The sequence below is a fragment of the Actinomadura fibrosa genome (assembly GCF_900659615.1).
GTDB classification, from domain to species: Bacteria; Actinomycetota; Actinomycetes; order Streptosporangiales; family Streptosporangiaceae; genus Spirillospora; species Spirillospora fibrosa.
Map to the genome: position 1 here is coordinate 1 of NZ_CAACUY010000004.1, position 113,060 is coordinate 113,060.

107 protein-coding genes, 1 pseudogene and 1 riboswitch (1 of these 109 running past the window's edge) are annotated in these 113,060 nt (G+C 72.1%); of the genes and pseudogenes, 42 read left to right on the forward strand and 66 right to left on the reverse strand.

The annotated features are described in order from the left end of the window. On the reverse strand, window positions 1–896 hold an 896-nt coding region (locus tag E1300_RS02495), incomplete at its 3' end, for a hypothetical protein (RefSeq protein ID WP_131755212.1). A gap of 185 nt (window positions 897–1,081) precedes the next feature. Between E1300_RS02495 and E1300_RS02500 the strand changes: the two genes are divergently transcribed. The 4 genes from E1300_RS02500 (at window position 1,082) to E1300_RS02515 (ending at window position 6,466) form a co-directional block, all read left to right on the forward strand. After that, window positions 1,082–1,711, forward strand: a complete 630-nt coding sequence (locus E1300_RS02500) for a sigma-70 family RNA polymerase sigma factor (protein WP_131755213.1) — start codon at window positions 1,082–1,084, stop codon at window positions 1,709–1,711. A 107-nt stretch (window positions 1,712–1,818) separates the two neighbouring features. Beyond that, a complete protein-coding gene (locus tag E1300_RS02505) occupies window positions 1,819–2,037 on the forward strand; it encodes a hypothetical protein (RefSeq protein ID WP_131755214.1) in 219 nt (72 codons plus the stop codon). Between the two features lie 9 nt (window positions 2,038–2,046). Then, window positions 2,047–2,922, forward strand: coding sequence for an HAD family hydrolase (locus tag E1300_RS02510; protein ID WP_131755215.1), 876 nt, complete (start codon window positions 2,047–2,049; stop codon window positions 2,920–2,922). 322 nt (window positions 2,923–3,244) lie between these two features. Next, on the forward strand, window positions 3,245–6,466 hold the full coding sequence (locus E1300_RS02515; RefSeq protein WP_131755216.1) for an AfsR/SARP family transcriptional regulator: 3,222 nt from the start codon (window positions 3,245–3,247) through the stop codon (window positions 6,464–6,466). Here E1300_RS02515 and E1300_RS02520 read toward each other — a convergent pair. The 4 genes from E1300_RS02520 to E1300_RS02535 form a co-directional block, all read right to left on the reverse strand. After that, entirely contained in the window at window positions 6,405–7,193 is a 789-nt protein-coding gene (locus tag E1300_RS02520; RefSeq protein ID WP_131755217.1) for an ABC transporter permease, read from the reverse strand. The two genes, E1300_RS02515 and E1300_RS02520, sit on opposite strands and share 62 nt — an antisense overlap. Further along, window positions 7,190–8,149: an ATP-binding cassette domain-containing protein gene (locus E1300_RS02525; RefSeq protein WP_131755218.1), complete on the reverse strand. Its 960-nt coding sequence runs from the start codon at window positions 8,147–8,149 to the stop codon at window positions 7,190–7,192. The genes E1300_RS02520 and E1300_RS02525 overlap by 4 nt, the downstream gene beginning before the upstream one ends. Window positions 8,150–8,216: 67 nt before the next feature. Next, on the reverse strand, window positions 8,217–8,711 hold the full coding sequence (locus E1300_RS02530) for a CAP family protein (RefSeq protein WP_165502646.1): 495 nt from the start codon (window positions 8,709–8,711) through the stop codon (window positions 8,217–8,219). 336 nt (window positions 8,712–9,047) lie between these two features. After that, on the reverse strand, window positions 9,048–9,878 hold the full coding sequence (locus E1300_RS02535) for an AraC family transcriptional regulator (RefSeq protein ID WP_131755220.1): 831 nt from the start codon (window positions 9,876–9,878) through the stop codon (window positions 9,048–9,050). A gap of 93 nt (window positions 9,879–9,971) precedes the next feature. Between E1300_RS02535 and E1300_RS02540 the strand changes: the two genes are divergently transcribed. Beyond that, window positions 9,972–11,399, forward strand: coding sequence for a pyridoxal phosphate-dependent decarboxylase family protein (locus E1300_RS02540; RefSeq protein WP_131755221.1), 1,428 nt, complete (start codon window positions 9,972–9,974; stop codon window positions 11,397–11,399). On the opposite strand, the gene E1300_RS02545 is transcribed toward E1300_RS02540, so the two are convergent. The 6 genes from E1300_RS02545 to E1300_RS02570 all read right to left on the reverse strand — a co-directional run bounded on the left by E1300_RS02545 (window position 11,360) and on the right by E1300_RS02570 (window position 16,609). Next, a complete protein-coding gene (locus tag E1300_RS02545; RefSeq protein WP_131755222.1) occupies window positions 11,360–12,280 on the reverse strand; it encodes a lysophospholipid acyltransferase family protein in 921 nt (306 codons plus the stop codon). The two genes, E1300_RS02540 and E1300_RS02545, sit on opposite strands and share 40 nt — an antisense overlap. A gap of 10 nt (window positions 12,281–12,290) precedes the next feature. After that, entirely contained in the window at window positions 12,291–13,307 is a 1,017-nt protein-coding gene (locus E1300_RS02550) for an NAD-dependent epimerase/dehydratase family protein (protein WP_131755223.1), read from the reverse strand. A gap of 47 nt (window positions 13,308–13,354) precedes the next feature. Further along, window positions 13,355–13,453: a 30S ribosomal protein bS22 gene (locus tag E1300_RS02555; RefSeq protein ID WP_018654693.1), complete on the reverse strand. Its 99-nt coding sequence runs from the start codon at window positions 13,451–13,453 to the stop codon at window positions 13,355–13,357. Between the two features lie 525 nt (window positions 13,454–13,978). Then, on the reverse strand, window positions 13,979–14,182 hold the full coding sequence (locus E1300_RS02560; RefSeq protein WP_026414196.1) for a helix-turn-helix domain-containing protein: 204 nt from the start codon (window positions 14,180–14,182) through the stop codon (window positions 13,979–13,981). A 340-nt stretch (window positions 14,183–14,522) separates the two neighbouring features. Beyond that, complete coding sequence (locus E1300_RS02565) at window positions 14,523–15,386, reverse strand: phosphatase (protein ID WP_131755224.1); 864 nt, start codon at window positions 15,384–15,386, stop codon at window positions 14,523–14,525. Continuing rightward, window positions 15,386–16,609 (reverse strand): acetoin utilization protein AcuC, encoded by a 1,224-nt coding sequence (locus E1300_RS02570; RefSeq protein WP_242618903.1) that lies wholly within the window; start codon window positions 16,607–16,609, stop codon window positions 15,386–15,388. The genes E1300_RS02565 and E1300_RS02570 overlap by 1 nt, the downstream gene beginning before the upstream one ends. A 143-nt stretch (window positions 16,610–16,752) precedes the next feature. Between E1300_RS02570 and E1300_RS02575 the strand changes: the two genes are divergently transcribed. Continuing rightward, window positions 16,753–17,865 carry an alpha/beta hydrolase gene (locus E1300_RS02575; protein WP_131755225.1) on the forward strand — a complete coding sequence of 371 codons (1,113 nt, stop codon included), beginning with the start codon at window positions 16,753–16,755 and terminating at the stop codon, window positions 17,863–17,865. 217 nt (window positions 17,866–18,082) lie between these two features. Here the strand turns inward: E1300_RS02575 and E1300_RS02580 are convergent, their stop codons facing one another. The 7 genes from E1300_RS02580 to E1300_RS02610 all read right to left on the reverse strand — a co-directional run bounded on the left by E1300_RS02580 (window position 18,083) and on the right by E1300_RS02610 (window position 24,419). Continuing rightward, on the reverse strand, window positions 18,083–19,270 hold the full coding sequence (locus E1300_RS02580) for an ABC transporter permease (RefSeq protein WP_131755226.1): 1,188 nt from the start codon (window positions 19,268–19,270) through the stop codon (window positions 18,083–18,085). Beyond that, window positions 19,267–19,917 (reverse strand): ABC transporter ATP-binding protein, encoded by a 651-nt coding sequence (locus E1300_RS02585; protein ID WP_131755342.1) that lies wholly within the window; start codon window positions 19,915–19,917, stop codon window positions 19,267–19,269. The genes E1300_RS02580 and E1300_RS02585 overlap by 4 nt, the downstream gene beginning before the upstream one ends. A gap of 70 nt (window positions 19,918–19,987) precedes the next feature. Beyond that, window positions 19,988–21,337: an efflux RND transporter periplasmic adaptor subunit gene (locus tag E1300_RS02590; RefSeq protein WP_165502647.1), complete on the reverse strand. Its 1,350-nt coding sequence runs from the start codon at window positions 21,335–21,337 to the stop codon at window positions 19,988–19,990. A gap of 98 nt (window positions 21,338–21,435) precedes the next feature. Further along, window positions 21,436–21,867, reverse strand: coding sequence for a hypothetical protein (locus E1300_RS02595; protein ID WP_131755228.1), 432 nt, complete (start codon window positions 21,865–21,867; stop codon window positions 21,436–21,438). A gap of 62 nt (window positions 21,868–21,929) precedes the next feature. Further along, the gene (gene proC, locus E1300_RS02600) at window positions 21,930–22,724 is read right to left on the reverse strand and encodes a pyrroline-5-carboxylate reductase (RefSeq protein ID WP_131755229.1); all 795 of its coding nucleotides are present in this window, start codon (window positions 22,722–22,724) and stop codon (window positions 21,930–21,932) included. Between the two features lie 9 nt (window positions 22,725–22,733). After that, window positions 22,734–23,654, reverse strand: a complete 921-nt coding sequence (locus E1300_RS02605; RefSeq protein WP_131755230.1) for a proline dehydrogenase family protein — start codon at window positions 23,652–23,654, stop codon at window positions 22,734–22,736. A 102-nt stretch (window positions 23,655–23,756) separates the two neighbouring features. Further along, window positions 23,757–24,419, reverse strand: a complete 663-nt coding sequence (locus tag E1300_RS02610) for an O-methyltransferase (protein WP_131755231.1) — start codon at window positions 24,417–24,419, stop codon at window positions 23,757–23,759. Between the two features lie 67 nt (window positions 24,420–24,486). Here E1300_RS02610 and E1300_RS02615 point away from each other — a divergent pair, with 67 nt between their 5' ends. Next, window positions 24,487–25,137 carry a TetR/AcrR family transcriptional regulator gene (locus E1300_RS02615; RefSeq protein ID WP_131755232.1) on the forward strand — a complete coding sequence of 217 codons (651 nt, stop codon included), beginning with the start codon at window positions 24,487–24,489 and terminating at the stop codon, window positions 25,135–25,137. 216 nt (window positions 25,138–25,353) lie between these two features. Here E1300_RS02615 and E1300_RS02620 read toward each other — a convergent pair whose 3' ends face one another. The 5 genes from E1300_RS02620 to E1300_RS02640 all read right to left on the reverse strand — a co-directional run bounded on the left by E1300_RS02620 (window position 25,354) and on the right by E1300_RS02640 (window position 29,777). Next, window positions 25,354–26,688: an LCP family protein gene (locus E1300_RS02620; RefSeq protein WP_242618904.1), complete on the reverse strand. Its 1,335-nt coding sequence runs from the start codon at window positions 26,686–26,688 to the stop codon at window positions 25,354–25,356. A gap of 73 nt (window positions 26,689–26,761) precedes the next feature. Beyond that, window positions 26,762–27,496 (reverse strand): ABC transporter permease, encoded by a 735-nt coding sequence (locus tag E1300_RS02625; RefSeq protein WP_131755233.1) that lies wholly within the window; start codon window positions 27,494–27,496, stop codon window positions 26,762–26,764. Further along, on the reverse strand, window positions 27,493–28,224 hold the full coding sequence (locus E1300_RS02630) for an ABC transporter ATP-binding protein (protein ID WP_131755234.1): 732 nt from the start codon (window positions 28,222–28,224) through the stop codon (window positions 27,493–27,495). The genes E1300_RS02625 and E1300_RS02630 overlap by 4 nt, the downstream gene beginning before the upstream one ends. 81 nt (window positions 28,225–28,305) lie before the next feature. Continuing rightward, window positions 28,306–28,896 carry a TetR/AcrR family transcriptional regulator gene (locus E1300_RS02635; RefSeq protein ID WP_131755235.1) on the reverse strand — a complete coding sequence of 197 codons (591 nt, stop codon included), beginning with the start codon at window positions 28,894–28,896 and terminating at the stop codon, window positions 28,306–28,308. Next, the gene (locus tag E1300_RS02640) at window positions 28,893–29,777 is read right to left on the reverse strand and encodes a sugar phosphate isomerase/epimerase family protein (protein WP_131755236.1); all 885 of its coding nucleotides are present in this window, start codon (window positions 29,775–29,777) and stop codon (window positions 28,893–28,895) included. The genes E1300_RS02635 and E1300_RS02640 overlap by 4 nt, the downstream gene beginning before the upstream one ends. 150 nt (window positions 29,778–29,927) lie before the next feature. On the opposite strand from E1300_RS02640, the gene E1300_RS02645 reads away from it, so the two are divergent. The 5 genes from E1300_RS02645 to E1300_RS02665 all read left to right on the forward strand — a co-directional run bounded on the left by E1300_RS02645 (window position 29,928) and on the right by E1300_RS02665 (window position 35,875). Further along, window positions 29,928–30,626, forward strand: a complete 699-nt coding sequence (locus E1300_RS02645) for a class I SAM-dependent methyltransferase (RefSeq protein ID WP_131755237.1) — start codon at window positions 29,928–29,930, stop codon at window positions 30,624–30,626. A gap of 98 nt (window positions 30,627–30,724) precedes the next feature. After that, window positions 30,725–31,822 carry an alpha/beta fold hydrolase gene (locus E1300_RS02650; protein ID WP_131755238.1) on the forward strand — a complete coding sequence of 366 codons (1,098 nt, stop codon included), beginning with the start codon at window positions 30,725–30,727 and terminating at the stop codon, window positions 31,820–31,822. Between the two features lie 433 nt (window positions 31,823–32,255). Then, a complete protein-coding gene (gene radA / locus E1300_RS02655; protein ID WP_131755239.1) occupies window positions 32,256–33,743 on the forward strand; it encodes a DNA repair protein RadA in 1,488 nt (495 codons plus the stop codon). A 113-nt stretch (window positions 33,744–33,856) separates the two neighbouring features. After that, window positions 33,857–34,939, forward strand: coding sequence for a DNA integrity scanning diadenylate cyclase DisA (gene disA / locus E1300_RS02660; RefSeq protein WP_131755240.1), 1,083 nt, complete (start codon window positions 33,857–33,859; stop codon window positions 34,937–34,939). 63 nt (window positions 34,940–35,002) lie between these two features. After that, on the forward strand, window positions 35,003–35,875 hold the full coding sequence (locus tag E1300_RS02665; RefSeq protein ID WP_131755241.1) for an iron-sulfur binding domain-containing protein: 873 nt from the start codon (window positions 35,003–35,005) through the stop codon (window positions 35,873–35,875). 9 nt (window positions 35,876–35,884) lie between these two features. On the opposite strand, the gene E1300_RS02670 is transcribed toward E1300_RS02665, so the two are convergent. Beyond that, a complete protein-coding gene (locus tag E1300_RS02670) occupies window positions 35,885–37,009 on the reverse strand; it encodes an NADAR family protein (protein ID WP_131755344.1) in 1,125 nt (374 codons plus the stop codon). 78 nt (window positions 37,010–37,087) lie between these two features. Here E1300_RS02670 and add point away from each other — a divergent pair, with 78 nt between their 5' ends. Further along, a complete protein-coding gene (gene add / locus E1300_RS02675) occupies window positions 37,088–38,065 on the forward strand; it encodes an adenosine deaminase (RefSeq protein ID WP_131755242.1) in 978 nt (325 codons plus the stop codon). An 823-nt stretch (window positions 38,066–38,888) separates the two neighbouring features. Here the strand turns inward: add and E1300_RS02680 are convergent. From E1300_RS02680 to E1300_RS02705, 6 genes are all read right to left on the reverse strand, one after another. Further along, window positions 38,889–39,386 (reverse strand): ArsR family transcriptional regulator, encoded by a 498-nt coding sequence (locus E1300_RS02680; protein ID WP_131755243.1) that lies wholly within the window; start codon window positions 39,384–39,386, stop codon window positions 38,889–38,891. Between the two features lie 660 nt (window positions 39,387–40,046). Beyond that, a complete protein-coding gene (locus E1300_RS02685; protein WP_131755244.1) occupies window positions 40,047–42,560 on the reverse strand; it encodes an ATP-dependent Clp protease ATP-binding subunit in 2,514 nt (837 codons plus the stop codon). 382 nt (window positions 42,561–42,942) lie between these two features. Further along, a complete protein-coding gene (locus E1300_RS02690; RefSeq protein ID WP_131755245.1) occupies window positions 42,943–43,266 on the reverse strand; it encodes a histone-like nucleoid-structuring protein Lsr2 in 324 nt (107 codons plus the stop codon). A 1,238-nt stretch (window positions 43,267–44,504) separates the two neighbouring features. Next, on the reverse strand, window positions 44,505–45,233 hold the full coding sequence (locus tag E1300_RS02695; protein ID WP_131755246.1) for an RDD family protein: 729 nt from the start codon (window positions 45,231–45,233) through the stop codon (window positions 44,505–44,507). Between the two features lie 7 nt (window positions 45,234–45,240). After that, on the reverse strand, window positions 45,241–46,074 hold the full coding sequence (locus E1300_RS02700; protein ID WP_131755247.1) for an RDD family protein: 834 nt from the start codon (window positions 46,072–46,074) through the stop codon (window positions 45,241–45,243). 4 nt (window positions 46,075–46,078) lie between these two features. Further along, a complete protein-coding gene (locus E1300_RS02705) occupies window positions 46,079–46,600 on the reverse strand; it encodes an amino-acid N-acetyltransferase (protein ID WP_370784340.1) in 522 nt (173 codons plus the stop codon). Between the two features lie 293 nt (window positions 46,601–46,893). Continuing rightward, window positions 46,894–47,083, forward strand: a riboswitch (cyclic di-AMP (ydaO/yuaA leader). 90 nt (window positions 47,084–47,173) lie between these two features. Between E1300_RS02705 and E1300_RS02710 the strand changes: the two genes are divergently transcribed. Then, window positions 47,174–48,106, forward strand: coding sequence for an NlpC/P60 family protein (locus E1300_RS02710; protein ID WP_165502648.1), 933 nt, complete (start codon window positions 47,174–47,176; stop codon window positions 48,104–48,106). Between the two features lie 323 nt (window positions 48,107–48,429). Here the strand turns inward: E1300_RS02710 and E1300_RS02715 are convergent, their stop codons facing one another. After that, a complete protein-coding gene (locus tag E1300_RS02715; RefSeq protein ID WP_131755249.1) occupies window positions 48,430–48,660 on the reverse strand; it encodes a LuxR C-terminal-related transcriptional regulator in 231 nt (76 codons plus the stop codon). Window positions 48,661–48,826: 166 nt separating this feature from the next. Here E1300_RS02715 and E1300_RS02720 point away from each other — a divergent pair, with 166 nt between their 5' ends. Beyond that, entirely contained in the window at window positions 48,827–50,242 is a 1,416-nt protein-coding gene (locus tag E1300_RS02720) for a LacI family DNA-binding transcriptional regulator (RefSeq protein WP_131755250.1), read from the forward strand. 60 nt (window positions 50,243–50,302) lie between these two features. After that, window positions 50,303–51,601: a cytochrome P450 gene (locus E1300_RS02725; protein ID WP_131755251.1), complete on the forward strand. Its 1,299-nt coding sequence runs from the start codon at window positions 50,303–50,305 to the stop codon at window positions 51,599–51,601. On the opposite strand, the gene lysX is transcribed toward E1300_RS02725, so the two are convergent. Next, on the reverse strand, window positions 51,585–53,042 hold the full coding sequence (gene lysX, locus E1300_RS02730; RefSeq protein WP_242618917.1) for a bifunctional lysylphosphatidylglycerol synthetase/lysine--tRNA ligase LysX: 1,458 nt from the start codon (window positions 53,040–53,042) through the stop codon (window positions 51,585–51,587). The two genes, E1300_RS02725 and lysX, sit on opposite strands and share 17 nt — an antisense overlap. 136 nt (window positions 53,043–53,178) lie before the next feature. Here lysX and E1300_RS02735 point away from each other — a divergent pair, with 136 nt between their 5' ends. After that, entirely contained in the window at window positions 53,179–54,924 is a 1,746-nt protein-coding gene (locus tag E1300_RS02735) for an NAD-binding protein (protein WP_131755253.1), read from the forward strand. Window positions 54,925–54,941: 17 nt separating this feature from the next. Here E1300_RS02735 and E1300_RS02740 read toward each other — a convergent pair whose 3' ends face one another. From E1300_RS02740 to E1300_RS02790, 11 genes are all read right to left on the reverse strand, one after another. Continuing rightward, window positions 54,942–55,724, reverse strand: coding sequence for a type III pantothenate kinase (locus E1300_RS02740; protein ID WP_131755254.1), 783 nt, complete (start codon window positions 55,722–55,724; stop codon window positions 54,942–54,944). Window positions 55,725–55,738: 14 nt separating this feature from the next. After that, window positions 55,739–56,596, reverse strand: a complete 858-nt coding sequence (nadC, locus tag E1300_RS53680; RefSeq protein ID WP_131755255.1) for a carboxylating nicotinate-nucleotide diphosphorylase — start codon at window positions 56,594–56,596, stop codon at window positions 55,739–55,741. After that, window positions 56,593–58,227 carry an L-aspartate oxidase gene (locus E1300_RS02750; protein ID WP_131755256.1) on the reverse strand — a complete coding sequence of 545 codons (1,635 nt, stop codon included), beginning with the start codon at window positions 58,225–58,227 and terminating at the stop codon, window positions 56,593–56,595. The genes nadC and E1300_RS02750 overlap by 4 nt, the downstream gene beginning before the upstream one ends. A 173-nt stretch (window positions 58,228–58,400) precedes the next feature. Then, window positions 58,401–58,817, reverse strand: a complete 417-nt coding sequence (gene panD, locus E1300_RS02755; protein WP_131755257.1) for an aspartate 1-decarboxylase — start codon at window positions 58,815–58,817, stop codon at window positions 58,401–58,403. After that, the gene (panC, locus tag E1300_RS02760) at window positions 58,817–59,683 is read right to left on the reverse strand and encodes a pantoate--beta-alanine ligase (protein ID WP_131755258.1); all 867 of its coding nucleotides are present in this window, start codon (window positions 59,681–59,683) and stop codon (window positions 58,817–58,819) included. Before panC ends, panD begins: the two co-directional genes overlap by 1 nt. A 51-nt stretch (window positions 59,684–59,734) precedes the next feature. Beyond that, window positions 59,735–60,727 carry a Rossmann-like and DUF2520 domain-containing protein gene (locus E1300_RS02765; RefSeq protein WP_242618906.1) on the reverse strand — a complete coding sequence of 331 codons (993 nt, stop codon included), beginning with the start codon at window positions 60,725–60,727 and terminating at the stop codon, window positions 59,735–59,737. Window positions 60,728–61,227: 500 nt separating this feature from the next. Then, the gene (locus E1300_RS02770) at window positions 61,228–63,726 is read right to left on the reverse strand and encodes an ABC transporter permease (RefSeq protein ID WP_131755259.1); all 2,499 of its coding nucleotides are present in this window, start codon (window positions 63,724–63,726) and stop codon (window positions 61,228–61,230) included. 4 nt (window positions 63,727–63,730) lie between these two features. Continuing rightward, window positions 63,731–64,501 (reverse strand): ABC transporter ATP-binding protein, encoded by a 771-nt coding sequence (locus tag E1300_RS02775; RefSeq protein WP_242618907.1) that lies wholly within the window; start codon window positions 64,499–64,501, stop codon window positions 63,731–63,733. A gap of 362 nt (window positions 64,502–64,863) precedes the next feature. Further along, window positions 64,864–65,106, reverse strand: a complete 243-nt coding sequence (locus tag E1300_RS02780; protein WP_165502649.1) for a chaplin family protein — start codon at window positions 65,104–65,106, stop codon at window positions 64,864–64,866. A gap of 159 nt (window positions 65,107–65,265) precedes the next feature. Further along, window positions 65,266–65,958: a response regulator gene (locus E1300_RS02785; protein ID WP_131755261.1), complete on the reverse strand. Its 693-nt coding sequence runs from the start codon at window positions 65,956–65,958 to the stop codon at window positions 65,266–65,268. Then, window positions 65,955–67,121, reverse strand: a complete 1,167-nt coding sequence (locus E1300_RS02790) for a sensor histidine kinase (RefSeq protein ID WP_131755262.1) — start codon at window positions 67,119–67,121, stop codon at window positions 65,955–65,957. The genes E1300_RS02785 and E1300_RS02790 overlap by 4 nt, the downstream gene beginning before the upstream one ends. Window positions 67,122–67,256: 135 nt before the next feature. Between E1300_RS02790 and E1300_RS02795 the strand changes: the two genes are divergently transcribed. After that, window positions 67,257–68,309: an SAM-dependent methyltransferase gene (locus tag E1300_RS02795; RefSeq protein WP_306440638.1), complete on the forward strand. Its 1,053-nt coding sequence runs from the start codon at window positions 67,257–67,259 to the stop codon at window positions 68,307–68,309. On the opposite strand, the gene E1300_RS02800 is transcribed toward E1300_RS02795, so the two are convergent. Both E1300_RS02800 and E1300_RS02805 read right to left on the reverse strand, forming a co-directional pair. Then, on the reverse strand, window positions 68,310–69,518 hold the full coding sequence (locus E1300_RS02800) for a cytochrome P450 (RefSeq protein ID WP_131755264.1): 1,209 nt from the start codon (window positions 69,516–69,518) through the stop codon (window positions 68,310–68,312). Further along, the gene (locus tag E1300_RS02805) at window positions 69,515–70,024 is read right to left on the reverse strand and encodes a MarR family transcriptional regulator (protein WP_131755265.1); all 510 of its coding nucleotides are present in this window, start codon (window positions 70,022–70,024) and stop codon (window positions 69,515–69,517) included. Before E1300_RS02805 ends, E1300_RS02800 begins: the two co-directional genes overlap by 4 nt. A 245-nt stretch (window positions 70,025–70,269) precedes the next feature. Here E1300_RS02805 and E1300_RS53810 point away from each other — a divergent pair. Together E1300_RS53810 and E1300_RS02815 are read left to right on the forward strand one after the other, a co-directional pair. Beyond that, window positions 70,270–70,434 (forward strand): annotated as a pseudogene (locus E1300_RS53810) (alpha/beta fold hydrolase); the annotation flags it as partial. A gap of 160 nt (window positions 70,435–70,594) precedes the next feature. After that, entirely contained in the window at window positions 70,595–70,960 is a 366-nt protein-coding gene (locus E1300_RS02815) for a hypothetical protein (protein ID WP_131755266.1), read from the forward strand. A gap of 39 nt (window positions 70,961–70,999) precedes the next feature. Here E1300_RS02815 and E1300_RS02820 read toward each other — a convergent pair whose 3' ends face one another. Both E1300_RS02820 and E1300_RS02825 read right to left on the reverse strand, forming a co-directional pair. Continuing rightward, entirely contained in the window at window positions 71,000–72,316 is a 1,317-nt protein-coding gene (locus tag E1300_RS02820; RefSeq protein WP_242618908.1) for a PH domain-containing protein, read from the reverse strand. A 272-nt stretch (window positions 72,317–72,588) separates the two neighbouring features. Then, window positions 72,589–73,107: a PH domain-containing protein gene (locus tag E1300_RS02825; RefSeq protein ID WP_242618909.1), complete on the reverse strand. Its 519-nt coding sequence runs from the start codon at window positions 73,105–73,107 to the stop codon at window positions 72,589–72,591. A 222-nt stretch (window positions 73,108–73,329) separates the two neighbouring features. Here E1300_RS02825 and E1300_RS02830 point away from each other — a divergent pair, with 222 nt between their 5' ends. The 3 genes from E1300_RS02830 to E1300_RS02840 all read left to right on the forward strand — a co-directional run bounded on the left by E1300_RS02830 (window position 73,330) and on the right by E1300_RS02840 (window position 75,870). Next, a complete protein-coding gene (locus tag E1300_RS02830; RefSeq protein WP_131755269.1) occupies window positions 73,330–74,478 on the forward strand; it encodes an NADH-quinone oxidoreductase subunit D in 1,149 nt (382 codons plus the stop codon). Window positions 74,479–74,578: 100 nt separating this feature from the next. Beyond that, window positions 74,579–74,788 carry a hypothetical protein gene (locus E1300_RS02835; RefSeq protein ID WP_131755270.1) on the forward strand — a complete coding sequence of 70 codons (210 nt, stop codon included), beginning with the start codon at window positions 74,579–74,581 and terminating at the stop codon, window positions 74,786–74,788. Window positions 74,789–74,892: 104 nt separating this feature from the next. Beyond that, the gene (locus E1300_RS02840) at window positions 74,893–75,870 is read left to right on the forward strand and encodes a hypothetical protein (protein WP_131755271.1); all 978 of its coding nucleotides are present in this window, start codon (window positions 74,893–74,895) and stop codon (window positions 75,868–75,870) included. Between the two features lie 40 nt (window positions 75,871–75,910). On the opposite strand, the gene E1300_RS02845 is transcribed toward E1300_RS02840, so the two are convergent. The 11 genes from E1300_RS02845 to dacB form a co-directional block, all read right to left on the reverse strand. After that, window positions 75,911–76,384, reverse strand: coding sequence for a DUF3180 domain-containing protein (locus E1300_RS02845; protein WP_131755272.1), 474 nt, complete (start codon window positions 76,382–76,384; stop codon window positions 75,911–75,913). Then, window positions 76,381–76,968 carry a 2-amino-4-hydroxy-6-hydroxymethyldihydropteridine diphosphokinase gene (folK, locus tag E1300_RS02850; RefSeq protein WP_131755273.1) on the reverse strand — a complete coding sequence of 196 codons (588 nt, stop codon included), beginning with the start codon at window positions 76,966–76,968 and terminating at the stop codon, window positions 76,381–76,383. The genes E1300_RS02845 and folK overlap by 4 nt, the downstream gene beginning before the upstream one ends. Beyond that, complete coding sequence (gene folB / locus E1300_RS02855; protein WP_131755274.1) at window positions 76,965–77,330, reverse strand: dihydroneopterin aldolase; 366 nt, start codon at window positions 77,328–77,330, stop codon at window positions 76,965–76,967. The genes folK and folB overlap by 4 nt, the downstream gene beginning before the upstream one ends. Beyond that, entirely contained in the window at window positions 77,327–77,764 is a 438-nt protein-coding gene (locus tag E1300_RS02860; protein WP_131755275.1) for a nuclear transport factor 2 family protein, read from the reverse strand. Before E1300_RS02860 ends, folB begins: the two co-directional genes overlap by 4 nt. After that, the gene (gene folP / locus E1300_RS02865) at window positions 77,761–78,684 is read right to left on the reverse strand and encodes a dihydropteroate synthase (RefSeq protein ID WP_165502650.1); all 924 of its coding nucleotides are present in this window, start codon (window positions 78,682–78,684) and stop codon (window positions 77,761–77,763) included. Before folP ends, E1300_RS02860 begins: the two co-directional genes overlap by 4 nt. 165 nt (window positions 78,685–78,849) lie before the next feature. Next, entirely contained in the window at window positions 78,850–79,461 is a 612-nt protein-coding gene (gene folE / locus E1300_RS02870) for a GTP cyclohydrolase I FolE (protein WP_131755276.1), read from the reverse strand. A gap of 11 nt (window positions 79,462–79,472) precedes the next feature. Then, window positions 79,473–81,479, reverse strand: coding sequence for an ATP-dependent zinc metalloprotease FtsH (gene ftsH, locus E1300_RS02875; RefSeq protein WP_131755277.1), 2,007 nt, complete (start codon window positions 81,477–81,479; stop codon window positions 79,473–79,475). Window positions 81,480–81,835: 356 nt separating this feature from the next. Beyond that, window positions 81,836–82,399 (reverse strand): hypoxanthine phosphoribosyltransferase, encoded by a 564-nt coding sequence (hpt, locus tag E1300_RS02880; RefSeq protein ID WP_131755278.1) that lies wholly within the window; start codon window positions 82,397–82,399, stop codon window positions 81,836–81,838. Window positions 82,400–82,461: 62 nt separating this feature from the next. Continuing rightward, window positions 82,462–83,565, reverse strand: a complete 1,104-nt coding sequence (gene tilS / locus E1300_RS02885; RefSeq protein WP_131755279.1) for a tRNA lysidine(34) synthetase TilS — start codon at window positions 83,563–83,565, stop codon at window positions 82,462–82,464. Window positions 83,566–83,609: 44 nt separating this feature from the next. Then, a complete protein-coding gene (locus tag E1300_RS02890; protein WP_131755349.1) occupies window positions 83,610–84,722 on the reverse strand; it encodes an Rv3626c family coenzyme F420 biosynthesis-associated protein in 1,113 nt (370 codons plus the stop codon). A 127-nt stretch (window positions 84,723–84,849) separates the two neighbouring features. Further along, window positions 84,850–86,241, reverse strand: coding sequence for a D-alanyl-D-alanine carboxypeptidase/D-alanyl-D-alanine endopeptidase (gene dacB / locus E1300_RS02895; protein ID WP_242618910.1), 1,392 nt, complete (start codon window positions 86,239–86,241; stop codon window positions 84,850–84,852). A 143-nt stretch (window positions 86,242–86,384) separates the two neighbouring features. Between dacB and E1300_RS02900 the strand changes: the two genes are divergently transcribed. Continuing rightward, complete coding sequence (locus tag E1300_RS02900) at window positions 86,385–86,876, forward strand: inorganic diphosphatase (RefSeq protein WP_131755280.1); 492 nt, start codon at window positions 86,385–86,387, stop codon at window positions 86,874–86,876. A 151-nt stretch (window positions 86,877–87,027) separates the two neighbouring features. Here the strand turns inward: E1300_RS02900 and E1300_RS02905 are convergent, their stop codons facing one another. From E1300_RS02905 to E1300_RS02915, 3 genes are all read right to left on the reverse strand, one after another. Continuing rightward, window positions 87,028–88,347 (reverse strand): C40 family peptidase, encoded by a 1,320-nt coding sequence (locus tag E1300_RS02905; protein ID WP_131755281.1) that lies wholly within the window; start codon window positions 88,345–88,347, stop codon window positions 87,028–87,030. Between the two features lie 129 nt (window positions 88,348–88,476). After that, on the reverse strand, window positions 88,477–90,249 hold the full coding sequence (locus E1300_RS02910; protein ID WP_131755282.1) for an RNA polymerase sigma factor: 1,773 nt from the start codon (window positions 90,247–90,249) through the stop codon (window positions 88,477–88,479). Between the two features lie 165 nt (window positions 90,250–90,414). Beyond that, entirely contained in the window at window positions 90,415–91,143 is a 729-nt protein-coding gene (locus E1300_RS02915; protein ID WP_131755283.1) for a nuclease-related domain-containing protein, read from the reverse strand. Between the two features lie 171 nt (window positions 91,144–91,314). Here E1300_RS02915 and E1300_RS52125 point away from each other — a divergent pair, with 171 nt between their 5' ends. Both E1300_RS52125 and E1300_RS02925 read left to right on the forward strand, forming a co-directional pair. Further along, the gene (locus E1300_RS52125; RefSeq protein WP_242618911.1) at window positions 91,315–92,547 is read left to right on the forward strand and encodes a MerR family transcriptional regulator; all 1,233 of its coding nucleotides are present in this window, start codon (window positions 91,315–91,317) and stop codon (window positions 92,545–92,547) included. After that, complete coding sequence (locus tag E1300_RS02925) at window positions 92,544–95,012, forward strand: VIT domain-containing protein (protein ID WP_131755284.1); 2,469 nt, start codon at window positions 92,544–92,546, stop codon at window positions 95,010–95,012. Before E1300_RS52125 ends, E1300_RS02925 begins: the two co-directional genes overlap by 4 nt. 84 nt (window positions 95,013–95,096) lie before the next feature. Here the strand turns inward: E1300_RS02925 and E1300_RS02930 are convergent, their stop codons facing one another. Further along, on the reverse strand, window positions 95,097–96,590 hold the full coding sequence (locus E1300_RS02930) for an MFS transporter (protein WP_165502651.1): 1,494 nt from the start codon (window positions 96,588–96,590) through the stop codon (window positions 95,097–95,099). A gap of 102 nt (window positions 96,591–96,692) precedes the next feature. Between E1300_RS02930 and E1300_RS02935 the strand changes: the two genes are divergently transcribed. Next, window positions 96,693–97,091 carry a MarR family winged helix-turn-helix transcriptional regulator gene (locus E1300_RS02935; RefSeq protein WP_131755286.1) on the forward strand — a complete coding sequence of 133 codons (399 nt, stop codon included), beginning with the start codon at window positions 96,693–96,695 and terminating at the stop codon, window positions 97,089–97,091. Between the two features lie 824 nt (window positions 97,092–97,915). Here the strand turns inward: E1300_RS02935 and E1300_RS02940 are convergent. Beyond that, entirely contained in the window at window positions 97,916–98,446 is a 531-nt protein-coding gene (locus E1300_RS02940; RefSeq protein ID WP_131755287.1) for a TIGR03086 family metal-binding protein, read from the reverse strand. 745 nt (window positions 98,447–99,191) lie between these two features. Between E1300_RS02940 and E1300_RS02945 the strand changes: the two genes are divergently transcribed. Genes E1300_RS02945 through sbnA form a run of 6 tightly spaced genes read left to right on the forward strand, consistent with a single transcriptional unit; the run spans window position 99,192 to window position 105,049 of the window. After that, complete coding sequence (locus tag E1300_RS02945) at window positions 99,192–100,238, forward strand: TauD/TfdA family dioxygenase (protein ID WP_131755288.1); 1,047 nt, start codon at window positions 99,192–99,194, stop codon at window positions 100,236–100,238. Beyond that, window positions 100,228–102,015: a non-ribosomal peptide synthetase gene (locus tag E1300_RS02950; protein WP_131755289.1), complete on the forward strand. Its 1,788-nt coding sequence runs from the start codon at window positions 100,228–100,230 to the stop codon at window positions 102,013–102,015. Before E1300_RS02945 ends, E1300_RS02950 begins: the two co-directional genes overlap by 11 nt. A 5-nt stretch (window positions 102,016–102,020) precedes the next feature. Then, a complete protein-coding gene (locus E1300_RS02955) occupies window positions 102,021–102,575 on the forward strand; it encodes a GNAT family N-acetyltransferase (RefSeq protein ID WP_131755290.1) in 555 nt (184 codons plus the stop codon). Further along, window positions 102,568–103,386: an alpha/beta fold hydrolase gene (locus E1300_RS02960; protein ID WP_131755291.1), complete on the forward strand. Its 819-nt coding sequence runs from the start codon at window positions 102,568–102,570 to the stop codon at window positions 103,384–103,386. The genes E1300_RS02955 and E1300_RS02960 overlap by 8 nt, the downstream gene beginning before the upstream one ends. Window positions 103,387–103,406: 20 nt before the next feature. Then, complete coding sequence (locus E1300_RS02965; RefSeq protein ID WP_131755292.1) at window positions 103,407–104,099, forward strand: LysE family translocator; 693 nt, start codon at window positions 103,407–103,409, stop codon at window positions 104,097–104,099. Then, window positions 104,096–105,049, forward strand: a complete 954-nt coding sequence (sbnA, locus tag E1300_RS02970) for a 2,3-diaminopropionate biosynthesis protein SbnA (RefSeq protein ID WP_207399441.1) — start codon at window positions 104,096–104,098, stop codon at window positions 105,047–105,049. Before E1300_RS02965 ends, sbnA begins: the two co-directional genes overlap by 4 nt. A gap of 775 nt (window positions 105,050–105,824) precedes the next feature. Here the strand turns inward: sbnA and E1300_RS02980 are convergent. Beyond that, on the reverse strand, window positions 105,825–106,346 hold the full coding sequence (locus tag E1300_RS02980; RefSeq protein WP_131755294.1) for a gamma-glutamylcyclotransferase family protein: 522 nt from the start codon (window positions 106,344–106,346) through the stop codon (window positions 105,825–105,827). 131 nt (window positions 106,347–106,477) lie between these two features. Between E1300_RS02980 and E1300_RS02985 the strand changes: the two genes are divergently transcribed. From E1300_RS02985 to E1300_RS03020, 8 genes are all read left to right on the forward strand, one after another. Then, window positions 106,478–106,891, forward strand: a complete 414-nt coding sequence (locus E1300_RS02985) for a nuclear transport factor 2 family protein (RefSeq protein ID WP_131755295.1) — start codon at window positions 106,478–106,480, stop codon at window positions 106,889–106,891. Window positions 106,892–107,322: 431 nt separating this feature from the next. After that, complete coding sequence (locus tag E1300_RS02990; RefSeq protein WP_131755296.1) at window positions 107,323–107,589, forward strand: hypothetical protein; 267 nt, start codon at window positions 107,323–107,325, stop codon at window positions 107,587–107,589. After that, window positions 107,586–108,353 carry a DUF2637 domain-containing protein gene (locus E1300_RS02995; protein ID WP_131755297.1) on the forward strand — a complete coding sequence of 256 codons (768 nt, stop codon included), beginning with the start codon at window positions 107,586–107,588 and terminating at the stop codon, window positions 108,351–108,353. The genes E1300_RS02990 and E1300_RS02995 overlap by 4 nt, the downstream gene beginning before the upstream one ends. A gap of 72 nt (window positions 108,354–108,425) precedes the next feature. Then, window positions 108,426–108,641: a hypothetical protein gene (locus E1300_RS03000; RefSeq protein ID WP_131755298.1), complete on the forward strand. Its 216-nt coding sequence runs from the start codon at window positions 108,426–108,428 to the stop codon at window positions 108,639–108,641. Further along, window positions 108,638–108,916, forward strand: coding sequence for a hypothetical protein (locus E1300_RS03005; protein ID WP_131755299.1), 279 nt, complete (start codon window positions 108,638–108,640; stop codon window positions 108,914–108,916). Before E1300_RS03000 ends, E1300_RS03005 begins: the two co-directional genes overlap by 4 nt. After that, window positions 108,913–109,275 carry a TraA-like protein gene (locus E1300_RS03010; protein ID WP_131755300.1) on the forward strand — a complete coding sequence of 121 codons (363 nt, stop codon included), beginning with the start codon at window positions 108,913–108,915 and terminating at the stop codon, window positions 109,273–109,275. Before E1300_RS03005 ends, E1300_RS03010 begins: the two co-directional genes overlap by 4 nt. Before the next feature lie 3 nt (window positions 109,276–109,278). Next, on the forward strand, window positions 109,279–111,273 hold the full coding sequence (locus tag E1300_RS03015; protein ID WP_131755301.1) for a hypothetical protein: 1,995 nt from the start codon (window positions 109,279–109,281) through the stop codon (window positions 111,271–111,273). A gap of 18 nt (window positions 111,274–111,291) precedes the next feature. Further along, on the forward strand, window positions 111,292–111,495 hold the full coding sequence (locus E1300_RS03020; protein WP_131755302.1) for a hypothetical protein: 204 nt from the start codon (window positions 111,292–111,294) through the stop codon (window positions 111,493–111,495). Between the two features lie 155 nt (window positions 111,496–111,650). Here E1300_RS03020 and E1300_RS03025 read toward each other — a convergent pair whose 3' ends face one another. Next, window positions 111,651–111,887 carry a hypothetical protein gene (locus tag E1300_RS03025; RefSeq protein ID WP_131755303.1) on the reverse strand — a complete coding sequence of 79 codons (237 nt, stop codon included), beginning with the start codon at window positions 111,885–111,887 and terminating at the stop codon, window positions 111,651–111,653. Window positions 111,888–112,083: 196 nt separating this feature from the next. Between E1300_RS03025 and E1300_RS03030 the strand changes: the two genes are divergently transcribed. Then, window positions 112,084–112,668, forward strand: a complete 585-nt coding sequence (locus E1300_RS03030) for a hypothetical protein (RefSeq protein WP_131755304.1) — start codon at window positions 112,084–112,086, stop codon at window positions 112,666–112,668. A gap of 270 nt (window positions 112,669–112,938) precedes the next feature. Here E1300_RS03030 and E1300_RS03035 read toward each other — a convergent pair whose 3' ends face one another. Continuing rightward, a protein-coding gene (locus tag E1300_RS03035; RefSeq protein WP_131755305.1) for a GntR family transcriptional regulator crosses the window boundary here: on the reverse strand, window positions 112,939–113,060 show its 3' portion. 118 nt of this gene lie beyond the right edge of the window; the window shows 122 of its 240 coding nt (coding positions 119–240); its start codon lies off the right edge, out of view; its stop codon occupies window positions 112,939–112,941.

Sequence of the window (113,060 nt, forward strand, 5' to 3'; positions counted from 1 at the left end):
GCCGATTCGGGGAAGCGCAGCTCCTCGGCCGGTGCCTGGTCCGGGAACCGGAGCTCGCCGCGCTTGGTCGCGGGCGGCGGCCCGGCCGGGGACGGCACCGGCGGCGACGCGAGCGGCGGGGACGCGACGGCGGGCGCCGGCGCGGCGGAGACCTCGGGCGGCGGGGCGGCGTAGGCCTGCTCCTCGTAGCCGGTGGCGGGCTCCTCGTCGTACTCGTCGTCGTAGCCCTCGTCGTCCTCGTAGACGGGGATGGTCCGCATCGCGCCGTACCAGACCAGGCCCGCGGCGGCGCCGAGCGCGATCACCGCGATCGGCGCGGGCAGGAAGCCGCGGCTGCCGCTGACCACCAGCACCCCCGCGAGCGCCACCAGCGCGACCGGGATCAGCAGCTCGCCCGCCTCGCGGTCCTGCTTGCCGGCGAGCCACGCCGTGACGCCGGTGCACCCGACCAGCGCGATCACCGCGACCACGTGCGCGCCGTCGATCAGCAGCAGGGGCAGCGCGTCGTAGGTGTCGTCCGGCTTCGGCAGGCTCTTGCCCAGCGAGCCCTTCAGCGGGTCCAGCAGCAGGATGACGATCGCGACGACCGTGTAGGACACCGCGAACAGCCACGCGGCGAACCGCACCTGGACGTACCGGGCGATCAGCTCGATCATGCCGAGCGCCAGCCACACCGGCCCGAGCAGCGCGGCGCCGAGCTCCACGACGCGGAACAGCGGGCCGTTGAACCCGGCCAGGAAGCCGATGCCCATGGAGAGCAGCGCGAGCGTCAGCCCGACCTGGGTGACGGACCAGGCGATGAGGTACAGCAGCCGGTCCTTGTAGGCGCGCTGGACCAGCAACCCGGTGGCCAGCAAGGCACCCAGGGTCGCGAGCAGCGCGAGGAGAGCGTCCATCGCGCCCCATGGTGCCCGATGCGAGGCCGTGACGGGTAACCGCGCCCCCGGCGGCGCCCGGATTCGCGGCCCGCCGCTTCCCGCCGCCCCGGCGCGGGGCCGGACACGGCCATTGCCTGGTGTACCTATCGGTATCTAGAGTGGCAGATCACGCCGGAGGTCGCGTACGCCCCGAGGAGAACTGCATGAGCAGCCTGACCCTCGATGCCCGGGTCGTCCCCCTTCCTCGGCCGTCCCAGCGCGGCGCGGAACCCGGCGCCGACCGCGCCGAGACGCTCAAGGTCCTCGTCCTGCGGGCCCGGGACGGCGACGCCGAGGCGTTCGGCTCCCTCTACGACCACTACGTCGAACTGGTCTACCGGTACGTCTACTACCGCGTCGGCACCCACTCCCTCACCGAGGACCTGACCAGCGAGACGTTCCTGCGCGCCCTGCGCCGGATCTGCGACTTCCACTGGCAGGGCAAGGACTTCGGCGCCTGGCTCGTCACGATCGCCCGCAACCTCGTCGCCGACCACTTCAAGTCGAGCCGCTACCGGCTGGAGGTCTGCACCGCCGAGCTCGTCGAGCCGGAACGCCCCCAGGAGGGCCCGGAGCGGGCCGTCCTCGACTCGATGACCAACCGGACGCTCCTCGCCGCCGTCCGCCGCCTCGGCTCCGAGCAGCAGGAGTGCGTCGTGCTCCGCTTCCTGCACGGCCTGTCCGTCGCCGAGACCGCGCTGATCATGGGCAAGAAGTCGGGCGCGATCAAGGCCCTCCAGTACCGCGCCGTCCGCTCCCTGGCCCGCATGCTCCCGGACGACCTGCGCGGCTGAGCCCACCGGCGGCCGGTTGGGCCCGAGGAGGCCGTAACCCGCCGCCGCACCCGATCGTTCTTGCGGGCAGGAGCGCGTTCGCGCCTGGATCCGCAAGGGAGCGGCCGTTGAGCAGCGGGCGAAAGAAGATCGCCGAGAAGGGGAACGCGCTGGCGGGACTGCGGGCGCCGGGCATCGGACCCGACCCGCGATTCCGCGCCGTCCTGCGGACCCGGCTCGTCACCGCGGCCGCCGCCCGCGGCGAGAACCGCCGCGGCGAGGGCCGTCACGGTGAGGAATGCCGCAATCACGGCCGGGACCCCGGCCGCGGCGGGTCCGCCGACTAGGCTCGGGGCATGCGGCGATTCTGGCAGCGCGCGAAGGACGAGGACCACAAGAGCGCGGGCGAGGCGGCGGCCGCCGCCGCGACGCGGCCCGCCCCGCTTCCCGACCCCGACCCCGCGGCGGCGGCGTTCTTCGACGTCGACAACACGATGATGCGCGGCGCGTCCATCTACTACTTCGCGCGCGGGCTCGCCGCCCGCAAGCTGTTCACCATGCGCGACCTCGCCATGTTCGCCTGGGGCCAGGCCGCCTTCCGGCTCCGCGGCACCGAGAACTCCGACCACATCGGCAGCGCCAAGGAGGCCGCGCTCGCCTTCGTCGCCGGCCAGCAGGTCGCCGGGATCGTCCGCCTCAGCGAGGAGATCTACGACGAGGTCATGGCCGACCGCATCTGGCACGGCACCCGCACCCTCGCCCTCCAGCACCTGGACGCCGGCCAGCAGGTCTGGCTCGTCACCGCCACCCCCGTCGAGGTCGCCCGCACGATCGCGCACCGGCTCGGCCTCACCGGCGCCCTCGGCACCGTCGCCGAGACCAGCGACGGCGTCTACACCGGCCGGCTCGTCGGCAACCTGCTGCACGGCCCCGCCAAGGCCGAGGCCGTCCGCGCCCTCGCCCAGCGCGAAGGCCTCGACCTCGCGCGCTGCTCCGCCTACAGCGACTCGATCAACGACCTCCCCATGCTCACCGCGGTCGGCCACCCCCACGCCGTCAACCCCGACTCCGAACTGCGCGAGCACGCCAAGGAGAACGGCTGGCCGATCCACGACTTCCGCACCGGCCGCAAGGTCACCATGGTCGCGCTCCCCGCCGCCGCCGGAGCCGGCGCCCTGGCCGGCGGAGTAGCCGCAGGCATAGCCCTCCGCAGGCACTACCGGAGTACTTAATTCACTCACGGCCCACGGTGCTCGCCTGGCGGCTCGCACCGTGACCGCTCCTGGGCGAACGCTGCATCGCTTCGCGATCTCCGCATGGAGGCTCGCCTTCGGCCTCGCCTCCACGCGTCGTTAACGCGTTCGCGTGCGTGGCTGAGGTTCTCCGAGACGGGGGTTTTCCAGCGCAGGTCATGTGGCTCGACCTGGCTGAGTCTCGGACGGACGTGTCTCGGGGCGTCGACGTGTTCGCGGCCGGGTGTTCGTGGTCTGTGCGGTACTTCGCGGTGGGGGCCTTTTCACGGTCCTGCGTTGTGGGGGGAAATAGGCTGGGTCGGTGGGCGTCGAGCTGGTGCTGCTGGGCCGGGTGGCGTATCGCGGGGTTGAGATCAGCAGTCCTCGGGTGCGCGGTCTGCTGGCGCTGCTCGCCGGGGAGCGGGCGGGGCTCGGCGTCGGGCGGCTCGTCGAGGGGCTTTGGCCGGACGGGCGGCCCGAGCATCCGGCCAAGGCGTTGCAGGTGCTCGTCTCGCGGGCCCGGGCGCGGCTTGGCGCCGGGGTGATCGCTAGTACGCCGTCCGGTTACCGGCTGGCTCTGGCCGAGGACGCGGTGGACGTGTGGGCCGTCCTGGTGAGCGCGTCCGAATGTGCGCGCAGCGTTCGTGCTGGCGATCACGCGGCTGCTCTTGCCCATGCCGAGGCCGGGCTCGCGTTGTGGGACGGGCCGCCCGAGGTGTCGTGTGGAGAGGATCCGCTTTCTCGGCTTCGTGCGGAACGGGCTGTCACGTATCGCGAGCTGTTGCGGGCGCGGGGGTTGGCGTTGTCGCGGCTCGGGCGCCGGGCGGAGGCGGTGGACGTGCTGACTGGTCTGGCTCGCGAGCGTCCTCGCGATGAGGAGGTGCTGCTGGAGCTGCTGCGCTGCGAGGCGGCGACGACCGGTGCCTCCTCGGCGCTGGCCCGGTATGAGGCGTACCGGCGGGCGTTGCGGGACGAGCTCGGCACCGATCCGGGGGCCGCGCTCCAGGCCGTCCAGCGGGAGTTGCTCCAGGAGGGGGCGCCCACCGTGCGGCGCGGGATCCGGCATGAGCCGAACCCGCTTCTCGGTCGCGATCGCGACCTGGCCGCCGTGCGGGAGCTGCTGGGCACGTCCCGTGTCACCTCGATCGTCGGTCCCGGCGGGCTGGGCAAGACACGGCTGGCGAACGCCGTCGCGCGGGAGGCCGAGCAGCGGACGGTCCACGTCGTCGCGCTCGCAGGCGTCGCTCGTGACGAGGACGTGGTGGCCGAGGTCGCCTCCGTCGTCGGGGTGGGCGAGCCGCAGCCTCCGTCGGGGCGCCTCGGCCAGGTCGCCGATCCCGTCGCGGGCATCGCGGAGGCGCTCGGCACCGGCGGCGCGCTGCTGGTGCTGGACAACTGCGAGCACGTGGTCCGCGGCGCCGCCGGCCTGGTCGGGGCCCTGGTCGCGATGACGCGGGACCTGCGGGTGCTCACCACCGGCCGGGCGCCGCTCGGCCTGTCGTCGGAGTCGGTCTACCCGCTGCCGGAGCTGGACCTGCCGACCGCCGTGGAGCTGTTCCGGCAGCGGGCGCGTGCGGCCCGTCCGGGCGCCGGCCTGCCCGCGGACGCCGTCGAGGAGGTGTGCCGCCACCTGGACGGGCTGCCCCTCGCGGTGGAGCTGGCCGCCGCGCGCGTGCGGGTGATGTCGGTGCCCGAGATCGCCCGGAGGCTCGACGACCGGTTCGCCCTCCTGCGCGGCGGCGCCCGCGACGCTCCGGAGCGGCATCGGACGATGCGCGCCGTCGTCGACTGGAGCTGGAACATCCTCGGCCCGTCCGGGCGGGCCGCGATGCGCGCGCTGTCGGTGTTCCCCGGCGGGTTCACCGCCGACGCGGCCGAGTACCTGCTCGCCGGGGACGACGACGTCCTCACCGTCCTCCAGGACCTCGTCGACCAGTCGCTCATCGAGGCGGTCGGCACCGGGCTCGGCACCCGGTTCCGCATGCTGGAGACGGTCCGCGAGTTCAGCGCGGCCCATCGGGAGGCGGCGGGCGAGTCCGGCCGGGTGGTGGACGGTCTCCTCGCCTGGGCGCGGGACTTCGGCGCCGCGCACCACGAGGCGATCTTCGGCGGCGATCCGTTCCCGGCCATGGAGCTGTTCCGCGCCGAGCAGGACAACCTGCTGCTGGCGCTGCGGCACGGCCTCGCCCGCCGGGACGGCCCGTCCGTCGCCGCCGTCACCGCCGTCCTCGCGGGCCTGATGACCGTCGAGACCGCGTTCGGGCGGCTCGCGACGCTCAGCGGGGACGTCGCGGGCCTCCTGTCCCGCTACCGGCCCGCGCCGGACGGCGTCGACGTCACCAGGACGGCCCTCGCGCTGTGCACCATGGCCATGTACCTCCTAAAGGGCGCGCACGCGATGCGCACGCTGGTCGCGCTGCGCCGCCTGCCGACCGCCCCGCCGACCACCCCGGCCCGCGCGATCGCCGCCATGGTGCGGGACTCCCCCGAACTCCTGCGGCCCGGGTCCACGGCCCTCGACGATCTGTGCCGCGGGGACGACCCCCTGCTGGCGGGCATCGCCGCCGGTGTCGTCGGCTACATCCTCGAACGGGAAGGCGACCTGGAGGGCGCGCTGAAGGTGGCCGGGATGATGCTCCAGGCGCTCGACGACCGGGAGAGCCGGTGGCTGCGCACGCTCGCCCACGCCCGGTTGGGCGAGCTCCACCTCCAGCTCGACGACGGCGCGCGCTCCAAGCACCACCTGCGGGCCGCGCTGCGCGAGCTGGAGCGGTTCGATCCCGGCGACACGATGGGCGTCCGCTGGGGCATGACGGTGGCCCACCTCCAGCTCGGGGAGATCGACGAGGCGGAGCACTGGCTCCGGCAGTCGGCGACGTCCGGTCCGTACGGGCCGGACGTGGCCTTCGGCGCCGCGACGTTCGACCTCGGCGCCCACGCGGAGATCGCCCTGGCGCGCGGCGAGACGGAGGCGGGGCTGCGCCTCTGGCGGCAGGCCGCCGCCCGGCTGGAGGACGCCGACAGCCCCGTCCCGTCGCTCGGCCGCGGCATGGACCCCTGGACGCTGGAGACCCACTGCGCCGCCGTGATCGCCCATGCCCGGCACGGCCGCCCGGAGGCCGTCGAGCGGATCGCCGCGGGGCTGCCCGCCGGTCTGGCGGGGATGCTCGCGGAGCCCTGCCCTCCCGCACCGCCCTTCTTCATGGACCTGCCGGTCTGCGGCTCCCTCCTGCTCGCGCTCGCCTCCATGGACCTGGCCCGCGCCCCCTCGCCTCCCGTCCGGGCGCGGGCGGCCCGCATGATCGCGCTGGCGGAGCGGTTCCGCTTCTTCAAGACCTTCCAGCCGACCATGTCCACGGCGCACGCCCGCCGCGCCGCCGAGGACGCCGACGGGCCGGCGTACTCCGCTGCGGTGTCGGAGTACGCCGGCCTGGACCGCGAGGCCCTGCGCGCCGCCGCCCGCGCGATCCTGCGCGACCGCGCTACCGGGACGGATCGCGGTCGAACAGCCACCTCGACCAGAGGTAGCCCGCCAGCGCGATGACCGTGCACCACGCGGCGGACGTCCAGCCGTCGTGCCCGATCGGCGTGCCCGTCAGCAGCCCTCGGACCGTCTCGGTGATCGGTGTGAACGGCTGGTACTCGGCGAACCAGCGCACCCCGTCCGGCATCGTGCCGGTGGGGACGATCGCGCTGCCGAGGAACGGCAGGAACTGGATGAGCAGCGGCGAGTTGCTGGCGCCCTCCGGGTTCTTCGCCACCAGCCCGAGCCCGACGGCGAGCCAGGTCAGCGCGAAGACGAGCGCCAGCAGGAGGGCGCTCACGAGCAGCCAGTCCAGCGGCCCGGCGTGCGGCCGGAAGCCCATCGCGACCGCGACCAGCACGACCAGGAGCGTGCTGGCCACGGTCTGGATCATGGTGCCGGCGACGTGCCCGGTGAGGATCGCCGACCGCGCGATCGGCATCGTCCGGAACCGCGCCGTGATCCCGGCGGTCATGTCGACGCTGACCGCGACCGACACCGACAGGCACCCGGACGTCACCGCCATCAGGATGATCCCCGGCGCGATGTAGTCGATGTAGCCGCCCTCCCGGGCCGTCGCGCCGACCCCTTCGCCCAGCGCGCCGCCGAAGACCCCGACGAACAGCAGCAGCAACAGGACCGGCATCCCGATCGACACGACCGTCATGGACGGGTAGCGCAGCGCGTGCCGCAGGTTGCGGCGCAGCATCGTCGCGGAGTCGGTCAGGACATGAGGTGTCGCGGTCATCGGACGGCCGCCTTCGCGTCGTCGGGACGGCCGGTCAGCGCCAGGAACACGTCGTCGAGGTCGGGCAGGTGCACCGACAGCCCCTCCGGCTCGACCGCCACCTCCTCAAGGCGGGCGAGCAGGGCGCGCAGCGAGCGGACCCCGCCGTCGCTCGGGACCTGCAAGGTCAGCTCGGCGTCGTCGCGGACGGCGTCGCCGAGCGCGCGGGCCGCCGCGTCCAGCGCGTCCGGGCCCGCGAACCGGAGCAGGACGTGCCCGCCGGGCACCAGCCGCTTCAGCTCGTCCGCCGTGCCCTCGGCGACCAGCCGGCCCCGGTCGAGGACCGCGATCCGGTCGGCGAGCCGGTCCGCCTCCTCCAGGTACTGCGTGGTCAGGAAGATCGTCACGCCGTCCGCCGCGAGCCCGCGGATGATGTCCCACATCGTCCGCCGGCTCCGCGGGTCGAGGCCCGTCGTCGGCTCGTCCAGGAAGATGATCCGCGGGCCGCCGACCAGCGTCATCGCCAGGTCCAGCCGCCGCCGCATCCCGCCCGAGTAGGTCGCGGCCGTCCGCCGCGCCGCCTCGGCCAGGCCGAACCGCTCCAGCAGCGCGTCCGCGACCCGCCGCCCCTCGGCCCGGCCGAGCCGGTACAGGTCGGCCATCAGGATCAGGTTCTCGCGGCCGGTGAGCAGGTCGTCCACCGCCGAGTACTGCCCGGTGACGCCGATGGCGCGGCGGACCCCGTCCGGATCGGCGGCCGGGTCCCGCCCCGCCACCCGCACGTCGCCGCCGTCCGCGCCGATGAGCGTGGAGAGGATCTGCACGGTCGTGGTCTTCCCGGCCCCGTTCGGGCCGAGCAGCGCGAAGATCGTCCCCCGCGCCACCTCCAGGTCGATGCCGTCCAGCACGACCGTGTCACCGTACGACTTGCGCAGGCCGACCGCCTGGATCGCCGTCTGGGCTGGTGTGTTCTCCATGCCCCGGGAGCCTGCCGCCCGCGGCCTTCACCCCGGTTTCAGACCGGTTTCACACCGGGCCGGGTCGCTAGGCGCGCAGGACGTTCGCCGCGAACTCGCCCTCCATATTGCCGGGCGGCTCGAAGACGAAGACGATGTACGTCTCGTAGTATTCCGAGCCCTGCCCCGAAACGCGCCCGATGCCGACCTTGGTGCTGCCCTTCCAGACGAGCTGCGTGAAGTGCCCGGCCGCCGAGCTGAACTGCGCCTTGTCGAAGTCGTAATTGGTGACCTCGTCATACCAGGATTTGACCGCGTCCGATCCCGGACGGGGGGTCGCCGACGAGCCGGCGCCCCAGAAGATGTTCTCGCCCGTCCCCTGGCGCAGGCCGGTGTGCCCGGCGCTGAGCCTCTCCGACGTGGACCGGGACGCCGCCCTCTCCATGGCGTACTTGGAGAGGTCGGAGTCCAGCACCAGCGGCGGCGCGTGGTGCCTCTCCCGGTCGGCGTTCGCCGCGGCGAGCGCCTCGGCTTGGAACTGCTCGGTCGTGCTGTCGGGGAAGGCCGCACGAGTCGCGGGCATGACGCACCCCTTCGCTGGCACAGCGGTGTGCCGGTTCGAGTCGCGGTCCTCCGCCGGCCCGCGACGCCTGAACCGAATCTCTACGCCGATCCGTCCGGCTACAAGCGCGGAACAGCGCGCGACGAATACCAGCGGGCGCCGAATCGATTCGGGCATCGCCGGGGCGGGCCATCGGCATTCCGGTAGCGGCACGCCTGGAGCGGGTGGGGCGGAACCACATCACCCTGCCGGCGAAGGGAGATCGGGAGTGCGCCCGGACCGAAGTCGGCCAGGCGTGAGCCGGCGAGCCCGAAAGCCCGCTCCTCGCTTCCAGCGAGCCTGATCGACGACCGGCTTTCACCGGCCGCTTCTCGCGTACCGGCCGGGCGGCAGGCCGACGATGCGTTTGAAATGCCTGGCGAGATGGGCCTGGTCGTAGAAGCCGCTCGCGACGGCGACCTCGGTTATCGGCATGCCGGACCGCAGGAGTTCCCGGGCCCGGCGAATCCGCAGATGCGTCTGGTAGGCGTGCGGGCTCATCCCCACCGAGGCGCGGAAGACGCGGCAGAGATGGAATGGGCTCAAGCCCGCGTGCTGGGCCAGGGCCCGCAGCGCGATGTTCTCGGCCGCGTGCTCCTCCAGGAAGATCCGGCTGAGGCGTACCGGACCGGGTTCCCGGCCGGTCGCTCGCGGCTCACGGGGAGGCGCCGCGTGGCGTCCGATCAGGAGAACGAGGGCCTCGGTCAGCGCCGATTCGCGTTCGAGCGTGCTGGACGCCGCCTCCGTGAGCCGATGGAAACGGCGGAGCCGGGCCGCGGCATCGGGATCCCGGACGATGCCGCCCCTGAACTCCGGGCTCGCCGTCCGGGGGAACTCGGCCGCGATCGCGTCCATGAGGGACGGCCCGGGATACAGCGCCCGGTACGCCCAGAACTCCGCGGCCGGAGGTCCGCCGCCGTGGACCTCGTCGGGGTTGAGGACGATCAGGTCGCCGGGGCCGACCGTGTGGGTGTCACCGCGGTAGGTGGGCGACGCGAGGCCGTCCTCCGTGAGGGCGATGAAGAACTCTTCGTGCGCGTGGGGGCTGAAGTCGAACGCGGTGAGCGTCGCCTTGAACAGTTCGAGGCCGCCGAGGTCTTCCGCGCGCCACATCCGGGCGCCGGTCGCCGGGGAGCCGCCGGTTTCCACATCTCCACCCTAGGCGGGAGCAACTTCGTCCAAGACGCGCCTTTCCGGGCCGCCTAGCGTCCTCGCTGCGAACGGCCTCGGAAGGGAGACCCCATGGGAACGCGAGAACTGCTGGAGCGCACCGCGGAGACCGCGATCGGCTGGCTCGAATCGCTGGACGGGCGGCCCGTCGGCGCGTCGGCCGGCGTCGAGGATCTGCGGGCCAGGCTCGGCGGGCCGGTCCCGGCAGGCCCTCTCGATCCCCTCGCGGTGGTGGACGAGCTGGCCCGCGCCGTCGAACCGGGCCTGGTCGCCATTCCGTCAGGGCGCTATTTCGGGTTCGTCATCGGAGGCGGCCTTCCCGCGGCCGTCGCGGCGGACTGGCTCACGTCCGCCTGGGACCAGTGTCCGGGCCTCTACGCCTGCGGGCCCGCGGCGGCGGTCGTGGAGGAGGTGGCGGGCGCGTGGCTGCGGGACCTGCTCGGGCTGCCGGAGCGTGCGTCGTTCGCGTTCGTGCCGGGCTGCCAGACGGCGCATCTGACCTGCCTGGCGGCGGCGCGTCACCACGTCCTGCGCGCGCGGGGATGGGACGTCGAGGAACGCGGCCTCGCCGGGGCGCCGCTCATCCGCGTCGTCCTCGGAGCGAAACGGCACGTCAGCGTGGACCGCGCGCTGCGCTTCCTCGGCATCGGACGGGCGTCGCTCGTCGTCGTCCCGGACGACGGAGCCGGAGCCGTGCGGGTGGACCGGTTACGTGAGGCCGTGGAGAAGGACTCCGCTCCGACGATCGTCTGCGCGCAGGCCGGTGAGATCAACACCGGCGGCTTCGACGACCTGGACGACATCGCCGACGTCGCGGAGCGGACCGGCGCGTGGCTGCACGTGGACGGCGCGTTCGGCCTGTGGGCGGCGGCGAGCCCGGCGCTGCGCCATCTGGTCCGCGGCGCCGGACGCGCCGACTCGTGGGCGCTCGACACGCACAAGTGGCTCAACGTCCCGTACGACTCGGGACTGGCCCTTTGCGCCCACCCGGACGCGCACCGGGCCGCGATGAGCGTCACCGCGGACTACCTGGTGCAGGGCGGTCCCGGCGATCCGCGCGAGCCGATGGACTGGACCCCGGCCTTCTCGCGCCGAGCGCGAGGATTCGCCGTGTACGCCGCGCTCAGATCCCTGGGCCGGGACGGCGTCGCCGAGCTGGTGGAACGCTCCTGCGCCCACGCGCGCCGTTTCGCCGACGGTGTGACGGAGATCCCCGGCTGCCGCGTCCTGAACGACGTCGTCCTCAACCAGGTCCTGTTCCGGTTCGGGGACGATCGGACCACCGATCTCGTCCTGCGCACGGTCGTGGAGAGCGGTGAAGCGTGGATAAGCGGGACGACGTTCGACGGACGCAGGGCCATCCGGCTCTCGGTGTGCAACTGGCAGACGAGCGAGAACGACATCGCCCGCACCTTGAGGGCGTTCCGAGAGGCCGTGGGCGGCGTGCGGCGCCGGGACGGTCAGAAGAACGCGGGGCCCCGGCGGAGGAGGGTGTCGTAGAGCATCTGCTGGACGTTCTCGCGGATGTGGTCGGTGAGCTCGAACACCGTCATGGGGTCGTCGGCGTCCTCGGGCTCGTACTCGTCCAGGGTCATCGGCTCGCCGAACTGGATCATCCACTTGGACGGGAGCGGGACGAGGCCGGCGGGGCCGAGGAGCGGGAACGTCGGCGTGACCGGGAAGTACGGGAGGCCGAGCAGGCGGGCCAGCGGCCGCAGGTCGGCGATCTTCGGGTAGATCTCCTCGGCGCCGACGATCGCGCACGGGACGATGGGGACGCGGGCGCGCAGCGCGGTCTCGACGAAGCCGCCGCGGCCGAAGCGCTGGAGCTTGTAGCGGTCGGCGAACGGCTTGCCGACGCCCTTGAAGCCCTCGGGGAACACGCCGACGAGCTCGCCCTTGCCGAGCAGCCGGGACGCGTCGGCCTGGCAGGCGAGCGTGTGCCCGGCCTTGCGGGCCAGGTGGCCGAGCAGCGGCACCTGGTAGACGAGGTCGGCGCCGAGGAGCCTGACGTGCCGGCCGGCGTGGTCGTGCAGCGCGACCGACAGCATGATCCCGTCGATCGGGAGGGTGCCGGAGTGGTTGGCGACGATCAGCGCGCCGCCGCCGGCGGGGACGTTGCCGAGGCCGGACAGCTCCACCCGGAACCAGTGCTCGTAGAGCGCGCGGGCGAGCGGCAGCAGGACGGTCGCGTTGAACTCGGGGTCGAAGCCGAACTCGTCGACCTTGTACTCGCCGGCGAGGCGGCGCCGCAGGAAGGCGAGACCGGAGGCGATGCCGCGTTCGAGCGGGCCGGGGCCGGCGCCGTCGCGGCGGGCGGCGTCCAGCGGGATCACCTGGGCGCCCTCGCCGTCGTACGGCTGCTCCTGGTGGGCGTTCATCGTCCTCCTCTCAGCCGCGGCGCAGCACCGCGGCGAGCCGGTCGGCCAGCGGGAGCGGGACGCCGCGTCCCCATCCCCGGGCGGTGACGTAGTCGGCGAACGCGGCCTCGGAACTGTACTTGGGCCACCAGGCGAGCTCGCGGACGAGGCCGGTGGTGTCGACGGCGCGGCCGTAGGTGAGCCAGCGCTGCAACTCGGGTGAGAACCCTGACATCCCCGCGAAGCGCCGTCCCATGTCGCCGAACACGGAGAACGACGGGGCCGGGACGGGCACGTACGGGCGGCCGGCGCGGCGGAGCGCCTGGGACAGCAGCATGACGCCGTCGCCGGCGACGTTGTAGCAGCCGGGGTGGTTCTCCACCGTCATGCGCCGCAGCACCTCGACGCCGTCGTCCTCGTGGACGAACTGGAGCCGCGGGTCGAAGCCCAGCACCGTGGGCACGACCGGCATGCTCAGGTAGCGGGTGAACGGCGAGTCCACGCCGGGGCCGAGGAAGTTCGCGAAGCGCAGCACCGACACGGTCAGGTCGGAGCGGCGCCGCTGGAGCCCGCGGACGTAGCCCTCCACCTCCACCGCGTCCTTGGCGTAGCCGGACGTCGGCGCCTCGACGGGCTCGTCCCGCTCGCTGAAGACGGCCGGGTCCATCGGGGACGAGCCGTACACGGCGGCCGAGGACCGCACGACGAGCTTGCGCATGTCGGGCGAGCGCTGGCACGCGGCGAGGAGCTGCATCGTGCCGATGACGTTGAGCTCCTTCACCTTGGCCCGCGGCACCGTCGCCGACGTCACCAGATGCAGGTGCACCACCGTGTCCACCTCGGCCGACGCGATGATCTTCGCGATGCCGGGCGTGCGGATGTCGACGCGGACGAACTCGGTGCGGCCGAGCGACGTCGCGGGCGGCACCGTGTCCACCCCGATGACCCGCTCGATGCCCGGGTCGGCTTGGAGGGTGTTCGCGACCCGCGCCCCCAGGAAACGGGAGACGCCCGTGACGAGGACGACACGGGCCGCGGCGGCGGGCATGGAGGACACTGTGCGCCCCACCCCTTACGGCTGAGTGGCCGGCGTGACTACTTCTTGTTGCGACGCTGGATGCGCGTCTTCTTCAGCAGCTTGCGGTGCTTCTTCTTGGCCATCCGCTTGCGGCGCTTCTTGATGACAGAGCCCACGAGACCTCGCTCGGCGTATCGGGTGATGTGCAGGAGACGGCCGTGCCGCTGCGAGCATCACTCGGCACGCGCGCACGGTCCGCTGCCCAAGGGTACCGCTGTACCGGTGGAGGTCATGCCGCGCCCTGCTGAGCGCCGTGCTGAGCGCCGTCCGCACCGCGCGGACGTCGCGGGCGGAGACCGGCGCGACGGCGCCGTGTTCGATCGCGCTCTGCCGTACCGCGCCGTGTTCGGTGAGCCCCTGCTCGGTGGCACCGTGTGCTGTCCCGCGGATTCCTCTCGCGCCGTCTCGGGTGCGGTGTCCCGCACCGGGCCCGATGCCCGGGACACCGCGGGCATCGACGATGCCCCCGATCCCCCGGACACCGGCTCCGGCGGCCGTCGAGCCGCCGGCCGGACCCTGTCGTTGTCTCGATCCTTGTTCCCCAGCTCCGGGGCGGCCCTCGCGGTCCGTCCCGATGCCCCCTGCACGGCCGGGTGCGGAGTTCGCGGCGGGGTCATGAGGCATGACCCGCCCCTACCCCTTTATCCGGCTTCGATGAACGCGTCGCGCAGGTAGTCGTGAACGGCCTGCTCGGGGACCCGGAACGAGCGGCCCACGCGGATCGCGGGCAGCTCGCCCGAGTGGACGAGGCGGTAGACGGTCATCTTGGACACCCGCATCACCGCCGCCACTTCGGCCACAGTCAGGAACCTGACCTCGCTCAGAGGTCGCTCGCCTGAGCTCATCGGACGCCCTCTTCCACACGTGCCGCGCACCGGCCCTTTGGGTGACTTTGATCACGCACGTGTACTTCCTCCAGCGTAAATCGCGTATCGACAGTCGCAAGAGGGGAGTTCCACCCATTTCCGTATCCGGATCTGACTCCGCCGCCACAGGGATCTGTCCGCACGCAGCGTGGACATGACGGCACGTGGAGTGGCACGGCGAATGGTTGTCAACCGAAAACACGCGATGACCTGCGACTCAGGCGTCATCGGCGGGTGCGCGCACGCCCATGCGTCCCGCTACGGCCGTTCCGTCACACGGAGTGACAGGCGCGCTGGCGTTTCCGTGCGGTGAGCAGACTCAGCCGGTCGCGGTCAGGCCCGCCCGGCCGAGAAGGTAAGCCGTCATCGGCGCGTAATGGTGCGGCGATATGCCGTCGTCGAGCGGGACGACGACGTCGATCTTGCCTTCGGCGGCGCCGGCGAACAGAGCCGGGTCGTTACAGTCCGCGAAACCGACCGTGTCGATGCCCGCCTGACCGGCGGCTCCGGCCCAGCCGTGATCGGCGATGGCCAGATCCGGCCAAACCGGCGATTCGCCGCCCGTCCGGCCTCCGGGAGCGGTAGTGGCGCCGCCCGCCAGTTCGCGGAGCATCGCCTCCATCGGACGGGAGTCGTGCGTGTGGTGGGTGCGGCCGTCGTCGCCCTCCAGCATCGCCACGCCGCCCTCGGCGTAGACGATGCGGCGCGACTCCAGGCTGCCGTAGCCGGCCTCGATCTCGTACGTCCACCCGGCCGCGGGCGTCAGCACCCGGCAGCCGGCGTCCGCGAGCGCCCGCGCGACCGCCTGGTAGACCGGCGTCAGCGTGGCGGGGTGGCCGGTGGCCAGCAGGACGTTCTCGCGGCGGCGCGCGGCGAGCCCGATGCGGTCGCCCATCGCCTCCAGCGTGTCGAGGGTGATGTCGGGGTCGATCGTGTCGTCGCCGTACACGTGGCGCGGGTTCGGGTCGACCCCGCAGCGCTCGACCATCATCTCCAGGACGGACCGCTCCGTCCACGTCGGCTTGAGCTCCAGGCCGAACTGGTACTTGGGGCTGCCGGCGGCCATCCGCCGGTAGTGCAGCAGGTTGTTCTGGCGCGGCGTGGCGACGTCGCCCGCGATCATCGTCCGGACGAGGTGCGCGCGCAGCTCGTCCCGGGAGGGCACCGGGGTGGGGACGGCCATCACTCGTCCGTCATCGGGTCGAGGCCGTGCTCGGGGAACACCGCGCGCCGCGTCGCCATCACCGCCTGGTCGACCGGGTTCGCCGGGTCGTAGCCGCTCCCCCACCTGTGCACCTCCACCACGTCCGTTCCGTCCGTCATGCGCCGGGGGGCGATCTCGTCGGTCCGCGTCCGGACGAACTCGCGCCACGCCTCGGGCGTCTTGGTCTCCGGCGGGATGGGCGCGCCCGACGCCTCCGCGAGCAGGTGCGTCCATGCCCGGGGGACGACCTGGACCAGCTCGTAGCCTCCGCCGCCGGTGAGGATCCAGCGGCCGCCGGCGGTCTCGTGCGCGAGGCGGTGCAGCGCCGCGTAGGCGGTGCGCTGCCCGTCCACGGTCAGGATCAGGTGCGCGAGCGGGTCGAGCGCGTGGGCGTCGGCGCCGTGCTGGGTGACGAGGACCTGCGGGCGGAACCGGCGCAGCAGCGGCGGGACGACCGCGTCGAACGCGCGCATCCAGGGCGCGTCGGCGGTGCCCGGCGGCAGCGCGACGTTGACGGCCGTGCCCTCGGCGCCCCTGCCGCCGGTCTCGTTCGGGAAGCCGGTGCCGGGGAAGAGCGTCCGCGGCGTCTCGTGCAGGCTGATCGTCAGGACGCGCGGGTCGTCGTAGAAGGCGGCCTGGACGCCGTCGCCGTGGTGGACGTCGATGTCGACGTACGCGACGCGCTCGGCGCCCTGCTCCAGCAGCCAGGCGATCGCGACCGCCGGGTCGTTGTACACGCAGAAACCGCTCGCGGCGCCGCCGAGCGCGTGGTGCAGCCCCCCGGAGATGTTCGCCGCGTGCGCGGCGCCGCCGGTCCACACCGCCTCGGCGGCGGCCACCGAGGCGCCGGTGACCAGCGCGGACGCGTCGTGCATGCCGAGGAAGACGGGGTTGTCGGGCGTCCCGATGCCGAGCCCGATCTCGGGCAGGCCGGTCGCGCCCGCGTGCTTGACCGCGGCGATGTAGGACTCCTCGTGGACGAGCCCGAGCAGCGCGTCGCCGGCGGGCTCGAAGCCCGCGACCCGGACGTTCGGCCGGTCCGGGACGCCGAGCTCGCGGGCCAGCGCCATCGTCAGCTCGACGCGCACGGGGTTCATGGGATGCCCGGGACCGAAGTCGTAGGAGACGAGCTTCTCGTCCCAGAAGATCGTGAGTCCGCAGTCGGCCGGATCGGGGGACGGGGACGGCGCGGAACTGCTCATGACCTCACGGTATCGCGCGGGCGGCGTGGCGCGGATCACACCGGGGCGGTCCGGACCGCTTCGCGATCTCGAACCTGTGATGTGCATTACCCGTCATAAATGGGCATATAGGTAACACATCAGAAACAGACAATGGGGTGCAGATGGATTCGCCTCTCCCCTCCAGGCCACCGGCGGAGGTCACCTCTCTGCCGCTGGCCGACATGGAGGCCGACACCGCGGCCGACACCGACGCGACCTCCCCTGATCCGGCACCCCGCACGCCGCGTCACGACCGCAGTCCCAGCGTCCGGAGCCGTGCCCTCAGCGGCGCGATCCGGCTGGGCGTCCGACCGTTCGTCCACCGCGTCCCGGGGCACGCCGGGAGCATCCGCACCGCACGCTCGACCGTGGACGCCGCGTCCCTGCTGATGCGGCACACCCAGCGCGTGCGGATCCTGCCGCTGCACGACCCGCAGGTCGAGACCGGCCGCCGCGAGCGCCCGGTCACCGGCGAGTGGGTCGTCACGCGCGAGGCCGAGGAGGTCCCGACCGACGGCGCGGTGCTGTACCTGCACGGCGGCGGCTACGTCGTCTGCTCGCCGCGCACGCACCGGCCGATCACCTCGCGGCTCGCGCTCGACACCGGGCTGCCGGTGCTCGTCCCGCGCTACCGGCTGGCACCCGAGCACCCGTTCCCCGCCCCGCTGGAGGACGCCGTCGCGGCCTACCGCTGGCTGCTCGCGCGCGGCGTCCCGGCGTCCGGCATCGTCGTCGCCGGCGACTCGGCCGGCGGGCACCTCGCCGCCGCGCTGGCGGGCGAGATCTGCCGGATCGGGCTGCCGAGCCCGGCGGGCGTCGTGCTCTACTCCCCGTGGGTGGATCTGACCTGCGAACTCTCCACCCAGGCGCAGAGCCGGGCACGCGACCCCTACATCAGCGCCCACTCGGCGCGCCGGGTCGCCCGCCTCGCGGTGGGGCCGGCCGGGTTCGAGGACCCGCGGCTGGCCCTGCTCACCTGCCCCTGGACCGACACGCCGCCCGTCCTGATCCAGGTCGGGGGCGCGGAGGTGCTGCGTCCGGAGGCGGAGGCGCTCGCGGAGGCGCTGACCGCCGCCGGGGCCGACTGCGAGCTCCAGGTGTGGAGGGGGCAGATGCACGTCTTCCAGATGCTGAACCGCGTGCTGCCGGAGGCGAGCGCGGCGATGCGGGAGACGGCCCGGTTCATTCGCGCCGTGACGACCGCCGCCCCTTCCGCGGCCGAGGCCGTCGCCTGAGGTTGGCGTCCAGCAGGGCCGCGGCGTGGTCGGCCATCAGCCGCGGAACGCGCAGTCCCAGCAGGACCTTACGGACGGCGGACGCCGGTAAGCCCAGCCCGGCGCCGTCGTCCGGCTTCTTCTCCATGACGGACCCCCGATTCAAGATCATCCGATCGTAACCGTCCGGAAGGTCCGTTCGCGGCCTATTTGAGATCTTGTTGTGGTGACCCCCGAGTCACTCGGCGCGGAGCGCGACGACCGGGTCGAGGCGGCCGGCGCGGCGGGCCGGGACGACGCCGAAGAACACCCCGACCGCGGCCGAGACGGCGAACGCGACCGCCGGCGACCACCAGGAGACCGCGGCGGGCACCGGCGACACGGCCGCGATCGTCAGCGCCGCGCCGACGCCGAGCAGGATGCCCGCCGTCCCGCCGAGCGTCGTCAGCAGCACGGCCTCGACGAGGAACTGGGCGAGGATGTCGCGCTGCCGCGCGCCGAGCGCCTTGCGCAGGCCGATCTCCCGGGTCCGCTCGCGGACCCCGACCAGCATGATGTTCGAGACGCCCACCCCGCCGACCAGCAGCGAGATCGCCGCGATCGCGGCCAGCACCCCGGTCAGCGCGCCGAGCACGGTGCCGATCGTCCCGAGCAGCTGCGTCTGCGTGATCGCGGAGAACTTCTCGCCCCGGTACTTGCGCTCCAGCGCGTCCACGACCTCGCTCTGGAGCCGCGGCACGTCGTCCTTCGTCCGCGCGCGGACGGCGATGTAGTCGACGCGGTCCACCCCGAACATGCGCTGCGCCGTCGTGATCGGGACGTGCGCCTCCGCGTCGCGCGCCTGGCCGAACGTCTGCCCGACCTCCGCCAGCACGCCGACCACCCGGAACCGGGTGCCGCCCGCGATCGCGACCTGCCGCCCGACCGGATCGACGTCGCCGAACAGCCGCCGGGCGAGATCGGAGCCGAGCACGACCACCCGGCGGCGCGTCTCCACGTCGGTGCGGCTGAGGTAGCGCCCGCGGCGCAGCGGCCGGTCGAACACGTTGCGGAGGTTCTCGTTCGCGCCGAGGACGCTCGCGAACGCCTGCTCGTGCCCGGCCCGGACCGTCTCGCCCGAGTTGAGCGCGACCGCGATGCCGCTCTCGTCGCCGGTGACGCGGCCGAGGTAGCCGACGTCCTCCAGCCGCATCCGGCTGATCGTCGGCGCCGAGCCGATGCCGAGCTCGCCCGGCGCGACGAAGACGATGTTGGAGCCGAGCCCCTCGATCTCCGTCCGGACGAGGTCGCGGGCGCCGGTGCCGATCGCGACGAGCACCACGACCGCGGCGACGCCGACCACCACCCCGAACATCGTCAGGACGCTCCGCAGCCGGTTGACGCGCAGCGCGTCGAACGCGACCCGGAACGACTCGGCGAACCTCACGCGGCCCCGCCTCCGGTGTCGCGCTCCACCCGGCCGTCCCGGAGATGGATCCGCCGCCGCGCCCGCTCGGCGATGTCCGGCTCGTGCGTGACGAGGACGACGGCGACGCCGCGCTCCCGGTTCAGGCGTTCGAGCAGGTCCATGACGTCGTGGCCGGTGCGGGTGTCGAGGTTGCCCGTCGGCTCGTCGGCGAGGACGACGCCGGGGTCGCCGACGAGGGCCCGCGCGATCGCGACGCGCTGCTGCTCGCCGCCGGACAGCTGCCCGGGACGGTGGCCGAGGCGGTGCCCGAGCCCGACCGCGGCGAGGGCCTCGCCCGCCCGGCGCCGCCGCTCCGCCCGCGGCACGCCCCGGTAGACGAGCGGCAGCGCGACGTTGTCCCGGGCGCTCGTCCGGGCGAGCAGGTGGAAGGACTGGAACACGAACCCGACCCGGGCGTTGCGCAGCTCGGCCAGCTCCCCGTCCGACAGGGCGGCGACGTCGCGGCCGCCGATCCGCAGCGTCCCGCCGGTCGGCCGGTCGAGGCAGCCGAGCAGGTGCATGAGCGTCGACTTGCCCGACCCGGACGGCCCGAGGATCGCGACGAACTCCCCCGCGCCGACCCGCAGGCTCACCCCGCGCAGGGCCGTGACGTCGACGCCCTCCATCCGGTAGGTGCGGGTGACGTCCACCGCCTCCAGGGCCGGCGGGCCGGGGCCGCTCACCGCGCGCCCGGGCTCACGGGTTCAGCTCCTGCCCCTGCTCGACGGAGTCCGCGCCGCGCACCACGATGCGCTCGCCCTCCCGCAACCCCCGCGTGACCTGCACGGACGCGTCGCCCTGCGCGCCGAGTCCGACCACGCGGCGCTGCGCGCGTCCGCCGGAGACCACCCACACGACCGAGTCCCGCCCGCTGCTGACGATGGCGGCGGACGGCACCGACAGCACGCCCCGCACCTCTCGGACCCGCAGGTCCACCACCGCGCTCATGCCCGGCTTCGGCCGCGGGGCCGTCCCGCCGCCGGGCAGGGTCCCGCGCCCGAGCGCGAGCGTGACCCGGTAGGTCACGCCGCCGCCGCTCGCCTCCTTCGGCGTGGCACCGACCCCCGTCACCTCCGCCGCGTACGCGCCGCCCGGCACGGCGTCGAACTCCACGCCGGCCTGCACGCCCTCCGTGACCTGGAGGACGTCCGTCTCGTCCACGTCGGCGACCAGGGACAGCTTCGAGACGTCCGTGACCGTGACGACCGCGTCCCCGCTGGAGACCGGCGCGCCGGTCGCGATGGACGAGGCGTCGGTGCCCGCGCCGCCGAGGCCCCCGAGCCCGGCCGTCCCCTGGGAACCGGCCTGCCCGGGAAGCCCGCCGATGAGGTCGCCGAGGTCCCGGGTCCCGCCTGCCGGGCCGCCGAGCCCCGCGACGCCGTCGAACGGCGCCTTGATCGTCAGCGCGGCCACCGTCCGCTCGGCGGCGCGCACGGCCGCCCGGGTCTGCACCCGCTGCGCGGCGGTGATCGACGAGAGCGTCGCGCCGACGCTGCCGAGCCCGGCGTCCAGCCTGGCCACAGCCGCCCGCGCCGCGTCGGCCGCCGTCCGGTACCGCGCCTCCGCCTGGGCGATCCCGGCGAGGACGAGCGCGCGCTGCTTAAGGTCCGCGATCCGCAGCGCGGTCTTGCGCGCGCTCGCGAAGCCGTCGCGGGCCGTCGCGTCCGTCCGGCGCTGGAACGCCGACAGATCGAGACCCGCGGGGACGCTCGTCCCGCCGCCGGACGCCGAGCGGTCGGCCTCGCGGGCCTCGGCGAGCTGCTCCTCGGCGCCCGGCGAGGCGATCTTCGCGAGGACCTCGCCCTCCCGGACGCGGTCGCCGTCGCCCACGTAGACGCGCCGGATCGTCCCCTGCGCGGGGGCGCGCAGCACCGCGGTCGCCCGGGCGGACACCGTGGCGGGCGCCTCGACCACCTCGGAGACGTCGGCCCGCTCCACCCGGCCGAGCCGCACCGTCCCGTGCCCCCCGCCGCCGGTGCACGCGCTGAGCTGCGCCGCGAGCAGGAGGCCGACCAGGACGGGCGGGAGGTAACGGCGGGGAGCCACGGGGGCATCGTAGGAGCGTTCCCGGCCATACCGGGGCGAACGGCCCAATGAGGCCATCCACCCCTTCTGGGGCGCCGGTGCACCAGCGGGGCGTCCGATCAGACGCTGTGAGCGGCCTCGTGGTCGGCCGAGCGCTCCCGCCGGGCCGCGGGCCTGACCGTGAAGAACCCGACCAGCGCCGCGAGCGTCGCGATGCCCTCCCCGACCAGGCTGATCGTCTTCTCCGTGTACCAGACCGGCTCGTACATCGCCGGCAGCGGCCCGAGCGCGCCCACGTCCACGTAGTAGTAGAGCAGCAGCGCCCCCGTCGCGCTCCCCGCCACGAGGAACGACAGCGCGTACGACCAGCGCCGGGCATAGGTCAGAATGATCACCGCGGTGACGCCCGCCACCGCGGCCTGGATCCGGAACAGCAGGTCACCGTCGATCGAACCGCCCTGCACGAAGGCCATGTCGGGAGCGAACTTCCAGTGGACGATGGCGTCGGCGGCCAGTCCGGCGGCGATGAGCAAGCGCAGGATGAGTCCCATGTTCCTTACACGGGCGGGACCCCCCGGCCGGCTCAACGGTTGAGCATTAAAATTTCATGAGATCAGCCGCCGGCCAGCTCCCGGCCCCGGTTGCGGGCGGACTCGATGGCCTCCAGCACCGCGGCCCGCACCCCGTGCCGCTCCAGCTCCCGGATCGCCGCGATCGTCGTCCCGCCCGGCGACGTCACCGCCTCGCGCAGCAGCACCGGGTGCTCGCCGGAGTCCCGCAGCATCACCGCCGCGCCCACCGCCGACTGGATCACCATCTCCAGCGCGGCGGCCCGCGGCATGCCGAGCAGGATGCCCGCGTCCACCATCGCCTCGACGAGGTAGTAGAAGTACGCCGGACCGCTGCCCGACAGCGCGGTCGCGCCGTCCTGGAGCGACTCGGGGATGCGCAGCACCTTCCCGACCGGCGACAGCAGCTCCTCCGCCAGCCTCAGGTGCTCCTCCCCCGCGTGCGCCCCCGCGGAGATGACGCTCATGGCCTCGTCCACGTGCACGGGCGTGTTCGACATGACCCGCACCACCGGCACGCCGTCCGGCAACCGCTGCTCGATGAACGGCGTCGTGATCCCCGCCGCCATCGACACCACCAGCCGCCCCGCCGGAACGTGCGGCCCCACCTCGTCCAGCAGGGCGCCCATGTCCTGCGGCTTCACCGCGAGGACGAGCGTGCTCGCCTTCGCGGCCGCCTCCACGTTCGACACCACCTCGATGCCGTACCGCTCCCGAAGCAGCGCCCCGCGCTCCTCCCGGCGCGCGGTCGCCATCAGCTCCGACGGCCGCCGCCCCGCCCGGAGCACCCCGGACAGCAGCGCCTCGCCCATCTTCCCCGCACCAAGAATCGCAATCATGAGGGGATTTTATTTGCGGGACGTCAGTGAGCGGACGAAGAAGCGGAGGTTGGCGGGCCTCTCGGCGAGCCGCCGCATGAAATACGCGTACCACTCGCGGCCATAGGCGACGTACACGCGCACCTGGGCGCCCTCCCTCGCCAGACGGCGCTGCTCCTGCGGGCGGACCCCGTACAGCATCTGGTACTCGAACGACCCCGCGTCCCGGTCGTGCAGGACGGCGAGCGCCGCCGCCATGTCGATCAGCCGGGGATCGTGCGTCGCGATCATCGGGTGCCCCCGGCCCGCCATCAGGATCTTCATGCACCGCACATAGGACTTGTCGATCTCGTCCTTGGCCGTGAACGCCACCGGCTCCGGCGCGGCGTAGGCGCCCTTGCACAGCCGGACACGCGACCCCTCGTAGGCCAGCTCGGCGCAGTACTCCTCCGCCCGCCGCAGGTACGCTTGGATCACGGCGCCGGTGTCGGGGAAGTCGCGCCGCAGCTCATGGACGATCCGGAGCGTGGCGTCGACCGAGGCGTGCTCCTCCATGTCGACGGTCACGGTCGTCCCGACGGTGCGGGCGGCCGCGCAGATGCGCCGCGCCCCGTCCAGCGCGAGGTCCTCGTCCAGCGTCAGCCCGACCGCCGACAGCTTCACCGACACCTCGGCGCGCGGACCGAGGCCCATCGCACCGAGCCGGTCGAGCAGCTCCGCGTAGTGCCGGACGTTCGCCTCGACCTGCTCCTTGTCCCGGGTGTCCTCACCGAGGACGTCCAGGGACACGAGCAGCCCCTCGCCGGTCAGCTCCCCGGTGACGCGCAGGGCGTCGCCGATCGTCTCACCCGCCACGAACCGGCGGACGACGTCCCGGGTGACCGGCGCGCGCTCCACGAGCCTGCGCACCCCCTCACTGCGCGAAGCCGCCAGCAACGCCTGACGAAGCACTGGTGAACCCCTTGTCCGGAGGGCCCGAGCCACCCTCCCTCACCAGCCTATGCCCCGAGAAACGCCCTCCAGATGTGCGCGGGCACGGTAGTCCGTCGCCGCTCAGAGGCGGCAGCTGATCTCCATGCCGTCCTCGACGGGAAACGTCACGCTCTGGTATCCGTTCGCCGGGTCGCGTACGTAGTCGAGGTACGGCCGCAGGCCGCTCAGGCCGACGTCGTCGGCCACGACGAGCGTGCCGGGCCGCAGACGCGGTTCGAGAAGCCGCAGGACGGGCAGGCACAGCTCCTTCCAGCCGTCCAGCAGGACGAAGTCCGCGGGGTCGTCGAGGCCGCGGAGGGTGTCGCGGGCGTCTCCCTCCAGCACGGTGATCAGGTCGTCCAGGCCGGTCTCGGCGAAGGTCCGGCGGGCTGCGGCGATCTTGTCCGTGCTGAGTTCGGTGGTGATGACGCGTCCGGTGCCGTTGTCCCGTACGGCCGCCGCCAGGTACAGCGTGGAGATCCCGAAGGACGTGCCGAACTCGACGACCGTGGCCGGGCGGACGGCCCGGACCAGGTTGTAGAGCAGTTCCCCGCCGCTGGCAGAGATCGGCATGTAGACCTCCGCCACGGCGTCGGCCCGCTCCTGGGGTGTCAGCGGCTCGAACCCGCCGGGCAGTTCCGCGCCGACGCGCCCGACAGTGACCTCGTCCTGCTCGGCTCGCTCGAACATCCGGCCGAGGGCCGCCTGGACGCGGGGGTCGGCAAGCGTGTGGGTAGGTGTCATGCAAGCTAGAGTAGACGCAACGTTGCGTTGCGTCTAGAGGGCGATACCCTGACCGGCGGGAGGCGGAATGGCACCTGCGACAGGCGCCGCCGAGGCGAGCGGCACCGGCGGATCGGGGCGGCGTCACCACGGCAACCGGCACGGACGCAGCGAACAGGCCCGGCTGGCGGTGCTGGAGGTGGCCGACGGCCTGCTCATCGAGAAGGGCTTCGCGGGCGTCACGATGGAAGGCATCGCCGCCCGGGCCGGTGTGGCCAAGCAGACCATCTACCGCTGGTGGAAGAGCAAGACCGATGTCCTGATGGACGCCTTCCTCCAGGACGCGACCGAGGACCTCACGGCTCCCGATACCGGCGACATCGCCCTCGACCTCCGCGACTACCTACGCCGACTGGCGTGGTTCCTCAGCGAGTCCGACCCCGGCGCCGTCTTCAAGGCGCTGATCGCCCAAGCGCAGCACGACCCGGTGTTCGCCCAGGACTTCCGGTCCCGCTACCTCGACGGGCAACGCCGCCGCGACCGCCTGCCGTTGGAGCGGGCCGTGGACAGGGGCCAACTGCCTGCGAACCTCGACATGACGGCCGAGACGGACCAGCTCGTAGGCCCTCTCTACTACCGCGTGCTGGTCACCGACGAACCAATCAGCCACGATTTCATCGACGACCTCATCGACGCGTTCCTCCGAAGGCACAACCTGACGGCACAGACGAAGCCCTGACCGCCCCAGAACCTGCTGAATGACGCGCGCGGGCACAAAACCCCACGTCCGAACCTAAAGCGTCAGCGACCCGAGCGTTGCGATCGCGTGCGAAGCCAGTGCCGAGCCTGCGAGGCACTGATCGCGCAGTGAGCCGCCAGGCGAGCCGGAGCGATGCAGCGATCGCCGCAAGGCCCGTTGAAGGAGGGCCTTCAGGGCCCGACGCCAAGGGCGTTGCTATGACACACTCCCCAGGCCGTGGCCGCCGGGGTGTTGTTTGACGTAGTCGGGCATCTCGGCGGTCTTGACGGCGTTGAAGAGCTGCCGGGCCTTGGTGCCGTCGAGGAGGACGACGCTCTGCTTGCCGCGCATGCCGGTTCCCTTGTAGGGCGCCGTCAGGAACGTCACGTCGGAGGCGCGGAGGTGGCGCATGCTCAGCGCGAGCGAGCGGAGCTTGCCCGCGGAGACGCTCTCGTCCACGCTGATGGACTTGGTGAACGCCGACAGGAACCGGTCGAGCTTGAGCGGGTTGCTGAGCGTGCCGCCGGCGGCGGCCTGCTGGGCGAGCGCGCCGAGGAAGGCCTGCTGGCGCCTGATCCGGTCGAAGTCGCCGTTCGGCAGGTTGTAGCGCTGCCGGACGAACAGCAGGGCCTTCTCGCCGTCGAGCTTCTGCCGTCCGGCCTCCCAGCGGACCTTGCGGGCCGGGTCGTACACGCTCTGCTTGATCGTGACGGTGACGCCGCCGAGCGCGTCCGTCATGGACTTGAAGCCGGCGAAGTCGATGGCGCCGTAGTGGTCGACGCGGATGCCGGTGAGGCCCTCGACGGTCTCGATCAGCAGTTTCGGGCCGCCGTAGGAGAACGCGGCGTTGATCTTCTGGTTGCCGTAGCCGGGGACCTCGACCCAGGAGTCGCGCGGGAACGAGATCACGTACGCCTTGCTCCGGTCGGCCGGCAGGTGCAGCAGCATGATCGTGTCGGTGCGCTGCTGGCCGGGCTTCCAGACGGCCTCGCCGTCCCCGGTGGTGCCGGTCTCGGCGCGCGAGTCGGATCCGACGAGCAGCCAGTTCTCGGTGCCGGTCACGTTCGGGCCGGGACGCTTGGCGTCGTCGCCGGGCAGCGCCCCCTTGATCCGGTCGATGTTGCCGTTGTAGGCGGACTGGCGCTGCCAGATCAGCCCGCCGAGCCCCGCCACGATCAGGGCCAGGAACACGCCGACGGCGATGAGGATCCGCGGCCAGCGGCGCTTGCGCGGCTTGCGGTGCCCCGGTCCCTCGCCGTCGCCGCCGTCACCGTCCCCCGGGACGGGCAGCGTTCCGAGACCGCCCAGCCCAGGCGGGGCCGCCTCGGCCGCCGGGCCACCCGGTCCGCCCGGTCCGCCTGTGCCCGCCGAACCACCTCGACCGGCCGGAGCGCCGTGACCCATCGGAGCGCCCTGACCCGTGGGGCCGCCCGTGGCTCCGGAGGCGCCCGGGGCCCGCGGGACGCCGGACGCGGCGAGCCCGTCGTGCGGTCGGGGGGACGCGTCGGGCCGCCGCGGCGCGGACGGGCCGTTGGGGTCTCGGGGGGTCATGGCGCCGAAGCTACCAGCAGAGTCCGGCCGGGAAGGCCCACTTGACACGAGGTGTCCGTTTCGGACGGTCGGGTCAGGCGGTCCGGCGGCGCAGCGTCGCGGCGCCGAGCAGCAGCGCGACCAGCGTGAATCCGGCGATCACGACGACGTCGACCGTCAGCGTACCGGTGAAGTCGGGCCGGCGGCTGATCTCGTGCATGCCCTCGACCGCGTACGTCAGCGGCAGCACCTTGGAGGTCGCCTCAAGCCAGGACGCCATGTCCTCGCGCGGGACGATCAGCCCGCACAGCAGCGTCTGCGGCAGCACGAACGCCGGCATGAACTGGACGGCCTGGAACTCGGTCCGGGCGAACGCGCTGGCGAACAGGCCGAGCGCCATGCCGAGCAGCGCGTCCAGCACCGCGACGAGCACGAGCGACCCGAGCGAGCCGTTGAGGTCCAGGCCGAGCCAGGTGAGCGCGATCGCGAGGACGACCGCGACCTGGACCAGCGCGACGAGCCCGAACGCGAGCGCGTAGCCGAGCAGCAGGTCCAGCTTGCCGGCCGGCATGGTCATGAGCCGCTCCAGCGTGCCGCCCGTCCGCTCGCGCAGCGTGGCGACGCTGGTCACGATGAACATGATCACGAAGGGGAACAGGCCGAGCAGCAGCGGGCCGACCCGGTCGAAGAGCTGCGGCTGGTCGAACACGTACCGCAGCAGGATCATGAGCAGGCTGGGCACGCCGATCAGCATGCCGAGCGTGCGGTGGTCGTTCTTGAGCTGGGCGAGGATGCGCCGCGTCGTCGCCAGGGTGATCGCGGGGTTCATGCCGGGCTCCCCGCGTGCTCCTTGATCAGCTGGAGGAAGGCGCCCTCCAGGTCGTCCGCGCCGGTGCGGGAGCGCAGCGCCTCGGGGGCGCCGTCGGCGAGGACGCGGCCCTCGCGCATCAGCAGCAGCCGGTCGGTGCGTCCCGCCTCGTCCATGACGTGGCTGGACACGATCAGCGTGGTGCCGCGGTCGGCGAGCGCGCGGAACAGCTCCCACAGCTCCTCGCGCAGGACCGGGTCGAGGCCCACCGTCGGCTCGTCGAGGACGAGGAGCTCGGGCGTGCCGAGCAGCGCGACGGCGAGGTTGACGCGGTTGAGCTGCCCGCCGGACAGGGTGGAGACGACCTGGTCGCGCTGCTTGCCGAGGCCCACCTCATCGACGACGCGGTCCACGTCCGAGCGCGGGGCGCGCAGCACGGACGCGAAGTAGCGCAGGTTCTCGGCGACGCTCAGGTCGGCGTAGACGGCGGGCGTCTGCGTCGCGTACCCGACGCGGTGCCGCAGGCCGCGCGAGCCGGCGGCGTCGCCGAGCACGGTCACCGTGCCGCTGTCGACGATCTGGACGCCGACGAGCGCCCGCATCAGCGTCGTCTTGCCGCAGCCGCTCGGTCCGAGCAGCCCGACGACGGCGCCCCGCGGCACGTCGAACGTGATCCGGTGCAGTACCTCCCGGCCGCCGCGGACCACGCACAGGTCGCGGACGTCGACCGCCGGACTAGAACTCATCATGTGTTGAATTTATGTCGGCACGGAGGCCCGGTCAAGGGCACGCCGGAGGAGACCTCCGTCACGGAGGAGCGAAAGCCGGGATCAGCCGAAGTAGCGCTGGAGGGCGGGGGCGACGAGCTCCACGAGCTCGTCCTCGGACGCGGACGCCATCGGCTCGACGCGCAGGACGTACCGCAGGATCATCAGCCCGATCATCTGCCCGGCGGCCGCCTGGATCCGGATCTGCGGGACGCCGGCGACCTCCCCCGCGCGGGCGAACAGGGCCGAGGTGACGAACTCGCGCATCAGCGCGGCCGCCTTCTCGTTCGTCATCGCCGACCGGAGCATCGCGAGCAGCGGCGCGCGCCGCGCGGCGTCGCCCCACACGCCGAGGAAGGTGCGGACCATGACCTCGCCGAGCCTCTCGCGCGGCCCGGACATGATCTGCGGCAGCAGGACGGACGGGTCCACCGGGAAGCGCATCGCCTCGATGAACACGCCCTCCTTGTTGCCGAAGAAGTGGTGCACGAGGGCCGGGTCCACCCCGGCGGCGCGGGCGATGGCGCGCAGCGAGGCGCCGTCGTAGCCCTTCTCGGCGAACAGCTCGCGGGCCTCCGCCAGGATCGCCTCGCGCGTCTCGGTCGGGCCCGGGCGGCGCCCAGGGCCCCGCGCGGGGCGCGCCGCCTGCGTCACCGCGCCCCTCGGCGGGTGACCTCCCCGCCGGAGGTGACCTGCCAGGTCCGGTCGGCGGCGGCCAGGTGCAGCCGGGCGAACGCCAGGGCCTCGGCGAGGTCCTCCATGCGCTCGGCGCGGCTGGACGCGCGCCGCGTGTTGACCTCCAGCACGACGTGCCCGTGGAAGCCCCCCTCGGCGAGGGACTCCAGCATCGGCCCGCAGGGCTGGTTGCCGCGCCCCGGGACGAGGTGCTCGTCCTTGTTCGTGATGCCGACCCCGTCCGCCAGGTGGACGTGGCGGAGCCGGTCCCCGAGGCTGTCCGCCATCTCCAGGGCGTCGGACCCCGACACCGCCGTATGCGACAGGTCGAGCGTGACGTACGGGTAGTCCTGGTCGACGGGATTCCAGTCGGGCAGGTACATGCCCGCCTCCGCCCCGCGCGCCTTCAGCGGGAACATGTTCTCGACCGCGAACAGGACGTCCGTCTCGTCCTGCATGCGCGCGAGCCCCTCGACGAACTCCCGCGCGTAGTCGCGCTGCCAGCGGAACGGCGGATGGACGACGACGACGTCCGCGCCCAGCTCCTCCGCGACCTCCTTGGAGCGGATGAGCTTGCCCCACGGCTCGCGTCCCCACACCCGCTGGGTGAGCAGCAGGCAGGGCGCGTGGATCGACTTGATCGGCACCTGGTGGTAGTCGGAGAGGCGGCGCAGGACGTTGAGGTCCTGCGAGGAGGCGTCGGTGGAGACCATCACCTCGATGCCGTCGTACCCCAGCAGAGCGGCGATCTCGAAGGCGCTCGGCACCTTCTCCGGATAGACCGACGCGGTGGAAAGCGTGATCGGCGCGTCCGGAACGCGAATGGCCGGTGGAAAGGCGCCGTTGTGCTGCGGGGTCAAGGCTCCCTCGCCAGGAATGATCGCTCGCCAGTGTTCGTAACGAAAGCCTATGCGCCTACGGCGGTGTTGAAACCCTCGCCCCGGGTGATCCGCGCTGCCCCGCGGGCGCTCCGCGCGGCCCGTGCCGGCGGGCGGCTACGCTCTGCGTCCGTGGCCGAGATCGCACCGGGTGCCGTGCCGAGCCCCAACATCTGGAACTCGCCGCAGGTCTACGAGGTGGAGAACCGCGCGGTCGATCCCGACGGGCTGATCGAAACGGCGATGCGCGCCGTCCGCCCGTGGCAGGGTGCGACCGTTCTGGACCTCGGCTGCGGCACCGGATTCCATTTGCCGCGTTTCGCCGCGGACGCGGAACGGGTGATCGGCGTCGAGCCGCACTCCGGCCTCGCCGCCGCCGCGCGCCGCCGCGTGAAGGACCTCTCGAACGTGACCGTCCGCGTCGGCGCGGCCCAGGCGCTCCCCCTCCCGGACGCGTCGGTGGACGTCGTCCACGTCCGCTGGGCGTACTTCTTCGGACCGGGCTGCGAGCCCGGCCTCGCCGAGCTCGACCGCGTCGTCCGGCGCGGCGGCGCGATCTTCATCATCGACAACGACGCCACGCGGTCCACGTTCGGCCGCTGGTTCCAGCGGAGCCTCCCGACGTACGACCCCGAGGCGGTGGAGCGCTTCTGGACGCGCCAGGGCTTCTCCCGCGAGCCTTTGACGATCCGCTGGTCGTTCCAGAGCCGCGCGGACCTGGCCGCCGTCCTGCGGATCGAATTCCCCCCGGACCTCGCGAAAGCCTGCCTTCGCGAGCACAAGGGACTTGAGGTGGACTACGCGGTGAATCTGTGGTGGCGTTGCCCCTAGGTTACTGACTAGTCGGTCACACTCGCCCCCGCGGTCTGGCCGTTACTGGACCCGCTGTACAACACTTGCCTCCATCCGAGGAACGGGAGGAACGACCCATGAGCCGTGCCGCCAGGACGAGCCGCATCGCCCCGGCAGGGGCGCCCCTCCGCCGGCCGGGCCGCGGCGTCCTCGCCGCCACCGCCCTCGGCGCGGCGGGCGCCGGAGCCGGGATCGCCGCCCAGCGCCGCGCCATGCGCCGCCTCCAGCTCCGTCCCGACCCGTACGCGGGCGAGCCCTTCGGCGCGCTGCGCGGCCGCCCCGTCCCCGTCCGCGCCGGCGACGGGACCCGCCTGTACGCCGAGATCGACGGCGACGACCGCACCGACCTCGCCGTCGTGTTCTCGCACGGCTGGACCCTCACCCAGGACTCCTGGCACTTCCAGCGCAAGGCCCTGCGCGGCCTCGGCCGCCTCGTCTTCTGGGACCAGCGCGGCCACGGCCGCTCCGACGGCGGCGCCCGCGACGGCTACGCGATCCCCCGCCTCGCCGCCGACCTCGCCGCCGTCATCGACGCCACCGTCCCCGCCGGCACCCCCGTCGTCCTCGTCGGCCACTCCATGGGCGGCATGACGATCATGCGCTACGCCGACGACCACCCGGACGAGATCGGCCGCCGCGTCGTCGCCACCGGCCTGCTCTGCACGTCCTCCGGCGGCCTCGGCGAGGTCACCCTCGGCATGCCCGCCCTCCTGGCGCGCGCCACCCACCGCCTCCTCCCCCGCGCCCTCCGCGCCATCGGCGCGAGCTCGGCCGCCATCGAGAAGGTCCGCCACCTCGGCCGCGACGGCTCCATGCTCATCGAGGACCTCATCGCCTTCGGCCCCGACGCCAGCCCCGCCGCCGTCGCGTTCGCCGAGCAGATGATGGCCGACACCCGCATGGACGCCCTCATCGACTTCTTCCACTCGATGATCACGCACGACGTCATCAGCGAGTGCGCGTCCCTCGCCGGCGCCGACACCCTGGTCATCGGCGCGGAGCACGACATGCTCACCCCCGTCGAGCACAGCCTCAAGATCGCCGGCTGCGCCGACTCCGCCCGCCTGGAGGTCGTCCCCGGCGCCGGACACATGGCCATGCTGGAGCGCCCCAGCATCGTCTCCGACCACCTGGGCGACCTCATCGAACGCGCCCGCAAGTCCATCTCCGCCTGAGCCGGGCCGCGGGCCGACCGGGGCACCTCCGCACCTCGACCGGCCCGCGGGCAGGCGACCGTCCATGTGTGGACTAAGAACCACCGCCGCCCGGACAGAAGGACGACGCCCCGGGGTCCTTGCATGCCTGGGCGCCGCCGAACCGCCGAGCGGACGCTAGGCAGGAAGCTGAACCCGCGCGTAGGAAGGTGAGCGGTCACGTGAGGCGGCGCGCAGAGCGTCCCGAACGGCTGACCTGGAGGCGAGGCAGGAGGTCCACCCGCGCGTGGGAAGGTGCGCGGTCACGTGAGGGGGCGCGCGTCGTCTGGACTGAGGAGGAAGCGAGCGCAAGCGAGCGCCCGACGAGGGAAGACGGCGCGTAAAGCGCCCCCGAACCGCCGAGCGGACGCGAGGCAATCCAGCACTGTCGGTCGGGGGGCTTACGCTTCGGCGCATGGCGAAGGTGAAGGCGGCGAAGGCGTCGTATCGCTGCTCGGAGTGCGGGTGGCAGACGTCGAAGTGGGTGGGGCGCTGCGGCGAGTGCCAGACGTGGGGGACGGTGACGGAGGCGGCGTCGGCGACTCCGGCGCGGGTGGTGAGTGCGGGGCCGGTGAGTGCGCCGGCGCGTCCGATCGGGCAGGTGGACGTGCGGTCGGCGCAGACGCGGCCGACGGGGTTGGACGAGTTGGACCGGGTGCTGGGCGGCGGGATCGTGCCCGGGGCGGTGCTGTTGCTGGCGGGTGAGCCGGGGATCGGGAAGTCGACGTTGCTGCTGGAGGTGGCGGCGTTGGCGTCGACGCGTCCGGCGGCGGGCGCGGAGGCGGAGGCGGGCGCGGAGGCCGCAGCGGGAGCAGGGGCGGACGCCGCGGCGGGACGGGTGGCGGCGAGTCCGGTGCTGTACGTGACGGGTGAGGAGTCGGCGGAGCAGGTGCGGTTGCGCGCGGACCGGGTCGGCGCGATCACTGACCGGTTGTATCTGGCGGCCGAGCTGGAGCTGTCGGCGGTGCTGGGGCATATCGACGCGGTGCAGCCGACGTTGCTGGTGGTCGATTCGATCCAGACGATCGGGACGTCGGAGGTGGACGGGGCGCCGGGGGGTGTGACGCAGATCCGGGAGGTGGCGGCGAACCTGATCCGGGTGGCGAAGGAGCGCGGCATCACGGTGGTGCTGGTGGGCCATGTCACGAAGGAGGGGACGATCGCGGGGCCGCGGCTGCTGGAGCATCTGGTGGACGTGGTGCTCTACTTCGAGGGGGACCGGCATTCGCGGCTGCGGATGATCCGCGCGGTGAAGAACCGGTACGGGCCGACGGACGAGCTGGGTTGTTTCGATCTGTCCGAGGTCGGGATCGTGGGATTGCCGGATCCGAGCGGGTTGTTCCTGACGCGGCGGGAGGAGCCGGTGCCGGGGACGTGCGTGACGGTGACGCTGGAGGGGCGGCGTCCGCTGGTGGCGGAGGTGCAGGCGCTGGTGGCGAAGTCGCATCTGCCGGCGCCGCGGCGGGCGACGTCGGGGCTGGACACGTCGCGTGTCGCGATGGTGCTGGCGGTGCTGGCGCAGCGCTGCAAGATCTCCATGCATGAGCAGGACGTGTACGTCTCCACGGTCGGGGGCGTGCGGCTGGCGGAGACGTCGGTGGACCTGGCGCTGGCGCTGTCGGTGGCGGGGTCGACGGTGGAGCAGGCGCTGTCGAACAGCCTGATCGCGCTGGGGGAGGTGGGGCTGGCGGGCGAGGTGCGGGTGGTGCCGGGGGTGCAGCGGCGGCTGGCGGAGGCGGCGCGGCTGGGGTTCAAGTACGCGGTCGTTCCGCGCGGTTCGCTGGAGCTCGCGGACGGCCCACTGAAACGGGCAGATCCGCAGTTGTCCAGCTATGAGGGGATGAAGGTGATGGAGGTGGACAGCCTTCAGCAGGCGCTCCAGGTGGCCTTTACCGCTCCGTAACGCGGATCACGCCAGAGTATTACCTCCCGCGGTCCACGCTTGCGACCAGGGGAGGAACCAGGCCGCGAGCCGCCTCGGTAAACTGACGCCGTCCAGCGACCTCCGGGGGCCAGGTGCCAGCACACGACAAGGGTCATGACGAACGACGCCGCGCCACACTCGCCGCGGTGGCCCCGGGCACCCAGATCCGGGACGGCCTCGAGCGCATCCTGCGCGGCCACACCGGCGGGCTGATCGTGCTCGGCTACGACAAGCCGGTCGAGGACCTGTGCACGGGCGGTTTCGAGCTCGACGTGGAGTTCTCCGCGACGCGACTGCGCGAGCTCGCCAAGATGGACGGCGCGATCGTCCTCGACGGCAGCCACAGCCGCATCGTGCGGGCCGCCGTCCACCTCGTGCCGGACTCGACGATCCCGACCGAGGAGTCGGGGACGCGGCACCGCACCGCGGAGCGCGTCGCCCGCCAGACCGGCTATCCGGTCATCTCGGTCAGCCAGTCGATGCACATCATCGCGCTGTACCTCGACGGCATCCGCTACGTCCTGGAGGACTCGGCGGCGATCCTGTCGAAGGCCAACCAGGCGCTCGCGACGCTGGAGCGCTATAAGCTCCGGCTCGACGAGGTGGCGGGCACGCTGTCCGCGCTGGAGATCGAGGACCTCGTCACCGTGCGGGACGTCAGCGCGGTCGTGCAGCGGCTGGAGATGGTCCGCCGCATCGCCGACGAGATCGAGGGCTACGTCGTCGAGCTCGGCACCGACGGGCGGCTGCTGTCCCTGCAACTGGACGAGCTGGTGTCCGGCGTGGACGCCGACCGCGAGCTGATCGTCCGCGACTACCCGTCCGCCGACACGCGGGCGCGCGGCGTGGCCTCGATCCTCGCGGCGCTCGACGTGCTGTCGGCGAACGAGCTGCTCGACCTGTCGACGGTCGCGGAGGTCATGGGCTTCGCCGGCCCGGACGCCCTGGACCTGCCCGTCAGCCCGAAGGGCTTCCGGCTGCTGGCCAAGGTGCCCCGGCTGCCGAGCATGGTCGTCGAGCGGCTCGTCGAGCACTTCGGCGGGCTGCAGAAGCTGCTGGCCGCCAGCATCGACGATCTCCAGGCGGTGGGCGGCGTCGGCGAGTCCCGCGCGCGGAGCGTCCGGGAGGGCCTGTCGCGGCTGGCCGAGTCGTCGATCCTGGAACGTTACGTCTGACGCTCCCCGGCCGCCGTGACCGCCGACGTACCGGCCCGGTGCGTGCCACAATGGCGATCCGACATGAACTCCACCTTCACCGAGCCGATCCTCGACTGGTACGACGCCAACGCCCGCGACCTCCCCTGGCGGGCGGCCGACGCCACCCCGTGGGGCGTCCTGGTCAGCGAGATCATGCTCCAGCAGACGCCGGTGTCCCGTGTCCTGCCCGTGTGGCGGGAGTGGATGGCCCGCTGGCCCACGCCCGCGGCGCTGGCGGCCGAGCCGTCCGGGGAGGCCGTCCGCGCGTGGGGGCGCCTCGGCTACCCGCGCCGCGCCCTGCGGCTGCACGAGAGCGCCCGCGCGATCACCGAACGCCACGGCGGCGAGGTCCCCTCGTCCCATGAGGAGCTCCTCGCCCTGCCCGGCATCGGCTCCTACACGGCGGCCGCCGTCGCCAGCTTCGCGTTCCGGCAGCGGCACGCCGTCCTCGACACCAACGTCCGCCGCGTGCTGTCGCGGCTGGTCGGCGGCGTGGAGTACCCGCCGAAGAGCCAGACCCGCGCCGAGGTCCGCGTCGCGGAGGACCTGCTGCCGCTCGACCCGCCGACCGCCGCCCGCTGGGCCGTCGCGGTCATGGAGCTGGGCGCGCTGGTCTGCACCGCGCGCTCGCCCCGCTGCGTGGACTGCCCCGTCCTCGACCAGTGCGCCTGGCACCTGAACGGACGTCCCGCCTACGACGGTCCGCCCCGGCGCGGCCAGACCTACGCGGGCACCGACCGCCAGTGCCGCGGACGCATCCTCGCCGTCCTGCGCGAGGCCGACGGGCCGGTAGAGAAGCCCGCCCTCGACATCGTCTGGTCGGACGCCGTCCAGCGTGAACGCGCCTTGGACGCCCTCATCGCGGACGGCCTCGTGGATCCCCTCCAGGACGGCCGCTACGCCCTGCCCGCCTGACGAACGGCGTCAAGGCACCGGAATGTCGGCGTACTCGGCGCGGATCTCGGAGCGGATGAGTTCCAGCAGCCGGCCGACCCAGTTCCGCCCCTTCTCCCCGGCCGTGACCCAATGCTCGGACTCCATGCCCGTGTAGGCGAAGGGGGCGTCGCGGGTGCCGAGGAGGATGTCCGCCAGCTCCGGATGCTGGGCGAACTTGGCGCGGAGAAGGCCCGCCATCACGGCGGTGCGCGCCCCGGCCCAGCCCTCGACGCGCTCGGCGCCCTCCGCGAGCTTTCTAGCGTCGGACGGCCGCGAGGCTAGCCGGATGGACTCGCGGACTCCGGCGTCCGCGGTGGACAGCGCCCAGTACGCATGCGTCACGGACGGGTAGACCGTGGTCCCGACACGGATCGGCGCCGGGTACTCGTTCTGCAGCGCCACGATGCCCGCCACCTCGGGCGGCCCCTGCGGGAAGACCCGTCCTCCGAGATGGACGGTCCCCGCAGCGGGCTCGAGCGGATCGTCCGCAGGCCGCCGCTTCGCGTACTCCTCGTGGACGCGGTCGCGCTCGGCGAAGTACTCCAGAGCCCAGGCGCGCATGTCCTCGGTGACGGCCTCGTCCTGGTCCTGGAACCAGCCGCCGATCGGCCGCTCCCCGATGTCGGTGCAGAGGTACACCAGCGGACGGTCCTTCTGGTCCATGTCGCCGAGCGCGTAGTGCCGCTTGTGCTCGGGAATCGCCAGGTACGCCTCGCGCAGTGCGCGCCGGTCCGCCTCCTCGCGCGTCTCCAGATAGCGGTCGAGGACGGCCATGCACCGGTCCGTGGAGTCGGGCCGGCCGTTCAGCGTCTCGATGTCGTCGGCGACCTCGCCGAGCAGCATCCCGGCCGTCAGGCCGAAGCGCGGCTGGGCGGCCTTCCAGCGCCCCAGCTCGAAGGCGCTGATCTCCGCGCCCTCCGGCACCTCCGTCACGACCCAGCCCGCGTCGAGCTTCTCGCGCAGCCCGTCCAGGTCCACCCACTCCCAGCAGTGGATCGCCCCGTCCGCGTACACCAGCAGGTTCGTGAGGTGGTACGACACGTTGTGGATGAAGATGGGGCGGGCCACGCCCTCGATGCGCCGACCGTCCTCGATGCGGTGGATCCGGTTCATCACGTTGATCACGATAGCTGCCGGACGGCGGCGAAAACGGGTGGTCTCCCGCGCCGGCCGGACCGTACCGTACGGCCCGTGCGCGATCTGCTGAAGCTGCCCAAGGCCCACCTGCACGTCCACCTGGAGAGCACGATCCGCTGGGACACACTCCGGGAGATCGGCTCCGCCAACGGCGTGGACGTCCCGGACGGCGAAGGGCCCCTCGGCGGCTTCGGCGCCTTCTTCGCCCAGAACGAACTGGTGCGCGCCTGCCTGCGTCGCCCGGACGACTTCCGCCGGATGGCCTACGAGTTCTGCGAGGACGAGGCCGCCCAAGGCACCCGCTACGCCGAGGCGTCGTTCACCGCCGCCGCGCACGGCGAGCGGCTCGGCGATCTCGACATGCCGCTGACCGCCGTCCGCGAAGGCCTGGACGCCGGACATGCGGCCTTCGGCATCGAGGTGCGGCTGCTCCTCGACCACTCCCGGCGCCGTCCGGTCGAACGGGCCTGGCGGACCCTCGACCTCGCCAAGCGCCACGACGGCGTGGTCGCCGTCGGCCTCGCGGGCGACGAGACGTTCCCCGGCGACCCGTTCACCGCGGTGTTCGAGGCCGCCCGCGACGCGGGGCTGCACGTCGTCCACCACGCCGGCGAGGCCGCGGGCGCCGCGAGCATCCGGCAGGCCCTCGACACCGGCCGCACCGAGCGCCTCGGGCACGGCATCCGCGTCCTGGACGACCCGGACCTCGTCGCCGAGGTACGGGAGCGGCGCATCCCGCTGGAGGTGTGCCCCTCATCCAACGTCGCGCTCGGGTTCGCCCCGTCGCTCGCCGAGCACCCGCTGCCCAGGCTCCGCGACGCGGGCCTCGTCGTGACGATCAACACCGACATCCCGGCCCTGATCGGCACGCCCCTGGCCACGGAGTACGCCCGCGTCCGCGACACGTTCGGCTACGACGACACCGCCCTCGCCACCCTGGCCCGCGCCGGAGTGGACGCCTCCTTCGCCCCCACCCCGACCAAGAAACGCCTACACCAGGAGATCACCACCTGGCTGACCCCAACCCAATAACACCGCCCCTCACCACCCTCGGCCCCCCTCTCCCGCGCCATTTCAAGACACCGCAAGTCGCCCCAACCGCCTCCCACCCACTCGACGTCCCCCACAAACTCCGGTGACCGACGTCCCCCGCAGACCGGACGGTCGACGTCCCACCCAGACCCCCGCGCTCGACCTCCCGCGCAAACCCCCGCGCCCGGCGTCCCACCCCGACCGAACGGGCAGCGCCCCGCGCAGGCTCCGGCGGGCGGCGCTCCGCGCAGGCCCCGGCGGTTGGCTTCCCACACAGGCCCCTACCATCGACGCCCCGCCCAGGCCGGCGAAGCCTCCGCTCGCGAGGCAGCGTCCCTTCCGCACCCCGGGCAGCGGACTCTGTTGCGTGTGAGCCGACCGTCAACTGCGCTCAGCGTCCCACGCGGCCCCTGGCGTCGGCCTCCCGCGCAGACCCCGGCGATCGCGTCTCACGCAGACCCCTGCGATCGACGTCCCACGCAGACCAAACGGTCGGCGCCCCGCGCAGCCCCGTGCAGTCGGCCTCCCGCGCAGGCCGGGCGATCGGCGCCCCGCGCAGCTCTCTGCGCCTGGCCTCCCGCCCAGGCCCCGACGGTCGACGTCCTGCGCGGACCCCGCGCTCGGCGTCCAGCCCAGACCGAACGGGGGCGTCCCGCGCAGGCTCCGATGGTCGGCGTTCCGCGCACCCCCGTGCGGCCGGCCTCCCACGCAAGCCCTGCGGCCGGTGTCCCGCGCAGGGCGGACGGGCGGCCTCCCGCGCAGACCCTGCGGACGGTGTTCCGCGTAGGTTCCTTTTCGCGGGACGCTTGGCGGTGCTAGGGGATCATTCCAGGGGCCGTGGAGGGGACGGGTGGACCTGGAAGAGGGTGCTCGCTCGGATCTCGCGGAGGAACGGGTCGGTGTCGTCTCGCCATCGCGCGGGTGCCCGGACCACGGGGTGGACGGGCAGGCCGAGGCGTGCGGCGGCCTCCTGCGCGGCGTCGAACGCGACCTCGGGCGCGGTGTGCCCGATGACGAGCACCTCTACGTCGACCGGCGGCTCGCCCGGGACGTCCGCGTACCGCTGCGCCCACGCGCCGAACAGGTGCACCTCGCGGACGGACGGCAGGTTCCCGAACTCCTCGGCGACCACAGCCGCAGGGCCGAACGTCAGCATGATCAGCCGGGCGAGCGGCTCGTAGAGCGGGCTGCCGGTGTCGCGGGTGACGACGCGTCCGGCGGACGTCCGGCGCAGCGCCAGCACGCCAGCACGGGCGAGCCGCTCGACCTCGCGGATGACGGTGCCGAGGTCGGTACGCAGCATCACCGCGAGATCGAGCATGGTGATCTCCCTCGGCGGACCGAGCAGCAGCCGCGCGAGCAGCTCTCCCTGCGACCGCGAGCGGAGGATGGGTAACTGCGGCGGCGCGGGTCTCCGTATGTCGCGCAGAAACGTGCGCGGGACGGCGCCACTCGCCGGCCGTCTACGTTGTCCCCAATGCCGGAAATCCGCCGTCGCGCCCACCGCATTCGATCGCATGTTCGAATACTATGAGGCGCCTCCGACAATCCCGGAGACCGCCGAAGATGCCCGAACGCGATCGACTCGATCGGGAAGCGCAGATGACGGCGGGCCCGCGCGTACAAAGTCCGCCGTCCGGTATGCGCAAGAGCCCGCCGTCCGGTATGCGCGAGAGCCCGCCGCCCGGCATGTGGTAGGCCCATCGCCGGGCATGTGGTGGGCCCATCGCCGGGCATGTGCTGGGCCCACCGCCCGGCATGTGCTGGGGCCGCCGCCCGGCATGTGGTGGGCCCGCTGTTCCGTAGGCGGGAGAGGCTCTGTCGGGATGTGGGACGGGTCGCTGTCCTGTGGGTGGCGCCCTTGGGGGGTGTGGGTGCTGGTGTGAGCGGGACGAGGGCCTGTGCGGATGCGGAAGGGCCCGCACCGGCTGGTGTCGGTGCGGGCCCTTACTCGCTGGACCTCTGGGGCCTCGTCGGGCGGTCAGTCCTTGTTGAAGTTGACCGCGCCCTCGATGGGCGGCGGGCTGTCGGGCACGGTGGACGGCTTCGGCACACCCTTGAAGGTGAACTTGGCCTCCTCGCCGGTGCCCTGGGTGCCCACGATGACGATCTGCCCGGGCTTGAGCTCGTTGTACAGGATCTTCTCGGACAGGTTGTCTTCGATCTCCCGCTGGATCGTGCGGCGCAGCGGACGGGCGCCGAGGACGGGGTCGTAGCCCCGCTCGGCGAGCAGGTCCTTGGCCTCCTGCCGCAGCTCGATGCCCATGTCGCGGTCCTTCAGCCGCTCGTCCACCTTGGCGATCATCAGATCCACGATCTGGATGATCTCCTTGGGGGTGAGCTGGTGGAAGACCACCGTGTCGTCCACGCGGTTGAGGAACTCGGGACGGAAGTGCTGCTTGAGCTCCTCCGACACCTTGGCCTTCATCCGCTCGTAGGAGCCCTGGTCGTCGTTGGTGCGGGCGAAGCCCATCGAGACGCCCTTGGAGATGTCCTTGGAGCCGAGGTTCGTCGTCATGATGATGACGGTGTTCTTGAAGTCCACGACCCGGCCCTGGGCGTCGGTCAGGCGACCGTCCTCCAGGATCTGCAACAGGCTGTTGAAGATGTCGGGGTGGGCCTTCTCGATCTCGTCGAACAGGACGACGGAGAACGGCTTGCGGCGGACCTTCTCGGTGAGCTGGCCGCCCTCCTCGTACCCGACGTAGCCGGGCGGGGAGCCGAACAGCCGCGAGACGGTGTGCTTCTCCATGAACTCGGACATGTCGAGCTGGATCAGCGCGTCCTCGTCGCCGAACAGGAACTCCGCCAGCGTCTTGGACAGCTCGGTCTTACCGACGCCGGACGGGCCGGCGAAGATGAACGAGCCGCCGGGGCGCTTGGGGTCCTTCAGGCCGGCGCGGGTGCGCCGGATCGACTGGGAGAGCGCCCGGATGGCGTCCTCCTGGCCGATGACCCGCTTGTGGAGCTCGTCCTCCATGCGGAGCAGGCGGGTGCTCTCCTCCTCGGTGAGCTTGAAGACCGGGATGCCGGTGGCGGTGGCGAGGACCTCGGCGATGAGCTCGTCGGTGACCTCGGCCACGACGTCCATGTCGCCGGCCTTCCACTCCTTCTCCCGCTGCGCCTTCTGGCCCAGCAGCTGCTTCTCGGAGTCGCGGAGCGCGGCGGCCTTCTCGAAGTCCTGCGCGTCGATCGCGGACTCCTTCTCGCGCCGGACGTCGGCGATCTTCTCGTCGTACTCGCGCAGGTCCGGCGGCGCGGTCATCCGGCGGATGCGCATCCGCGAACCGGCCTCGTCGATGAGGTCGATCGCCTTGTCGGGCAGGAACCGGTCGCTGATGTAGCGGTCGGCGAGCTGCGCGGCCGCGACCAGCGCGCTGTCGGTGATCGACACGCGGTGGTGCGCCTCGTAGCGGTCCCGCAGGCCCTTGAGGATCTCGATGGTGTGGCTGAGCGAGGGCTCGGCCACCTGGATCGGCTGGAAGCGGCGCTCCAGCGCGGCGTCCTTCTCCAGGTGCTTGCGGTACTCGTCCAGCGTGGTGGCGCCGATGGTCTGCAGCTCGCCGCGGGCCAGCATCGGCTTGAGGATGCTGGCGGCGTCGATCGCGCCCTCGGCGGCGCCCGCGCCGACGAGCGTGTGCAGCTCGTCGATGAACAGGATGATGTCGCCGCGGGTGCGGATCTCCTTGAGCACCTTCTTCAGGCGCTCCTCGAAGTCACCGCGGTAGCGCGACCCGGCGACCAGGGCGCCGAGGTCCAGGGTGTAGAGCTGCTTGTCCTTCAGCGTCTCGGGCACCTCGCCCTTGACGATCTTCTGGGCCAGGCCCTCGACGACGGCGGTCTTGCCGACGCCGGGCTCGCCCACCAGGACCGGGTTGTTCTTGGTCCGGCGGGACAGCACCTGCATGACCCGCTCGATCTCCTTGTCCCGGCCGATGACCGGGTCGAGCTTGCCCTCGCGTGCGGCCTGCGTCAGGTTGCGGCCGAACTGGTCGAGCACAAGGGAGGTGGACGGAGCCGACTCCGAGGGGCCGCCGGAGGCGGCCGGCTCCTTGCCCTGGTAGCCGTGCAGCAACTGGATGACCTGCTGGCGCACCCGGTTGAGGTCGGCGCCGAGCTTCACCAGGACCTGGGCGGCCACGCCCTCGCCCTCGCGGATCAGTCCCAGCAGGATGTGCTCGGTGCCGATGTAGTTGTGGCCCAGCTGCAGCGCCTCGCGCAGGGACAGCTCAAGGACCTTCTTGGCACGCGGAGTGAACGGGATGTGGCCCGACGGCGCCTGCTGGCCCTGGCCGATGATCTCCTCGACCTGCTGGCGCACCGCCTCAAGGCTGATACCCAGGCTCTCCAATGCCTTGGCAGCGACACCCTCACCCTCGTGGATCAGACCCAGGAGGATGTGCTCGGTGCCGATGTAGTTGTGGTTGAGCATCCTGGCCTCTTCCTGAGCCAGGACGACAACCCGCCGCGCGCGGTCGGTGAACCTCTCGAACATCTCGTCGCTCCTCACAGAGCGGTTGGGCAGAGTCCGGAACGTCCGGAACTGTCCTTCCGCATGCTAGCCCGCCCCGAGGAGGCCGCCCGGTGCACTCCCACCAGGAGACGTTCCCCAGCTAAGCGCTGTTCAGTCTCATCCAACTACCGCACCGGTGCGTCATGTTCCCGCTACGCCCCAAGCGAACGAGGGGTTTCCGCAGGTCGACCAGGGCGCGTCCGGGGGCCGCAGGTCGCGGGCGATGTCCGTCCCGCGGGCCCGGTCTACCTCGCCCCGCCCGCCGCCAATCATCCGTCCGCTACGCCACAAGCGAACGGATCGGCCGGGAGAAAGCGAACGGCCCGCCCCGCGAACGGAGACGGGCCGCCGACGGACCGACGGATCAGTTCGCCGCCTCGTACTGTTCGATCACGGTGGCCGGGATCCTGCCGCGCTCGTTGACCTTGATGCCATTGTTCTTGGCCCAGGCGCGGATCTCGGCGCTGCGCTCGCGGCTGGACGCGCCGCGCTGGCGGCGCCGCCGGGTCACGGTGCCGGCCTTGCGCGACTTCTCCACGAACGGCTGCAGAGAATCCCGCAGCTTCTTTGCGTTGGCGCCACTCAGGTCGATCTCGTAGGAGGCGCCGTCGATCGAGAACGCTACGGTCTCGTCCGCCTCGCCACCGTCGAGGTCGTCGACGAGAAGCACCTGAACCTTCTGTGCCATGAGGACAGACCTTTCGGCTGGAGCAAACTGCATTCGGTTGACAAAGATATACCGGACGGTCTGCCCATGACAATTCAACACTCACGATGAAGCTTCTCCGCGGCGGTAACTGCGGGTACCGAATCCGGCACGCGGACGCCGCCGGACCCGGCCGGCCCCCGCGCGCGGGGCGCGAATTGCCGCCCGGGCGGCGTCCGCGGAGGGGATTTCGGCGTGACCGACGTCACCGCTCACCGGCCCTGACCTGGGTCGTCGTTCCGGCATTGGCCCGGGTTTCGGGGGGGCCGGGCTTTCCGGGGGGTGAGCCACCGGCCGGAAAAGCGCCCGCCGGGGCCTTAACCGGCGGGGCATCACCGACCCCGCCGCCAACGATTAACCCTGACGTAACGGCACTAACCGGCCCACCGGGCAGGCGAATGCGCGGTCCGGCCCGGCGGGCGCCGCCCGCCGGGTGAGCAGCGCCTCCACCGGCGGATGTGGCTCGATAACGACGAGACGGCCGCCGGCGAAAATTGGTTGCCGCCGGCGCGTGACGGCAAGTCACGATCCGCCGCCGCCGCCGAACGCCGCCGACCTCCCGTCCCATCCCCAAATCAGAGGATAAGCGGCACAATCCCACTCCGCGGGCCCCTTCTTCAACCCCGCGTCCAAGATGCGAGCCGCGCGGCGCCGCGCCGAGCCCTCCCGCCCGGGGCGTGGACCGAAAGGTCCGTTCCAAGCGCAACGACGCCCCGACTGAGGCCAGTTCGCCGCCCCTAAGAAGCCGGTCCGTACGGTCCTGGGAAGCAACTCCCAAACCGGAGGGCACGTCCGGAGCTCGGCACATCCGCCCCGAATCCGCGCCCGCGGCCGGAACGGACCCGGCATTCACCGCTCCGCCCCGTTTCCCCGCCGGGGGCGCGGGCCTCCATATGACTCCTCCGGGCCGCTTGTCCGGGGCCTGCGGAAGTGGACCGTCCAACCGCGAAACCCCTACAGGACAAGGGAAAGCGCGAACTCGGCCTGGACATGGGCCGACCCCTGCGCGCACCCGCCCCGGATACGGACGGAACGACGGCGCGATGGCGAGGGCGGAGCCGCACCCCGCGCCGAGCGAACATGCGAGCGCCTGACATGAGCGATTTCGTCCCGCAATGCCTTCTACGGATCATCGGGCGTGCGAAGCTCAACTCGCGCCCGGGCTCCACACGACCCGGGCAAGGACACGGGCGCGCCGCGCAGAACCGGCTGGGCGCGGCCTAGAGGGGCGCTGAAGCGCCTGGAGATGGCTCGGCGGGGGAAGGCGGTCGTTTCACCACGAGGGTCCCTGCGAGCCTGTCGTGACCCGTCTGACGGCGTGCGCCCTCGTACATGAGGCCCGCGTTCACGACCCACAGGACACCGGCCACGAGACCGAGCACCGGGACGGGACGCACCGCGATCGGCAGCGCGTAGACCGCCGCGCGCAGCACGGACCGGAGGACGCCCAGCCCACCGCGCGTCGCCCCCTCAGCGGCCCTCTCCGGGGCGGACGACTCGCCGGTGGGCGCCTCCCCGGTGGGTGACTCCGCCGCGATCGCGTCGGCGGCGACGACCTCGATGCCGGCGAAGCGCTTGCCGAGCGTCCGTCCCCAGACGGCGAGCTGGACGGCCTCGTACAGCAGGAGGCACCCCGCCACGGCGGGCGGGGCCACGACGTCCACGTCGTGGCCGGAGACCAGCTCCCGGACGACGATGATGACGGGCAGCCCGACGATCAGCGTGTCGACGATGCGCGCCAGGAGACGCTGGCCCGGTTCCGCCAGCACCGCCGTCCCCAGCGCCGCTCCCGCGAGGCTCTCGTCCGCGCCGACTCCGTCCGTGGACGCCGTGCCGACCGGCGCCTCCTCGATGGGCGCCTCTGCGAGGGGCGCCTCCTCCGCAGGTGACGGGAGGTCGTCCTCGTCCCCGGGCTCCTGGGGGTTCCGCGCCTGCCGCGACGCCGCCATCGCCGCCTTACTCCGCGTACTCGGAGTACTCGCCGTCGCCGGCGCGCTCGTCGATGACGATGGTCCCGGCGAAGCGGTCATGGAGCGCCTGGTGGAGCGGCTGGTCCCAGATCGCCCACAGGTAGGCCATCAGCGCGCCTGCCCAGACGAGGAGCATCCCGTAGGCGGCGTAGCTCCAGACCATCACCGCGAGGACGAGGAAGAAGAAGACGCCGAGCTGGTAGGCGACGTGGGTGATCCCGGCGCGCCACACGGCCTGCGTCGTCGTCAGCGGGGCGCCGGCGGGGCGGACCTGGACGACGCCCAGGCCGAGGACGCGCTTGCCGAGCGTCCGTCCCCACATCGACAGCTGCACGGCCTCGTAGATGAACGGCAGGATCGACAGCACGCAGAAGAGCGTGAAGATGATCGGCCAGTTCCAGATGCCGCCCTCGTCGTCGGCCTTGCTGCCGGCCTTGCCCAGCCCGAGCACCCCGACCGTGACCGGCAGGACGAGCGCGAAGCCGAAGACCGCGACGAGGGCGTTGTCCATGAGGCGCGCGCCCGCGCGGCGGTAGATCGGGGCCAGCGGCAGGTCCGCCGGGTCGCCGGAGCCGCCGTACTGCTCGTACGGCTGCTCGTACGGCTGGTCATAGGACTGCCCGTAGGACTGGTCGTACGAGGGGTCCTGGGACGGCTGCTGCTGCCACTGGTCCTGCCGCGGCTGCTGCCACTGGCGCGCCGGCGGGGGGTTCTGCGAGGGCTGCTGCCACTGGGGACCTTGGTACGGGGGCGGCGGTCCGTAGGACCCCTGCCCCTGCGGGGGCTGGGAAGGCCGCCCGCGGTGGGGGGAATCGCTCATTGGGTCAGTCCTCCAGGCGAAGCAACATCCGGGTGTTGCCCAACGTATTCGGCTTGACCCGGTCGAGGTCCAGGAACTCTGCCACGCCTTCGTCGTAGGAGCGAAGAAGCTCCTCGTACACCTCTGGCGCCACCGGGGTCCCGAGGATCGGCTTGAAGCCGTGGCGCGCGAAGAACTCCACCTCAAAGGTAAGGCAGAAGACCCGCCGGACGCCGAGCTCGCGCGCGGTCCGCAGGAGCTGGGCGACGATCCGGTGGCCGATGCCGCGGCCGCCGTACCCCTTCTCCACCGCGACCGAGCGGACCTCGGCCAGGTCCTCCCACATCACGTGCAGGGCACCGCAGCCGATGACGGGTCCCGGGCCGCCCTTCTGGAGGTCCTCCGCGACCCAGAACTCCTGGACGTCCTCGTACAGGGTCACGGTGGACTTCTTGAGCATCCGCCGCCCCGAGCCCGCGTACAGGTCGACCAGCCTGCGGATCTCCGGCACGTCGGCGGTGCGAGCGCGCCTGACTACGACTTCCACAAACAGGCGAGATTATCGAAGACCGGCGCCCGGCCCGATGCCGGTGCCCGGCGCGGCGCGGCGGCGGCGTGGTGACGGGGCCGTACCGGTGACTAGACAGAAACGACTAGTCCACGTTCCGTATCGACGGAAAAGTGACGTCGTCCACACGCGTCGTGACGGGCGGAAGTGGTTCCTCCTCCACCAACGGACGTCTCGACCTGCCAATTCGCATGTTCTGGTTGGCATCCAATGCCGGTTCCGTTAGTGTCCTGCGCTGACGTCGGCCATCCGCACACCGGAGGCCGCACCGCCGAGTCCTCGGGCCGCAACCAGCGCCCCGCGGAGCCGGGGACCCACTTTCGGACCACTCAGGGGCAGCCCTGCGCGGGCTCCGTCAGGGGTGAATCCGCGGAGCGCGTGGGCCCATCCACGCGAGCCGCGGACGGGCTGCTCCGGCCCGAACCCGTCAGCTAACTCGGTAGGCGGACGAGGAGAGGAGAATTGGTGGAGCCACCGCGGCCTGCATCCTTTTCACGCCCCGCACGGGCACGGAACCGGCGGACGACCCGGCTCCGCGGCCGGGCGATCACCGTGGCCGGCGCTCTCGCCGCGCTGTCGCTCGCCCCGAACGCGCTCTCACCGCACACGGCCCACGCCGACCCGGAGCCCTCGACGAAGGAGCTCACCTCCCAGGCCACGAAGCTGGCCGACCAGCTTGAGCAGCTGACCGAGCAGTACAACGGCCTGAAGGTCAAGCTCCAGCAGTCGCAGCGGGCGGCCAAGGTCGCCACCGACAACGCCAAGCGCCAGGAGAAGGAGCTCAAGGGCATCCGCGAGAAGGTCGGCGCGCTCGCCGCCACGAGCTACATGCAGGGCAGCTCCGACCCGACCGTCTCCTTCGTCGCCTCGCAGGACCCGCAGGCCGTCCTCGACCAGGCGGCCACGCTCAACTACTTCGCCACCCAGGACAGCACGAAGGTGCTGGGGCTGATGCAGGCCATGCAGGCCGCCCAGCGCGCGCGCAAGGCCGCCGACGACCGGGCCCAGCAGGTGTCGCAGCTGCGCGGGCAGCTCGACGCGCAGCGCAAGAAGGTCAGCTCGGCGTACGAGAAGATCCGCGGCAAGATCGTCAAGCAGGACCCGTCCCAGCTCGCGAAGCTGCCCGTGATCGGCTCCGGCAAGGCCGCGCAGGCGCTCCGGCTCGCGATGAGCAAGATCGGCCGTCCGTACGTGTGGGGGGCCGCAGGCCCGAGCACCTTCGATTGCAGCGGCCTGACGATGTGGGCCTACAAGCAGGTGGGCATCAACCTGCCGCACTACACCGGCAGCCAGTGGAACGCCGGGACGCACGTGTCCGAGAGCGAGCTCCAGCCGGGCGACCTGGTGTTCTTCTACTCCGACCTGCACCACATGGGGATGTACGTGGGCGGCGGGAAGATGCTGCACGCGCCGCACACGGGCGACGTCGTGAAGATCGCGCCGATGGCGGGGCGTCCGTTCGCCGGCGGAGTCCGGGTCGCCTGACCCGTCGACCCGCGCCGGCGCCCGGGCTACGGGCGGGGGGCATCGGGTGGAGCGTGGACGGTTCGGACCGGATGGGCTGGGATGCACATCGTCCGGGCCGCCCTGACCCTCAGGTTGGGTTCTTCTCGTCGAACTGCGCTGGATGGGATTCGTGTCGGTGCGAACTACGTCCGCGGCGACGCCTGCTGCAGGGACCTACCTGTCAGGCCGGCGGCGCCGCCGCTGCGGGGTCGGACGGGGTTCGCATGAGTTCGGCCGCCTGTTGTCTCGGGTGACGCCCGCCGTCCCCTGACGGGCGATCGGTGCTGCTGGATGAGCCGCTGCTAGATGAGCTGCCTTCGGGCCGCCCACACCACGGCCTCGATAGGGGTGTTGACCTCCAGCCGGTCGCAGATCGTCCGCAACCGGCGGCGCAAGGTCCGCGCGCTCAGTTCCAGCTTGCGTGCCGCCACATCGGCGGTGACACCGCTGGCGATCTGGGCGAGCAGCCGAATCTCCTCGTCGCTGAGCCTCAGATCGTCGGTGCCACGTCGCAAGAGTGTGGCCTGTTCCACTCCGTCCTCCCTCGTCCGTGGTTGATGACCGCGGGGATGCAGCCGTCCGCTGCACAGGCACGGGTTGGGCCTCGATGCGTACGCGTTGGGTTGCCGGGTCCGGAGCCATCCGGACTTAGATCATCTGGTTCCTTCTCTGTCTCACGCGCTTGGCCGGAGGTGGCCGATGGGCCGATTGCGGGGTCGAGCGGGGGAACTCCGGGTGACGATTCACTCGTTGGCCGTCCGGACGTCGCGCTCCCGGTTCCGGGGCCGCCCACCAGCACGTGGACCGAACCGGGCTCGGGATGCGCTCCGCCGGGGACAGATCAAGATCGCCAGCCATCCCAACCCGCCCCCTCTCGAATTGGACTCAACTGATCTCGCCGCGGACGAAGATCGTGAATCGTTTCAAGCTACGCTTCGGCTCGGAACGCTAGGCGGCCGGATCCGGCCCGTCAAGCGCCGGTCAAGTGCCGTACGTGCTCGTTTGGTCGCACTGTGTGACCAGCGGTGCGAGGGCTGGATATGCAAAACTCCACTACCTGCGAGAACAGTCGCGGGGCGGACGAGGAGCGAGTTGCCACAGACCAGTATTCGAGAGGTCGCGAGGCGTGCCGGAGTCTCAGTTGGGACCGTTTCGAATGTCCTAAACCGGCCAGATCTCGTGGCCGAAGCGACCCGTGACCGCGTCCGCGCGGCGATCGAGGAGCTCGGATTCGTCCGGAACGAGTCCGCCCGACGGCTCCGGCAGGGCCGCGACCGCACCGCGGGCGAGTTCGGCGACGAGCCGCGGCGCGCCTTCGGCGTCGTCGTCGAGGACCTCGCCAACCCCTACGCGACGGAGGTCGTGCGGGGGGCCGAGCACGCGCTCAACGCCGCGGGGCACGACGCCCTCTGGCTGTCCAGCGACCGGTCCGCGGCCAAGGAGCGGCGCTCGCTGGAACTGCTGGAGGAGCAGAACACCGCCGGCGTGCTGATCATCCCGGTCGGGCTCCGCGCCGCCGACGTGACGCGGCTGCGCGCCGCGGGCCTCGCCGTGGTGCTGATCGACCACGGCGAGCTGGACGCGTGCGCGGCCCAGGTCGACCACGTCGCCGGCGGGGAGATCGCCGCCGCCCACCTGCTCGGCCTCGGCCGCGAGCGGATCCTGTTCGTGACGGGCAGCCCGGAGCCGCGCCCGTGCGTCGAGCGCCGCGACGGCGCCGCCCGCACGGTCGCGGAGGCGGGGTTCCGCAGGCCGGACACGCTCGTCCAGGAGGCGCTGAGCCCGGGCGAGGGGCAGGCCGCTGCGCAGCGCATCGTGCGGATGTCGCCGCTGCCGGACGGCGTGTTCTGCGCGAACGACCTGCTCGCCATCGGGCTGGTCAACGAGCTGACCCGGCTCGGGGTGCGGGTCCCGGAGGACATCGCGGTCGTCGGCTACGACGACATCGAGCTGGCCGCGAGCGCCGCCGTCCCGCTGACCACGATCCGCCAGCCGCGCCGCGAGCTGGGCTGGGAGGCGGCGGAGCTGGCCCTCGCCGAGATGCGCGAGGGCAAGGCGCACCAGCACCGGCAGGTCGTCCTCGCGCCCGAGCTGCGGATCCGCGAGTCCGCCTGACGGACCTCCGCCCGGTCGCCGCTATTGACATCGCATCTCAAATCGGGATGACTTGCCCCCATGGAGGAAGCGGCACGACCGGCCGTGCGGGCGGCGACGGACACGCCGCCCCCTGAGGCGGCTCCGGAGGCGGCCCCTCCAGCGGCTCCGGAGGCGGCTCCCGAGGCGGCGGCGATCCTCGGTTTCGACCCGTCCGATCCGGCGTTCCGCGCCGACCCCTACCCGCACTACCGGGCCCTCGCGGCGGGCGGGCGCCTGCGGAGGACGGCCGTCGGGCTGTGGGTCACCACGTCCTACGAGCTGTGCGAGCGGGTGCTGCGCGATCCCCGCTTCGGGCACAGGCCGCAGAACGGGGGTCTCTGGCGCGAGGCGCCCGTGCGGCGCCGCTCGTTCCTGACCCTCGACCCGCCGGACCACACGCGGCTCCGGCGGCTCGTCAGCAAGGCGTTCACGCCGCGGCTCGTGGAGCGGCTGCGGCCCCGGATCGAGGCCCTGGTGGACGAGCTGCTGGGCGGCGCGTCCGGCGAGACCGACCTGATCGCCGCGCTGGCGTACCCGCTGCCGGTCATCGTGATCAGCGAGATGCTCGGCGTCCCCGCGCGGGACCGCGACCTGTTCCGGGGCTGGTCCGACAGCCTCGCGCGCGGGCTCGACCCCGACTTCCTGCTGCCGGACGCGGAGATCACGCGGCGGGACGAGGCGCGCGCGGAGTTCGCGGCGTACTTCCGCGAGCTGGCGGCGCTGCGACGCGCGGAGCCGCGCGACGACCTGCTGAGCGCGCTCGTGGGCGTGTCGGACGGCGGCGACGTCCTCACGGAGGAGGAGCTGCTCGCGACGTGCGTGCTGCTGCTCGTCGCGGGCCACGAGACGACCGTCAACCTCATCGGGAACGGCGCGCTCGCGCTGCTGCGCGCCCCGGAGCACCTCGCGGCGGTCCGGAGCCGTCCGGAGGCCGTGCCCGCGGTCGTCGAGGAGTTGCTCCGCTACGACCCGCCCGTGCAGCTCACCCTGCGCGCGGCGCTGGAGGACGTCGAGCTGGACGGCACGCTCATCGAGGCGGGGCGGCTGGTCCTGCTGCTGACCGGCGCCGCCAACCGGGACCCGGCCGTGTTCGCCGACCCCGACCGGCTGGACCCGTTCCGCTACGCCGAGGGGCGGGACGCGCCACGCCACCTCGCGTTCGGCCACGGCATTCACTTCTGTCTAGGTGCGCCGCTCGCCCGGCTGGAGGGCGAGATCGCGCTCCGCAAGCTGTTCGAGCGGGACGTGGCGCTCGTCCCCGGGGAGCTCGCCTACCGCGACAACCTCGTGCTGCGCGGTCTGCGAGCCCTCCCGGTGACGCTCAGGCCTCCGGCTTGACGAGCGGGAACAGGATCGTGTCGCGGATGCCCTTGCCGGTGAACGCCATGATCATCCGGTCGATGCCGACGCCGACGCCGCCCGTCGGGGGCATCGCGTACTCCAGCGCGCGGAGGAAGTCCTCGTCGAGCTGCATGGCCTCGGGGTCGCCGCCCGCCGCGAGCAGCGACTGCTCGGTGAGCCGGCGGCGCTGCTCGATCGGGTCGACCAGCTCGGAGTAGGCGGTGCCGAGCTCCGTCCCGAAGCCGATGAGGTCCCACTTCTCGGTGAGCAGCGGCTCCGCGCGGTGCTGGCGGGTCAGCGGGGACGTCTCCAGCGGGTAGTCCATGACGAACGTCGGCTGGACGAGGGTGTGCTCGACCAGTTCCTCGAACACCTCCTGGACGAGCTTGCCCTGCCCCCACTTGGGGTCCCAGGAGACGCCGCGCGCGTCCGCGAGCTTGCGGACGGCCTCGATCGGCGTGTGCGGCGTGACCTCCTCGCCGAGCGCCTCCGACACCGCCCCGTACAGGGTGATGCGCGGCCACTCGGGCAGGCCGAGGTCGACCTCGACGTCGCCATGCCGGACCACGGTGGTGCCCAGGGCGGCCACGACGGCCTTCTGGTACATCCGCTGGGTCAGGTCGGCCATGTCGTTGTAGTCGAGGTAGGTGCCGTACGCCTCCAGCATCGTGAACTCCGGGTTGTGCGTGGAGTCCGCGCCCTCGTTCCGGAAGTTCCGGTTGATCTCGAAGACCTTCTCGATGCCGCCGACGACGAGCCGCTTGAGGTACAGCTCGATCGCGATGCGCAGGTAGAGGTCCAGGTCGTAGGCGTTGATGTGCGTCGTGAACGGGCGCGCCGCGGCCCCGCCGTGGACCGGCTGGAGCATCGGGGTCTCGACTTCGAGGTACCCCTCCTCGTGCCAGAAGTCCCGGGCCGCGCGGACGGTCGCGCTGCGGATCAGCGCCATCTTCCGGGCCTCGTCGTTGACGATCAGGTCGACGTAACGCTGCCGGACCCGCGCCTCGGGGTCGGTGAGCCCTGCGTGCTTGTCGGGCAGCGGCCGCAGGCACTTCGATGTGATCGCGAAGCGGTCGGCCATGACCGACAGCTCGCCGCGGCGGGACGTGATCACCTCGCCCTCGACGCCGATGTGGTCGCCGAGGTCGACCTCGCGCTTCCAGAAGTCGAGCTGCTCCTGCCCGACGTTGGCCAGCGACAGCATGATCTGGAGGTCGCCCGAGCCGTCCCGGATGGTGGCGAAGCACAGCTTGCCGGTGTTGCGGACGAGCATGACCCGACCGGTGACGCCGACCCGCTCGCCCGTCTCGGTGCCCGGCTCCAGGTCCGGGTGTTTCGCGCGGATCTCGGCGATCGTCGCCGTGCGCGGGAAGGTCACCGGGTAGGGGTCGATCCCGCTCTCGCGGAGCCGGTCGAGCTTCTCCCGGCGGACGCGCATCTGCTCCGGAAGGTCATCGAGGGTCTCGTCACTCACGGCCCAAGGCTACCGAGCCCGCCCGACCTCCCGCGCACCGGTTTTCGGCGGCGTGCCGGACGGCGGCCCGGGGACGCGTCGCCTGCGTAGGGTTCCGGCCATGGTCGACGACGCGTACGAGAACTGGACGGGACACGTGATCGTCTGGGGCCTCCAAAGCCTCGGGCTCCGCATCGTCGAGCAGCTCAGAGAGGCCGGGGAGCGGGTCGTCGTCGTGGACGACGAGGACGATCCGCGGCTGCGGCACGTGGTGCGGGGATGGGGCGTTCCGCAGCTGAACGGCAAGGCCGTCCCGGCGGAGACCCTGTCCGAGGCGGGCGCGGCGGGCGCGCTGGCGGTCATCTGCGTCGAGCGCACGGACCTGCGGAACCTGGAGATCTCGCTGGTCGCCCGGGAGATGCGGGCGGACCTGCGGGTGGTCACCCACATCCGGAACGCGGCGGTCGGGCGGGCCCTCGCGGAGGACGCGGGTCCGGGGGCCGTCCTGGACGTGGCGGCCCTGTCGGCGCCGTCCGTCGCGGAAGCGTGCCTGGGCGGCGACATGCAGAGCCTGGTGCTCGGCGGCGTCCGGTTCGTCGTCGCCTCGACCCGGGCGGAGCGCGACGGCGCCCTACGGGACCTGTGCGGCGCCGGTACCGCGCCCCTGGCGGTCTCCTCGGGCGGTGAGGTGCGGCTCTGCCCGCCCCGGGACGAGCCTGTCCGGGAGGGGGACGGCATCACGGTGATGGGCGTCGAGGACGAACTCGTCGCCCAGGGCTTCGCCGTCGGCGGCCGGGACCCGGGCACGAGGCCGTCCTGGCGCGGCTCCCTCCTGGACAGGATCCGCTGGGTCGCGGACGAGGCCGGACCGGGCCTGCGCCGGGCCCTCGCCTCGATGGTGCTGCTCGTGGCGGCGTCCACGGTCGTCCTCTGGCACGGGTACGCCACCCCCGGCATGAGCCCGCTGGACGGCCTGTACTTCAGCATCGAGACGATCGCCACGGTCGGGTTCGGCGACTTCTCGTTCGCCGAGCAGCCGACCTGGCTGCGGATCTACGCGACCGGGCTGATGCTGCTCGGCGTGACGAACACGGCCGTCCTGCTCGCGTACCTGACGGACCTGCTGGTCAGCCGGCGGCTGGAGCGCTCCTCGGGGCGGCGCAGGGCGGCCCGGCTGTCCGGGCACATCGTGATCGCGGGGCTCGGCACGATCGGCGTCGCCACGATGGCGGCGCTGCGCTCGCACGGCCACGAGGTGGTGGTGATCGAGCGCGACGACGACAGCGCCTTCCTCGACCAGGCGCGGGCGCTCGACGTCCCGGTGATCTTCGGGGACGCGACCGTGCCCGCCACGCTGGCCGCCGCGGGGATCGCGCGCGCCGCCGCGGTCGCGGTGCTGACCAGCGACGACCTGGTCAACATCGAGACCGCGCTGGCGCTGCGCAACGAGCTCGGCGAGCGCTGGCACCGGGTGCCGGTCGTGCCGCGGATCTTCGACCGGACGCTCGCGCGGACGCTGGCGGACCGCTTCGGCTTCGACTCCGTCCGCTCGACGGCGGAGCTGGCCGCCCCGTGGTTCGTGGGCGCGGCGCTCGGGCTGGACGTCCTCGGCACGTTCACCGCCGAGGGGCGCCCGCTGATGGCCGGGCGGTTCACGGTCACGCCGGGCAGCGCCCTCCAGGGCACGGCGCTGCGGCGGCTGCCGGAGCGGATCCGGGTGCTGGCGCTGGCCCGGGACGGCGCGCGTCCGCGGCTGCCGGCGGGTGGCGACGACCACCTCGGTTCCGGTGACGGCGCCTACGTCATCGGCCCGCACGCCGAGCTCGTCCGCCTGCTGCGCCTCGCCCGCACCCCGGCGACCCCGTAACCGTCGAGGCGCGCGGGTCAGGGCGTGTTGCGCTCGTAGATCAGGCGAAGGCCGACGAGCGTGAGCCAGGGCTCGTACTCGTCGATGCAGCGGGACTCCTCCAGGACGAGCGGCGCCAGCCCGCCGGTCGCGATGATCGTCACCTCGCCGGGGTCGTCGGTGAGCTCCTCCGACATCCGCTCGACGATGCCGTCCACCTGCCCGGCGAAGCCGAAGATGATCCCGGACTGGAGCGCCTCGACGGTGTTCTTCGCGATCACGCTCCGCGGCCGGACCAGCTCGATCTTGTGGAGCTGGGCGCCGCGGGACGACAGCGCGTCGATCGAGATCTCGATGCCGGGCGCGATCGCGCCGCCCACGTACTCGCCCTTGGCGGAGACGGCGTCGAAGGTGGTGGCGGTGCCGAAGTCGACGACGATCGCGGGGCCGCCGTGCAGGTGCACGGCGGCCAGCGCGTTCACGATCCGGTCGGCGCCGACCTCCTTGGGGTTGTCCATCCGGACGGGCACCCCGGTCTTGACGCCGGGCTCCACGATCACGGCGGACACGTCGCCGTAGTAGCGGCGGCACATCTCCCGCATCTCGTGCAGGACGGACGGGACGGTGGAGCACAGCGCGATGCCGCTGATGTCGGTCTCCGCCAGCAGGGGACTCTGCTGGACGAGCCCCTGGAGGACCACGGCGATCTCGTCGGCGGTGCGCCGCGGATCGGTGTTGATCCTCCAGTGCTCGATCACCTCCTCGCCCTCGAACAGGCCGAGGACGGTATTGGTGTTACCGACGTCGATAGTGAGCAGCATCAGGTCCCCGCTGGTCAGGTGAAGTCAAGGCCGATGTCGAACACGCGCGCCGAGTGCGTCAGCGCGCCGACTGCAAGGTAGTCCACACCGGTCACGGCGACGTCTCGGGCCCTGTCCAGGGTAAGGCCCCCGCTCGCCTCCAGCTCCGCGCGGCCCGCGACGAGCCGCACCGCCTCGGCCATCTCGGTCTCGGTCATGTTGTCGAGCAGGATCGAGCCGGCCCCGGCGGCGAGCGCCTCCTCGACCTGGGCGAGCGTGTCGCACTCCACCTGGACGTGCAGGGACGGGTAGGCGGCGCGGACCGCCTCGTACGCCTTGGTCACCGACCCGGCGGCCGCGATGTGGTTGTCCTTGATCAGCGCCGCGTCGTGCAGGCCCATCCGGTGGTTGACGCCGCCGCCCCGGTGCACGGCGTACTTCTGGAGGACGCGGAGGCCGGGCAGCGTCTTGCGGGTGTCGCGGACCCGGGCCTTGGTGCCGGCCATCGCGTCCGTCCAGCGGCGCGCGGCCGTCGCGATCCCGGACAGGTGGGTGAGCAGGTTCAGGGCCGTCCGCTCGGCGCGCAGCACGGCCCGCGTCGGACCGGCGACCGAGATCAGGACCTGGCCCGCCGTGACGCGCTCCCCGTCCGCGACCTTCGGCTCGTACGCCACGCCGAGCAGCTCGAACACGACGCAGGCGACCGGGACGCCAGCCACGACCCCGTCCTCGCGGGCCGCGAAGTCTCCAGTGGCGGTGTCCCCCGGTGCGAAGATCGGCTCGCTGGTCACGTCCACCTCGCCGTCTTCGTCCAGCGCGGTGCGGACGAGTTTTTCCACAGCCTGTGGATCGAGCCCCGCGTCCCGTAGCGTCCGTTCCAGTTCCGGTGTCATGCGCGGTCCCCTTCCAAGGGTTCGTAGGTGGTCGTCAGGGCGTCGCCCTCCAGCCGGGTCACCAGGTGGCCGCGCCATTCGCCGTCCGAGCGCTCGGGGAAGTCCAGCCGCCAGTGGCTGCCCCGGGTCTCCTCGCGGCGGCGCGCGGCGGCGACGATGGCGGAGGCGACCGTGTGCAGGTTGGTGACCTCCCACGCCTCCACTCCCGGTGCCCCTGCGGGCTCCCCTGCCGCCAGCGCGGACAGCTCGCGGGCGGCGGCGTCCAGGCCCTCCGCGTCGCGCAGCACCCCGGCGCCGGCCGTCATGATCCGCTGGACGTCGGCGCGGCGGGCCGGGTCGAGCAGGCGTCCGCGCCCCTCGACGGTCTCGGACGGTCCGGGCACGTCCGCGAGGTCGTCCGCGAGGGCCGCCGCGATCCGTCCGGCGAAGACGAGGCCCTCCAGCAGCGAGTTCGACGCGAGCCGGTTGGCGCCGTGCACACCGGTGCAGGCGACCTCGCCGCACGCGTACAGGCCGGGGACGGACGTGCGGCCGTACAGGTCCGTCCGGACGCCGCCGCTGGCGTAATGCGCGGCCGGGACGACCGGAATCGGCTCCGTGACGGGGTCGATCCCGTGGTGCCGGCAGGCGGCCAGGATGGTCGGGAACCGCCTCTCCCACGTCGCGGCGCCGAGGTGCCGCCCGTCCAGCAGCATGTGGGACGCGCCGGTCTCGCGCATCCGGTTCGTGATCGCCTTGGCGACGACGTCGCGCGGGGCCAGCTCGGCGAGCTCGTGCCGGCCGAGCATGAACCGGACGCCGGCGGCGTCCACGAGGTGGGCGCCCTCGCCGCGCACCGCCTCGGAGATCAGCGGCTGCTGGCCGCGCGCGCCGTCGCCGAGCCACAGCACGGTCGGGTGAAACTGGACGAACTCCAGGTCGGCGACGGCCGCCCCGGCGCGCAGCGCGAGCGCGACGCCGTCGCCCGTGGACACCTCGGGATTGGTCGTGGCGGAGTACACCTGGCCGAGCCCGCCGGTGGCGAGGACGACGGCGCGGGCGCGGACGGCGCCGACGCCGCCGGGCTGCCCCTCCCCCATGACGTGCAGGGTGATGCCGGCGGCGCGTCCGGCGGCGTCCTTCAGCAGGTCGAGGACCAGGGCGTGCTCGATGACCTCGACGCCGGAGTCCTTGAGCTCGGCGAGGAGGGCCCGGCTGATCTCCGCGCCGGTGGCGTCGCCGCCCGCGTGCGCGATGCGGGGGCGGTGGTGGCCGCCCTCGCGGGTCAGCGCGATGCCGCCCGCGTCGGACCGGTCGAACGCCGCGCCGAGCCCGATGAGGTCGCGCACGGCGCCGGGCCCCTCGGTGACGAGCACCCGGACCGCGTCCTCGGCACAGATCCCGACGCCGGCGGTCAGCGTGTCGGCGAGATGGTCGGCGGGGCTGTCGTCGGGGGCGAGCGCGGCGGCGATCCCGCCCTGCGCCCAGCGGGTGGACCCGGCGTCCAGGAGCGCCTTGGTGACGAGCAGGACCCGGCCGTGCGGGCGGCAGCGCAGCGCCGCGACCAGGCCGGCGATGCCCGATCCGATGACGACGACGTCGGTGTCGGCGGTCCAGCCGGGGGCGGGGGCCGCGAGAGTGGAAGGGATCATGAGCCCTCCTCGGGGTTCGATTATCGTCATTGTGACATTAATCCCCGGGCGGATCACGACCCACCCCCGAGTTTCGGACATAAGTCACATCTGACGAACGCCCGGCGGCGGACAAGAAAACGACCGCACACCCCCCGGAGGAGGCATGCGGCCGTGGGCCGAACCGGATCGGATCAGCCGTGGACGAGGTCTCCGCGGACGCCGTCGCCGCCGGGCACCGGCTCCGCCGGGTCGGACCCCAGCGAGATGATCCTGTTGGACCGGTCGACGTGCACGACCGTCGGCTGGAACTCGCGCGCCTCGGCCTCGCTGAGCTGCGCGTAGCTGATGATGATCACCAGGTCGCCGGGCTGCACGAGGCGGGCCGCGGCGCCGTTGATGCCGACCACGCCGGAGCCGCGCTCGCCCGCGATCAGGTACGTCTCCAGGCGGGCGCCGTTGTCGATGTCCACGATGTGCACCTGCTCGCCGGGCAGCAGGTCGGCGGCGTCCATCAGGTCCTGGTCCAGCGTCAGCGACCCCACGTAGTGCAGGTCGGCCTGGGTCACCGTGGCACGGTGGATCTTCGACTTGAACATCGTCCGGAACATCAGTGCTCCTTCGGGGTACCGAACTGGAGGGGCAGGTTGTCGATCAGGTGCGTGGCGCCGACCCGGCCCGCCACCGCGAGCACGGCCGGACCCTCGTACGGGCCCGGGATCTCGGTGAACGTCCCGGGATCCACCAGGACGAGGTAGTCCAGGTGGAGCGGCGGCTCGGCCGACGCCGCCTTGTCGAGGACCGCGCGGGCCGCGTCCACGACCGCGTCCGGCCCGCCCGCGACGGCGTCCGCGCCCGCGCGGAGGGCCCGCGACAGGGCCAGCGCGGTGCCGCGCTCGTCCGCCGACAGGTAGCGGTTGCGGCTGGACAGCGCCAGGCCGTCCGCCTCCCGGACGGTCGGGGCGCCGACGATCTCCACCGGCACGTTCAGGTCGGCCACCATCCGGCGGATCATCGCGAGCTGCTGCGCGTCCTTCTCCCCGAAGACCGCGAGGTCAGGGCGCACGAGAAGGAACAACTTCAGGACGACCGTGAGCATTCCATCGAAATGCCCGGGACGGGTCGCCCCCTCCACCCGCTCGCCCATCGGCCCGGACTTCACCGTGACCTGCGGTTCCTCTGGGTACATCACCTCGCGGCCCGGCGCGAACACGATGTCGACGCCTTCGGCCGCGCACGCCTCGACGTCCTCGGCGAACGTCCGCGGATAGCGGTCGAAGTCCTCGCCCGGCCCGAACTGCAGCGGGTTGACGAAGACGCTCACCACGACCGTGTCCGCTCTCCGCCGCGCCTCACGGATCAGGGACCGGTGGCCCTCGTGGAGCGCCCCCATGGTCGGGACGAGCGCCAGCGTGCCGCGCACCCCGGCGCGGGCGGCGGCGAGCTCCGCACGGGTCTCGGCGATGACGGGCGTCACTGCGCACTCCTCGGGTCGCGCACGGGATCTCCCTCGCTCATCGGGTCCGCCCTAGTCGGCCAGGGCTTCGAGGAGCCGCTCGGCGTCCTCGGGCTTGAGCAGGCCGGCGCCGAGGGCCCGGTCGGCGGTGAGGCGGGCCAGCGCCACGTAGGCGCGGCGGCTCTCCGGCGACACCTTGGCCAGCTCGGCGACGTGCCCGGCGACCGTCCCCGCGTCGCCGCGGGCGACCGGGCCGGTGAGCCCGTCGAGGCCGAGCCGCAGCGCGTTGTCGAGGGCGGCGCCGAGCAGCGGCCCGAGCATCCGGCCCGGCTCGGCGACGCCCGCCTCGCGCAGCAGCCCCATCGACTCGACGACCAGCGTGACCAGGTGGTTCGCGCCCCCGGCGAGGGCCGCGTGGTAGAGCGGGCGGCGCTCCTCGGGGATCGCGACGGGCTCGCCGCCCATCTCCAGCACGAGCGCCTCGGCGACCGGCCGCAGCGGCTCGGGCGCGGTGACGCCGAACGAGATGCCGGTGAGCCGGTTCACGTCGTCCGAGCGGCCCGTGAAGGTCATGACCGGGTGCAGGGCCAGCGGAAGCGCCCCCGCCCGCGTCAGCGGGTCCAGGACGGCCGTCCCGTACCGGCCGCTCGTGTGCGCCACCAGCTTGCCCGTCACCGGGACGCCGGCGCCGACGAGCCCGGCGGCGAGCTCCGGCAGCGCGTCGTCCGGGACGGTCAGCAGGACGAGGTCCGCGGCCGCGACGACGTCCTGCGGGGCCGCGACGCTCGTGCCGGGCAGGCGCTCCGCCACCCGGACGCGCGACCGCTCGGAGACGGCCGCGGCCGCGACGACGCGGTGGCCGGCGCGGGACAGCGCCGCGCCGAGGGCCGTGCCGACGCGGCCCGCGCCGACGACGCCGACCGAGAGCCGGGCGGGCCGGTCCTCCGGGCGCTCGCCCGCAGCGCCGTACCCGTCTCCGGGCCCGTCTCCGGGCGCGGCGGGACCAGGCGTGCCGTGTGGGTCCATCTTCTCGTTCCAGTCCTCAGGTAGGTACCGGACGTGCACGCCCAGCGTACCCGCGGGCCACGGGCGAGACATCCGGCGGGGCGCGGAACAGTATGCGCGCCACGGAACACCATCACATACCGGTGACGCCGCGCCTACCTCACGTCACTGGAGCCTCGGTCGGGTCGCCACAGTTCGGCGGCAACGGACGGCGACCGCTTGCGGCACGCCGGGAGAGCCGCGTAATCGTGAAAGCGTGACGGTGCCGTCACCCGAAGTGAGAGGAGCCGCCGGCGCGCTCCGGGCCCTCCGGGCGCTCCGGGCGCTCCGGCGCCGGACGGCCTGAGACGCCCGCGGGCCCGGCCCGCCGGCGGGGAACGGACCCACCCCGCCGGCCTTGGAGGGGCCGCACCCCGGACGGGTCTCCGCCCCACCGCGCCCGTCGTCCCGGCGGTGGGGCGGAACCGTCCCCGAGCCGCGCCACGGAGGCGCGCGGCGCGATCGCTCGTGCGCCACGGACACGCGGTGCGATCTGTCGTGCGCCACGGGCGCGCGGCGGGTCAGTCGTGTGCCAGGGACTCCACGATCGACGCGCGGGCCGCGCGGCGGGCGGGCATCACGGCGGCGACCGTGCCCGCGGCGCCGGCGAGGACCACGAAGCCGGCGACCTGGAGGTAGGGCAGGGCGAACACCGAGTCGCGCGCCATCGCGTTCGTCGCGGCCCAGCCGAACACCACCCCGAGCGCGACCCCGGTGGCCGCGCCGATCACGGCCATCACCAGCGCCTCCACCGACAGCATCCGGCGGAGCTGGCGCCTGGTGAGCCCGAGGGCCCGCAGCAGCGCCGACTCGCGGGTGCGCTCCACGACCGACAGCGTCAGCGTGTTCGCGATGCCGAACAGCGCGATGACGATCGCCAGCCCGAGCAGCCCACCGAAGATCATCAACATCATGTCGATCGCCTTGCTCAGCGACTCCTCGTACTCGGCGCTGGAGGTGACCTTGGCGGCCGGATACGGCCGGGCCGCGTCGTCGACCAGCGACCGGGCGGTGCTCGCGGGCACGCCGTCCCGCGCCTTGACGAAGATCGCGGACGGGTCGCGGACGGCGAAGTACCGGTCGAAGTCGGCCTCGGGCACCAGGAAGCCGCCGAGCTGCGTGCCGGACGCGTAGACCGCGGCGATCCGCACCGGCACCGTCCCGTGCGCCGTCTCCATCCGGACGGTCTGCCCGTACCCGAGGCGGGAGTCCTGGGCCATCTCCTCGTCCACCATCGCGGTGCCGGAGGTGAACGCGGCCTGCGAGCCCCGCACGAACTTCGGTTTGACGGCGCCGCCGAGCGCCGACGCGGTCACCGTCCTGACCATCCGGTCGTCGCCGCCGACCGGGGCCTCCTTCTCGCGCAGCTCGATCACCGCGGCGATCTGCGGCCGCTCGCGCAGCGCCGTGGCCAGCGCGTGCGGCAGCCGGGCGTCCTTCCGGCCGAACTGCGGCTGCACCTGGAACTGGAACGGGAACTGCGCGTCCAGCCGCGCGGCGGAGGTCTCCTTCCCGCTGGCGCCGACCACCGAGAACAGGCTCATCAGGCCGACGCCGACGGTCAGCGCGATCGTCGTGGTGGCGGTGCGGCGCGGCGCGCGCTGCGCGTTCGCCACCGCGAGCCGCGCCGGCACGCCCCCGAGCAGGACCGGGACGGCGCCCGCGACCCGTCCCAGCGGGCGGATCAGCGCGGGCATCACCGCGATCACCGCGACGAAGAACACCGCGCCGGCGGCCGCCACGATGTACATCGCGGCCTGGCCCTTGGCCATGACGACCGAGCCGAGCACGCCGAGCGCCAGCCCCCCGCCGCCGAGCAGCACCGCGAGGACCGCCCGCAGCCGGCCGAGGCGGAACCGGCCGCTGCCCGGTTCGAGATCGCTGCGCAGCGCCGCGACGGGCGCGACCCGCGTGGCGGCGCGGGCGGGCAGCAGCGCGGACAGGACGGTCACCGCGACGCCCACCGCCAGGCCGACCGCGACCGTCCGGCCGGTGAGCGCGATGCCCTCCACCCGGACCTGCGGGCTCAGGCCCCCGACCAGGCCGAGGGCGCCCGCGCCGAGCCCGAGCCCGGCGGCCAGCCCGAGCAGCGAGCCGACCAGCCCGACGACCGCGGACTCCAGCACGACGCCGCCGAACACCTGGCGGCGGGTCGCGCCGACGCAGCGCAGCAGCGCCATCTCGCGCATGCGCTGCGCGATCAGGATCGAGAAGGTGTTGTAGATGACGAGGGCGGAGACGAGCACCGCCACCATCCCGAAGATCAGCAGCCCGGTCCGGATGACGGTCGTGTCGGCGCCCGCGGCGGCGGCCAGCTTCGCCGCCAGCTCGTCACCGGTGTAGGTCCGGTAGGACGCGCCGGCGGCCGCGGCGACGGCGCCCTCGCTCCCCCCGGCGATGTCGAGCTCCTTGTAGCCCTTCTCGCCCGTCATCGCCATCGCGGTCGCCGGGTCGAAGCCGACGGCGCCGCGGAAGGCCGCGTCCGGGTCGATGCCGAAGTCGACGAGCCCGACCACGGTGAAGCGGTGCGGACGGTTCGCCCGGTCCAGGACCGTCACCGCGTCACCGACCCCGTACCCCTCCCGCTCGGCGGTGTGGGTGTCGAGGACGGCCTCGGAGGCGCCCTTCGGCGTCCGTCCCTTGTCCACGTCGTAGCGAAGGAGCCGTCCGGAGGGAACCGACATCCCGACGGTGGGGAGGTCCCCCACCGCCTTGCCGTCCTTGCCGACCAGGGCGGCGTCCCCCTGCACCCTCCCCTGCACCTCCGTCACGCCGGGCAGGGCGGCGACCCGCTTCAGGACGCCCTCCGGTATGACGGTGTCGGAGTCGTTCCCCCTCGGCAGGACGGCCACATCGACCTTGTCGGCCGACCGCGCGAAGGTCTTCGCGACCCCCTTGTCCATCGAGTCGGTCAGCACGAACGTCCCGGCGATGAACCCCACGCCGAGGGTGATCGCCAGGCCCGTCAGCAGCAGCCGCAGTTTGTGGGCCCGCAGGCCCGCCAGCGTCGTCCCCAGCATCGGCTCAGGCCCCCAGGCTCTTCAGCCGGTCGAGCACGGCGTCCGGCGTCGGGCCGACGATCTCGCTCGTGATCGACCCGTCGCGCAGGAACACCACCCGGTCGGCGTAGGACGCGGCGACCGGGTCATGGGTCACCATCACGATCGTCCGGCCCATCTCGCGGACGGACGCCCGCAGGAAGCCGAGCACCTCCGCGCCGGACCGCGAGTCTAGGTTGCCGGTCGGCTCGTCCGCGAAGATGACGTCGGGCCGGGCGACGAGGGCGCGCGCGCACGCCACCCGCTGCTGCTGCCCGCCCGACAGCTCGTTCGGCCGGTGCTTCAGCCGGTCGCGGAGCCCCACCACGTCGACGACCTGGTCGAACCACGACCGGTCCACCTTGCGGCCGGCGAGGTCCAGGGGCAGCAGGATGTTCTGCTCGGCGGTCAGCGTCGGCAGCAGGTTGAACGCCTGGAACACGAAGCCGACCCGGTCGCGGCGCAGCATCGTCAGCTGCCGGTCGCCCATCGCGGTGATCTCGGCGTCACCCAGCACGATCCGGCCGCCGCTGACCGTGTCGAGCCCCGCCAGGCAGTGCATCAGCGTGGACTTCCCGGACCCGGACGGCCCCATGATCGCGGTGAAGGCGCCGCGGGCGAACGCGACGCCGACCCCGCGCAGCGCGTGCACGGCGGCGTCGCCCGACCCGTACACCTTCGACACCCCCTCGGCCACGACGGCCGGGACGGCGGAGGCGGGCGCCCCTCCGGGCGGGCTGGTGAACGTGCTGGTCACGGGGACTCCTTCGGGGACGTGGACGACGTGCTCCACGCTAGGAATCCGCGGCCCCGCCGCCATCGCCCCCGCGGCTGCGCCTGCGTCAGACTTCGGGCCAGGCCGTCCGGCCGCGTACGACCTGAGTCGTACGGACCCGTCAGTCCTCCCGCCGACCCGGGCGGCGGACGCGACACGTGCGCCCACCCGGCAGGCGCCGAGCGGGCCCGAACGCGGAAAGCGGGGCCGGAGTGCAGGAGGCGGGCCGGAACGCGGAAAGCGGGGCCAGAACGCAGAAAGCGCCGGAGGCCCGCGGGGAGCCTCCGGCGCCGCAGCGCTACGCCGCTACTGGGCGACGGCGTGCCTGGACGGCACGCGCGTCATCAGCGGATCGACTGGGCGGCGGCGGCACCGCCGCCCTGGCAGCCGGCGCCGGTCTGGCCCACCACCGCCACGGCGTTGCCGCAGACGCTGAGCGGCACCGAGGCGGGGGCGACGGCCTGGTTGCCCGAGAGCACCCCGGCGGCACCGCTGGTGCCGATGTCGGCGTTCGCGGGGGCGGCGGACAGGATCGCACCGGTGACGGCAAAGCCGAGGATGCCGGTGGCGGCGAGCTTCTTGATCACGAGAATCCTCCCGTACGTCGGGCTCTGGGAGCCCGCACTGACATTGCCGACGCCTTCCGAAAGGATGACGTCGCGTACGGTAGTTACTCAGCTACTTTCCGGTAGGAGGATCGGAAACGCCAGACGAAGGCAAAAAGACATCACGGAGCAATCAAGCTGTTACTTGAAGTGACCACTTTGACCACTTTTGATCAAGCCCGTCTCGTAGGCGAAGACGACGGCCTGCACCCGGTCGCGCAGCCCGAGCTTCATCAGGATCCGCCCCATGTGCGTCTTCACCGTCGCCTCCGACACGTACAGCCGCTCGGCGATCTCCGCGTTCGACATGCCCCGCGCCACGAGCATGAGCACCTCGCGCTCGCGCTCGGTCAGGGTCTCCAGCGCGCCGCCCGACGGGTCCCCGCCGTCCGGGAGGTGCACCGCGAACCGGTCCAGCAGCCGCTTCGTCGTGCTCGGCGCCACCACCGCGTCCCCCGAGTGCACCGCCTTGATCGCCTCGATGAGCTGCGCCGGCCCGGCGTCCTTCAGCAGGAACCCGCCCGCGCCCGCCTTGATCGCCGCGAACGCGTACTCGTCCAGGTCGAACGTGGTCAGGATGATCACCTTCGGGCCGGACCCCGCCGCCACCCGCCGCGTCGCCTCGATGCCGTCCATCCGCGGCATCCGCACGTCCATCAGGACGACGTCGGCCCGCACGGTCCGCAGCAGCTCCAGCGCCTGGACGCCGTCCGGCGCCTCGCCCACCACCTCGATGTCGGGCTGGGCGTCCAGCACCATCGTGAACCCGGCCCGCACGAGCTCCTGATCGTCCACCAGGACGACCCGGATGGGCCCGCTCCGCTCCTCGCTCATGCAGCTTCTTCCCTCGTCGGAATGCTGGCGACCACCTCGAAGCCGCCGCCCGGCCGCGGCGCGGCGCGGACGCTGCCGCCGTACATGGCGGCACGCTCGCGCATCCCCACCAGGCCGTGGCCTCGCCCGTCGCCGGGCACCGCGGCACCGCGGCCGTCATCGACGACGCGGACCTCGACCACATCCCCCCGGTAGCGCAGGCACACGTCCGCCGCGGCCTTCGGACCTGCGTGCCTGAGCGTATTGGTGAGCGCCTCCTGGACGATCCGGAAGACCGCGAGCTGCCGTCCCTCCGACATCGCCGCGGGCGTCCCGTCCACCGCGAACTCCACCGGCAGCCCGGACGTGCGGACCTGCGTGACGAGGTCCTCCAGCTGCGAGACACCGGGCTGGGGCGCGTACGCTCCGGCGTCGTCGTTCTCGCGCAGCACGCCGAGCAGGCGCCGCATCTCCGCCAGCGCGAGCCGTCCGGTCGAGGAGATCGCCTCCAGCGCCTGCCTGGCCCGGCCCACATCGCTGTCGATGGCGTAGGACGCGCCGTCGGCCTGCACCACGATCACGCTCACGTTGTGGGCGATGACGTCGTGCAGCTCCCGGGCGATGCGGGCGCGCTCGGCGGCCATCGCCATCCGCACCTCGGTGTCGCGCTCGCGTTCGAGCCGCGCGGCCCTCTCCTCCACCGACCGCAGGTACGCCCGGCGCGTCCGCATGTGCAGGCCGAGGATCCACGTGCCCGCGACCACCGCCGTCATCGTGACGAACGTCGTCCTCATGTCGTCGCCCCCCTCCGGATACCGGAGGGCCATCAGCAGGGCCCCGAGCTCGCCCACCGCGAGCGCCCCGAGCCCCCAGCGGAGCGTGCAGCCTGCGGCCACCGTGTAGACGCAGGTGAGGACGCCGATATTGCCAGGCAGAGGGATGATGCCGATGGCGCACTGCACGGCCGAGACGAGTCCGACCACCGTCAAAACCGTCCGCGGGTACGTCCTACGCCATATGAGAGGCACCACCAGGAGAATCGTGAAAATCGCCAGCTTCTCGCGGCCGACCTGAGGGTCGCCGTAGAGCATCCCCGGAAGGGAGACGAGCAGCAGAGGGGCCGCGAAGAACGCGTCCACCAGCGGCTTCTTGCCGCGCATCCACTCCCACCACCTGCCCACCATGGGGACAGGGTATGTACGCGCCGCCCGCACCCGGATCGGCCGCAGGTCGGAGCCGGGTCCGCCGCAGGGATGGTCCTGCGCGGCACCCTGCCGGGACGTCCGCCGCGGCACGTCCGGCGCGGTAACGTCGCCAGTGTGACGGCGTTGGCGACCGAGTGGCTGACATGGCGCACCGCGATGGAGCGGGCGTTGTACGGGGAGGGCGGGTTCTACCGGCGCGGTGAGCGTCCAGCCGAGCACTTCCGCACCTCGGTGCACGCCTCGCCGCGCTTCGCGGCCGCGATCGCCCGGCTGCTCGTGGACGTCGACGCCGCGCTCGGCCGCCCCGACCGCCTCGACCTGGTCGACGTGGGCGCCGGATCCGGCCGGCTGCTGGCCAACGTGCTCGCCTCCGTCCCGCCCGGCCTGGCCGGACGGCTCGCGCCGACCGCGGTCGAGATCGCGTCCCGCCCGCCCGACGTGCCCGCCCGGATCGCCTGGCGGCCCGACCTGCCCGAGGAGATCACCGGGCTCGCGGTGGCGAACGAGTGGCTCGACAACGTCCCGCTCGACGTGGTCGAACGCACCCCGGACGGGCTCCGCACCGTCCTCGTCGACCCGGCCAGCGGCACCGAGCGCAGCGGCTCCGAGCCGTCTGCCGAGGACCTCGACTGGCTGGAGCGGTGGTGGCCGCTCGGCGAGCCCGGCGACCGCGCCGAGATCGGCCGTCCGCGCTGCGCGGCGTGGGCCTCGGTCGTCCGGCGGATCCGGCGGGGCCTCGCGGTCGCCGTGGACTACTCCCACTCCCGCGACTCCCGGCCCGTGTACGGGACGCTGACCGGATACCGCGACGGCGCGACGGTCCCCGCCGTCCCGGACGGGTCGTGCGACGTCACGGCGCACGTCGCCCTCGACGCCTGCGCGATCGCGGGGGAACGCGTAGGCGCCACGGCCGGTGTCCTGACGACCCAGCGCGCCGCCCTCCGCGCGCTCGGCCTGTCCGGGGCCCGTCCCCCGATCGAGATGGCCCGCGCCGACCCGCGCGGCTACCTGGCCGCGCTGTGCCACGCGGGCGAGGACGCGGAGCTCACCGACCCGTCCGGGCTGGGCGGTTTCGGGTGGCTCGCCCAGTCGGTCGGCATTCCCCTGCCCGCCTCGCTGCCCGCCGGGAGCGCGCCCACCGGAGTCCCGTCCACCGCGGACCGTTGATCAGCATTCGACCTGGAGGGACTCCAGGCCCCGCAGGACGTATCCGGGCTTCCACTTCGGCTCCGCGGCGAGGCGCAGGCGCGGGGCCGCGCTGAGGAGCGCGCTGTAGGACTCTGCCAGTTCGATGCGGGCGAGCGGGGCGCCCAGGCAGTAATGGATGCCCAGCCCGAACGTGATGTGCGGATTGGGGTCGCGTGCGAGATCGAGGCGGTCCGGGTCCGCGAAGACCTCCGGGTCACGGTTGGCGGAGGCGAACTGGAGGGCGACCTCGGCGCCGCGCGGGATGTCGACTCCGGCGACCGTGATGTCCTCCAGCACCCAGCGCTCGAACATGGGGGCCGGAGTGTCGTAGCGGAGCAATTCCTCAACCGCCGTAGGGACGAGCGAGAGGTCGCCTCTCAGCCGCTCAAGTTCGCCGGGATTGCGGAAGAGCGACCACCATCCGTTGCCTGTCGCGTTGACCGTGGCCTCATGGCCCGCGTTGAGGAGCAGGACGCAGGTGCCGATGAGTTCATCCTCAGTGAGTCGGTCTCCTTCGTCCACAACCTGTGTAAGAGCGGTGATGAGGTCGTCCCGGGGCTCGTCGCGGCGGGTCCGGGCCAGAGCGCGCAGGTAGTCGGAGAACTCGACGGCGGCGCGGACGGCCGTCCGCTGCGCCTCCTCGGGCGGGTTCAGCTCGTACATCCCGCAGATGTCGGCGGACCAGGGACGGAGCAGGGACCGGTCCTCCGCGGGGACGCCGAGCATCTCGGCGATCACGTTGACCGGGAGCGGCTCGGCCACCTCCGCGAGGAGGTCGCCGCCGCCCTTGGCCGCCAGCGCCCCGGCCAGGTCCCCGGCGAGGCGCCGGATCATCGGCCGCAGCCCCTCCACCATCCGCGCGGTGAACGCCTTCGACACGAGCCTGCGCAGGCGGGTGTGCGTGGGCGGCTCGACGTCGAGCATCCCGGCGCGGATGAGGTCCCAGAATGGCTTGAGGAACTCCGCCTCCGGCCGCTGCCCGAACTCCTCGTGCCCGGCGACGTGCAGGTAGGTACGTCCGAGCCGCCGGTCGCGCAGCAACGCGTTCACGTCCTCGTACCGGCTGATCACCCACTGGGAGGTGGGCTCGTGGAAGAAGACCGGACGCTCCGCCCGGAGCTCCTCGAACGCCGGATAGGGGTCCGCCACGAAGGCCGGCGACCACGGGTCGTACGACAGATCGCTCATATCCCGACAATAGGCGCGCCCTGGTCATCGTGCAGGCGGGCGACCGAGCGCGGTGCGAGGTGGCGCGCCAGGACGCCCAGCGCGGCAGTGACCTCGGCGACGACCTCGGCGGTGACGGCCCCGTCGGCGCCATGCTCGGCGTCCCGCTCGGCGTTGAGCGCGGCGGCCAGGGCGGCGTCGATGCTCGTCGAGCGAACCTCGGCCACCCGCTCGGACACCGTGTCGGCCACGCGCACCAGGGAGCGGCGGCGGTCGGCCGGATCGGGCGCGGTCACGACCGACCCCGTCTCCCTGAGCCGCGCGACGGCGGTCGAGACCTGGCTCTGCGGCAGGCCGGTCCGCTCGGCGATCTCACCGACCGCGCTGTCCGGATGGTCGACGATGTCGCTCAGCACGACGAGCACGGCGCGGGTTCCGCCCCGCGGCCCGCCGCGCGGGGCCGGCATGACCTCCTCACCGATCTTCATCAGCGTGCGGCCCAGCAGGAAGAGCTCCACTCCGTTCATGCCCACCAACTTACATCTTTCTAGATGCATCTTTATTAATACATCTAATTAGATGCTTTACGGTGGGAGCGAGATCACCGGCAACCAGGAGGAACATCGTGAAGACCGGCCTGCACCCCGTCCCCGGCGCCGAGCTGTACTACGAGATCCGAGGCGACGCCCCGCTGCTGGTCATCGGGCAGAGCGGAGACGGCGACGCGAGCCGCACCGTGGACCTCGTCGACCGGCTGGCCTCGCACTACACCGTGCTCACTTACGACCGGCGGGGCCTGTCCCGGACGAAGGTCGTAGACCCGGCCGCGCCCGTCTCGCCCGAGACCCACGCCGAGGACGTCCATCACCTTCTCGCCGATTTCACCGATGAGCCCGCGCTCATGCTCGGATGCAGCCTCGGAGCCCTCTTCGGCCTCCATCTGGCCGCCGCGCATCCCGGCCAGGTCTCGATCCTCATCGCCCACGACCCCGCCACGCCCGGACTGCTGTCCCCGGACGACCGCGCCCGCATCGACGGCACGCTCGCGGCCATCGAGGACGCCCACCGCGACGGGGGCTGGCGCGCCGCCATGCCCCATGGTGGCCGCCGCCACCGGCCTCGACCCGTCCGACCTGAGGTCCGAGCCCGGCATCACGCTCCAGGCCATGAGTCCGGAGCGGGCCGCGAACATGGACTACTTCCTGTCCAACGACATCCCCCAGTGCCGCCGGAGCGCCCTCGGCGCTGCGGAGGTCAAGGCCGCCGCGGAGTACACGCGCGTCATCGCCGCCGTCGGGCGCGACTCCAAGGAAGCCTGGAACCACCAGTGCGCCGTGGAACTGTCCACAGTCCTGGGGACGCCCATCGAGGAGTTCCCAGGCGGCCACAACGGCAACACGGCCTTCCCCACGGGATTCGCGGAACGCGTCCACGAGCTGTTCCTCGCCGCGACGTCCAGGTGATGTCGCCGGGACGGGCGGAGTGGATGCCGTCCCGGTCGGTCAGCGAGCGGCCCAGTGGGTCGGATCGCCACCGGCTCGGCGCGCGGCCTGAGCACGGCGCGCGGTGGACTCGACGATCGCGCGCGCCTCACCCAGGTCCCGGTCGCTGGCCGCGACCTGCACCGGCCCTGGCGGCGCGTCCACATGGACGGTCGCGAGGCCAAGGAGTCTCTGCAAGGGGTTCGCCGTGAGACGCACGCTTTGCGCGCGCGCGTGGGCGATCACGTCCGTGCGTCGGCAAGGCCAGCCGTGGCGGGAGACGAACACCACGTCGTCGGTTCCGGCTCCGTCCGCGCGGTCCACCGACACCGCCTTGGACGATGCCGGAAGCAGGGGCACGGCGTCGATGTGGGTTCCGGGGAACACCTGCGAGACGAGATGCAGGGCGACGTGGCGGGGAGCCACCGGAAGCAGTGTCGAGGAGAGCGCCTGCCGCTCGCCCGCGTATCCGGCGACGGTGACCTCGACCCGCGCCCAGCCGATGGCCTTCCAGATCATCGGCTCGACGATGCTGACCGCCTGGACGCGCCCCGGCGGGAGGGTCTGCATCCGCGTCTCCAGCAGCCCGTACCGCAGCCGGATGCCGTCCGGGGACGTCGCGACCGTGAAGTTGGCGTACATCACCATGGGCGCGATGACGGCGCGGATCAGCCCGAGCAGGACGGGGACGGCGACCGCGAGCATCCCGCCCTCGGCGTACATCACGAGGAAGACGAGCGACGCGAAGAACAGCAACGCCGCCCCCAGGACGGGCAGCCGCAGCACCAGGGAACCGAGGAGCGCGCCGAAGGGGACGCGCCACAGGTGCCGTTCCGGTGCCTCGGGAGTGTGGCCGGGCAGTCCGGCGGCGCGCGCGAGGAGTTCGGCCCGCAGTTGCTGGGCCGAGCGCCGTCCGAGGTAGCGCAGCGCGATCTCGCTCTGCTCGCCGCCGGCGAGTTCCACCCGCACCTCGGCGAGCGCGAACACGCGCGTGACCAGCGGACGGACCAGGTCGATGGCCTGGACGCGGGAGATCGGGATGCTGCGCCTGCGCTTGCGGAGCAGGCCGGTCTCCACGACCAGGTCGTCGCCGTCGATGCGGAAGCGGAGCGCGAGCCAGGCCCACAGGCCGGATCCGACCGCGATCGCCGTCATGGGCACGGTCACCAGGAGGAACCGGACGGCGACTTCCGCGCTGAGCTCCAGCCTGACGCCGTCGTCGGTCTGGGTCAGCAGCAGCGGGAAGCCGAGCAGGACGAAGTAGACGATGAGGAACACGAACGCGCGGAGCGGGGCGGTCGCCCAGTGCAGCCTGTGGGTGCCTTCGGAGAAGCGCACGGGAGGAGGCGGGGGCCTGTATCCGGGTGGCGCGCCGTAGGGCGGCTGGGGAGCACCCGGATGCGGACCGTAAGGCGGTCCTGGGAGCGGGCCAGGCTGACCGTAGGGAGGGCGGGGAGACCCGTAAGGCGGCCCAGGACGGCCCTGCGGCCCGTAAGGACCTGGCCTCTGCGGCCCATACGGCCCTGGAGAAGGCCCGGGCATACCTGGAGGAGGCCCAGGCGGGCCGTAGTACGGGCCTTGGCCGCCCGGCGGCGGGCCGTAGGGGCCGGTCACAGGCCCATGCTCCGCTCCTCGCCCTTCTGGGCGAGGCGGTCGCGCAGATGGGCCGCCTCGGCGGCGGGCAGCCCGGGGATGGTCGCGTCGGTGGCCGCCGCGGCGGTGTGCATGCGGACGGTGGCGATGCCCATCCACCGCTCCAGCAGCCCCGCCGTCACGTCCACGAACTGCATCCGCCCGTACGGCACGACGATGAGGCGCTTGACGAACACGCCGTGCATGACGATGAGGTCCTCCGCGCGCTCGGCGTAGCCGAGGGAGCGGCGGTCCAGCTCGGCGACGGTGCCGGCGAGGACCACGCCGAGGACGACGGCGACGATCCACATCGCCGCGGCGACCGGGCCGCCTCCGTTCCGCCACACGATGAACTCGCCCACGGCACCGACCGGGACCGCCCAGAGCGCGGCCGCGAGCAGGCGGTGCCAGGTGTGACGCTTGGAGTTGGGGCTCCAGCGCAGCCCGTTGCCGGGAGCGAACGCCTGGTCCGCCCGGTAGACGGGCGGAGCGGCCACCGCTCCGCCGACGGCCTGCGGGGGATTCTCCGGCGCCTGACCAGGGAGCCGCCCCGCCTGGCCCGGGCCGGGCGGGTACGCCGCACCCGGTCGCCCTGGGTGCGGAACGGGCTCATATGGCGGTTCGCCGTGACTCGCGTTCATTGCCCCCTAGTCAACCGGATAACGTGTGCCGCTCGCCATGGGACTATGAACCGTGATCGGACCGGCGGAGACGCGACCATGACCACCGAGCGCATCGTGGGGATCGGGACGGGCGCCAAGGAGCTCGCCACCGAGGACATGACGCTGAACATCGGGCCGCAGCACCCGTCCACGCACGGCGTGCTGCGGCTCCGCCTGACGCTGGACGGCGAGCGCATCTCGGCCGCCGAGCCCATCGTCGGCTACATGCACCGCGGCGCGGAGAAGCTGTTCGAGGTCCGCGACTTCCGGCAGATCATCGTGCTGGCGAACCGGCACGACTGGCTGTCGGCGTTCTCCAGCGAGCTCGGCGTCGTCCTCGCGGTGGAGCGGATGCTCGGCATGGAGGTCCCGGCGCGCGCGGTCTGGACGAGGACGCTGCTCGCGGAGCTCAACCGGGTCCTCAACCACCTCATGTTCCTCGGGTCGTACCCGCTGGAGGTGGGCGCGATCACCCCGATCTTCTACGCGTTCCGCGAGCGCGAGGTCCTCCAGCGCGTAATGGAGGAGCTTTCCGGTGGCCGGATGCACTACATGTTCAACCGGGTCGGCGGCCTGAAAGAGGAGCTGCCCGCGGGGTGGACGGCGCGCGCGCGGAAGGCGGTCTCGGACGTCCGGTCCCGGATGGGCGACATCGACGACCTCATCATGGGCAACGAGATCTTCCGCGCGCGCACACGCGGCGTGGGTGTGCTGACGGAGGAGCAGATCCTCCAGTACGGGGTGTCCGGGCCTATCGCACGGGCGTCCGGAGTCGACTTCGACCTGCGCCGAGACGAGCCGTACCTGGCCTACGGCGACTTGGACGTGCGCGTGGTCACCCGTTCGGAGGGCGACTGCCTCGCCCGCTTCGAGTGCCTGCTGGACCAGGTGCACGCGTCCCTGGACCTGGCCGACGCCTGCCTGGATCGGCTCGCCGAGCTGCCGCCCGGGCCGATCAACCAGCGGTTGCCGAAGGTCCTGAAGGTCCCCGAGGGCCACACCTACGCTTGGACGGAGAACCCGCTCGGCATCAACGGCTACTACCTGGTGTCGCGGGGCGAGAAGACGCCCTGGCGGTTGAAGCTGCGCTCCGCCTCGTACAACAACGTCCAGGTCCTGGCCGAGCTGCTGCCCGGGAACCTGGTCGCCGACATGATCGCGATCCTGGGCTCGATGTTCTTCGTGGTCGGCGACATCGACAAGTGACCGTCCGCCACTCCCGGACGGTTCGGACACATCCGGGGTATTCGGGCGAACCGCCCGGGGCTGCGCCACGTCTGACCAGGAAGACGTGAGGAGAGCGCAGATGGGCGAGAACACACCGGCGGCCATCGCCGAACCGTGGACGGACTGGGAACGGCCGAACGGCGGCGGGCTCCCGAAGCCCCCGAAGCGTCCTCTCGGCCGGATCATCGTGCCCCTGGCCGTGCTGGGGGCACTCGTCGTCCTCGGCGCCACGTTCCTGCTCCTCGTGAGCGGCCCCGCGGGAGCCGCGGGCATGTGCGGCGGCGGATGACCTCCGTCTCCGGGCCCGTCGGAACGCCGGTGAACGGTCTGGTCGAGGCGCCCGAAGCGGCGCACGGAGCGCGTCCGGAAGGAGCCGGGGAGGGCCCTGTCCGCGTGTTCAGGACGCTCCGGCTCACATGGCTCCTGGGGACGACCCTTCTGTCGGCGGGCGCGTTCGCCGGGGCCATCATGCTCGCTCCAGACGGCACAGACTCGCCGGGGCGGGCGCTCGGAACGCTGCTGTTCCTCGGATCGTCCGTCCATGTGGCGGCCACGGCCTGGTTCTTCACCCTGCCGGAGATCCGCGCCCACGCGCGCGCCCACCGCGGCCGCTACGTGTTCGCTCCGGCCGGGCTCATCGCGGGGACGGCCTTGGCCGCGGTCCTCGTCCCCTACGAGCAGCTCCGGTGGGCGCTCCTCGCCTACTTCGCCTGGCAGTTCTTCCACTTCCAGAAGCAGAACGTCGGGATGGCCGCGCTCGCCGGGGTCGCGCAGGGCAGCGGCTCCGTTCAGCCCTTGGAGCGGGCCGGCATCATGCTCGCCGGAGCAGGCGGGATCGCGGGGCTCCTCGTCCACCCGGACCTCCTGCAACTGGGCGTCGAGCCGCCCTGGCGGGAACTGTTCCCGGTGACGTTCGCCGTGTTCGCGGCCGGTGTCGCCGTCGGCCTGTACGCGTTGGCGCGGCGCACTGCACGGCCCCCAGCGTTCACCGCCGTCTACCTGATCTCACTGCTCTTCTTCGCGCCGGTCTTCGCGTTCGAGTCGCCGTACGCGGCGGTCGCCGGACTCACGATCGCGCACGGCTACCAGTACCTGCTCATCGTGGGCCTCGTGGCGGGCGCACCCCGGCGCGGCCGCTCCGGTCTCACCGGCCTGGCGGTCATGGCGGCGATCGCGCTGGCCGGCGGCGTCGCGATCGACCAGGCGTCCCACCTGCACGGCTCACCGCTCCCCTGGGAGCGCGCCCTGTACGGGGCCTACCTCGGCGCCGTGATGACCCACTTCGTCGTCGACGCGGGCCTGTGGCGCCTCCGCGACGAGTTCCCGCGCCGGTTCCTCACCGCGAGCGTCCCCTACCTGCTCAAGCCCTGACGAGCGGGCAGGGGCGCACGGTCAGCACGGGCGCGCGCGGTCAGGCGCGCGAGGCGCCGCGGTCCCGCTCCTGCTCGTCGGGGTCCTTCGGCACGCGGCACGCGTACTCCAGGAAGAAGGCCGCCCCCACGAGGACGGCGGCCGCCAGGAAGGTCCCCCCGCTGACGAAGAAGTCGTCGCGCGGGGTGGGCTTGTCCAGCGAGTCCGCGAGGCTGACCGCGAACCCGGCGAACACCCCCGCGATGACGGCGGCGGCGTGCGCGCTGGCCTTGCCGAGCGCGGCCATGCGGGCGACGACGAGGGGCTCCACCGGACGGGTGTTCGGCTTGCGGCGGATGCGGCGCAGCACGTTCACGCCGGTGAAGCCCTCGCCGAGCGCCAGCAGCAGCAGCGTCGGCACGGCCGTCCACGGCAGGGGCGGGAGCGAGAGGTAGGCCGAGCGCAGCACCGCCCACGTGATCAGTCCGACGACGACCACGAGGGCGATGAGGAACAGCGGGCGGGAAGGTCTCATACAGGCTGCTGGAGCGTCAGGTCGGTACGGCGGCGGACGGCCGACGGGCCCCCCTCCGCCACCTTCGCCTCGGCCAGGTCGCCGACGCGCCCGTGCCCGGGGAGCAGCACGTCCGGCTCGATGTCGGCCCAGGGGACGAGCACGAACGCCCGCTCGTGCGCGCGGGGGTGCGGCAGCGTCAGGTCGGGGTCGTCGGAGGTGATGTCGCCGAACACCACGATGTCGATGTCCAGGGTGCGGGGGCCCCAGCGGACCTCGCGGACGCGGCGCATCGAGTTCTCGATGTTCAGCACGCGTTCGAGGAGGTTCTCCGGTGGCAGCCGGGTGTCGGCGACGAGGATGATGTTCAGGTAGTCGCCCTGCTCCGGGATCGTCTCCCCGGGGGGCGCGTAGGGGGCGGTCTCGTAGACCGGGGAGAACGCCACGAACTCCAGGCCGGGCGCGTCGAACAGCGCGTCCACCGCCTCCTGGAGGTTCTCCATGCGGTCACCGAGGTTGCTCCCGAGCGAGAAGACCACGCGGTGCTGGACCAGCATGTGGCCGCCGGTGGCGGTGCGGTCGGGCATGCGGTCGGACGCTGTCATGGGCGACTCCTCCTGATCTTCACGGCGACGTCCGTGAAGGGATGCGGCACCGGGGCGCTCGGCTTGTGGACGGTGATCTCGACCTCCGACACCGCCGGATCTTCCAGACATTCGATCGCCAACCGGTCGGCGAGCGTTTCGATCAGGTTGACGGGCTCCCCCTCGACGACGGCGACCAGGCGGCCGGCGAGCGATCCGTAGTCGACGGTACGGGAGAGGTCGTCCCCCGCGGCGGCCGGGCGCGTGTCGAGGCCGAGGACGGCGTCCACCACGAACTCCTGCCCGAGCTCGCGCTCGGCGGGCAGGCAGCCGTGCCGCCCCCGGGCCCGCAGGCCGCGCAGTTCGATCCGGTCGAGACTCATTCTTCCTCTGCATCCGCGCCGTTGAGCACTGGCGAGCCGTGGTGGAGCAGGAGCCGCCACTCCCCGTCGGCCCGTACGAACACGTTGGTGGCCACGATGCTTCCCCCGGCGAGGAACCCGGCCTCGGTCTCCTCGTCGGCGGTCAGCACGTTCTCCTTGCACGTGACCACAGCATGATCGCCGTAAACATCGCTTTCGACGTCGGTCAGAACAAATTGGATGTACGACGTATTGGCCATGATGAGGGCCCAGGAGCGGAGCACCTCGTCACGGCCCCGCAGCATCGTCCACCCGGGGTGCACGCACGAGACGCCCGCCGCGTACGGGCCGTCCGCCCACACCGCGGACATCCGGTCGAAGTCGCCGGCCTCGAAGGCCGCGTAGAACTCCGCGTGCGCCTCGTCGAGGTCGGCACGGTTCACGGCACGGGTCATCGGCCATCGCTCCCGGCATCGGCGCGACCGTCCGCCGCTGCGTTCTCATCGGCGGGTCGGTGCGCCGGACGGGCGGCGCGGAACGCGGCGGCCACCCGTACGGCGTCGACGTTGGCCCGGACGCGGTGCACGCGCACGCACCACGCCCCCTCGGCCGCCGCGAGGGCCGTGGTGGCCACGGTCGCGTCGTCGCACTCGGCGAACGGGCGGCGGGTCCCGTCGGGCTCCGCGAGGAGGCTGGTGAGGAAGCTCTTACGGGACGCCCCCACGAGGACCGGATATCCGGTGGACGTCAACGCGTCCAGGTGGGCGAGCAGGGCCCAGTTGTGGCCCGCCTTGGGGCTCTTCGCGAAACCCAGTCCCGGATCCAGGACGATCAGGGACGGGTCGACCCCCTCGTCCAGCACCGCACTGACACGGTGCAGGAGCTCCTCGCGCACTTCACGGACGACGTCGGCGTACACGGCCCGGGTCTGCATGTCATGGCTGTGGCCGCGCCAGTGCATCACCACATACGGCACCCGGGCCGCGGCGACGACCCGAGGCATGTCGGGATCGGCCAAGCCCCCGCTCACATCGTTCACGAGCCGCGCCCCCGCGGCCACGGCGGCCTCGGCGACCTCCGCGCGCATGGTGTCGACGCTGACCGGGACGTCCTCCGCCGAGAGCGCCTCGATCACCGGCACGACCCGGCGGAGCTCCTCCTCAAGCGAGACGCGCTGGGCGCCAGGACGGGTCGATTCGCCGCCCACGTCGACGATGTCGGCGCCCTCGGCGACGAGGTCGAGCCCGTGCCTGATCGCTTTCTCCTGGTCGAACCAGGCTCCACCATCGGAGAAGGAGTCCGGGGTGACGTTGACCACGCCCATGACGAGGCAGCGCCCCGGCTCGGGGAGCCCCGGAACAACGGCACTGGTCATGCCGCAACCCTATGCCTTGGTCCGCCGATGCCGGAGAGCGGCCCGGCCGCCCGGACCCGCCCGCGGCGCCGGGAAGGCGGCGGTCGCCGGATGACGCTGAAAGGGCCTCAGCGCGACGCTGAGGCCCTTTCAGGTGCCTTCGGGAACCGGGGACAGGGTCCGGGTTCAGGAGCGGCCGAGGATCAGGCTCATCGCCTCGGCCCGGGTCTCCGCATGATCGCGGAAGTCGCCGCGCACCGCCGACGTGACCGTCTTGGCGCCCGGCTTCCGGACGCCGCGCATCGTCATGCACAGGTGCTCCGCCTCGATCACGACGATCGCGCCCCGCGGCTCCAGCACGCTCATCAGCGCGTCCGCCACCTGGCTCGTCAGCCGCTCCTGCACCTGCGGCCGGCGGGCGTACACGTCCACCAGCCGGGCCAGCTTCGACAGCCCGGTGATCTGCCCCTTCTTGTTGGGCGTGTAGCCCACGTGCGCGACCCCGTGGAACGGCACCAGGTGGTGCTCGCACACGCTGTACACCTCAATGTCCTTCACCAGGACCATTTCCTCATGGTCGGCGTCGAACACCGTGGTCAGCGCGTCCTCGGGACGCTGGCGCAGGCCCGCGAACTGCTCCGCGTACGCCCGCGCCACCCGGGCCGGGGTGGCGCGGAGCCCGTCGCGATCGGGGTCCTCCCCGATCGCGAACAGGATCTCGCGGACGGCCTTCTCGATGCGCGCGTGGTCGAACCCCGGAGGGTCCTCCCGCATCGGCTCCTCGTCGTCGTACGGCATCGCCAAGGCGATCAGCTCTCACCCTGGGACGGGTCGACCGCCTCGGACGAGGGGACCCCGCCCTGGCCGTTGCCCTTGGTCAGGTCCGTCACGTCCTGCGGGCCGAGCAGGGCCAGCTCCTTGGCCGTCAGCACCGGCGGCCGGTCCGACGGCAGGCGCTTGCCGTACCCCGTGTAGGAGTTCTGGTGCGGCCGCTTCGTGATCGGCGCGAAGATCTGCAGCACCTGGTCCTTGGACAGGGTCTCCTTGTCCATGAGGTTGACCACCAGGTCGTCCAGGACGTCCCGGTACTCGACCAGGATCTCCCAGGCCGTGTCGTGCGCCGACTCGATGTACCGGCGGACCTCGTCGTCGATCGCGGAGGCGATGTCCTCGGAGTAGTCGCGCTCGTGGCCCACGTCCCGGCCCAGGAACACCTCGCCGGCGCCCGTGCCGAACTTGCGGGCGCCGAGGCGCTCGCTCATGCCGTACTCGGTCACCATGTTGCGCGCGATCGAGGTGGCCTTCTCGATGTCGTTCGCCGCGCCCGTGGTGGGCTCGTGGAACACGAGCTCCTCGGCGGTCCGGCCGCCCAGCAGCATGGCGAGCTGGTCGGTCATCTCCGAACGCGTCGTGAGGAACTTGTCCTCCATCGGCAGGGTCATGGTGTAGCCCAGGGCCCGGCCGCGCGGCAGGATCGTCACCTTGTGCACGGGGTCGGCGTTCGGCAGCGCGTGCGCCACCAGCGCGTGCCCGCCCTCGTGGTAGGCGATGATCTTCTTTTCCTTCTCCGACATCACGCGGGTCTTGCGCTCCGGCCCGGCCATGACGCGGTCGATGGACTCCTCCAGGGTGTCCATGTCGATCAGCTTGCGGTCGAAGCGGGCCGTGAGCAGCGCCGCCTCGTTGATGACGTTCGCCAGGTCGGCGCCGGTGAAGCCGGGCGTCCGGCGGGCGATCACGTCCAGGTCGACGTCGGGCGCGAACGGCTTGCCGCGGCCGTGCACCCGGAGGATGCCCTTGCGGCCCTCCAGGTCGGGGCGGTCCACGGTGACCTGGCGGTCGAACCGGCCCGGGCGCAGCAGCGCCGGGTCGAGGATGTCGGGGCGGTTGGTCGCCGCGATCAGGATCACGCCGCCCTTGACGTCGAAGCCGTCCATCTCGACCAGCAGCTGGTTGAGGGTCTGCTCGCGCTCGTCGTGGCCGCCGCCGAGCCCCGCGCCGCGGTGCCGGCCGACGGCGTCGATCTCGTCGATGAAGATGATCGACGGGGCGTTCGCCTTGGCCTGCTCGAACAGGTCGCGGACGCGGGACGCGCCCACGCCGACGAACATCTCGACGAAGTCCGAACCCGAGATGGAGTAGAACGGCACGCCGGCCTCGCCCGCGACGGCGCGCGCCAGCAGCGTCTTGCCCGTGCCGGGCGGGCCGTACAGCAGCACGCCCTTGGGGATCTTGGCGCCGATCGACTGGAACTTCGCCGGGTTCTGCAGGAAGTCCTTGATCTCTTCCAGCTCCTCCAGGGCCTCGTCGGCCCCGGCCACGTCGGCGAAGGTGGTCTTCGGGGTGTCCTTGGTGATGAGCTTCGCCTTGGACTTGCCGAAGTTCATCACCCGCGAGCCGCCGCCCTGCATCTGGTTCATGATGAACAGGAAGATCAGCACGATGACCACGATGGGCAGCAGGCTGAACAGCAGGTTGAGGAAGAAGCTCTGCTTCGGCACCTCGACGTTGTAGCCGCCGGGCAGCTTGCCGGCGTTGGCCTGCTGCTGGAGCTGGTTCTGGAGCTGGAGCCCCTGACCGTCCACCCAGGAGGCCTGCTGGTGCTTGTCGTCGGTGAGGGTGACCTCGATCCGCTGGTCCTTGTCGATGATCTTCGCGGACTTCACCTTGCCCGCGGCGATCTCCTGGACCACCTTGGAGGTGTCGGTCTTCTCATACGAACGGCCGGGGTTGACGCCCCACATGACGAGGGCGACCAAGAGGCCGAACAGCAGGATCCACAGCAGCGGCCCGCGAAAATAGCGCTTCACGTCCATTTATCCGGTTACCCCTCCGGGGCCCGTCCCTCCTGACCAACGTCTGTGTGCGATCCTCGCCCGTCCCGCCGGGGGGCGGACGCCACTGCGACCAACAAAAGGCCCGCCGCCCGGGGATCCGGGACCACCGAGGCGGTAGTCCTCGCGTGGCTCCAGGGCCCGAGCGCCCGAGACACCGACGGTACACCGCAGGACACAGGAGACGCAGCCGGCGCCGATTCTCCCGATCCTGTTCATATACCCGTCAACGACCTTTGCAACGATCCGTCACGGCCCCTTGTTCCCCGCCGGCCGTCTCGGGGCCGTGACCAGCCCCGAGACGAGCGGATCCGCACCGCCCCCAGGCGTCGCCGCCCCTAGGCGTCCCCGCCCCCGTACACGTGCGGGGCGAGGGTGCCGACGAACGGCAGGTTCCGGTACTTCTCCGCGTAGTCGAGCCCGTAGCCGATGACGAACTCGTTCGGGATGTCGAACCCGATGTACCGCACGTCGATCTCGGTCTTGACCGCCTCCGGCTTGCGGAGCAGCGCGCAGATCTCCAGCGACGCCGGCCCGCGCGAACGCAGGTTGCTGACCAGCCAGGACAGGGTGAGCCCCGAGTCGACGATGTCCTCCACGATGAGGACGTGCCGGTCGAGGATGTCGGTGTCCAGGTCCTTGAGGATACGTACGACGCCGGACGACTTGGTCCCCGACCCGTAGGACGACACCGCCATCCAGTCCATCGACGCGGGCGCGTGCAGGGCGCGCGCCAGGTCCGCCATGATCATGACGGCGCCCTTGAGGACGCCGACGAGCAGCAGGTCCTTGCCCGCGTAGTCGGCGTCGATCTTCGCGGCCAGCTCCCGCACCTTGGCCTGCAGCAGATCCTCGGGGATCAGCACCTTCGCCAGGTCCCGGCCCAGGTCCTTCTCGTCCACAACCCCACCCTCATCGCTGCGACATCGGACGCGCCGCGTGACGGTTCGCACACGGCGCGGCATCAAGCCCGGCCGAACAGCAGCCTGCCATACCGCCGGAACGCCCGGAGACCCCCCGGCAGATCGACGTGCCGCTGGCCGCGCCAGGCCGTGACCAGCCGATCCACTGCATCGACATGGACGGCCGCGAGCGTACCCGGTGGACTTCCCGCCTCGATCGCCGCCGTCCGCAACACCCTCGTCCGGACCGCTCTGGGGAGGTCGGCGAGCCCGTCCAGGCGGACCGCGACGAGCACGCCGTCCTCCGCGCCCTCGGGTCGCCGGAGGGCCGGTGGGTCACCGGGCGGTGGGTCATCGCCCGGTGGGCCATCGGGCGGTGCGTCATCGCCTGGTGGGGGCGAGGTGAGATCCGTGTACGCCTTCCGGGCGAGTTCATCGAGGAGGTCCGCGTCGTCACGGAGCATCCGCGCCGTCCGGGCCAGCGCCTCGGCGACGCCCGGGCCGAGGGCCTTCTCCAAGGCGGGCAGGGCCTCATGCCGCACGCGAACGCGCGTGAAAGCCGGATCGTCGTTGTGCGGGTCGTCCCAGGGTTCGAGGCCCATCACATGGCAGGCCCTGCGCAGCGTCGCCCGATCGAGTTCGAGCAGGGGCCTGATGTAGCGAACGTCAGTGCCGTCCCTGGCGGACTTCCGGGTGAAGGACGGCGGCATACCGGCCAGCGATCTGGCACCCGACCCCCGCGCCAGCCCCAGCAGGACGGTCTCGGCCTGGTCGTCGCGGGTGTGGCCCAGGAGCACCGCCGCGGCCCTAAGACGGGCGGCGGCATCGTCCAGGGCGGTGTAGCGGGCCTCCCGGGCGGCGTTCTCCGGCCCGCCCTGCCCGTCCACGGTGACGGCGATGGAGCCGGCCGGGTCCAGCCCGAGGCCGGCCAGGGTCAGGACGACGGCGTCGGCGCGTTCGGCGGAACCGTCCTGAAGCCCGTGGTCGACCGTGACCGCGCCGGCGGGGTGCCCGGAACGCGGAGCCTCGAACGCGAGCGCCCCGGCGAGCGCCAGGGAGTCGGCGCCGCCGCTGCACGCGACGAGCACCATGGAGCCCGGCGGCACGGCGGCGAGCGCGGCGCGCACCGCGGAACGCACCGCCGCCACCGCCGGATCAGGGCCCATGGGCAAACGTCTACCATCCGGCAACGACGTTTCGGGCCCGGGACTCAGGCCTCGCTGGCCTCCGGCGGGGCCGTGTCGATGGCGCGCGGGCCGACGACCCGGTCCATCCACAGGGCCGGCTCCTTGATCTCGGCGTGGGTGGGCAGCGTCTCCGGCGACTGCCACACCTTGTTGAAGCCGTCCATGCCGACCTCGGTGACCACCCGGCGCACGAACCGCGAGCCCTCCGCGTACTGCTTCATCTTGAGGTCGATGCCGAGGAGCCTGCGGATCGTCCTGTCCAGCTTCGACCCGCCGTCGCGGCGCCCCTGGAAGCGCGACCGGATGCGCTGCACCGACGGGACGACCTCCGGCCCGACGGCGTCCATGACGTAGTCGCCGTGCCCCTCGACGAGCGTCATCACCGCGGTGAGGCGGTCGAGGATCTCGCGCTGCTCGGGGCTCTGGATCGCGTCGATGATGTTGGAGTCGCCTCCGCGCACGGCGTCCGCGACCGCCTCCGCCGCGTCGCGGATGCGCTCCAGCATCACGCCCGGGTCCAGGTCGGACGCGAGGAGGAACTTGGTCATCTGGTCCTGCACGTACTCGCGCAGCCACGGGACCCCGGTGAACTGGGCCCGGTGGGTCTCCTCGTGGAGGCACACCCAGAGACGGAAGTCACGCGCGTCCACACCGAGCTCCTGCTCCACATGGACGATGTTCGGCGCGACCAGCGTCAGCCGCCCCGTGGGAGCGACACCGGACGGGTCCGGCGGGAGGAACAGCTCGTACTGCCCGAGGACGCGGCTGGCCATGTAGGCGAGGATCGCGCCCACCTGCATCCCCGTCACCCGGGAGCCGACCGCTTCCACGACCACGTTCGCCGCACCGCCGAGCGGGCCCGGCCCCCGCCGCTGGGACATCTGCTCCATGAGCGGTTCGAGCACCACTCGGAAGCCGTCCACGTTCGCCCGGATCCAGCCGGGCCTGTCGACGATCGTCGCCGGGGCGGGGTCGACTTCGGACGCCATCCCGGTGAAGTCGCGCACGTGCCCGTGGGCGATCCGGGACAGCTCCCTGAGCTCCTTCACGACCTCGCGAGCCTCTTCGTGGCTGACCTGGGGGCCGGGCCTGACGAGCCGGGTGCCCGCCTGGACCGCCACGTTCCAGTCGATCATTGAGGCGCTCATGTACTCCACCGTACGTTTCGGGGACGGCGCCGGAGCGCCCCTGCACGATCGTTCAACGAACAACCGTTCTGGTTATCTCCCATACGGCCCCGCCCACACTCGCCCGGGCCGGTTGTCAGCCGCAGCCGCAGGTCGCCACCGCGGCGGCGAGCTGATCCAGTTTGCCCGGATCGACAGGGCCCTTCCCGTCCCCGGCCATGAACGCGAACGCCAGCAGCCGTCCGTCGGCGTCGTAGGCCACCCCGGCGAGTGTGCTGACCCCCGAGAGGGTGCCGGTCTTCGCGCGCACGAGCCCCGCCCCCGCCTGGCTGGCCGGGACCGTGTAGCGGGGCGGGCTCAGCGTCCCGGAGAACCCGGCGATCGGCAGGCCCGTGATGACCGGCCGCAGTCCGGGACGGTCCGGAGCGGCCGCGAGCGACACGATGCGGGCGAGGGCGATCGGCGAGATCCGGTTGCGCGGCGACAGCCCGCTGCCGTCGTTGACCGACACCCCGTCGGCCACCCCGAGCCCGGCGAGCACCTGCCGGACGGCCTGCGCGGCACCGGTGAACGACGCCGGGACGCCCTGCTTGATCGCCGCCTGCCGGGCCATCGCCTCGGCCACGTCGTTGTCGCTGTCGGTCAGCAGGTGCTCGACCAGCGCGGAGATCGGCGGCGACTGCACCGCCCCGAGCCGCGCGGCCCCCTGCGGGGCGACCGTCGACCGTCCCGCCTTGGCCGGGATCCCGTTCACGGACAGCAGGCGCGCGAACGAGGCCGCGGCCGCCGCGGGCGGATCCGCGACCCGCGCCTTCTGCGACGGATCCGTCGGGGCGACCCGGCCCTCGTCCACGGTCAAGGCGGAGACGGGCGCGAGCTCACCGTCGGGTAGGTAGTTGGGCTTCCAACTGGAGGCCGTGCGGGGCCCCTGGTAGGCGGACGCGTCGTAGTCGACCCGCACGCGCCGCACCCCGGACGCCTTGAGCGCCGCCGCGGTCTGCCTGGCCAGATCGGCCAGCGACGCGTACGGCGGATGGCCCGCGCCCGCCCGCGCGGGCAGGGCCGTCAGGGTAGGATCCCCGCCTCCGACCAGGACGACGCCGCCGCCCGCGCCCCGCACGACCTGCGTGGTGATCCGGTGCTGCGACCCGACCGAGGCGAGCGCGGCCACCGACGTCGCGAGCTTGGTCGTCGACGCAGGCGTGGCCGGCTGGTCGGCGCGCTGCTCGAACAGGGGGCGGCGGGTCACGGCGTCGACCACCACGGCGTTGATCTTCGCGTCCGGCCCGCCGATCAGCGCGGACAGCCGTCCGGCCAGGACGGACGGGTTCGGCGACCGGGCTCCCGCGGGATCGGCGGCCGGGATCGCGGACCGGGCGGCGACGAGGTCGCGGGCCGCCACGCTGGGCGGCCGGGGCGACAGATGGCGCTCCGGTGTGAGTTTGACCACTGCCAGCCCGGCGGCGGCGGTGAAAACATTAAGGAGGGACAGTGACAGCACGGCGAGGGCCCGGCCTCGTCCAGGCACGTGACCGCCCCTCTCCCACTCAGCACTCACCAACGTGCGACATCCTTATATAAGGGAACACCCACCCCGTGGGGGTCTCGGCCAAGCCCGCACAGACTCCCGAAAGACTATTCACTGCGACCGCGCAGGGAGCGGAGGACATCTTGGATTTCGACGTCACCATTGAGATCCCGAAGGGCCAGCGGAACAAGTACGAGGTGGACCACGAGACCGGGCGTATCCGACTCGACCGGATGCTCTTCACCTCGACGCAGTATCCGGCCGACTACGGGTTCATCGAGCACACCCTGGGCGAGGACGGCGACCCGCTGGACGCGCTGGTCCTGCTCCAGGAGCCGACGTTCCCGGGATGCCTCATCCGCTGCCGCGCCGTCGGCATGTTCCGGATGACGGACGAGGCCGGTGGTGACGACAAGGTCCTGTGCGTCCCCGCCACCGACCCCCGCATGGAGCACCTCCGCGACATCCACCACGTCCCCGAGTTCGACCGCCTGGAGATCCAGCACTTCTTCGAGGTCTACAAGGACCTGGAGCCCGGCAAGTCCGTGGAGGGCGCCAACTGGGTGGGCCGGGTCGAGGCCGAGGCCGAGGTCGAGCGGTCCCGCAAGCGCGCCGCCGACCTGGGCGGTCACTGAAACGCCGCACCGCCCCGGAGGTCCCTCCGGCCGGGCCCGGAGCGCGGACGGCACCGATCCGCTCCCTGCCGCCCGCGCGACACGGTTCGAGAACCCTTCCGTACGGAGCCCGTACGGAAGGGTTCTCTCTTTTCGCCGGGGTGTCCGGTGGTCAGCCGGCCGGGCGGGTGGCGCCGATGAGGTCGTTGCGGTGGATGTCGGAGATCCGCACCCGCGCGCCGGTGTACGGCGCCTCCACCATCTGGTCGCCGCCGATGTAGATGCCCACGTGATGGATCGTGTCCGGGTCGGACGTGTTCCGCGCGAAGAAGACGAGATCCCCTTGGCGGAGGGCGCCCAAGGGCACGTGCGGCCCCGAGGTCCACTGCGTACCCGTCCAGTGGTCGAGGCGGACCCCGACCTTGGCCCACGCGTACATGGCCAGGCCGGAGCAGTCGAATCCGACGATGCCCGACCCGTGCTCGATGCCGTAGCTGGGACCGTCCACCGTCCCGCCGCCCCACGAGTAGGGCGTCCCGAGCCACCTGAGCGCCGCGCGCGCGACGAGCGCCCCGCGCGCCGCCGACGTGGCGGGACGCTGCGAACCGGTGACGGCCACCGCCGCGCCGGCCGCCTCCCGCGCCTGCTCCGCCTCCCGGGCCTGCTGTGCCTCCTGGGCCTCCCGGGCCTCCCGTGCTTCCTGCGCCTCCTGCCGCGCCTGCCTCAGCTCCGCGACGTGCGCCCGCGCCTCGCCGAGCCGCCGCTCCAGGCGACGCTTCTCGGCTTCGATGCGCCCGACCGACGCCCGGTGACCCGCCACCGCCTCCTGCGCGGACCGCTTCGCGTCCTCGGCGCGCCTCGTCGCGGCGGACTGCTCCCTGAAGGCTGCCTCGGCCTGCTTGCGGAACACCTCGGCGACGTTCTTGGACGCCTCCACGCGACGGAGGATCCCGGCCCGCCGGGCGGCCAGGACCTCGACCATGCCGGCGCGGTCCATGAAGCCCTGCGGGCCGCCTTCGCCCATGAGCACCGAGGGGACCTGGTCGTAGCCGGTGTCGTGCTGGTAGGCGCGCGCCGCGAACGCCGCCATCTCGGCCTGGGTCTCCCCCACCCTCCGGGTCGCTTCGGCGAGCCGCGCCCGCGTGTCCCGGTAGGCCGCCTGGGCACGTTCCAACCTGACCCGCTCGCCGTTGTAGCGCTCAACCGCGGCCTCAGCGGACATCGCCAGCCTGTTCAGCTCGCCATCCGCCTCGGCGAGCTCCGCCTTCGTCCGGCCGACCTCCGCCGCACGCTCCCGGACGTCGCGCTCGCCCTGCCTGACGTCCTGCGCGCTGGGGGAGGGGTCCACCGGAGAACGCGCCCAGGCGACGGGCACCAGGAGCGACATCCCGAGCACCGCGCCGGAGGTGAGGGCTAACAGCCGCAGGCCCGCGCCGAGGCCGGTGAACGGCGCACGGGGAGGACGGCGGCGCAGTGGTGTGCTCGGTGCCATGAACACGTCCTCCCCCAGGCATGTTTCACTTAGCGCAAACAATCACCTACGAAGCGTAGTTCAGTCGGGCAACGATCGGAACTTCCGTCACGCGCGGCGGCTCCCGTGTCGATCAGGACGGTTCCCGCCTCACCCGCCGGAACCGGCGGGAGTCGGGCTCCCGGCCGATGCGGCCGAAGGCCCGGGCGGGTCCGAGGCGGGCGGGCCGGTCTGCCCACCGCTCGACGGGTCGACCGGCGAAGGCTTCGCCGACGAGTGAGGTTCCGGACGTGGCGTGGGCGAGCCTTCCGGACGTGCAGTGCTCGACGGCTTGGAGGTGCCACCCGGACCGGCGGAGCCCGTGCCGGTCGGACTCGGCGACGGATCCGGCCCAGGAGCGGGCCTGTCAGGACGCCACATGACGTGCACATCGATCCCGCCCGGCTGGAACGTGATGTCGCCCTCGCCCCGCGACCGAGCGCTCCGCGAGACGTGCACGTCGACGGCGACCACCTCACCGGCCTTCAGACGGCCGGACGACGGACTGGCCCGAACGGGCCCCCGGCTCTTGGCGTGCCAGGCCACCGGACGTCCGCCCGCACGCAACTCCACCGTCCCGTCCGCGCCGCCCGCCAGATCCAGGAACAGCGGTGACACGCTCAGCCTGCCGTCCGACGAGGAGGTCTGCACCGCGGAGACGTGGGGGAACGCCGAGTCGGCGGACGACGGCAACGCGAACAAGGGCGCGGCGGACTCCTGGGCGCCGAGCGGGAACGTGGCCGACACGGGAGCCGCTTGGATCGTTCCCCCCTCCTCGGGCCTGCCAGGCGCCGGACGCTCGCTCCCGGGCACCCGCGAGACGCCGGGGCTCGCACTGGGACGCGGACCCGCGACCTTCCCGGCCGGCCCGGCGTCCTCCCGGGAGCCCACGCGACCGAACACGGCCGCGAGCCCTCCACCGGCGAGAACGACCACCACGGCGAGCACCACCGCGACGCGGACCGCTCGGGCACCGGCCCCGTCGTCCGGCTCCCTGTCACCCGCCCTCCCGAAGCGGCGAAGGCGGCCGAACCTCCCAACGGAACCGGGCATCCGCAGCGAGATCCCCGACCGCCTGGGCTGGACCGGGAACCCGCCGGAGGTGAACGCGCTGACCCGGGTGGCGACGAAGAGCCGGTAACCGACCAGGTCGGGATCCAGGAAACTGCTCATCACCCGCAGGCGCAGCCCCTCCGGCGGATCCGCGTCCGGCAGCAGCCCGTACACCTTGGCGGCCGAGACCGTCCGCGGACGGAACGCGCCGCAGACCTCGCACACCTGCGCGTGCACCATCAACAGGCTGTCCGCGCCGGACTCGGGATCACCATGCCGTTCGCGCAGCAGCGCCGCCCGCTCCGCACATCCGTACGGCCCCTGCTGGGCCAGGATCTCCGCCGTCAGGGCCTCTTCCAGCTCGCCGTGCGCGCGGTCCAGCGCGACCTGCGCGTCCCTCACCGGCAGGTCGAAGACGGCCGCGAGGTCCGGGACCGACAACTGGTGCCGGACCCGCAGCTCCAGGATCTCCCGCGTCACCGGCCGCAGCGCCAGGACGGCCTGCCAGGCCGTGATGCGCTGGTCGACGTCCTCCTGGTCGTGGCTGGCCACCGGCACGTCGGGGGGCGCGTCCCGGGGCGGCAGCCGCCTCCCGCACTCCACCCGGGCGATGGCGTACAGCCACGGCCCGAACCGGTCCGGATCGCGCAGCTTCTCGATGTGCGCCTCGGCCACGATGAACGTGTCGCGCAGCGCCACCTGCGCCGCGTCGCGACTGCGCAGCTGGAACCAGCAGTACGCATAGAGGCGGTCGGCATAGGCGCCGTACACCGCGGCCGCGGCCCCCGGATCGCGCCGACGCAGCGCCTCGACCAGAAGATGGTCCTCCATGACTGAGAAGGTAAATGCTTCAGGCGCCCTTTACCGGCGTATTCATGAGATCGAACGACCAGCCGATCGGCCGATTCCCAGAATCTAACTGAATATCAACTCGAAAGCACTTTGACCACCTTGCCGGAAATATCCGAACCCGCGAATGCGCGCCCGCCGAAAGGATCATTTCCGTGTGATCGATTCCAGCATCGGCGGCAGCAACCGCTCCGCGGCCGCGGCGACGGTCGTGACCTGCGCACTCGTGAAGATCACCGGCTGACCGGCGATGACCTGCGAGACCGCCCGCGCCGGGCAGAAGACGACGTCCCGGTGCCGGAAACCGTCCCGGGCGATCCGCGCGCCGTGCACAACGACCATCGGCGTCACAGGGATGGTGCAATCGAGTTCTCGGGACAGCAGTTTCGCTACCTCATCGGCGGCACGTCCCGCCACACCCGCCATACCGCCGACCGGCCGGTTCCCCGCCAGGAGCCGCCGCTCCTCCGCCCGGAGCCGGACGCCCCACGCGAAGTGCCTGCTGGCGATCGCGTACACCCCGGTCAATCCGATCACCAAGTGATCCAGATTCGCGCCGGAGGCCCCCTTCAGCGCCCGGTCGTGGAGGACGCGGTAACCCACCGGATCCAACCTGGCCAGCCGCCGTCCGGTACGGCGCTCGGCACGCGCGCCGCGCCGCCAGTCCGTGACGGGTCCCGGCCGGACCCGCACGTACACGACATGACCGGCGAAGACGGCGACGGCCGCGCCGAGCCCCGCCTTCCAGCCGCCCATCCCCGCCGCGACGACCCCCGTCCCGCAGGCGAGGACGACCCGCACCGCGAGCCGCTCCCAGCGATGCCGCGCGGCGAGTGCGCAGTAGCGGACCGAGGCCGAGGCTCCGGCACGGGACACGCCGGCACCGCTGCACCGCACCGGACACCCCTCTTCGTCAGCCCCGCAGCCGCGTTCCGAGGCACAAGCGTGCGGCAGCCCGTCCGTGCAGGCAAGGGCTTCACCGACACCGATCGACGACTTTCGAGGATGACGTTGACACTGTCATGATGACAGTGTCATGATGAATCCATGGACGATGCCTGGACGATCACCGAGCTGGCGGAACGCGCCGTCGCGGCCCTCGCCGCGGGCGAATCCGTACAGGTCAACGGCCGGGTGCGCGACGTACCGAACGAGCGGCTGATCCGCTGGTACACCACGATCGGCCTCGTCGACCCGCCGCTCGGCCGCCGCGGCCGCACCGCCCTCTACGGCCCGCGCCATCTCCTCCAGCTCGTCGCGGTGAAGCGCCGCCAAGCCGCAGGCCGCTCGATCGCCGAGATCCAGATCGAACTAGCCGCCGCCACCGACACGACCCTCGAACAAATAGCCGCCCTCCCACCAGAAACCACACCCTCGCGAGACGCCACACCACCAACGCAGGACACACCCCCGCGAGACGTCACACTCCCCGCACGAGCCAAACCCCTGCGAAAGGACGCACCCCCCACCAAGGCCGCACCCTCGCAGGACGGCACACCCCCGGCAGAGGCCACACCCCCGCGGGACGACGCACTCCCGACACAGACCACATCCCTGCGGAACGACGCACCCCCCGAGGAGCCCGCACTCGACGGCGCGCCTCCCGCCGAAACCGCAGCCTCCCGAGACGACGCACCGCCTACGCAGGGCGCACCCTCGCGAGGCGGTGCACTCCCCGCCGAAGTCGCGTCTTCGCAAGGGCGGGCGCGGTCGCCGCGAGCCGGTGTCCCACAAGACGTCACGCGTGCAGCGGCGAAGGCTCCGCAGCAGCACGACAGCGCCACGGAAACGCCTACCCAGCGGCCCTTCTGGGCGGCTCGCCCGGACGTCTCCTACGGCCCGGCCGCCAGCTCGGTCGACTACAAGCCGGGCGACTCCGCTATCGGACATGGCGCCATCGAGACCGAGCCGAGCGGCTCCGGCGCCGGGCATGGCGCCATCGAGGACGAGGCGAGCGACTTCGGCGCCGGACTGGGCGCCGCCGAGACCGAGCCGGGCCACTCAAGTGCCGGGCATGGTGTCACCGGAGCCGAAACAGACCGGCACACCGCACAGGTCGGCGCCGACTTCGCCGGAGGCCGGCCGGACATCGTCCAGGGCGTCCGGCTGGCGCCCGACCTGACGCTGCTCGTGGAGGTGCCCTCCCTGAGCGCCGACGACCTCGCCGCTATCAAGGCCGCAGCCCGGCCGCTGCTGCACGAACTCCGCCGCCGCGGCCTCGCCGCGGCCCCCGACGACCTCGTAGCCCTGCCCGCCGCTCATCCCCGGAGGTCCCAGTGACCGTGCGCATCCTGCCGCTACCCGACACCGCGACACCCCCGGCCCCCGACCGCGGCATCGGGGCGCTGACCACCGACAGGGGCAACCTGCCGCTCGACTCCGTCGGCGTGCACGCGTCCATCACCGGCCTGGCCGCCGGCGTGGAGGTCGTCCAGGGCTTCCGGAACCCGTTCGACGTGCCCCTGGAAGCGACGTACATCTTTCCGCTTCCCGACCGAGCCGCCGTGACCGCGCTTCGCATGGAGGCGGACGACCGGGTCATCGAGGGAACGCTCAAGGAGCGCGGGCAGGCCCGGCAGGACTACGACACCGCCATCGCGGCGGGCCAGCGCGCGGCGATCGCCGAGGAAGACCGTCCTGACGTCTTCACCATGCGCGTGGGCAACATCCTCCCGGGCGAACGCGTGACCGTACGGCTCACGCTGAACCAGCCGCTCCCGTTCGAGACCGACGCGTCGGGGTCCAGCGCCACGTTCCGCTTCCCCCTCGTGGTGGCGCCCCGGTACATCCCGGGCTCGCCTCTGGACGACGAGCGCGCAGGCTCGGGGGTCGCCGACGACACCGACGCCGTGCCCGACGCCTCGCGGATCAGCCCGCCCGTCCTGCTGCCGGGATTCCCCAACCCGGTGCGGCTCTCGATCACGACGGACATCGATCCGGCGGGCCTCCCGATCACCGAGGTCCAGTCGGCCCTCCACGTGGTCGCCGAGGAAGGCGACGGCGAGCGGACGACGGTACGCCTGCAACCGGGAGAGCGTCTCGACCGCGACTTCATCCTGCGGCTGCGCTACGCGCCGCACGAGAGCGCGGCGCTGTCGCTCGTCCCCGACGAGTCCGGCGACGAGGGCACGTTCACGCTCACCGTCCTGCCGTCCGGGGACGCCCGCCCAGCTCCTCGCGACGTGGTGCTCATCCTCGACCGATCCGGCAGCATGCAGGGCTGGAAGATGGTCGCCGCGCGCCGGGCCGCCGCCCGGATCGTCGACACCCTCCGCACCGAGGACCGCTTCGCCGTCCTGTCGTTCGACACCGTCATCGAGCGCCCCCGCGATCTCGGCCCCGGCCTGGCCGACGGCACGGACCGCAACCGGTTCCGCGCCGTCGAGCATCTGGCGGCGCTGCACGCGCGCGGCGGCACGGAGATGCTGGCCCCGCTCGACGAGGGCTGCGCCCTCCTCGCCGACTCCGCCCGCGACCGGGTGCTCGTCCTCATCACCGACGGGCAGATCGGCAACGAGGACCAGATCCTCGCCCACCTCGCCCCGCGCCTGAACGGCGTCCGCGTCCACACGGTCGGCATCGACCGGGCGGTGAACGCCGGCTTCCTGAACCGCCTGGCCTCCATCGGGCAGGGCCGCTGCGAGCTCGTCGAATCCGAGGACCGCCTCGACGAGGCGATGGAGCTGATCCACCATCGCATCGGCGCACCGCTCGCCACGAACCTCACCCTGCGACCGGACGGCCTGGACATCGTCCCCGACTCCGTCGCCCCCAGCCGCCTGGGCGCCCTGTACCCCGGCGTCCCCCTGGTGATCGGGGGCCGGTTCCGCGGGAAGGCGTCCGGGGCGCTCTCCGTGCACGGCACCTCGGCCGACGGCACGGCCTGGGAGCAGCACGCCACCGCCACGACCACCGATGATCCGGCCGCCGCCTCGATCTGGGCACGCGCCCACCTGCGCGACCTGGAGGACCGCTACACCGTCGGCGGCTCGGACGACCTGGAACGCCGCATCGTCGACACGTCCCTGCGGTTCGGCGTCCTGTGCCGCTTCACCGCGTTCGTCGCCGTGGACAGCAGGGTGGTCGCCGAGGGCAAGGCTCCGCACCGCGTCGTCCAACCCGTGGAGACACCCGAAGGCTGGGCCGCCCCGAGAGTCACACCCGCCGCTTTCTCGCCCATGTTCGAAGCGGCGCCCATGGGATTCGACGGTGCCGTCCAAGGAGCCCCACCACCCGCGGGGGCCGTCCATGGAGCCCCGCCACCCGCACCGGCAGGCCCGGCAGCGGCGATGCCCGGCCCAGCCGGTGCGCCGCCCCCACCGAGAGCCGCCATGCCCGGCCCCGTGCACGGCTCGATCCGTCCACCGGCACAGACCGGTTACGGAGCGGCTCCTCCCGCAGGCCCCGGGCCCCGCGCCCGACACGGCCGCCGCGCCCAACCGCCCACCTTCGCGCAGGAGATCACCGAAGCGCTGGAGCGGCTCCGGAACGTCCCGGACGACCACGACCAGCGACTCCAGCACCTGCTGAGCGACGTCCTGCCCACCCTTGAATCGCTCATCTCCCGGATGGAGGCCCGCAAGCAGAAAACCACCGCCCTCACGGCACTCCGCGACGACCTGCGCCGTCTCCACCCGTCGTCAGAACCGGCCCGAGTGCAAGAGCTGTGGGCCCGCTCACTGGAGGTGCTCACCAACGAGGCGTCCGGCTCATCCCGCCGCCCCTTCTGGAAGCGCACCAGGTAAACGCCGCTACTGGGAGCGCACTAGGTAGCGCAGCGCGAGGGGCGCCCTCCCGAAGGAGGACGCCCCTCGCCCGAGGGTCACCGATCAGTCAGAGGTGACCTGCACGGGAGACTCGGAGGTGATGCTCACGGACACGTGCTTCGGACGGTAGCGGCGGAACAGCGGGATGACATTCAGCGCCAGGCCGACCACTGCGACACCGCTCACCAGGTTGACGCCGGGGTGGAACTCGCCGAAGTCACCGCCTCCGCCGTGGGCGCCCCCGGCGACCAGAGCGGTCACGACGGCCAGCACCAGCGCCGCGCCGACCTGGCCCGACGTCTGCACCAGACCGGACGCGAGCCCCTGCTCGGAGTCGTCGATGCCGTCCGTGGCCTGAGCCATGATCGAGCTGAAGCCGAACGCGAACCCGCCGCCCAGCAGCAGCATCGTCGGCAGGATCGTGAACGCGTAGTGCGGGCTGTCACCGGCGGTGGCAAGGAACCACACGTAGCCGAGGCTCAGCGACAGCATCGAGCTGATGATCAGCCTGGGCGTCCCGTACCGGGTGATGAGGCGGCCGACGAACGGCGAGCCGAACGCCACCAGCAGTCCGGCCGGCAGCAGGGCCATCGCCATCCTGAGCGGCGACCAGCCGAGCACGTCCTGGAGGTAGAGGGTCATCATGAACTGGAAGCTCAGGTAGGAGCCGAACAGCGCGATGATGCTCAGGTTGGCCCTCACGATCGTTCCTATCCTCAGGATCCCGAGGCGGATGAGGGGATGGCGCACCTTCTTCTCGGTGACGACGAACGCGGCCAGCAGCGCCGCCGCGAGAGCGACCGAGCCGAGCGTGACCGGGTCGAGCCAGCCGCGGTCCGGCGCGGAGACGACGGTGTAGACGGCGAGCAGCATGCCGCCGGTCAGGGTGACGGCGCCGACGAGGTCGTGCCCGCCGTTCGCCGCCGCCTTGTCCCGCGGGATCAGGGCGATGCCCGCGACGAGGGCCAGCACCGCGAGGGGGACGGGGGTCAAGAACGTCCAGCGCCAGCCGAAGCTGGTCAGCAGCCCGCCGAGGATCAACCCGGACGAGTAGCCGCTGGCACCGAAAACGGAGAAGACCGACAACGCCCTGTTGCGCGCGGGCCCCTCGTGGAAACTGGTGGTCAGGATGGACAGGGCGGTCGGCGCGGTGAACGCGGCGGCCAGTCCCTTGACGAAACGGGTGACGATGAGCAGCGTGCCGTCGTCCACCAGGCCGCCCACCAGCGACGCGACGGCGAAGACGGCGAGGGCGGTGAGGAAGACGCGGCGCCGCCCGAGCAGGTCGGCGGTGCGGCCGCCGAGGAGCAGCAGCCCGCCGTACCCGAGCACGTAGCCGTTGACGATCCACTGCAGCGAGGTGGTCGACAGTCCGAGCTCGGTGCCGATCGACGGCAGGGCGACGCCGACCATCGACACGTCGAGCCCGTCGAGGAACAACACGGCGCAGAGCACCGCGAGAACTCCCCACAGCCGGGGGGTCCAGGTCTGTTCGGCCGGTGCCCCGGTCTCCGGAGCGCGGACGGCTGAGCCAGGTGAGGTCTCGGTGATAGTCACGTCGGAGGACAGTACATGCACATGCATCAAATGTCGATGCACTAAATCCGCAGGCATCTAATGCATGTGCATCTGATGCGTGCGCATGCTAGGATGCGCGGCATGGAGTCGAACGCCGCTCTGGTGGGTCGTTGGAGGTCACTGCTGACCTGCTACAACACCGTCGCCTGCGATCTCGATCGCGCGTTGCAGGAGTCCCACGGCCTGAGCATGAGCGAGTTCGAGACGCTCGACCGCATCGTCGACGCCGACTGTGAGAAGCGCCGCATGCAGGAGATCGCGGCGGACATGTACCTCAGCCAGAGCGCCCTGTCCCGCACGGTCGCCCGCCTGGAGAAGGGCGGCCTCGTCAAGCGCGGCCTGTGCGAGTCCGACCGCCGCGGCGTGTTCGTCGAGATCACCGAGGACGGCCGCCACCGCCACGCCGAGGCCCGCGAGACCCACCTCAAGGTCCTCGCCACCCACCTCGCCACCACCCCGGACCTAACCCCCGTGTCCTGATCCGGCCACCCCAAGGGCAACCCAAGCCCCGTGCACCACGCGACGCGTCGGCGAACCGACAGCCAACCCCGTCGTGCCTGAACGGCAACGCCTGCATCGCGCTGCGGACCGGAGCGCTGCCCGGCGTCTCAAGCGGGGTGAGCACGAGAAAGCGGCCCGTCGCGGTCGTGTGGAGATACCGCATGTGGCGCTCACCACGCACCTGCGAGTCCCGACTTGCCCTGACCGCGAACCCCACCGCGCCTCACCGGGCACCCGCGAGTCCCGACTTGCCCTGACCGCGAACCCCACCGCGCCTCACCGCGCGCCCGCAAGTGCCGACTTGTTCTAACCGCGAACCTCATCGCGCCTCACCGCGCGCCCGCGAGTCCCGACTTGCCCTGACCGCGAACCCCAGCGCGCCTCACCGCGCGCCTTCGAGTGCCGACTTGCGCTAACCGCGAACCTCATCGCCTCACCGGGCGCCCGCGAGTCCCGACTTGCGCTAACCGCGAACCTCATCGCCTCGCGTCGCGTCGCGCCGCGTCGCGCCGCGCGCGCGAGTTCCGTGGTGCGCTGATCGCGGGGCCCAGCGCGCTGCACCACGCACCTGCGAGTCTTGACTTGCCCTGGCCGCGTGGCCCATTGCGCTGCGCCATGCGCGCGAACTTCGTCGTGGCTGCGGGGACGCGACGGGCTCCCCACGGCGCCGTAGCGTGCGTCGGCGGAGCGGTTGCAGGCTGTTGCGCCTTTGCGTGGCTCGCGGGTCGCGCGGGCCGTCGTTCTCTGGGGAGTCGTTGGATGGCTTAGTCCGGGGCGGTGACGGTTGATGGGCCGTCACTTCCTCATGGGGTGCGGCCTAGTAGTGCCAGTAGGCGTGTCTGGTCGTCGGCGTCTTCGGCTACGGGGCGTTCGGGCTTGAGCATCCCCGCTTCGCGTCCTTGGGGCGCGAAGGTCTTGGCCCTCTCCAGGGCTGGTTCGACCAGGTCCGGATCGAAGACCACGGACTGTCCCGTGGCCTGTGCCAGGTCCCACGCGTGCACCAGCAACTCCAGCGGATAGCCCTCCAGCCATTCCCGCATCGTCAGTTCCAGCCCGAAGGCGAGTTGGATCCGGCGGTCCAGGGCTTCGGGTGTGAGCGCGTCCATCACGTCGGCGCGAAGCGCTCGCCAGGTGGCCACCGGGTCCTCACCGGCGGCCTCCCGCCAGTCGGGATCGGCCTCGGGGAGCGGCCGGCCGGAGGCTCGGGCCTCGATGACGACCAGCCCCGCGATGACATGACCCGCCACGTCGATCGCACACCAGCCTTCGCAGGGAGAGGGCGAGAGCCATCGGTCCGAAGGCGTCGCGGCGAGGACGGTCTCGAAGATGTCCATTGCCCGGATGAATCCTTCAGGGACCAAGAGGCTCACCTCACAAGGATCGACCACATCGACGCGGAGCCGCCCGCGTGGCAAGCATCGTGCGGCGGCGCCATGTCGCGCCACTGCTTTTCCTCCTCTGGAGAGCTCCTGGCGCGTGGCGGCCACGAGCGGCCAAACGCCGCGCGTGGCTTGCTTTCTCGATCACGACGGGTCAGGCCGCGAAGACGGCGAAGCGGTCACGCCGCCACGCCGACGTCGCCGGGGCCGGACCAGCCTGGCCGCCCGGTCATGGCCGCGGCACGCCGAAAAGGCGGTCTCTCGCAGCTTTCTCTCCGGTAACTCCTGGATCATTAGCGGGATGAGCAATATCTGCCAAGAGATCGTGCCCGTTTCTGCGAGAACAGAACAGAACAAGATCATGTTCTGCGTTCCCGGTGCGTCCGGGCGGCCTCACTCTCCGCGTATACCAGCGCGCCCCTTATCTGCTTTGGGACCGTCCGCAGCACACGACCCTTGACATAAAAACTTGGACCGGTTAACCATACGACCAGCGCAGCGATCTCACCGGTGCGCCTCGACTTTCCAGGCGGACGGCCGCCTCCATCCACGTCCGCGCTCCCTCTATCCGCCCGTCTCTCCGCACGGCCGTTCCAGCGCGCTTCACCGCCATCAGCCGGCATTGGTCCGGCATGCCCCGCGACTCGTCCGCACGACGATCCGACCCGTGTCGGATGCCCCGGCAAGGAGGGAACCAACGATGACCGACCTCCCGGACGTCAACGTCACCCAGGTCTTCGAGGACTCGCGGCTGCCCGCCCTCATCACCCCGAAGGACCCCGGCACCGACATCGTCACCTGGGTGCGCGGCAACGTCGACGCCGTGCGCGCGCTGGTCCTGGAGACCGGCGGGGTGCTGTTCCGCGGCTTCCCCGGCACGGCCGACGTCGACGTCTTCCACGACTTCTGCGGCAGCTTCCCCAGCCCGCTGCTCGACTACACCGAACAGTCGTCCCCGCGCGACAAACTCGGCGACAAGGTGTACTCGTCGACCACCTACCCGGCCGACCAGGTCATCCCGTTCCACAATGCGAACTCGTTCGGGCACGAGTTCCCGCTGAACATCTGGTTCGCGTGCATCAGGACCGCCACCAAAGGCGGCCGCACTCCCATCTGCGACACGCGCAGGGTGCTGGCGAATCTGAGCGAGGAGACGCGAAACAACTTCGCCGCGAAGGGAATTCTGTACACCCGCAATTACTACGACGGGATGGGCGTCCCCTGGCAGGAGACCTTCGACACCGATTCGCGGGAGGAGGCCGAGAAGTTCATGCGGGACGGCCATATCGCCTACCGCTGGTACGACGAGGGCAACCTCATCCTCCAGACCCGGCAGGTGCGGCACGCGATCCTCCAGCACCCGAAGACCGGCGAGGACGTCTGGTTCAACCAGGCCCATCTCTTCCACAAGGCGTCGCTCGACGACCGCCTCAAGCCGCTCATGCGCCAGTTCAACGACTGGCAGCTGCCGCGCAACGCCTTCTACGGCGACGGGACGGTCATCCCGGACGAGACCATCCACGAGATCTTCGCGGCGTACGAGGAGGCCGAGCTGAGCTTCGACTGGCAGGCGGGCGACTACCTGATGCTCGACAACCTGCTGACCTCGCACGCCAGGAAGACGTTCGAGGGCAGCCAGCGGCTGATCTCGGTGTCGTTCTCGGAGCTGTTCACCGACTACGAGCCGTACTTCGCGAAGTACGGCGACGCCACGCTCGACCCGCAGCTGACGCCCGATGCGCGGTGACGCCGGCACGGTCACCGGGCTCGTCGCGGCCCGGTGCGCGGCCCGGCCGCGGGCGGTGGCGGTGGAGCAGCCGGACGGCGCGACCTGGACCTACGCCGACCTGAGCCGGCGCGCCGGGGAGATCGCCGGGGTCCTGCGGCCGCTGTACGCCTCGCCGCGTCCCGCGGTCGCGGTCGATCTGCCGAACAGCCTGGACTTCTGCGCCGCGGTCCTCGCGGTCCTCGGCAGCGGCGGGACGCTGCTCGCGCTCGACCGGACGCAGCCGCAGGCGCGGACCGCCGCGATGCTGTCCACGGTGCGGCCCGAGGTGGTGGTCACCGACCGTCCGGACGGGGCGGCCGCGACGTGGGCCGCGACGGCGGACGGCTCCCCCGCCACCGTCGACCTCGCCCGCCCCGACACGGCGCGGCGGCCGGTCGCGCCGGACGGCTGGGAGACGGAGCCGGACGATCCCGGCGCGCCCGCCTACGTCATCTTCACCTCGGGCACCACCGGCGTCCCGAAGGCGACCGTCAACACCCACGCGGGCCTGCTCAATCACCTGGTGTTCATGCAGGACGTCTGCCCGCTGCCGGAGGGGTCGCGCGTCCTGATGAAGTCGGCGCGGACGTTCGACGCGTGGCTGCTGGAGTTCTTCTGGGCCTTCACCCAGGGCGTCACCCTGGTCCTGGCCGACGAGGATCGCGCGACGGACGCCCGGTACCTCGCCGCGACGCTCGCCAGGAAGTCGATCCACGGGTTCGTGTGCGTCCCGTCCCTGCTCCAGCGGGTTTTCTCGGTGCTCGAACGGACGGCGGAGGCGACCGATCTGCGGGTGGTGGTCTCCGCGGGCGAGCCGCTGAAGGCCGGGCTCGCCGAGCGGATCCTCACGTCCACGAGTGCGCGCCTGTTCAACTTCTACGGTCCCGCCGAGGCGGCGATCGACGTCGCCTACCACCACGTCACCGGTCCCCCGGTCACCGACCCGATCCCGATCGGGCGCGCGATCCCCGGTAACGAGCTGACGATCCGGGACTCCTCGGGCGCCGACGTCACGGCCTCGGGGGCCAGGGGCGAGCTCGTCGTCGCCGGCGTCCACGTCGGGCTGGGCTACGAGGGCGACGCCTCCGCGACCGCCGCGAAGTTCGGTGCGGACGGCGGCGGCGCGCGCACCTACGCCACGGGCGACCTGGCGTACCTGGGGCCGGACGGGAACTTCTACATCGGAGGAAGAATGGACACCCAAGTCAAGATCAACGGCGTCCGGATCGAGACCGGGGAGATCGAGGCGGTCCTGCTGCGGCACGAGACGGTCGCCGACTGCACGGTGCAGGCCACCCGGGCGGGCGACGTCCCCGTCCTGGTCGCGTTCGTCAAGGCGCACGGCGACGCGCCGCCGGCGAGCGAGTACATCAACTACCTGCGCGGGCTGCTGCCTCCGGTGATGGTGCCGCCGATGTACGTCTTCGTCACCGAGTTCAAGACGCTGCCGAGCGGCAAGAAGGACACCTCCGCCCTCGTCTTCCCCCGGGGCCTGCCGACCGTCACCGCCACCGAGTTCGAGGCGCCGGACGGACCCGCGGAGGAGGAGCTCGCCAAGATCTGGGAGTCCGTGCTCGGGGTCGCGCCGATCGGTGCCGTGGACGAGTTCTCCCTGATCGGCGGCGACTCGCTCAAGATGATCGACATCCTGGTGAAGATCTCGGAGTCGGTGTATCCGGACGTCTTCTCGCTGGGCATCACCCGGTTGTCGACGGTCCGGGACCTGGCGCGGAAGATCCAGGAATCCGCCCGCTAGCGGCCATGGCCACCATCCACCAGGACGCCGGGGCGGCTCTCGACACCGGGCAGCTCGCCGGCCTCCTCCGGGAGGCCGGCGGCGCCGAGCACGACTTCCTTCCCGCCGACCGGGCCGCGGACTACCTGTCCCGGCTCGACCAGGGCGCCGTGCGCTGCATCTGGGCCGTCCAGGACGGGGTGCTCGGCGCCGCCCTGCTCTACTCGCGTTTCGGTCCGCTCCTCCCCATCGCCGGCGCGTTCCTCCGCCTCGAAGGGATCTACGTCGAGGAGGTCATGGTGACGTCGGCCTGGCGGCGGGCGGGGTGGTCCCGGACGCTGCTGAACAGGCTCCGGGAGATCGTCGGGACGGGACCCGACATCTACATCGACTGCGACGCGGCGAACGCGGCGTCCGTCGCGATGATGGGATCGGCCGGATACGTGCACCTCGCCGACTACGACGATCCCGACCGGGTCGAGCCGCCGTCGCGCCACCGCACCACGAGCCTGTTCCGCCATCCGGGCCGTCCCGCGCGGCTCGTCCAGGCCGCGGCCCGAGGAGGGATGACGGTTGGATAGGACGTCGCTGTCCGTACGCGTCGAATCGGCCGGCCCGGAACGCCCATGGATCGTCATCTGCAACGCGGTGGGCGTCCCCCACGCCGTCTTCGACCGGTTGGTCGGGACGCTCGCCGGCGCGTTCTCCGTCGTGTGCTGGCAGACGTCGCTCACCGAGGGCGACGAGCCCCACGGCACCCCGCGATTCCTCACGGTGGACGAGCAGACGGCCGAGGTGGCCGGCATCCTGCACCGCCTCCGCATCACGGAGTTCACCGGCGTCTCCTGGTGCTCCGGAACGGAGATCCTCTACCGCCTGTCCCGGGACGAGGCGTTCCGCGTCCACGGGCACTGCTGCGTCAACGGCGCCTTCAACCTCGGCGCGGACGGGCCGTCCTCGGACTGGGAGAACACCGTGGAGCCGCTGTTCCACGTGCTCTCCACCCGTCCCGAGACCGTCCAAGGTGTTTCGGCCATGCTGAATTCGGCGGCCACCGCCGCCACAGAAGGGGGTGACCCGGCGCTACAGTTCCCTTACTCCACACCGGAGCGGCTCGTCGGCTACGCGGCGCAGTGCCTGGCCATGAAGCGGGGACGCACGCTCCACGGCTTCGTCGAGTCCGAGCACACCGGCCTCTACCTGGCCGGATCCAAGGACGCCGTGCAGGCACCGGCCATATCCGAGCGCGCCGCGGAGCTGTCCGGAGCCGGCTTCGAGCGCGTCGAGGGCGGCGACCACGCCATGATGGCCGGCATGCAGCGGGTGTGCGACCGTGTCCGCCGCTACTGCGAACTCGTCGTCGCCCGTCCGGTGCCCGGCGGCCGGCGCTGACCGCGCGTCCGACCTAGGAGGTGTCGGCGATCTCCAGCGGAAACCCCTACCTGGTCTTCTCCGGGCTGGCGTTCGCGGTGGTCCTGATGCCCGGCGCCGACACCATCCTGGTCTTCCGCACCAGCCGCGCGCTCGGCACCCGGACGGGCCTGATGACCGCGGTCGGCGTGGTCACCGGGCCCGTCCTCTGGGGAGTGTTCTCCGGCATCGGCGTGGCCCTGGTCATCGCGCGCAACAAGTCGATCTACACCGCCCTCGCCCTGCTCGGCGCGCTGTACCTGATGTACCTCGCCTACGGCTGCTTCAAGTCGGCGGCGGACGGCGGCGCGACCCCGCTCGACGCCGCCGACGAGGCCCCTGCCGACTCCGGGAGCATGCGCAACGCCTACGTCACCGGCCTGCTGACCAACCTGCTCAACCCGAAGATCGGCGTCTTCTACCTGTCGGTCATGCCGGGACTCTTCCAAGGCAGGGCCGGCCCCTGGGACGGAGGATCGCTCGGCCTGATCCAGGCCTCCATGGGCATCGTGTTCCTGAGCTGCGTCGCCCTCCTGGCCGGCAAGGCGCGACGGTACCTCTCCAGCCGCCGCGCGAGCCTGACCGTGGAGATCCTCGCCGGGACGTGCCTGCTCGCCTTCGCCGTCTACGTCATCTGGTCGGTGCTCCACTCGCCCGGCGGCCTCGAAGCCGCCGGCGGACCGTCCCCGAGGTGACCGTGATCTTCCGAGGCAGCACCGAACTGATCCTGGACGACATCTTCCTCGCGCTCCCCGACCTGGCCCCGGGCCGCGAGGTCTTCCTCAAGCTCGAATCCATGAACCCGGCCGGCTCGATCAAGATGAAGACCGCGCTGGCCCTGATCGACGACCTGGAGGCGTCCGGCGCCCTCCGTCCCGGCATCCGGGTGATCGAGTCGTCGTCCGGCAACCTGGGCGTCGCCCTCGCCGTCGTCTGCGCCGCCCGCGGCTACGACCTCACGATCGTCGCCGACCCCAACGCCACCCCCGAGGCCGTCGCGCTGATGCGCGCGTTCGGCGCCACCGTCGAGATCGTGACCACCACCGACGACAGCGGCGGCTACCTCGGCTCCCGCATCGACCACATCAAGCGGGCGCTCGCCGCGACGCCCCACCTCGTCTGGCCGAACCAGTACGGCAACCCCGCCAACCCGCTCGGCCACCAGCGCACCACGGCCCCCGCCATCTTCAAGGAGCTCGGCCACGTCGACGCGCTCTTCGTCGGCGTCGGCACGTCCGGCACCCTGCGCGGCTGCCTCGACCACATCCGGTCGATCAACGCCCCCACCGAGGTGTTCGCGGTCGACACCGTCGGCTCGGTGACCTTCGGCGAGAGCCCCCGTCCCCGCTACATCCCCGGCATCGGCACCAGCCGGCGTCCCGAGCTCTTCCAGGAGATCCAGGACAGCGACGACTTCCACCGCCTCCTGGTGGACGAGCGCGACGCCGTCCGCGAGTGCCGCTACATGGCCCGCAGGCACGGCCTCCTGATCGGCGGCTCCACCGGCTCCGTCCTCGCCGCCGCCCGCCGCGTCTGCGGCTCCCTCGACGAGGGCGCCCGCATCGCCGCCATCTCCCCCGACTCCGGCGAGAAGTACCTGGGCAGCATCTTCCGCGACACCTGGGTAGCCGAACGCTACTACTGACCCGTAGGAGGGTCACCGCTGCCGTCGAAGCGTCCAGAAGAGCCAGTTCCCTGAGCTGGTGCACGCGGCCACGTCCCACCCCTGACGTCCGAGCTCGGAGAGCAACGACACCACCTCGTTGTAGGAGCCGCTATATGTCTGTTCGTGACCGCCCGGCAGGTTGACTTGGATGTTCCCCAGGTCCCACAACCACTCGATAGTGGCGAACTCGTAGGTGAAAATCGCTATCTCCATCCCAAGCCCAGAGGCACTCAACGACCGTGAGACCCAACACGAAGTCTCGCAGCGAAGGAACCATCGAGCCCCTGGCTGCCCGAACCTGGACATCGGCGCTGACCGGGCCAGGATGCTCGTTCGCGCCGTTTCCACCACGACGCCAACAGCGCAGAAGACCAGGCGCACCGGCCGGACGCCGCGCCCCGATCGCGATGATCAACGTTCCCGGAATGGGCCAACCGCCCCATCACCATGAACGTCACTCCTAGAGCACCCGCTTCCAGGAGACGTCCTTACGCAGACCGCTCATCGCCCTTTCCGCGTCCACCGCCGCCCGCCGACAAGAAGACCTGGGGCTACATGTCCACGGACGAAAAGGGCCGCTTCACCGTCCCGGGCAAGGCCTACCACGACGGACAGTGGCGCGTGGCCGTCCAGGGCGGCACTTACAGCGACTACGCCGCGACGGCGGGCCCGTCCGACTATGTGGACGTCCGATATCTGACGGCTATCTCCGACTACTTCGCGGCGCCCGACCCCGTCCGCAAGAGTGCCACGGTCACCGTTCAGGGAATGCTTGGGGGCAGACCCGGGGATCGGAGCCGACTCGCTCGCCGACGTCGTAATGCCAGCGCCACGCCGCGCACTGCTCGACGTAGGCCCGAAGGTGATGCTCCCTGAAGTCCTCGGCGGACCAGACACCCTCGCCCACTTCGACACCGCTTCTGCACGCGTAGGTATAGCCGTAGCGGCCATCGACCAGCTCCAGACGGAGCAGCTCGTACATGGGGCCCTCGAAGGCGTCCAGGAGCCGCCACTCGTCCGAGCTGAGACCGGTGAGCAGGTACCCCGGCACAGTGACCCTGTCGCGAACGAGCGCCGGGTACACATGCCCCGGAACAGTGGCGGCTCGCCAGCCCTCAGCGGCGGCCTCTTCCAGTTCGGGAACGCGACCGATGAGAGCGAGCAGCACCTCAGGGAACTGAAGCGTCCCGTAGACGAACAGGACCTCCCGCGTCGCCGACGAGTGGGGCCACTGGCTAGAGCTCGTCCGAGGTGACTGCAACTCGGGATGCGACATGAAGCACCTCCCGAAGCACCCTAGCGCCAGCCCCCAGGAGGAGGCTCGCGACTAATCGTTGGCCAGGCCAACAAACGCACGCTATGGTTGGCAGGACCAACGTTGGTCATGCCAACTGAATCGAGGATGTCATGCCTACGGACGTACTGATCGCCGACCGCCTGGAGATCGCCGACCTGTTCTCCCGGTTCGCCCGCATGCTCGACGAGAAACGGTTCGAGGACGCGGGCACCGTCTACGCCGACGACGTGACGGTGCGCTCGCCGCGAGGCGGCCGCCTGCACGGCCTCGATGAGGTCGTCGGCTACTTGCGGGAAGCCGAGGTCGAAGGCGACCGTACTCAGCACGTGACGACCGACCTGCTGGTGGACGTCAGCGGCGACCAGGCGGCCGCCTCGGCGAACTCCCTTGTGTACTTCTACCGCGACGGCCGGCCACCCTTCCGGTCGAGCGGCCTGCGGCTGGGTTGCACCGCGGTCCGGACACCGTCCGGCTGGCGCTTCCGCGAGCTCCGGATCACCCTCGCCTGGTCACGCGAAGACTGACCACGCCCCGACGGGAGAGAGCCTGCAACGCGACCGGCCATAGGCGCGGCCAACAGCCGGAACCTCCCGGCCCGCAGAGCGGGCTCCGCTAGCGAGGCTGTTAGCAAAAGGCCCCTTCCGAAGATCGGAAGGGGCCTTTGACGTGCGAGCCGCCTGTCGGAATCGAACCGACGACCTATTCATTACGAGAGCCCTTGACAGGGGTACGGCGAGTGTCTCCGAGGTTCGTTCCCGCAGGTCAGAGCCATTAGACGCACTTTCGCGAACCTCGCCGATACGCGCCGAACTGCAACGCCGAATGCAACAGGGGCGAGACCCGCCCGATCAAGGCCGTGCGGTCACTCACCGCACACAGCCGCCCAACAAGGCGGCCCCGGACGCGGTGCTACGAACACCGGCCGGGGCCTTGATCGGAAAGCGAGTTCCGACCCATGAAGAACCTACCGGCCGACGTCGGCCCGTACGAGGACGTGTGCCAGGCCGCCGCCGCCGTCCGCGATACCTACGCCGCGGCGCCCGACCGGCCCGCCACGTTCGGTCAGTTCAACTCCGAGCAGTTGCTCACGGCGTGCGAGGCCGCCGGCGTCGAGCTGGGCGCCTGGGATCGCCTGATCGTCGACTGGCTCACCGGCTGGGAGCCCGAGACCGTCGCCGTCGTGGTGGGCTTGGTCCTGCGTGCGGCGGAGGCTAACCGATGACGCGCGCGAGGGTCTGGGCGACGGCCGCGTTCCTGCTCGGCGTCGTCGTCTCCGTCGCGGCGAACGTCGCGCACACCTACTACGTCCCCGGGGCGTCCGGCCGCCCGCCGCTCGGCGCGCAGCTCGCCGCCGCGTTCTACCCCCTCGCCCTGCTCCTGGTCGTCGAGATCCTCGCTCGGGTGCCGTGGCCGCGTTCGCTCGGCTGGGCGTTCGCTCGGTACGGCGGGACGGCCGTCGTCGCCCTGGTCGCCGCCCTCGTCTCCTATCGCCACATGGCGGCCCTGCTCGACGCCTACGGCGAGGACGTCCTGACGTCGCGCATCGGGCCTCTCGCGGTCGACGGGCTCATGGTCGTAGCCTCGTTCGCCCTGCTGGCGCTCGGCCGTCCGAGCGGCAACCAGGACGCCCCGGACGTGCTCCCGGTCGCCGAGGCCGAGGCGCTCCCGGACGGGTACGCGCTGTGGGACGACGTCGAGCCCGAGCCCGAGCCGCCGGCGCTCGCGTGGTGGCCGCTCCCGCAGCTCCCCGCGGGCGACCAGGCCGACGAGGACGAGCGCGAGGACGAGGCCGCACCCGACCCGACGTCGCCCGTACCCGGCGTACCCGGCGACGTGATCGAGCGCGCGGTCGAGCTGTTCCGCGACGACATCGAGGCGGGCCGCGTGCCCACCTACCGGAGCGTCAAGGACAGCCTGAACGTCGGCCAGAAGCGCGCCCGGCGAGTACGCGAGTACATGGCCGTACTCGCCTCGTCACCTCGGTAAACGCGGCCGGGCCCCGGTCAGCTTCCTAGGGCACGCCCGGGGCCCGGTCCTCCCTTGAGAGGAACCACCATCATGACCCGACGTCGGAGTACGCGGCGAGTACGCCGTACCTCCTGGATCGATGACGTGCTGTCCGCGGGCGTCGTGGGCGCCGCGCTGTACGTGCTGCTGCACCTCGTCCTGACCGCTCCCGTACCCGTCGCCGCCGTGGTGGCGCTGGTCGGGTTCGGCTTCTGGCTCGGCGTCTCCACGCCGATCCCGCGGATCGTCTGGAGGCGGCGCCGATGACGATGTCCCACACCCCGCCGCGGCCGGTCGGCCCCGACCCGTCGCTGTGGGCTCGTCTGCGCGCCGTCCTGCGCGGCCTGTGGCTCGTCGCCTGGACGGTCGCCCGTACGGCCGCCGCGGCGCCGCTGGCCCTGCTGGGCGCGCGGTTCGGCATCTCCCCGGGATGGGCGCGCAGGCTCGGCCTGCGCATCGCCGACCGGTACCGGCTCGGCTACCACGGCGCCCGCGAGGGCGACGTCATCGACGACCAGGACGACGAGGAGGGACGCCGGTGAGCGGCAAGTCCAGGATTCCCGAGCTGGCCGACATCCCGTTCACGGGCGCGAAGTCGATCACGGAGTACTCGCAGGCCGGGCGCCGGATCTGCCGTGACCTGGCGATCGAGTTCGACATGGGCGCCGAGGAGGTCTACCAGGCGCTCGTGGCGACCGCGCGCGGCAACCCGCTGCTGTTCGGCGTCGACATCCGGATGCGGGCACGGCGGGTGTCCAAGCGGCTCAAGCGCGCCAGCGAGCACCAGGCCGCGGCCGGCGCCGAACTGGTCGCGTTCTGGGCGCAGTTCCGCAAGGAGTTCGCCGACGTTCTCAACCCGCCCAAGCAGCCCAAGCAGCCGTTCGACTTCAAGGACGAGTGACCCATGGCAGACAAGCAGCTCACCGTCAGCAGCGGCGAAACCTCGTGGGAGCGGGTCAAGGCGGCGCAGGCGTCCAAGCTGATGACGCTCGCGCCGCCGTGGGCGCTGTGGCCGGTCATCGGCGGTATCGGGACGGCGCTGCACGCGCTGTTCGGGCACGGGACGGCCGCGGCGTGGTCGGCGATCGGCCTGACGCTCGGCGCCGTCCTGCTGACGACCGTGACGTTCCTCGTCGCCCATGAGCGCGGGTTCCTGGGCCGCGGGTCGGCGACGTGCACCACGGCGGCCGTGTCGATGTGGGTCGACGCGTGCTCGGTCGCCGGGTTCACGCAGCCGGTCATCCTGTACTTCTGGCTCGCCGGCGGCCTCGTCCTCGCCGCGGCCTGGAACATCCGGACCGCGATCCGCTCCAAGCAGGGCGCGCACGGCATCACCGACGCCCTGTCGTTCCTGTTCGACGCCAACAAGGACAAGGCCAGCCTGTCCGGCGCCCGCATGGCCACGCTGGAGGCGGGCGAGCGGAAGATCGAGGCGGCGATGGCGCTCCCGGCGGGCGAGAAGACCGTCGGGGACGTCCAGAAGAAGACCGAGCACATCGAGGGCGCGATGGGCCTGCCGCCCGGCGCGATGACCGTGAGCCCGAACCTCGACCGCGCTGACCTGGCGCACGTCACCATCTCCGATCCGCGGGTGCTGCGGACGCCGTTGCCGTGGCCGGGACCGTCCCGGCCGGACGCGTCGGTCGCCGAGCTGCTCCGTACGGGCGTGTTCCAGGACGGCACCGACGCCGAGCTGTACCTCGTCGGCGACCACCTCCAGGTGATGGGGCGGACCGGGTCGGCCAAGTCGCTGGGCGCCGGCTGGAACCTGCTGGCCGAGCTGTTCTCCCGCCCGGATGTCGCCGTGCTGGCCGCGGACCTGTCCAAGGGCGAGCAGACGCTCGGTCCGTGCCGCGAGGGTCTGCACCGGTTCGAGACGGCCAAGGAGGGTGCGACGGCGCTGATCCGGGACGTCTACGGCCAGATCAAGCCCCGTACCGACTGGCTCGCCGCTCGCGGCTTCACCGCGTGGGAACCCGGATGCGGGCTGACGTACTGGGTCGTGTGGTTCGAGGAGGCCGCCAAGACCTTCGCGCAGATCAGCGACAAGGACGAGGAGCTGTTCAAGGAGATCGTCAAGGAGATCCGCTCCGCCGGCGGGACGGTCGTGCTCTCCCTCCAGCGCGCGGACTGGACGCAGATGAGCACGCTCGTCCGCGGGCAGCTCTCCAAGATGTGCTTCGGCGTCGAGAGCAGCGCCGACGCCTCGTTCGGCATCTCCGAGGCGCAGGACGAGGCCGGGTGCCGTCCCGAGCTGTGGGGCAAGCGCTACCCCGGCATGGCCTACCTGGACGCCACAGGGGTCGACGAGGGACACCTCGCGATGCCGCTGCGCACGTTTCTGTGGGACAAGTCCGGCGACCAGATGCGCGCGCACTGCTCGCGGTTCCCCGCCGCGGCCAAGCAGATGGACGAGTTCACCGAGGCCATCACGCGCGGACGTGTCGGCCAGGCCGCGCCGGCGGGAACACCTACCGGCGTGACCGAGGACGAGGACGAGCGCGACGAGCGCGACGACCAGGGCGACGAGGAGTGGACGCCCACGGTGGCGACCGAGGACCCGGACCCCTCTATCCGGACCACGCTCGACGACCCGATCGAGGACGACCCGGACGACGCCGAGTTCACGTTCACGCGGCCCGCGCAACGGCTCACGTCCGCCGAGACGCGGACGGCGATCCTGAGCCAGTTGGCGGCCTGGATGGACGAAGGCAAGGAGGACTTCAGCACCAAGGACCTGGCGCCGATCTGGACGGCTGCGGGCACGTCCCGGCCGACCGTGCAGCGCATCCTCGCCAAGCTCCGCGACGAGGACGGCGTCATCGGCTACGACGAGACGAGCCAGCGGCACACGCTGTTGCAGCGGCCGGGCGCGGTGCCCGAGCGGGTGCCGGTGTAGATGAGAGGAGTAGCAGGCATGGCGAACGGTACGCTGCGGCCCCGCCGCGAGACGCTGGAGGAGGCGCGCGAGCGGGGGAAGCCGGACGACATCAGCGACAGGGCATGGGAGCTCTACCTCGGTTCGCTCGATCCCGAGATACAGGCGCTCGTCCGGCGGGCGCCGAAGATGACGCCCGAGCAGGCCGCGCGCCTGCGGCGCCTGTGGAACGGCGGAGGCTGACGCAGGCGCGCACGGCTGCGCACGGGCTGCGCGCCCACGCATGTTGATCATGCTGCCCGCGGGTGCCCACGCCAGTGCCCAAGAGGGGTGCCCGCTCAGGTGGGCACCCCTCTGACCTGTCTATCCCTCCCCCAGCCCCCGCCCGGGTGCCCGGGTCACTCCTTGCGCGGCCGGCCGCCCTTCCGGGCTCGGCGCTCGGCAAGCTCCCGCTCGGCCTGGTCGAGCTTGGCGCGCTCGTCCTCGTCCCCGTGCTCGCGAACTACGCCGCGCATGTGGTCGACGAGATCCTCCGACCGGTTGCGCGAGAACACCCGATCGCACACGCTCCCGTACGCCTCCCAGAGCGGATCACTGACGCGCAGCTTCCGGATGGGGGTGTGGTCAGTCGTCATCGAGCACTCCTCCGTGTGGCTACAAAGAATCCTGGCACAGCTCTTGTGTGGCCACAAGGTAGCGCTTAGACTGTGGCCACAGGGTTTAGCGGTACCGACGAAACCGCCCCAAGTCCCTCCGCCACAGGGAACGGGCCCCGCCCGGCGACACCACCGCCAGACGAGGCCCTTGACCGGACACAGGAGGTCCGACCCAGTGAACGAGCGTAACCACCACCCCGCAGCCCCGCCCGCGACGACACGGGAGCACGTCGCCGGCACCGCCCTGTCCCCCTCCGAGCGTCCGGCCCGTCCGGGCGAGACCTGCACGTGCGGCCGTATGGCGACGACCGTGTTCCTCACCGAGCGGTTCGGCGAGGTCGGGTACTGCGGCCAGCAGCACCCCCGCGCCGCCGAGCCGTACGGCGCGGACGAGAACGAGCCGTGCAAGGAGTGCGGCACCATGGAGTTCCTCTACCTCGACCAGGTCAACGACGCCAAGCGCCTCGCGTGCTCGCTGCCGCACTCGACGCCCGGCGGCGGGACGACCAAGGACGCGCGTCGTCCCATGACCCCCGACGAGCGGGCCCTCACGGCGGCGGAGACGGCGACCCTGCTGCGCCGCATCGCCAAGCGCATCGAGCGCGAGCACGGGAAGACGGCCGGGCGCACGATGTGGAGGGCGCTCGACGCGGTGTTCTCCCAGAGCACCACCGACGACGAGGCGGCCGAGCTTCTCGGTCTCGTCGGCCACGCGCGGTGGGACGAGGCCGCCCGGCGGATGGACGAGCTGAAGGTCTGAGTTGAGCTGATCTCAACCCAGGTCGGAGACCTGCATCGCCCTTATGGGGGGTGCAGGTCTCTTCGTTTCTACATCGTCCCTGGTCAGCCTGCCCGTAAGGAAGTTGACGGCGGGCGCGACCTGCGGAAACGTCAACCACTAGGCGCTGCCCGGCAGTCGCCAGGCTGGGGGCGACGAGAGACGAGTCGACCATATGCACCCCGACCTCAACATGGTCCCGACCTGGGCGAACACCATGTGCGCGGTGCCGGGGACATGGTGCGCCGGGCGTCAGTCCTCGGCCGGCTTCACGAACGTCCCGCGACCGGGCGAGGTGACGACCAGGCCCTCGTCACGGAGCGCGTCGACCGCCTTCTTGACCGTCTTGGCGTTCAGCCCGAACTCCTCCTCCA

Excerpts from the sequence above, each read along its gene's own strand:
- E1300_RS02500 (WP_131755213.1), top strand. The coding sequence starts at position 1,082 with ATGAGCAGCCTGACCCTCGATGCCCGGGTCGTCCCCCTTCCTCGGCCG.
- E1300_RS02510 (WP_131755215.1), top strand. The coding sequence starts at position 2,047 with ATGCGGCGATTCTGGCAGCGCGCGAAGGACGAGGACCACAAGAGCGCG.
- E1300_RS02520 (WP_131755217.1), bottom strand. The coding sequence starts at position 7,193 with ATGACCGCGACACCTCATGTCCTGACCGACTCCGCGACGATGCTGCGC.
- E1300_RS02525 (WP_131755218.1), bottom strand. The coding sequence starts at position 8,149 with ATGGAGAACACACCAGCCCAGACGGCGATCCAGGCGGTCGGCCTGCGC.
- E1300_RS02530 (WP_165502646.1), bottom strand. The coding sequence starts at position 8,711 with ATGCCCGCGACTCGTGCGGCCTTCCCCGACAGCACGACCGAGCAGTTC.
- E1300_RS02540 (WP_131755221.1), top strand. The coding sequence starts at position 9,972 with ATGGGAACGCGAGAACTGCTGGAGCGCACCGCGGAGACCGCGATCGGC.
- E1300_RS02545 (WP_131755222.1), bottom strand. The coding sequence starts at position 12,280 with ATGAACGCCCACCAGGAGCAGCCGTACGACGGCGAGGGCGCCCAGGTG.
- E1300_RS02550 (WP_131755223.1), bottom strand. The coding sequence starts at position 13,307 with ATGCCCGCCGCCGCGGCCCGTGTCGTCCTCGTCACGGGCGTCTCCCGT.
- E1300_RS02560 (WP_026414196.1), bottom strand. The coding sequence starts at position 14,182 with ATGAGCTCAGGCGAGCGACCTCTGAGCGAGGTCAGGTTCCTGACTGTG.
- E1300_RS02565 (WP_131755224.1), bottom strand. The coding sequence starts at position 15,386 with ATGGCCGTCCCCACCCCGGTGCCCTCCCGGGACGAGCTGCGCGCGCAC.
- E1300_RS02570 (WP_242618903.1), bottom strand. The coding sequence starts at position 16,609 with ATGAGCAGTTCCGCGCCGTCCCCGTCCCCCGATCCGGCCGACTGCGGA.
- E1300_RS02575 (WP_131755225.1), top strand. The coding sequence starts at position 16,753 with ATGGATTCGCCTCTCCCCTCCAGGCCACCGGCGGAGGTCACCTCTCTG.
- E1300_RS02585 (WP_131755342.1), bottom strand. The coding sequence starts at position 19,917 with ATGGAGGGCGTCGACGTCACGGCCCTGCGCGGGGTGAGCCTGCGGGTC.
- E1300_RS02595 (WP_131755228.1), bottom strand. The coding sequence starts at position 21,867 with ATGGGACTCATCCTGCGCTTGCTCATCGCCGCCGGACTGGCCGCCGAC.
- proC (WP_131755229.1), bottom strand. The coding sequence starts at position 22,724 with ATGATTGCGATTCTTGGTGCGGGGAAGATGGGCGAGGCGCTGCTGTCC.
- E1300_RS02610 (WP_131755231.1), bottom strand. The coding sequence starts at position 24,419 with ATGACACCTACCCACACGCTTGCCGACCCCCGCGTCCAGGCGGCCCTC.
- E1300_RS02615 (WP_131755232.1), top strand. The coding sequence starts at position 24,487 with ATGGCACCTGCGACAGGCGCCGCCGAGGCGAGCGGCACCGGCGGATCG.
- E1300_RS02620 (WP_242618904.1), bottom strand. The coding sequence starts at position 26,688 with ATGACCCCCCGAGACCCCAACGGCCCGTCCGCGCCGCGGCGGCCCGAC.
- E1300_RS02625 (WP_131755233.1), bottom strand. The coding sequence starts at position 27,496 with ATGAACCCCGCGATCACCCTGGCGACGACGCGGCGCATCCTCGCCCAG.
- E1300_RS02630 (WP_131755234.1), bottom strand. The coding sequence starts at position 28,224 with ATGATGAGTTCTAGTCCGGCGGTCGACGTCCGCGACCTGTGCGTGGTC.
- E1300_RS02650 (WP_131755238.1), top strand. The coding sequence starts at position 30,725 with ATGAGCCGTGCCGCCAGGACGAGCCGCATCGCCCCGGCAGGGGCGCCC.
- radA (WP_131755239.1), top strand. The coding sequence starts at position 32,256 with ATGGCGAAGGTGAAGGCGGCGAAGGCGTCGTATCGCTGCTCGGAGTGC.
- E1300_RS02665 (WP_131755241.1), top strand. The coding sequence starts at position 35,003 with ATGAACTCCACCTTCACCGAGCCGATCCTCGACTGGTACGACGCCAAC.
- E1300_RS02670 (WP_131755344.1), bottom strand. The coding sequence starts at position 37,009 with ATGAACCGGATCCACCGCATCGAGGACGGTCGGCGCATCGAGGGCGTG.
- E1300_RS02680 (WP_131755243.1), bottom strand. The coding sequence starts at position 39,386 with ATGCTCGATCTCGCGGTGATGCTGCGTACCGACCTCGGCACCGTCATC.
- E1300_RS02685 (WP_131755244.1), bottom strand. The coding sequence starts at position 42,560 with ATGTTCGAGAGGTTCACCGACCGCGCGCGGCGGGTTGTCGTCCTGGCT.
- E1300_RS02690 (WP_131755245.1), bottom strand. The coding sequence starts at position 43,266 with ATGGCACAGAAGGTTCAGGTGCTTCTCGTCGACGACCTCGACGGTGGC.
- E1300_RS02695 (WP_131755246.1), bottom strand. The coding sequence starts at position 45,233 with ATGGCGGCGTCGCGGCAGGCGCGGAACCCCCAGGAGCCCGGGGACGAG.
- E1300_RS02700 (WP_131755247.1), bottom strand. The coding sequence starts at position 46,074 with ATGAGCGATTCCCCCCACCGCGGGCGGCCTTCCCAGCCCCCGCAGGGG.
- E1300_RS02720 (WP_131755250.1), top strand. The coding sequence starts at position 48,827 with ATGGGCCGATTGCGGGGTCGAGCGGGGGAACTCCGGGTGACGATTCAC.
- E1300_RS02725 (WP_131755251.1), top strand. The coding sequence starts at position 50,303 with ATGGAGGAAGCGGCACGACCGGCCGTGCGGGCGGCGACGGACACGCCG.
- lysX (WP_242618917.1), bottom strand. The coding sequence starts at position 53,042 with ATGCGCGTCCGCCGGGAGAAGCTCGACCGGCTCCGCGAGAGCGGGATC.
- E1300_RS02735 (WP_131755253.1), top strand. The coding sequence starts at position 53,179 with ATGGTCGACGACGCGTACGAGAACTGGACGGGACACGTGATCGTCTGG.
- E1300_RS02740 (WP_131755254.1), bottom strand. The coding sequence starts at position 55,724 with ATGCTGCTCACTATCGACGTCGGTAACACCAATACCGTCCTCGGCCTG.
- nadC (WP_131755255.1), bottom strand. The coding sequence starts at position 56,596 with ATGACACCGGAACTGGAACGGACGCTACGGGACGCGGGGCTCGATCCA.
- E1300_RS02750 (WP_131755256.1), bottom strand. The coding sequence starts at position 58,227 with ATGATCCCTTCCACTCTCGCGGCCCCCGCCCCCGGCTGGACCGCCGAC.
- panD (WP_131755257.1), bottom strand. The coding sequence starts at position 58,817 with ATGTTCCGGACGATGTTCAAGTCGAAGATCCACCGTGCCACGGTGACC.
- E1300_RS02770 (WP_131755259.1), bottom strand. The coding sequence starts at position 63,726 with ATGCTGGGGACGACGCTGGCGGGCCTGCGGGCCCACAAACTGCGGCTG.
- E1300_RS02785 (WP_131755261.1), bottom strand. The coding sequence starts at position 65,958 with ATGAGCGAGGAGCGGAGCGGGCCCATCCGGGTCGTCCTGGTGGACGAT.
- E1300_RS02790 (WP_131755262.1), bottom strand. The coding sequence starts at position 67,121 with ATGGTGGGCAGGTGGTGGGAGTGGATGCGCGGCAAGAAGCCGCTGGTG.
- E1300_RS02800 (WP_131755264.1), bottom strand. The coding sequence starts at position 69,518 with ATGAGCGATCTGTCGTACGACCCGTGGTCGCCGGCCTTCGTGGCGGAC.
- E1300_RS02805 (WP_131755265.1), bottom strand. The coding sequence starts at position 70,024 with ATGAACGGAGTGGAGCTCTTCCTGCTGGGCCGCACGCTGATGAAGATC.
- E1300_RS02815 (WP_131755266.1), top strand. The coding sequence starts at position 70,595 with ATGGTGGCCGCCGCCACCGGCCTCGACCCGTCCGACCTGAGGTCCGAG.
- E1300_RS02830 (WP_131755269.1), top strand. The coding sequence starts at position 73,330 with ATGACCACCGAGCGCATCGTGGGGATCGGGACGGGCGCCAAGGAGCTC.
- E1300_RS02835 (WP_131755270.1), top strand. The coding sequence starts at position 74,579 with ATGGGCGAGAACACACCGGCGGCCATCGCCGAACCGTGGACGGACTGG.
- E1300_RS02845 (WP_131755272.1), bottom strand. The coding sequence starts at position 76,384 with ATGAGACCTTCCCGCCCGCTGTTCCTCATCGCCCTCGTGGTCGTCGTC.
- folK (WP_131755273.1), bottom strand. The coding sequence starts at position 76,968 with ATGACAGCGTCCGACCGCATGCCCGACCGCACCGCCACCGGCGGCCAC.
- folB (WP_131755274.1), bottom strand. The coding sequence starts at position 77,330 with ATGAGTCTCGACCGGATCGAACTGCGCGGCCTGCGGGCCCGGGGGCGG.
- E1300_RS02860 (WP_131755275.1), bottom strand. The coding sequence starts at position 77,764 with ATGACCCGTGCCGTGAACCGTGCCGACCTCGACGAGGCGCACGCGGAG.
- folP (WP_165502650.1), bottom strand. The coding sequence starts at position 78,684 with ATGACCAGTGCCGTTGTTCCGGGGCTCCCCGAGCCGGGGCGCTGCCTC.
- folE (WP_131755276.1), bottom strand. The coding sequence starts at position 79,461 with ATGCCGTACGACGACGAGGAGCCGATGCGGGAGGACCCTCCGGGGTTC.
- ftsH (WP_131755277.1), bottom strand. The coding sequence starts at position 81,479 with ATGGACGTGAAGCGCTATTTTCGCGGGCCGCTGCTGTGGATCCTGCTG.
- tilS (WP_131755279.1), bottom strand. The coding sequence starts at position 83,565 with ATGGGCCCTGATCCGGCGGTGGCGGCGGTGCGTTCCGCGGTGCGCGCC.
- E1300_RS02890 (WP_131755349.1), bottom strand. The coding sequence starts at position 84,722 with ATGATCGACTGGAACGTGGCGGTCCAGGCGGGCACCCGGCTCGTCAGG.
- E1300_RS02905 (WP_131755281.1), bottom strand. The coding sequence starts at position 88,347 with ATGGCACCGAGCACACCACTGCGCCGCCGTCCTCCCCGTGCGCCGTTC.
- E1300_RS02910 (WP_131755282.1), bottom strand. The coding sequence starts at position 90,249 with ATGGAGGACCATCTTCTGGTCGAGGCGCTGCGTCGGCGCGATCCGGGG.
- E1300_RS52125 (WP_242618911.1), top strand. The coding sequence starts at position 91,315 with ATGGACGATGCCTGGACGATCACCGAGCTGGCGGAACGCGCCGTCGCG.
- E1300_RS02935 (WP_131755286.1), top strand. The coding sequence starts at position 96,693 with ATGGAGTCGAACGCCGCTCTGGTGGGTCGTTGGAGGTCACTGCTGACC.
- E1300_RS02940 (WP_131755287.1), bottom strand. The coding sequence starts at position 98,446 with ATGGACATCTTCGAGACCGTCCTCGCCGCGACGCCTTCGGACCGATGG.
- E1300_RS02945 (WP_131755288.1), top strand. The coding sequence starts at position 99,192 with ATGACCGACCTCCCGGACGTCAACGTCACCCAGGTCTTCGAGGACTCG.
- E1300_RS02950 (WP_131755289.1), top strand. The coding sequence starts at position 100,228 with ATGCGCGGTGACGCCGGCACGGTCACCGGGCTCGTCGCGGCCCGGTGC.
- E1300_RS02955 (WP_131755290.1), top strand. The coding sequence starts at position 102,021 with ATGGCCACCATCCACCAGGACGCCGGGGCGGCTCTCGACACCGGGCAG.
- E1300_RS02980 (WP_131755294.1), bottom strand. The coding sequence starts at position 106,346 with ATGTCGCATCCCGAGTTGCAGTCACCTCGGACGAGCTCTAGCCAGTGG.
- E1300_RS02985 (WP_131755295.1), top strand. The coding sequence starts at position 106,478 with ATGCCTACGGACGTACTGATCGCCGACCGCCTGGAGATCGCCGACCTG.
- E1300_RS02990 (WP_131755296.1), top strand. The coding sequence starts at position 107,323 with ATGAAGAACCTACCGGCCGACGTCGGCCCGTACGAGGACGTGTGCCAG.
- E1300_RS02995 (WP_131755297.1), top strand. The coding sequence starts at position 107,586 with ATGACGCGCGCGAGGGTCTGGGCGACGGCCGCGTTCCTGCTCGGCGTC.
- E1300_RS03000 (WP_131755298.1), top strand. The coding sequence starts at position 108,426 with ATGACCCGACGTCGGAGTACGCGGCGAGTACGCCGTACCTCCTGGATC.
- E1300_RS03005 (WP_131755299.1), top strand. The coding sequence starts at position 108,638 with ATGACGATGTCCCACACCCCGCCGCGGCCGGTCGGCCCCGACCCGTCG.
- E1300_RS03015 (WP_131755301.1), top strand. The coding sequence starts at position 109,279 with ATGGCAGACAAGCAGCTCACCGTCAGCAGCGGCGAAACCTCGTGGGAG.
- E1300_RS03020 (WP_131755302.1), top strand. The coding sequence starts at position 111,292 with ATGGCGAACGGTACGCTGCGGCCCCGCCGCGAGACGCTGGAGGAGGCG.
- E1300_RS03025 (WP_131755303.1), bottom strand. The coding sequence starts at position 111,887 with ATGACGACTGACCACACCCCCATCCGGAAGCTGCGCGTCAGTGATCCG.